Below are 111,659 nucleotides of genomic sequence, written 5' to 3'. Positions count from 1 at the left end.
GGGCGGTTTCTAGCTGTGGTTGCAATACCCACGTTTTGGCAGGTAGGAGTGAGTTGATGGCGGCCAGGTCATCGATGGTGGAGCGGGAACGGATCGGATTGGGGCGCGCGGCGGGTGAGTCGTTGCGGCAGATCGCTCGGTGTTTGGGGCGGGCGCCGTCGACGGTGTCGCGGGAGGTGGCCCGGTTCGAGAAGTACGGTCAGCGGTATCTGCCGTTGATGGCGGACTGGGCGTGCTGGCTGCGGCATCGCCGGCCGGGGCGCTCAGGCCGCGGGGGCGATCCGTTCGTCATGGCCCTGGCTGGGCTTGAACATCAGTGCCCGCCCGGCTGAGGCCGGGGATCGGGCGGTGCCCCGGGCATGGGGAAGGTGATCTGCTGGAAGGTACCCGTCGTGGTGGTCTGAACTCGGCGATCGCGACGCTGGTGGAACGCTCGACCCGTTTCGTCATCTTGGTGGGCCTGCCCGAGCAAGCTGTCCGAACACGTCGCGGCTCAGCTCGCCGCCGCGATGAGCTGGCTGCCGGCGCGGTTACGGGCGTCGCTGACCTGGGATCAGGGCCCGGAGATGGCGTCCTGGCGGCAGTTCCAGATCGCTACTGACTGCCCGGTCAACTTCTGCGAGGTCGCCGACGAACTCAACCGACGACCCCGACAGACCTTGGGTTGGGCCAACCCGGCTGAGAAGATACCGAGCTACTCGGTGTTGCAACCACCAGTTGAGCCCGCCTATAACGGCCACCGTTTACCAAGATCTCGCCGAGCCGAGCCGGGGGGTGCCCGCTGGGCGGGCGAGGGTGAGTGGTCCCGCACCTGGCAGGGAGCGCAGCGACCGCTCTCGGCGGAAGCGACGGTCAGTTATCCGCACGGACCTACGACCGCGATTCGATCCTGATCACTCGGTCAGGGTGACGACCTCGAGCACCCCGCTCAGCACCAGGATCTGCCGCACCCCGCGGCTCGGATGGGCCAGCTGGAACTCCACGCCCTGGTCCCGGGCTCGCTGGAAGCCGAAGATGATCGCGCCCAGGCCGGTCGAGTCGATGAAGGACAGCTCGGCCAGGTCGACCACGATCGTGCCGGGCCGGCTCTCCAGGGCCTCCACCAGGCAGACGCGGACCTGGTCGACGTTCAGGACGTCGATCTCGCCGTGCAGGCGCACGGTGACCACGTCGGCGTCGCGGTCGAGACTGGTTACGGGTTCCTCGGACACCGGGGCCTTTCCGTTCGGCGCAAGCTTCCGCTGTGGTGATGATTCCACGTACGGTAATCGGCACAACGACAGTAGATGGCCGAGTCACCAGTGGGGAGGGCGGCGTGCCGATCCGGGGTGGGCTGCCGCCGCGCAATCCGCGTTTTGTCGGCCGGGAGGGACTGCTCGCCGACGTTCGCGGGCTGCTCGGCAACGGCCCGGTGGTGCTGCTGCCCGCGGCCGAGCATCAGCTCGGTGGCACCGGGCGCACCCAGCTCGCCGTCGAGTACGCCTACCGGTATGCCGACACCTACGACCTGGTGTGGTGGATCCCGGCCGAGCAGACCGCCGGCATGCGCGCCGCGCTGGTCGGGCTGGCCAGTGAGCTCAAGCTGCCCGAGGCCCGCGACATCAACCGCACGCTGGGCGCGGTCCGGGACGCGCTGAGCCGCGGCGAGCCGTACCGCAACTGGCTGGTCGTCTTCGAGAACGCGAACCGGCCCGAGGACATCAAGCCGTACCTGCCCAGCGGCGCCGGGCACGTGCTGGTCACATCCCGGAATCCGCGGTGGACGTCCGAGGTCGCGCAGGCCGTGCCCGTGCCGGTGTTCGACCGTACGGACAGCGTCGACTTCCTGCGCCGGCGGACCGTGGAGCTGTCCGTCGACGACGCCGAGCGGCTGGCCGAACGGCTCGACGACGTGCCCATGGCGCTGGATCTGGCCGCCGCGGTCCGCACGGCGACGGGCTGGAGCGTCGCCGACTATCTGCGGCACTACGACGAGCGGGCCGCCGAGCTCGCCTTCCCGACGCCGATCCGGGCGGCTTGGGGGCTGGCCGCCGACTCGCTGCGGGACGCCTCGCCCGCCGCCTCGGAGCTGCTGGAGCTCTGCGCCTTCCTGGCCAGCTCGCCCGTGTCGTGGGAGCTGTTGTGGGCGGCCCGTGGCCTGGTGTCGCCGGAGCTGGCCCGCACGGTGCGCATCGAACGCCGGCTCAAGGCCGCGCTGCGCCTGATCGGCCGGTACGGGCTGGGCGAGCTCGACCCGCCCGGGGACAGCCTGCTGGTGCATCCACTGGTCCGGGGCATGATCGGCCAGCAGCTCAGCTCGGAGCGGCACGCCGCCCTGCTGCGTACGGTCCGGGCCATGCTCGCGGCCGCCGACCCGGGTGACCCGGACAACCCCGCCCACTGGCCCCGGTACGCGGCCATCGTCCCGCACCTGGTGCACTCCGACGTGCTCGGCGGCGACGCCGAGGAGATCCGCCAGCTGGTGATCAACTGCATCCGTTTCCTGTACGCCCGGGGCGACTGGGACTCCAGCCGGGACCTGGCGGGGCAGGCGGTGGCGCGCTGGCGGGACAGTCTCGGCGAGACCGACGAACAGACCCTGCTGGCCTCGTTCCACCTGGCCAACGCGTTGCGGGCGGTGGGCCGCACGGCGGATGCCCGGGCCCTGAACGCGCAGACCCTGCGCTCGCAGCGGGAGGCGCTGGGCGGCGACGACGAGACGACCCTGGCCACGGCCAACAGCGTCGGCGCCGATCTGCGGATGCAGGGCCACTTCAGCCAGGCCCGCCAGCTCGACGCGGACAACCTGGTCCGCTACCGCCGGTTGTTCGGCGAGAGCTTCCCGACCGCGTTGCGCTGCGCCAACAACCTGGCCGTCGACCTGCGGCTGCTCGGCGACTTCCGCGGGGCGCGGGCGCTGGACGAGCAGGTGCTGCGGCACCGGCAGATGATCTTCGTGGACGGTCATCCCGAGACCCTGTCGTCGCGGGCCGGGCTGGCGTTCGACCTGTTCGGCCTGGGCGACTACGCGGGCGCCTCCGCGCTGCTGTCCAACGGGCACGCCGAAGCGCTGGGCGCCGACCATCCGATGGCGTTGTGGGCCGGGCGGTTCGCGGCCATCGCGGCCCGCCGGCGCGGGCTGCCGCAGGCCCGCGCGCTGGCCGCGACCAACGTGGAGCTTTACCGGCAGAAGTTCGGCGACCTGAACGTGGAGACGCTCGGCGCGCTGGTGTCGCTGGCCAACTGCGCCCGCGAGGACGGCGACCTGGAGGAGGCGCACCGGCTGCTGGAACGCGCCGTGGTCCGCTATCACGCGGTGCTGGGCGACGAGCATCCGTTCACGCTGGCCGCGGCGGCGGACCTGGCCGGGGTCGTGCGGGCCGGCGGCCGGTTCGCCGAGGCCCGCACAATCGACACCGAGGCGCTGGGCGGGCTGCGGCGCAGTGTCGGCGCGGACCACCCGTTCACGCTGAGCTGCGCGAACGGCCTGGCCGCCGACCTGCTGGCCACCGGTGACGCGCAGCAGGCCCGCGAGATCGCCCTGGACACGGTCTCCCGGTCGCGGGCGCTGCGCGGGGCCTCGCATCCGGACACGCTGGCCTGCGCGTTCAACGTGGCGCTGGACGCCGGGGACGAGCCGTCGATGCACGCCGCCGTCGAGGAGCTGCAGAAGGCGTACGGCGAGGGCCACCCGGTCCCGGCCCGGGCGCTGGCCGGGATCCGGCTGGAGACCGAGATCGAGCCCCCGCCGCTGTAGGGCCCTAGGCGGACAGCGCGGACTGCCGGGTCAGCAGCGATGTGAGGTCGTCGGCCGGCATCGGGCGGGCGAAGTGGTACCCCTGGGCCTGCGCGCAGTCCAGCTCGCGCAGTCGGCTGGCCTGGGTGGCGTCCTCGACCCCCTCGGCGACCGGCGCCAGGTTGAAGGTGCGGGCGATCTGCAGCACCGCCTCGGCCACCGACGCGCCGTTGCCCTCCTGCATGGCCTGCACGAACGACTTGTCGATCTTCACCACGTCCACCGGCAGCGTGCCCAGGTGGCTCAGTGACGAGAAGCCGGTGCCGAAGTCGTCCAGCGCGATCCGTACGCCGAGGCTCTTGAGCGCGCCCAGCACCCGGGCCGACTCGATCAGGTCGACCAGCGCGACCGACTCGGTCAGCTCCAGCACGAGCAGTGCGGGCGGCAGGCCGGTGCGCTCCAGCACCGCGCGGACCTCGTCGACCAGCGCGGGATTGCCGAGCTGGCTGGCCGACAGGTTGACGTTGAGCTCGAAGCCGGGCTCCTGCGCCTGCCACACCGCGGCCTGCCGGCAGGCCTCCTCGAGCACCCAGCCGCCGAGCCGGGGGAGCAGGCCCAGCGTCTCGGCCAGGTCCAGGAAGGCGATCGGGGGCAGCAGCCCGCGCTCGGGGTGGTTCCAGCGGACCAGCGCCTCGACGCCGACCGTACGCTCGCCGTCCAGGTCGACGATCGGCTGGTAGTGCACCTCGAACTCGCCGTCGTCGAGCGCGCGGCGCAGGTCCGCCTCCTCCTGCCGGCGCTGCTCGGCCACCGCGAACTGGCCCGGGTCGAAGCGCCGGGCGACGCCCTTGCCCTCGGCCTTGGCCTGGTACAACGCCAGGTCGGCCTCGCGCATCACGTCGTCGACGGCCAGGCCGCTGCCGCGGGTCAGGGCGATGCCGGCGCTGGCCGGGATGGTCAGCACGGTGTCGCCGATGACCAGCGGCTGGCTGAGGTCGCGCAGGATCCGGTTGGCCACGGTGTCGGCGATCCGGTCGTCGACCAGGCGGGGGAGCAGCACCACGAACTCGTCGCCGCCGAGGCGGGACACGGTGTCGTTGGTCCGTACGTTCGCGGTGAGCCGTTCCGCCGCGGTGCGCAGCAGCTCGTCGCCGGTGGCGTGCCCGTACGTGTCGTTGACCTCCTTGAACCCGTCCAGGTCGAACAGGATCACGGCGGTCATCGTGTCGTCGGCGTCCGCGAGGGCGTCGGTGGCGTGGTCCATGAACAGCTTGCGGTTGCCGAGCTCGGTCAGCGGGTCGCGGAACGCCTGCCGGGCGAGCTGGGCGCGCTGACGGGTGAGGTCACGGACCAGACCCTCGTTGGTGCGGGCGCCGAGGAACTGCCGGACCAGGATGATCGCCGCGACGGCGATGACCAGCCCGCTCAGGCCGGGGCTGATGGTGCCGCTGCGGGCGAGTCCGGCGGCGGCTGTCAGCACGGCGGCGGCCGCGGGGGCGTACTGCACCAGCGGCCAGCGGCCGGCCAGCACCAGCACGCCCAGGCCGAGCAGCCCGACCGCGCCGAGGCCGATGAGCACTCCGGCGGCGCCGCGCGCTTGCCCGCCGGCCATCAGCGGCCACGCGAGCAGCAGCAACGACGTGTAGATCATGGTGCCGTCGACCACCCGGCGCACACGATCCATGGTCTTCCCGGTCCGACCCATGCCTCACCTCCGACAGGAGCCCTCATCGGTGGGCGGGGGGAATACCTGAGCGAACCTCAGGAAGAAAGCCAGGCGGCCAGGGCCAGCGGATCGACGCCCGGGTCACCCAGCGTGCGGTGGACGGCGGCGACCACCTCCGGGGCGTCGCGCAGGGCGCCTCCGGTCCCGCTGAGCGCTAGCCCGGTCCAGGCCGCGTCGTCCTCCGGGTCCGTGCCGACCCTTTCCCGGTACGCCCGCAGCGCCGCCGCCTCATCACCCCGCACGTAAGCGAGATCACCGTCGGGCGTACCCGCCGAGGCCGGCTCTCCGCGCAGCGTGGCGTGGATGAGGTCGAGGCGGCTGCTGGCCTCCAGGGCCCGGCGCGGCGCCGGGCGCAGCTCGGACTCGATCCGGGGCGCCGGCCGGCCCTGCGTCCAGGCGTCCGCGAGCAGCCGGGCGTCCCGTGGCTGCACGTGGCGGTTGCGCAGCCGCCAGCGCAGGTAGTGGTCGGAGTTGGCGGCGGTGGCGAGCCGGGCGACCGCCGCCGGGACCTCGTCGGTGAGCCACGACGACACCTCGGCGCGCAGCGCGGTCACGAAGCGGGTGCCGGCCGCGGTCAGCGTGCCGCCGGCGAGCAGCCCGTCCGCCGCGCTCAGCACGGCCGCGCGCCAGCGGGCGAACTCGAACGCCGCCAGCGGCTCCGCGCGCCGGGCCCGCCAGAACCGGGTGACCGTGAGGTAGGCGTAGGCGCCGTGCAGGATGCCGGCGGCGGGGCGGGGGTCGTCCCGCCAGGGGGAGTAGCCCAGGGCGTCCGGCTGGTGGTGCAGGTCGAAGAGGTACTGCACCGCGTTCAGCAGACTGTGCTGGGTCTCGTGCAGCAGGCCGACCGCGAGGGCGGTGGCGTCGGCCGGCTCGGACATGGCCACCGCGCCGAACGCGTCCGCGGAGGTGGCGCTGATCCCGCGGGCGGCCGGATCGGGCTCGACGGGCACGACGCAGTCCAGCACCGTGGCCAGCACTTCGGCGTCCGGGCGCAGCTGCTCGACGAGCCGGCGCCAGGCCTCGGTGAGGAGCCGCTGCCACCGGTCCAGCTCGGCGGGGGTCAGCGGGGGAGCCGGTGGGAGCCCCAGACCGGCACGTAACGGGTCGCTGTCCTCGATCCGTACGGTGATCGACAGGCCGTCGTGGGTGGCGGTGAGCTGCCGGGCGGCCGGTCCGGTGCCGGTCGCCGGCGTGGCCAGATAGTCGAGCGGGGCCTGGGGCGGCCGACCGGCGCGCAGCGCGCTCAGGGAGCGGATGGCCCACACGCCGACCAGCGGGCGGGCCAGCAGGGCGCGGACCCCGGCCGGATCTTCGCGTTCGGCGGCGACCAGTTCGGCGTACCCCGGGACCGGTACGGCCGCGACCAGCTCCCGCAGCAGGAGCAGATGCTTGCTGAGCTGGGACCGGCGCAGCTCGTCGAGGGTGGCGGCGTCCGGGCGGCCCGCGGCGAGCGCGGCGAACGCCGGGTCGCTGAGCCGGTGCACCGGCAGGGTGGCAGTCGGACCCACGGGCTCAGAGGGCCGAGTTGAAGCCGGCGATCGGTTCGCCCGGCCGGGCCAGGTCGTCGGCCAGCCGGCGCAGGCAGTGCGCCAGCACCGAGTCGTCGGTCTCCGCCGGCGGGCCCGCACCGGCGAGCTCCGCCAGGGACAGCCCGGAGACGTCCACCATGGCGGACCGCCACTCGGGTGTCGCACCGGTGGTGCTCGTACCCCCGTCCACGGGCACCTACCCTCACCTCAGGGCCGGCGCTGCTGGCCGACCGGCAACGATCAATGTATTGCCGCCACATTACGGCGGTCGCCGGGTCGGGTGATGTCCGGGCGTTACCGGACGCTGCGCTCGCCGGGGTTGACGCGGCGTGATCTCATAGGACGCCAACACAGCAAAAGTCGGCAACGGAGGACAAACTGTGCTGGGACGGAACGTGGAGGGTGCGACGAGCTCGGAGGACGAGGTGCACGATCAGATCGACGCCGCGGTCGAGGAGGCCGCAGACGCCGAGGGCAGCCCCGAGCAGCCGGACGCGCCGGTGATGCCGGCCCCGCCGTTCCCCACGTTCTCCAGCCGGCCCACCCTGCCGCACCAGGTGCCGGGTGTGGGTTTCGAGAGCGGACGGGACAGCCGTGCCCGCTGAGGACTCCCGGCCGCAGCTGCCGCGCCGTGGCCCCGCGCCGCCCGTCGACCGGATGGACAACGCCGAGCTGGCCCGGCTGGTCGAGGCGGAGCACCCGTACCGGGGCAAGGCGCTGTTCGAGCTCTCGGACCGGATCGCGGTCGACGACGACGCGGCGACCAAGGTGGCGATGCTGAGCCGGCTGACCTCGTTGCGGACCGCGCGGCTCTTCGATCGGGTCTCGCTGGCCTGGTCGGCGATCATCGCGCTGCTGGCGGCCGAGACGCCGCACTCGCGGTCGTCGGCCTACGAGGCGTTCTACGCGCTGGGCGAGGCCGAGCAGCGCGACATGCTGGACTATCTGGAGGTCACCGCGATCGAGGACGCCCATCCCCGGATCGGCTAGAGGGCGCGGACCCCTGGGGAGCCCGCGCCGTTGGGTGATCCTCAGGCCTCGACCTTGACGCCCTTCCAGAAGGCGACCCGGTCCCGTACGGCCTTGGCGTCGGGCTTGGGCTCCGGGTAGAACCAGACCGCGTCCTGCGTGACGTGCTCACCTGACTCGAGCGTGTAGTACGACGCCTTGCCCTTCCAGGGGCAGACGGTGTGCGTGTCTGAGGGGCGCAGCACGTCCTCGCGCACCGAGGAGCGCGGGAAGTAGTAGACGCCCTCGACTACCACGGTGTCGTCGCTCTCAGCGATGATCTCGTCGTTCCAGATGGCCTTCGGCATACCCCGAACGTAGCGCGCCACCGAGGGACTGTCCGATACGCGCGGCTTATTCACCTCCCGTGGGTGAAACGTGGTGAGTCGTCCGCACATTGCCCGGGCGCTGTACGAAGATCTAGAGTCGATCCGCCAGCCCCCCGACGGAAGCGGCCGCCATGACCCGCCTGAGCACGCTGCCGAGCACCCGCGAGCAGGCCCGACGGGCCCTGCTGCTGATCGGCGCCCCGGCCTCGTCCCGGCTCGTCGTCGACGTGCACGGCGCGCTCTTCGACGGCGACCTGACCGTGACGGCGCTGGTGGCGCTGCTGCGCGACGAGGAACGCGCGCGCCCGGCCGACCCGTCCGCGTACCGCATCTGCCCTGCTCTGCAGCCGGACCTGACCGCCGCCCGCGGCCTGCTCACGCTCTCCACCTGGCCGGTCGAGGGCCGGGTGGCGGCCCCGCGGGCCGACCTGTTCGCGGCGATCGTCCGGATCGCCGAATTCATCGCCATGCGTGAGGTCGCCGGAGCGGCCGCGGCCGCCCTGCTGCGCCGCCTCGCCGACGAGGTGCCCGGCGGCCCGGAGGCGTACGCGGTGCAGCACCCCGCCGCCCTGGCCGACGCGGCCCGCACCGCGCTGGCCGCCGTCCCGGTCGCGCCGCTGCCGGCCGGGACCGTGCAGCGCTGGGAAGGCCTCGACGAGCAGCAGCGGCTCTTCGGCCTGCCCCGGCTGCCGCAGCAGCGGGGCCGCGCGTGACCGCGGGACTCGACCGGCTGCGCGGAGCCACCCCGCCCAAGCGGCACAACGCCCGGACGATCGCCGCGCTGACCGGCAATCCGGGCTGCACCCGCCGGGCCGTGCTGGACGCGGCCGGGGTCGACAAGCCCCGGCTGGCCCAGCGGATCGGCTTCCCGGGCAGCTTCGGGCAGTCCCGGTTCGCGCTGGCCCGGGGCAACGGCTTCGAGGCGATGCTCAAGGCCGACGACTGCGCGCTGCTGCGGGAAGTGCTGGCCGGGTGCCTGGGGCTGGACGCCACCGGAGCGTACGACGACCTGGGCGAGGACGCCGACGACACGCTCACGGCCCGGCACGGGCGCACCCGGGAGCTGCTCGCCGAGTCGGCCGGTGCCGCCCTCATCGACCACCCGTTGCTCACCCTCGACGTCGCCGGTCAGCGGGTCTTCCTCGAGCCGGACCTGATCGCGTTCCAGGCCGGGGGGCGCCTGCACGTGGTCGAGATCAAGTCGTTCGCGATCGTGGACGGGCAGGCCGACAGCGCCAAGGTCTCCGCGGCGGCGGTCCAGGCGGCGGTCTACGTGCTGGCCCTGCGCCGGCTGCTGGAGGAGCTCGGTCACGACCCGGCCCTGGTCAGCCACGACGTCGTGCTGGTCTGCACCGAGAACTTCTCGCTCCAGCCGGTCGCGGTGGTTCTCGACGTGCGCAAACAGCTGTCCACCCTCAAACGTCAGCTGACCCGGCTGGCTTCGGTGTCGTCGCTGGCCGCCGAGCTGCCGGAGTCCGTCAGCTTCGACGTCGCGCTCGCGCCGGCCGACCTGATCACCGCGCTGGGTCACGTCGAGGCCCGTTACGCCCCCGAATGCCTCTCGACCTGCGAGCTGGCGGTCTACTGCCGGCACGAGGCGGCCGGCAGCACGGCGGCGCTGGGCCGCCCGGTCCGCGACGCGCTCGGCGGGGTCGACACGGTGGCCGAGGCGCTCGCGCTGGCCGCGGGCACCGCCACGCCCACCGAGGAGCAGGCCGAGGCCGCGGCGCTGCTCCAGGCCGCTGCCCGCCTGCGGGCCGAGATCCTATGAGTACGCTCACCGCCCTCGCCCGGGCGCAGGCCGTCGTCGCGGGCCGGGCCCAGCCCGTCGCCACCGTCCGCCACCTGCACGTGCACCCCCGGCCGTTGGTGCTGATCCCGCTGGCCATGGCCGGTGAGGCGAACGCCCCGCTGGCGGCCATGGTGGGCACCGACCGTTCGGCGCCCCGGCTGCTGGTCGTCGCGCAGCCCCGCAACCGCAGCGACCGTTTCGCCTTCGCCGCCGAGCTGGCCGAGGTCCTCGTGCCCTACGTGGACAGCTTCACCTCCGAGACCGAGGCGGTGGCCGTGGACCGGGGCCGCGACGTGCGGCACCGGTTCACCGACGCGCCGCAGCTGTGGGTGCCGAACACCGGCGGCGTCGACTTCCTGCGCCTGTTCGGCCGGTCCACACGGTTCCGCAGCACCGAGGGGGAGTACGCGGTGCCCCCGTCGGTGCCGCTGCTCGGGCGCTGGCTCACGTTCTTCGCCAACGCCGCCGAGGTGGCCGGGTCGTCGCTGCTGCTCAACGCCGTACAGGCGCTCGGTCTGCACTGGGCGAGCGGGCAGAGCAGCGCGGAGGACGCCCAGCTCGCCGCCCTGCTCGGCTGGATCTCCCCGCCGCCGGGGCGCACCGGCGCCGAGGCGGCGCTGGCGGCCGAGGACCCGCAGCTGTGCCCGCCCGCCGGACCGGCCACCGACCCGGTGTTCGACAACCACGTGCTGGCGCCGCTGCTGTCCACGGCCGACCCGGACGTCGCGGCCCTCACCGTGGTGCTGCGGGCCCAGTTGCGGCCGACCTGGGAGCTGATGTGGCGCACCCTCGACCTGCTGCGTGAGCTGCCGCCCGGCGCCCGGGTGGCCGGCCGCTGGGACAGCGACCGCGACACCTACTCCGGCTTCGTGCAGCACCTCGCCGAGGGCGGGCCGCCCCAGCCCCGCCGTGACGGCGCGGTGGCCGCCGCGGCCCGCCTGCACCGCCTGGAGAACGCGGCCACCCGGTACGCGGTCCAGCGCGCCTTCGACGACCCGCTGGTGATGGCCGAATACCGGCTCACCGGCGCAGCCTTCGTCGGCGACGTGACCCTGGCCAAGGCCGACCGGATCGACGACAGCGGCAAACGCCCGGTGCTGCGCCCGCGGATCATGGTGGTGACCACCGAGACGGTCCGGGTCGAGCCGGGCGCGACGCTGACCTCCCCGCAGCGGCCCGGCCAGAAGGCGCTGGTGATCTCGGTGACCGCGGTCGACGAGAAGACCGAGGTGCTGCTGGAGCTCTCCGGCGGCATGGGTCGCAAGCTGGTGGCCGAGCCCGGCAGCGTGCCCGAGGTGGGTGAGCGGTTGCTGCTGACCACCCTGAGCGAGGCGTACCGGCCGGGCGGCGCCTTCCCGGAGCCGGACCAGACGCCCTGGACCCACGGCGGGCCGCCCGTTGCTTACGAGCCGCCCGACGCCGGCTCAGAGCAGGCGGATCAGCAGTAGGGCGATGTCGTCGGCGCGGCGGCTCGCCGCCTCGATGAGCCGCGTGCACAGCTCGTCCCCGGGCAGGTCCGCGTGGTCCCGCAGCGCCTGCTCGACCAGGGCGATGCCGTCGTCGAGCAGCCGGCCCGGCGTCTCGACCAGCCCGTCGGTGTAGAGCACCAGCGTGGAGCCGGGCGGCACCCGGCGGGTGTGGGTGGCACGGTCATTGCGCGAGACCAGCCCCAGCAGCGGCTCCGGCGTGGTCCACCAGGTCTCCACCGTGCCGTTCGGGAGCAGCAGCAGCGGCGGCGGGTGACCCGCGTTGGAGTACGAGAGCGTGTACATGTCGGCGTCGCGGCGCAACCGGGCCAGCACAACGGTGGCGGCGGCGGGGACACGCAGCCCGCGTAGTGCCTTGTCGAGCTGGCTGAGCAGCAGGCCCGCCTCGTCGTCGCGGCCGAACGCGTCGCCGCGGACCAGATTGCGCAGCTGACCCATGGTCGCGGCGGCCTCGATGTCGTGGCCGGAGACGTCACCGACCGCCAGCATCACCGAGCCGTCGGGCTGGGCGAAGGCGTCGTACCAGTCGCCGCCGACCGCCGCGCCGTCCTGGGCCGGCAGATAGCGGGCGTGCAGCTCGATGCCGTCGATCGTGGGGAGCTCGGTGAGCATGCTCTGCTGGAGCACCTCGGCGACGTGCCGCTGCTGGCGGTAGAGCCGGCTGTTGTCGATGGCCAGCCCGGCCCGGCGGCCGATGTCCGTCCCGGTGCGCTCGTCGGCGTCGGTGAAGGCCGCCCGGGACGGCCCGTTGACCAGCGTGATCGTGCCGAGCACCCGGTGGCTCACCGGCGCGGTGATCGGCACCACCAGGAACGAGGCGTAGCCCAGCCGCTCCGCGATGGTCGCCAGCTCGGTGTCGGTGGTGCGTTCCAGGATGTTGGCCGCGCTCTCACCGTCGCGGCGGATCGGCCGGCCGCTGCCCTGGACGGCGAGCACGATGGACTTGCCGTTCAGCCCGGTGGTCATCAGGTCGGCGAAGCGGTCCACGTCCGCGGCCCGCTCCGGGTCACGGTGGGCGGCCGAGAGGTGCCGGGGCATCCCGTCCGGGCCGATCAGCGAGATCAGGCCCCAGTCGGCCAGCCGTGGGGTCAGCGCCCGGCCCAGCGAGCCCAGCGCCTCGTCGATGTCGGTGTTCGTGGCCAGCGTCTCGGTCAGCTCGGCCAGCATCGCGAGCTGATCGTGCGCGTTCTCGGCGTGCCGGCGGGCCTCCTCGGCGAGCTCCCGGGAGATGCGCAGCCGCAACTCCGAGGAGCAGGCCTCGGACAGGTCGCGCAGCGTCGCCAGCTCCGCCCTGGTCCAGGCCCGCGGCTTGGTGTCGATCGCGCAGAGCGAGCCCAGGGTGCGACCGTCCGCGTCGGTCAGCGGCATGCCCGCGTAGGCCACCACGCCCAGATCGGGGATGGCCAGATTGTCGCGGACCTGCGCGTAGATCCGCGCGTCCGGGAACACCTTGGCCTCGCCCTCGACGACCACGTGCTGGCAGAACGAGTGGGACAGCGGGGTCTCCCGCTTGGTGAGCCACGGCTCGGCCAGACCGACCTGGCCGGGAAAGAACTGGCGTTGGTCGTCGACCAGCGAGACCAGCGCCACCGGGACGTCGAGCAGGCGCTTGACCAGACTCGCGAAGCGGTCGAAGGCCTCGTCCGGCTCGGCGCCGACACAGACGCGCTGCAGCGAGCGCAGGCGCGCGGAATCGGCCAGACTGCCCGCGTGTGCCGCGGCGGCCTCGACGTCCTCGCTCATGCGCCCTCCAACCGTCGGCCCCCGGCGGTCCGACAAGCCAGATTACCCGGCACCGGCCGGGTTGCCAGGGCGGCGCTGTCACCGCTTGATCACGCGACGTTGCGCCGCCCCGGGTCGAGCGGCTGGCGGCGGCCGGCGGTCAGGCCCGAGCGGATCGTGCGGATCGTCTCGGTGCGGCCCAGCCCGGCCCAGCGGGCGGCCGCGGACAGCTCCTCGGTCACCAGCGCGGGCTCCAGCAGCCCCGCCCCGACCAGCCGGCCGAGCGCGAACGCGGCCCGGTTGAGAGTGTCGTTGCGGGTGCCCACCGGCGCGCGGGCCACCCGGTCGGCCTCGGCGGCCAGGGCCACGGACGCGTAACGATCCGGGTGGGCGATCCGCTCCCGGCCGGTGCCGCCGCGCCGGGCCGGTGGCTCCGGGCCGGCGATGAGCTCACGCAGGGCGGGCGGGGCCTCCGGTGGTTCCGCGCCCGGGCCGGTTATCCAGTAGTAGGTGGTGCGGTCGGCGTGCCGGGACGGGGGTGCCACCACGTACCCGCCCGCGCCGCGCCAGTCGACGCCCGGCAGCAGGTGGACGCGGTTGCCGTGCCCCAGCGGGCGGAACCAGAAGTGCCAGCCGCCGCCGCCCGTGCGGACCTGGGGCCCCACCGGCATCGCGTCGCCGAGCAGGTGGCGCAGCCCGTGCCAGCCGCCCGGGGAGTCGACGTCGGCGACGTCCATCACGACGCCGGTGCGCAGTCCGATGTTCGCCGCGGGCCAGCGCGCCCACCACATCTCTATCCGGCGCGGGTCGACGCTGGCGTCGGTCAGGCCGTGCCGCAACCGCGGATGCTTGCCGGGCCGCTCGCAACCGGGCCGCTCGCACGAGCACGAGCCGTCAGCCGCAGGCGAGTGCACCGGCAGGACGGGAATCCCGTGCCGGGCGTACGCGAGAGCGGCGTCGAGCAGCATTGGCACAAGTGTACGAAGAAAGCCGGGACTGCGGCAGTGATCGGCGGCCTCTATGCTGCGCTCGCACCACTCACCACCGTTCGAGGAGATCCACCGCCGTGACGAAGGAGCCGCACGCCGAGTCCGCGCCTGCGGAGATGTCGCCGGCCGAGCAGCCGCCCCCGCCGGCCGACGACACCGTGCCGGCGCAGCTGAAGCCGGTCGTGATCGGGCGCCCGCGCACCCGCGGGGTGCTGTCCCGCAGGCTCGTCACCGCCTACTTCACGGTCGGTCTGGTGCTGCTGCTGGCCGGCACGGCTGCCGTGGTCTACCTGGCGGCCGGCATCTACGACCGGGCGGCGACCGAGCTCAACGCGGCGTCGCCGGCCCCTCGCGCCTCCGGGCGGGTGACCGCGCCGGGGGTGATCGAGCCGTCGGGACCACTGCTGGAACGCATCGGGCCGCAGCGGCTGGCCAACGGCGAGAAGTTCGTCGTCGAGGGCGAGCGCGGGGTGCGCTTCGAGGTCACCGTACGCACCGGCAAGCTCCGCAAGACCGGCTGCGACTCGTACGCCCGCAAGCCGGAGAACGGCCGCTACCTGCCGACCGAGCTGCGGGTGAAGGTGCTGGCCGGCGAGCCGGACGTGACCGACTACGCGTTCCGCTTCCAGCAGCGCGACGGCACCTGGCTGAACTCGGCCTACGGCAGCAACTGCGACAAGAACTACGGCGCGTTCGTCCGCCGGCTCGTCGCGGGCCGCACCTACAAGACGACGATCGTCTTCGACGTGCCCGACACCAAGGGCGACATCGTCTTCGTGTGGCCGACCATCGACGTCATCGCCACCTGGCACCTGGGCTAGGCACCCTCCTGGGGCAGGGCCCGCAGGACGTGGGCGATGTGGTGGGACGTGCTCCAGGCGATCCAGTTGGCCGAGCTGCCGCCGCCGCGCGCGCTGCGGGCCTGCCGGGCGATCTGGGCGTCACCCCAGGAGAAGCGGGCGCCCATGGCCGGCCACTGGGCCGAGCCGACCAGGGTCCGGCACAGGTCGTGGCAGCGGTCGTCGCTGCGGGCGCCGCGCCGGGCCCACCGGTAGATCCACCAGTCGCGATCGGCGGTGTAGCGCAGGGTGGGCAGCTGGCGGTGGTTGATGCCCAGGCGCCGTACCGGTGAGGTCACGCCGTAGTCGGCATAGCCGACGCCGGGTTCCGACAGCCGCGCCCACACCTGGGCGTCCAGGCGCCCGACCGGGATCGCCTCGTCGGTGGGCAGGTCGTCCAGATTCGGCGGCATGGCGCCGGCGGCGACGGTGACCGAGCGCCACGGCGACGACCGCGCCCAGCGCAGCACGTGCCGGGCCCGCTCCTCGAACCTGTTGGCGTGCGCGGCGCAGGCGGTCTCGGCCAGGTCGATGACCAGGTCGACCCGCTCGGCCTCGAGGCCGGCCCCGGCGAGCAGCCGGTCGGTGGTCTCGGTCGCGGTGGCCGGATTGCGGGCGTCGCGGTGCGGCTGCAGCCGCAGCACGGCCCGCCCGAGGTGCATGCGAGCGGCCAGGCCGTGCTCCACCAGCCGGCGACGGCTGTCGTACGCCCGCAGCACCGGCAACATGGCCACCCCGACCTCGGCCAGATCCTCGGCGAGCTCCAGCGGCGGTGAATCGAGCGGGTCCTCGGGCTCGTCGACCGCGCTCAGGTCGACGGCGATGGCGCCGGTCCGGGGTGGCATCTGCCGGACGAGCTGGGGCAGGCGGTCGCCGGGGGAGAGCTCGATGATCGGCATGACCCGGCTGGCGGTGGCGGCGTCCAGGTGGTGCAGGGCGGCGAGTTCGCCGCGCCGGGGCCGCAGGATCGGACGGTATACCCCATCGGTCATTCACTCAAAGTAGCGTCAGATATCCGACGGGTGACAATGTGGAGGCCTTTTCCTCACCCCAGGTGAAGATCCCGGCAGCCGGCGTCACGGGATACGGTGCCTCGGTGACCATGTCCCTGGACTCCCCGGCCGCGGCGGCCGCCCACGTCGTCGACGCGGTGCTGCGGGACCTCGCGACCTCCGAGCAGCGCGGCGTGGTGGTCGACTCACCGCCCGGCGCGGGCAAGAGCACCCTGGTGGTACGCGCGGCCGGCGTCCTCGCCGCGACCGGTGCCTCCCTGATGATCGTGGCGCAGACCAACGAACAGGTGGACGACCTGATCGAGCGCCTCGGCGTGAAACACCCGGCGCTGGGGGTGGGCCGGCTCTCCGCGGTGGACTACACCGCCTCGGAACGGGTCCGCGACCACCCGTCGTGCCGCGTCGGCGCGAAGGTCCCCGACCTGGGCGGCCCGCCCGTCACGATCGGCACGGCGGCCAAATGGGCCACGGTCACCGAAGGCATCTGGCCCTGGGCGATTGTGGACGAGGCGTACCAGATGCGCTCGGACGCCCTGCTGCGCGTGGCCCCCCGCTTCGAACGCGCGCTGTTCGTCGGCGACCCCGGCCAGCTCGACCCGTTCTCGACGGTGGAGGTCGACCGCTGGACCGGCCTGAGCTGGGACCCGATGCAGAGCGCGGTGGCCGTGCTGCTGCGCCACAACCCGACGCTGCCGGTTCACCGCCTTCCGGTGTCCTGGCGCCTGCCGGCCTCGGCGGCGCCGGTGGTCGCGGCCGCGTTCTACCCGTTCACCGGCTTCCGGTCGGGCACCGGCCCCGGCGATCGCCGGCTGACGTTCACCGAACCGGCGTCGACCGACGTGGACCGGGTCCTCGACGTGGCCGCGGCCACCGGCTGGGGCCTGCACGAACTCCCGGCCCGCTTCACGGTCCGCACGGATGCCGAGGCGGCCGCGGCCTGCGCCCTGATCGCGGCCCGGGCGCTGGCCCGCGGCGCGCTGGCCGTGTCGGAGACCGGCGAGACCCCGCTGACGGCGGACCGCATCGCGATCGGCGCGGCCCACCGCGACCAGGTGGCGGCGATCCGGTCGTTCCTGCCGGCCCACGCCCGCGAGATCACGGTGGACACGGCCAACCGCCTGCAAGGCCGCGAGTACGACCTGACGGTGGTCCTGCACCCGCTGTCGGGCCGCCGCGATGCGACCGCGTTCCACTTGGAGTCGGGGCGGCTGTGCGTGCTGACCTCGCGGCACCGGCACGCGTGCGTGGTGGTGGCCCGGGCGGGGATCGCGGAGCTGCTGGACGCTCACCCGTCGACGGAACCGGTTCATCTGGGCGTACCGGTGAAGTTCCCGGACGGGTGGGAGGCGAACCAGTCGATGCTGGCCCACCTGGCCGGCTTGTCTTCCTAATCGGCGGCTTGGTCTTGCGGTTCGGCCTTGACTTGCGCTTCGGCCTCGGCTCGCGCTTTTGCCGCGGAGCCGCGGGCCTGGTCGACCGGGTAGCGGCGGGCCGAATCGGCGAGCTTGTCCAGGGCCGCGGCCACCAGGTCGATGCCCAGCACGTCGGCCAGCCGGACCAGGTAGATGGTGACGTCGCCGAGCTCGGCCCGTACCCGTGGGCCCAGCTCCGGATCCGCCATGACGGCGGCGGACTGCTCGGCCGTGAGCCACTGGAACTCGGCCACCAGCTCACCGACCTCCCCGGTCAAGGCCATGGCCAGGTTCTTGGGAGTGTGGAACTGCTGCCAGTCCCGCTCGTCCGCGAAGGCCCGGACGCGGGCGGTCAGCTCCTGGATCGACGACGTGGTCACCGGCCGAGACTAGAACGCTTTTCTGTCGCACCCCGGCACTACGGTGGATCCATGTTCGAGGGACCGGACCTGGACGCGGCCGAACGCCGCGTCGACGACTGGCAAGCCGGGTTCGAGCAGCGCGCCGCGCAGGCCCGCGAGCTCGCCGCCCGGCTCGCCCAGCTGACCGGCGCGGCCCGCAGCGACGACGGCCTGGTCACGGTGACCGTCGGGGCCGGCGGGTCGCTGACCGGCCTGGAGCTCGAGGAAGGGATAAGCCGGCAGCCGGCGGCGGAAACGGCCCGGCAGATCCTCGCGACCCTGGCCGCGGCTCGGGCTGATCTGACCGCGAAGGCGACGGTGGTCACCGACGAGACCGTCGGCGCCGACTCGGAGACGGGCAAGGCCGTGATCGCCTCGCTCACGCGATGACAGACCAATTCGAGGTACGCCCGCAGGAGCTGGTGACCCACGCCGGCCACGTGGAGGCGGTCGCGGCCCGGGTGACGACGGCGGCGGAGGCCGGGGCGGCGGTCCGGCCGGGCTCCGACGCGTACGGGAAGTTGTGCGTGATGGTCCCGCTGATGCTGGGTGCCCTGCAGGACGCGGTGGTCGACGGGATCGGCGCGGCGGCCGAGTCGCTGGAGGACACGGGCGCGCGCCTGCGGGCCACAGCGGAGTCATACGCGGCCATCGACGCGAGCCGCCGGCAGAGCCTGCTGGAGATCCAGGACGACATGTGACTGACAACCCCCTGATCGCGGCGCCGGTCGACGAAGCGAAGAGCCCGTGGGCGGGCGTCTGGATCGCCGAGGACATCGAGCTGATCACGCAGGGGGTGCAGAACGGCAGTTGGATCGACGGCACACTGGGCACGATCGGCGCCGGCCTGGACGGCCTGGCCCTGATCTCGGACCCGGCGGGGGCGCTGCTGCAGTACGGCATCGCCTGGCTGATCGAGCACGTGAAACCCCTGTCGGAAGCCCTCGACTGGCTGGCCGGCGATCCGGCACAGATAGCTGCCTACGCGACGACCTGGCGCAACGTCGCAGCATCTTTGACCGACAGCGCGGACGGCGTGTCCTACGCGTTCCGCGCAGATGTGGGCGAGTGGTCGGGGGCGGCCGCGACGGCGTACCGGGAGTGGGCCGGCCGCCGCGAGCAGACATTGCGCGCCTTGGCCCGCGCCTCGGAAACAACGGCACTGATCACCGAAGCAGCGGGCGCCCTGATCGGCACGGTCCGCCTACTGGTCCGCGACGCCGTAGCGACGGTGGTGTCCCGGCTGATCGTCTACGCGGGTGAGCTGATCGCCACGGCGGGCCTGGCGACGCCGCTGGTGGTGGAGCAGGTGACGACGCTGTGCGCGGCTTGGGGGGCGCGGATCGCTCGCTGGTTGAGAGCGCTGATCGCCAGCCTCCGCAAACTCGCCGAAGCCACGACCCGCCTCGGCCGCAACATCGAAGACCTCAAGGGCTCATCGCTCGGCAAAGGCGGGGAGCCGGAGGTACCGCACAAGCCGACGCCGGATCCCAAGATCGAAGAGCAGCGCGTGCACGACTTTCCGCCACAGTTCTTCGACCAGCAATGGCCGCAGTTCAGTTATCAGATGGAGCGCCACCTGGATAAGGCCGACTATGTGCCCGTGGACGTCTCACGGTTCACGCCGGACCAGATCGCCCGTGTCGAGAGCTTCATCGCCGAGCGGGGCCTGGGGCCTCGCGTCTTCATCTTGGGACGTTGACCATGGCATCTTTGATTCTGCTGAAGCCCGGGGTGGACTGGGTGGCGTCCGGCGGGTTGTTCGACTTCACGCTGGAATTCCTGATCTCGCGGCTCTCCGACGAGAAGGCTGTCGAGTCGTTGCAGGCTGTCGTGGACAACAACCTGGGCTCCGTCTGGCTGACCGACTTCCCGGCGACGACCCGACAGGAGATCTTCACGTTGTTGCGGACAGGTCTGGTCGCCGAGGGAGAGCGGGCTCTACCGGAGGGCCCGGCGAAGGCCACTGCACTCGATCTCCTGCGGGAATTGGTGGACCTCACGTATCGGGAGGATTGAGGTCCGCGGTGAACCGGATCGGGTCCGGGGGACGTGTTGCTGGCGGATGGGGGTTGTGAGCGCGGGCCTACGGCTGGCGTCGGTGCCCTCGGCAGGGTCCGCGCCCGGGACGAGACGGGGAGGCAGCGATGAGCGACAGCTCCATACACCTGGAAACGGGCGGCCTCGTCGAGTTCGCCGGTGACGTGCGGTTCTATGCCGAGAAAGTCGATCCGATCGATGTGGCGCGGTCCCGGCAGTCGTTCTCCGCGGGCATCACCTTCGGCACCGCCAACGCCAGCGAGGCCGTGTTGCGGGCCAAGGAGAGTTACGCCGAGGCGCTGGCCCATTCGCTGATCAATCTGACGCGCTTCATCGAGGCGGCGCGAATTCTCGCCGATGCCGCCGAGCAGGCGGCCAAGGACTTCCGCGCCGTTGACGATCAGTCGTCCCGCAGCCTGAGCAACATCACCTACATGCTGACGGTCGCCGCGGACCGGGAGCAGGCGGCCCGATATCCCGGTGGTCGGCCGGTGACCGAGGCTCGACATGACGGGGAGGCGCCGTGAGTGACGGCACCTTCCTTCCGAGCGGCGTGACGCCGTGGTCGGCCTATAACACGCCTCGGATCTGGGCGATGGTCGCGAACGAGGACGACCCGGAATCCTGGCGGCAGGTGGCCGCTCTGGGGTCGATGGCCGGTCTGGTCAAGGATCAGCGATCAAGACTTGAGCTGGCCAAGCAGAAGCTGATCGAGGCCTGGCCGCCGGAGAAGAACAAGGCTTCCGCCGCGTTCGTCGAGCTGATCGACAATCTGCTGTTCACCATGCAGAGGAACAAGGACGTCGCTGATGCGAATGCCGGCGCTCTGGGCCGGATCCTGGAAGCGTTGCGTCAGGCGAAGAAGGACGTCGAGCCGCTCTTTCAGCAGTATCTGGAGAAGAGCGATGACTGGTTGCCCGGCTGGTGGGACAACGCCGAGGACGAGCTGGATGAGCAGGCGCGGGCGCGCATGCGTGAGGCCGAGACCGTCATCGCTCATCCCGACAACGCCATCACGTCGCCCGGCCTCTACGAGTTCGCTCCCGGCGCGTTCGTCAGCCGGCCGATCGGCGGCGCCGAGGGCGGCCGCCCCGTGACGACGTCCGGCGAGAGCGGCATCAGCGCTGCAACCGGGTTCGAAGTCCCGCACGATCCGCCGCCGGCATCGCCCGATGCCGGCACATCGGCACCGGCCGGGGGCACATCTGCTGTACCGCTGCCCCCGGGCTCTGCATCCGGTGGCCCCGATCTGGCGGGAGTTGTTTCGCCTGTTCCCGCCAGTCCACCTCCGATCACCCCCGTTGCTCTGCCGGCCCCGGCCGGTTCGTCAGCCGGGCTGCCGGTGCCCGGACTGGTCATCGGTGGTGGTCCTCCAGCGGGTCTCCCGTCATCCGGAGTTCGCGGAGGGCGCGGCAGTGCCGGCCCGTTCGGGGCATTGCCACCGCGCGGCACGTCGGGTGGTCCAGGCGGCCGTGGAAGCCGGCCCGTCGGCAAGCCGGTTCCGCCGTCATGGCTCCCGCCGGCGTCAGGGCTACCACCCCGCGTCAGGTCCGGGGCTTCGGCTCAGCCTGGCCGACCATCGGCCGTCCCGCCGGCCGGTGGAAAACGTCGTTTCCACCAGGACCGCGAGGACGGCATGACTTTCGATCCGGACAGTCGCTGGGTTGCCGCCGAAGGGGTGGCGCCGGTCATCGAGCCTTCCCGGCGCCGAGATCGGCATGATCCCGGGCCGGGGGTCATCGGATGGCGCGGATGAGGATGCGAGCTGCCGCCGGCCGACTCGGCGCCGCCCTGTTGGCGGCGGTGATGTCGCCGTTGATCGCTGTGCCCGCGGCCGGCGCGGACCGGGCTCGTGACGGGCAGTGGTATCTCGGCAGCCTTCGGGTCGCCGAGGCGCAGCGCATCTCCAAGGGGAAAGGCGTCACGGTCGCCGTCATCGACAGCGGGGTATGGGCGGGGCATCCCGATCTCAAGGGTGCCGTCCTGCCCGGATTCAACGCGTTGGGCGACGGGGACGGGCGTAAGGACACTCGGGGGCACGGCACGCAGATGGCAGGCATCATCGCCGCTCGCGGCCGTTCCGGGGACCGGGGCGTGCTGGGCATCGCCCCGGCGGCGAAGATCCTGCCGGCTTCGCCCGCTCTCAGCTCGCCGGTCGTCTCGGATGCGATCGACTGGTCCGTCGAGCACGGCGCGAAGGTGATCAACATGTCGTTCCTGGTGCTGGAGGACGACGAACTTGCCGCGGCCGTGCAGCGCGCTGCCGCGGCCGATGTCGTGCTGGTTGCCGGCTCCGGCAATGACGGTCCGGACCGGCAATCAGACTACGAATACCCCGCTGCCTATCCCGAGGTCCTGGCTGTGGGCGCCACGGACAGAGCGGGCAAGGCCGCTCGGTTCTCCCATGCGGGGCCGCAGCTGGATCTGGTTGCTCCGGGTGCTGATGTCACCGTGACCAACGGCGATCCTGACGACGAATACCTGCGGGTGGAGGGCACCAGCGTCGCCACGGCGATCGTGTCCGGGGCGGCTGCTCTGATCAGGTCCAAGTATCCGAAGCTGTCGGCCGCCGAGGTCGTGTCCGTTCTCGAGTCGACGGCCACGGACAAGGGCGCCCCCGGGCGGGATGACACCTACGGACATGGCGAGCTCAATCTGGTCGCCGCGCTGAAGGCCGCTGCCCGGCCTGCTCGGCCCGCGCGGCCGTCGCCGGCGGCCTCGGCCGAGGTCATAGCCGGTACGGGTGACGACGATGACCGCCTGCCCGTCCTGGCGATCGGTGGGGCCGGCATCCTCGCTCTCGCCGGTGCCGTCATCGCGCTGGTGGTCAGGATGCGGCGGCGCCGGGTTTGAGCCACGACAAGATCTTCGGCCGGCACGTTTCCTGCGCCTGCTCCCACGGCACACCCAGCGCCCCCTCGGCCGCCTCGGCCGGCGGTTCGCCTCGGCGGGCCACCTCCGTGAAGAACGCCAGCAGTTTCGGTTCGCCGTACGTCTCGGCCAGGCAGCGCATCGCCAGGAAGCCCATCGCGTAGTAGCCGAACCTCTCCGTCGGTTCGGCCGACCACGTCAGGTCCAGCCGGCCGTTCCAGCCCGACTCCGCCACGTGCCGGCGCGCGTCCGCGATCAGTTCGTACGACTGCACCGGCGCACCCGCGTACGCGATGTGTTCGGCCATGCCCTCGATGGCCCATTCGTCCTGGTTGTCCAGGGTGCCGAGCAGGGTCGCTATGTGGCCCAGCTCGTGGCGGAGCAGGCGTTCGTCGGACGGGTCCGCGTCCAGGGCTGTCGCGTCGATGATGGCGAAGGCCGTCTGCTCACTGGTCCGGTCCACGAAGGCCGCCGCTTCGCGGTCCTCGCCCAGGGTCTCGCGCCAGTGCTTCTCGTCCGCCAGGAAGACCACATAGGTGCCCGGCCGGGTCAGGGCGTACCGGTCGGCCACTTGCGCCGCGCGTTCCGCTGCGGCCAGCCAGACCTCCGGCTTCGTACCGGGCAGGCGCTGCGCGGCCGCCACCACCACCCGCCGGCCCGGGGCGAAGCTCAGCGTCCCGTGTTTCCACGGCACCGAGCCGTCCGTCCCGGTCTGCTGGAAAGCCGTCAGGACGACCCGGTCACCGGCGATCAGCCATTCGGTACGGGCCGAGATGACATCACCCGCCGGCACGTACGTCTCGGGCGTCCGCGGGCACACCGGCGCCGAGAAGCACACCCGGATCTGGATGTCCGCCGTCCACCGCGGTCCCGTCCGCACGTTGCGGGTACGGGGCAGCCAGCCCGAGACGCGCAGCCCGCGCAGGTTCGCGTACAGGCGGGTCAGGTCGCCGGACAGTGCCGGGTCGACGCCGCTCAGCCATCCGCTCCGGTCCCCGCGCAGCAGCGCGGCGCCCTGCCGGTCGAGGGTCGCGCGGATCGCCCGCTCGGCCTGCTGCACCCGGCCGGCGGTGACCCGGCTGCGCGCCACGCTGAGGACGAAGACGCCGCCGCACACCAGGGCCAGCACGCCGACCAGGGCCAGCCAGCGGTCCGTCCGCCGGGGCGGCGGCGCTGGGGTGCCGGCCGGGTCGATCACAGCCGGGCACGTTACCGGTTCCGCGAGCCGTGGACGAGCCTTGATCACTGTCGGTTGATGTTCGCGTGACGGTCATCGGCTCGAAATATGGGAGGAGTTCACTGTCAAATAGAGGACTGATTCGCGAGCCGGCATGCAACTTGCACAGCGGTTCGCCATGCAAGTTGCATGTTTCGCGAGTCGCGGACCTGCTGCTCCAACGTCGCCGCAACGGTTTGACCGTCCTGCCGGTTTTCATTCATGGATGTTTTTGAGATCGGCGATGATTGGTCTTCCAGTCGATCTCCGTGAGTGGAACTGTTCTACCCAGACGTAGCGCCAGCGACACGGACGGTGGTGGTACCGCATGCGCCCAGACGTTCTCGTCGGTCCCAGTGAGTGGGTGGTCGAGCAGTTCGGCGACAAGGTTGCCGCGGAACTGTGGACCCGAGTTCCCGAAGCTTTGAGCACGGCGATCGACCGCGAGGTCCATGCTCATCCCGCTATGACGACGACCACGGAACGAGTGCTCACCAATCCTCGGTGGCCCCTGCCGTACGAGGAGCTGGTCCTCTTTCTCGGCACGCTGCCGGGAGCCGAGATCATCAGCGTCCCCCGGTCCGTCTACCAGCTCGTGGTCATCAACGGTCACGTCGTGGTGCCCTGGTGCTACGGCCAGTCGGCGCGGATGTCCATGGCGGACGCCGAGGTCGGCCGCTCCTTCGGCCGGCTGGCCCGCGAGTTGCTGCGCCGGTTCGGGCCGCCGTGGCGCCGCTCGCAGGCGGAGGCGCCACTGCCGCTCGACGCGGTCGACGAGCGCGAGGTGTCGAAGATCTGCGCGGCCATCGCGCAGCTCGATCCGACACCCGAGGTGGTCATCGCCGGCTATGCCGGCGCGCCGAACCTCGGCCTGCTGCGGGCCTGCCTGGGTGAGATCAAGTCGACGGACAACGGCTCGCTCAACTGGAGTCACCTGGCCGACCTGCCGCTCCCGCCCCCGGTGATCCCGCGGCCGCGCCGCATGCAGTTCCCCTAGAGCACGTCCCCCTCCGTCCGCCGTCCTGCACCGCAGGCGGCGGACGTTTGTGTATCCCCGGCGGGTACCGCCGGCCGGGTTCGGACGTTAGAGTCCATCGATCTTGCTCACGGGGGAGTCTCATGCGTCATTCCTGGGTTGTCGCCACCGTCGCCACCGGCGGCCTGCTGGTCGCCGGTACCGGCATCGGTGTGGCCGAGGGCGGCACGGTCGCCGCTCACCAGGTGACCGCGAAGGTCGCCGCCCCGCAGACGACAGCGAAGGCCGCCGCCCCGCAGACGACAGCAAAGGTCGCCGCCCCGCAGACGACCGCGAAGGGCGCCCTCCGGATCGGCGTGAGCGCCCCCCAGTACGACAGCCCGGGCGGCACCGTGCCCACCATCGTGACCGTCTATGAGGTGCCCAAGTCCTCGAAGGTGTCCATCTCCGCCACCGGCGCCGGTGGCAGCACGGTCACCTGCACCGGTTCCGTATGGCAGAACCCGGTCCGGCACACCGCCAGCCGGACCTGCTATCTGCAGCTGCCCAACGCCAAGGGCAGCTACGCCGTGCGGGGTAAGGCTGTGGTCACGACGGGCTCGGTGGTCCGCACCGCCTCGGGGAAGGGCGCCCGGCCTGTGGCCGCCGACGGGGTGGCTTCACCGAGGCCGATGACCGCGGCTGTCATCCAGCAGATCGAACGCTGCGGCAACCCGACCGACGACGTCTGGCTGACCTTCGACGACGGCGGCAGCAAGGCCCAGGTCACGTCGATCCTGGCCACGCTCAAGCGCAACAATGTCAAGGGGCACTTCTTCTTCCGCGGCGACTGGGCGCGCAGCAATCCCGCGCTGTTCAAGAAGATCAAGGCCGCCGGGCACGTCATCGGCAACCACACGTCGAGCCACCCGGCGCTGAGCCGCATGGGCAAGACGAAGGTGGTCAAGCAGATCACCGATGGCACGGCGGCGACCGGCACGCCGAAGCTGCTGCGGCCCCCGTTCGGCGCCGGCGCTTTCACCACCCGGCTGCAGAGCCACGCCCAGGACCAGGGTTACCAGCTCTGCCGGTGGACCACGGACACCTACGATTGGGACGGCCCGTCCACGGCGCTGATGACCGAGCGGATCCGGTACGGCGACCACCGCTCGGCGCCGATCAGCGCCGGCGGCGTGATCCTCATGCACGGCCACGGAAAGAACACCGCGTCCGGACTGCAGAAGATCATCAACACCGTACGGGCGAAGAAGCTGAAGCTGCAGCCGCTGAAGTAGCGGGAAACACGCCGATAACGCGGTACGCATAGGTTCGGAGGCCACATCCTCGGTACGAGGAGGGGGCCATGCCCAACCCGCGCGTCCGTTCCGTGCTGCTGTCCCGGCTGGCCGGCCATCCGCACGGCAGTTCGCAGAGCGAGATCCTCGACGAGTTGCGCCGCTGCATCCTCGACGGCGAGGTGCCGCCGGGCTCGCCGATCCCGGTGGACGGCGTGGCCGCCTCCTTCGGGGTGAGCCGCATCCCCGTCCGCGAGGCGCTGATGACCCTGATCGGCGAAGGGCTGGTCGACCACCGCGCCCGCACCGGGTACCGCGTGGCGCGCCTGACCGTGGCTGAGTTCGGCGAGATCTACCTGGTCCGGGAGGCGCTGGAGACCGCGGCGCTGCGGGCCGCCGTAACGCTGGCCGACGCCGACGACGACGAGCAGGCCCGCGCCGCGCACGCCGCGCTGGAGGCCGCGGTTGTCGCGGGAGACAGCCGGGCCCACCACCGGGAGAGCCGGCGTTTCCACCTTGCGCTGATCCGGCCGTGCCGGATGCGTCGGCTGCTGCACATGCTCGGCACGGCGTGGAACATGACCGAACCGTTGCAGCCGATGTCGCACCTCGACGCGGTCGAGCGTGCGTTGCTGCATCAGGACCATGCGGGGATGCTGGCAGCCTTCACCGCCCGGGACATCGAAGCGCTGATGTCCGTCTGTGCCGCCCACCACCAGCGGCTGCAGACCTGCATTGCCCGGTTGCCGCAGGACCTGGGCCTGTTCGCGGATTGACAGATATATCTCTCCGCTCATCACCGCGAAACAGCCCGTTCCTAGCGTGAGCGCAACGAAGCCGCTCGACCCCAGGAGTGGGCATGGCCGAGACCACTGTCGCCAAGAGTTCGGATCTCGTCGAAGCCGCCGGCATGCCGGTCGGCTCGGGAGAGATCAAGCCCGGGTACGACCCCCGGCTCACCAACGAGGACCTCGCCCCGCTGCGCAAGCAGAGCTGGGGCTCGTACAACATCTTCGCGTTCTGGATGTCCGATGTGCACAGCGTCGGCGGGTACGTCACCGCGGGCAGCCTCTTCGCGCTGGGTCTGTCCAGCTGGCAGGTGCTCGTCTCGTTGCTGGTCGGCATCTCGATCGTCTACTTCTTCTGCAACCTGGTGGCCAAGCCGTCGCAGCTGACCGGGGTGCCGTACCCGGTGATCTGCCGCACGGTCTTCGGGGTCCTGGGCGCGAACGTGCCGGCCATCATCCGCGGCGCGATCGCCGTCGCCTGGTACGGCATCCAGACCTACCTCGCCTCGGCGGCGCTGGACGTCGTGGTGCTCAAGCTGTTCCCCGATCTGATGCCGTACGCGGACGTCAACCAGTACGGCTTCCTCGGGCTGCCGCTGCTCGGCTGGTGCACGTACGCCGTGCTCTGGGTCCTGCAGGCGGCGGTGTTCTGGACCGGCATGGAGACGATCCGCAAGTTCATCGACTTCTGCGGGCCGGCCGTCTACGTCGTCATGATCGTGCTGACCGGCTACCTCATCCACCAGGCCGGCTGGGGCGCCATCAACCTGAACCTCGGCGAGGTCAAGTACAGCGGGGCCGCCGCCATCCCGGTCATGCTGGGGGCGATCGCCCTGGTGGTCTCCTACTTCTCCGGGCCGATGCTCAACTTCGGCGACTTCTCCCGGTACGGCCGCTCGTTCCGGGCGGTCAAGCGGGGCAACCTGCTCGGCCTGCCGGTGAACTTCCTGGCCTTCTCGATCCTGGTCGTGGTCACCTCGTCGCTGACCATCCCGGTCTTCGGCGAGCTCATCACCGACCCGGTGGCCACCGTGGCCCGCATCGACAGCACCTTCGCCATCGTGCTGGGCGCGCTGACCTTCACGATCGCCACCATCGGCATCAACATCGTCGCGAACTTCATCTCGCCGGCGTTCGATTTCTCCAACGTCAGCCCGCAGCGGATCAGCTGGCGCGCCGGCGGCATGATCGCCGCCGTCGGCTCGGTGCTGATCACGCCGTGGAACCTCTACAACAACCCCGAGGTCATCCACTACACGCTGGAGACGCTGGGCGCCTTCATCGGCCCGCTGTTCGGGGTGCTGATCGCCGACTTCTACCTGGTCCGCAAGCAGCACGTGGTGGTCGACGACATGTTCACCATGGCGCCCGAGGGCCGCTACTTCTACCACAAGGGCTACAACCCGCCGGCCGTCATCGCGACGGCGATCGGCGCGGTCGTGGCCATGGTGCCGGTGCTGTGGACCGGCGGGCCGGGCATGCACACCACCGCCCAGTACAGCTGGTTCATCGGGATGGCCCTGGGCTTCCTGGTCTACCTGGCCCTGGCCCGGCGGATGCGGGTGCGGGAACGCAGCCGGGTCCTCGACGAGGTCGCCTGACCATGCACATCCGGGTCATCAACCCCAACACCACCGTGGCGATGACCGAGAAGATCGAGCTGAGTGCCCGGGCCGTCACCGGCCCGGGCACCCGCCTCGACGCGGTCACCCCCACACTGGGCCCGGCGTCGATCGAGAGCCACTACGACGAGGCACTCAGCGTCCCCGGCATCCTGACCGAGATCGCCGCCGGGGAGCGGGCGGGCGTCGACGGGTACGTCATCGCCTGCTTCGGCGATCCCGGCCTGGATGCGGCGCGGGAGCTGGCGGCCGGGCCGGTGGTCGGCATCGCCGAGGCCGCGATGCACGCGGCGGCGCTGCTCGGCCGCGGTTTCAGCGTGGTGACCACGCTGGACCGGACCCGCGGCCGGGCCTGGGAGCTGGCCGCGCGCTACGGCGCGGGACGGGCCTGCCGAGGCGTGTACGGGTGTGCCATCCCGGTCCTGGAGCTCGACACGCACCCGGACACCGTCGAACGGGTGATCGCCGTGGGCCGGGCCGCCCTGGAACGCGACGACTCGGACGTCATCGTGCTGGGCTGCGCCGGCATGGCCGACCTCTGCGCACGGGTGTCCGCCGAACTGGGCGTCCCGGTGGTGGACGGCGTGGCCGCCGCGACGGTGTTCGTGCAGTCACTGGTGACGCTGGGCCTGCGGACGTCACCGCGGGGCGAATACGCGCCGCCGCCGCCGAAGCACTACACCGGCATTCTCTCCGGGTACACCCGGCCTGACCTGGCAGGATGGTCGGCAGGACCCGACTGAGGAGCTGCCATGCCGCTGGACGACTTCGACCGGTACCCGCTGCTGTTCGGGCCCTCGCCCGTGCACCGCCTGGACCGGCTCACCCGGCACCTCGGCGGCGCCGCCGTCTGGGCCAAGCGCGAGGACTGCAACTCCGGCATCGCGTACGGCGGCAACAAGACCCGCAAGCTCGAGTACCTCGTCGCCGACGCGCTGACCCAGGGCTGCGACACGCTCGTCTCGATCGGCGGCGTGCAGTCCAACCACACCCGGCAGGTCGCCGCCGTGGCCGCGTACGCGGGACTGAAGTGCGTGCTGATCCAGGAGAGCTGGGTCGACTGGCCGGACAGCGTCTACGACAAGGTCGGCAACATCCTGCTCAGCCGGCTCGCCGGGGCCGACGTGCGGCTGGTCAAGGCCGGCTTCGGCATCGGCTTCAAGGAGAGCTGGGACCAGGCCATCGCGGAGGTGGAGGCGCGCGGCGGGAAGCCGTACGCGATCCCGGCCGGCGCCTCGGACCACCGGCTCGGCGGTCTCGGCTTCGCCAACTGGGCCCGCGAGGTGGCCGACCAGGAGGCCCAGCTCGGGATCTTCTTCGACACGGTGGTGGTCTGCTCGGTGACCGGAAGCACCCAGGCCGGGATGATCGCGGGCTTCGCGGCGCTGGGCGACGACCGGCCGCGGCGGGTGCTGGGCATCGACGGCTCGGCCAAGCCGGCGGAGACCTGGGACCAGGTGGCCCGGATCGCCCGCAACACGGCCGAGCTGATCGGCCTGGGCCGCGAGCTGCGCGACGACGAGATCCTGCTGGACGACCGCTACCACGCCGGCATCTACGGCATCCCGGACGAGACGACCCTGGAAGCGATGCGGCTGGCGGCCCGGACCGAAGGCATGATCACCGACCCGGTGTACGAGGGCAAGTCGATGGCCGGCCTGATCGACCTGGTCACCCGGGGAGAGATCGGCCGGGACGCGACGGTCCTGTACGCCCACCTCGGCGGCCAGCCGGCGCTGAACGCGTACAGCGCCATCGTCTGAAATTCAGCGGACGGCCGGCCGCGCCGGGGCCCACACTGCCTGGCGATGACTTTCTACGAATCGGCCCGGACCATCGCCGGGCAGCTGCAACGCGGCCTCGGCCGAGGCGCCCTCGAGGCGACCGACGCCGGGACCGTGTACGCCTGCGTGCGCCGTGACTACCGCTGGTGGTGGGCGATCGACGAGCGCGCCGTGTACCTGGCCCGGCTGATCCGTGACCTCGGGCTCAGCGCCGAGCCTCTCACCGGCCGGTTGCACGCCGCCGATCTCGACGAGGAGAACAACGAGTTCACCAACACGCTGGAGGTTCTCGAAGTCCTGGGCCGGGCGGGTGTGGACGGCGTGGTGGACGAGGTGCGCCGCTACGTGACCGAAGGCCCCCGCGGGCAGGAGGTGCTGCAGGTCGTGTCGCGGGAGTGGCCCGTCGAACACTGGGAGGACCTGCGACCGCCGGTGGACGGCCCGGCCGCGCGGGAACCGGCGGTCCCGCCGGACGATGAGAAGCGGGAGCCGGCCGACCCGGACCGCTGGAACAGGCTGCTCTTCGCCACGGCCCACGGCGATGAGTCCGATGTGCCGCTGCTGCTCGACGGCATCGCTTGGCTCGATACCCGCGCCGGCGATCGTTGCGGCTACGACCGTCTCGTCGACGGACTGGCGCGCATCGGCGGACCGGGCACGGCCGGCGTCCCGAAGCTGCTGCGCCGGTTGTGGTTCACCCCGCACAGCTACGAACGCGCGAGCTATCTGCGTGCCTATCTCGCGCTGGATCCGGACGGCGCCGAGAGCGGCCTGCGGGAAGGGCTGTGGGACTGCGAGGCGGACGTCCGCGTGCTGGCCGTGCAGCGGGTACGGCTCTCCTCATGGATCCGGGAACGTGTGGTCTACCTGCGCGATGATCCGATCGAGACCCCCGAGGTCCGTGACGCGGCGGCGGCGCGGCTGGCGCCGTGATGGACTACGACTCGCCGGACACCGTCGCCGGGCAGGTGCAGCGGGGCCTCGGCCGGGGCGCCCGCGCGGTCCGGGATCCGGTCGTCGTCGAGGCCTGTCTGCGGTGGCAGTACGCCTGGGACCGGCAGGTCGATTCCCGGGATGTCTATCTGGCCCGGCTCGTCCGGGACCTCGGTATGCCGGTCCAGCCGATCGTGGCGCGGTTGGACGCCGCCGAGCCGGAGTTCACTGTGGTTCTCGGTGTGCTGACCTGTCTGGGCGCGGCCGGATTCGAGGAGGTCGTTGCCGGCGTCCGCGACTACATCGGGCGCGGGCGGCGCGGACCGGAGGTGCTCGAACACGTGGCGTCCTGCTGGCCAAGCCTGTTGGGGGAGTACCGGGAGCCACCGTCGCGGCCTTCTTCGCATCCGGCGCAGTCCACTGGTGAACTGCTCTCCGTGCTGCGCGACCCCACGCGCAAGCGGCTGCACCGGTCGGCGCTGCGTGAACTGGCCCGGCGCCCGGGTGAGCCGGAACTACTTGATGTGATCAGCACCATGGACACCGCCGGGCTGGGAGACGCTGTCGCCCGGTCCATCGCATCGCTGGGGAGGGCAGCGGTGCCGGCCGCCCGGCGCTGGGCCGCAGCCGATGGCCCGCGGCGCGCGCCCGGCTGGAAAGCTGAGGGCATGGCTTCCTACGTGGTGACCGGCGGTGGACGCGGCGTCGGCCGGGCCGTGGTCGAGCGGCTGGCCGGCGAGCACGACACCGTGGCCGTGCTCGAATTCGACCCGGCGGCGCTGGACTGGATCGGTGATCATCCGGCCGCCGGGCGGATCCTGCCGGTCATCGGTGACGCCGCCGACCCGGCGGTTGCCGAGCAGGCCGCCGCCGTCGCCGCAGCGGCCGGACCGCTCGTCGGCTGGGTCAACAACGCCGCCGTGTTCCGCGACGCCTGGCTGCACGAGGCGCCGCCGGCGGAACTGCTCGCGCTGATCGGCCGCAACCTCGGCCCGGTGGTGACCGGCAGCGCGGCGGCGGTTCGGCACTTCCTGCCGCAGGGCACCGGATCGATCGTCAACGTCTCGTCCCACCAGGCCCAACGCCCGGTCCGGGGCGCGCTGGCCTACGCCACCGCCAAGGCCGCGATCGAGGGACTGACCCGGGCATTGGCCGTCGACTACGGACCCCGGGGAATCCGGGCGAACGCGGTCGCGCTGGGCTCGATCGCCACCGAACGGTCCGACGCCTACGTGGCCGGGCTGGACGAGGCCGGGGCCGAGCACTTCGCGCGGGAGATCCGGCTGCTGCATCCGGTCGGGCGGCTCGGCCGGGTGACCGAGGTCGCCGACGCGGTGGCGTTCCTGCTGTCGCCCGCGGCCTCTTTCGTCAACGGGGTGGTGCTGCCGGTCGACGGGGGCCGCGCCGCTCAGGGGCGCGACCCGGAGGAGGCCTGATCAGGCGGCGCCGGGCAGCAGGCTCGCGGTGGTGAACGGTTCCTTGCGGGCGCGCATGTCGGCGTACGTGGTCACCAGCAGCGGGGCCAGGATCATGTAGCTCACCATGGAGTAGACCGCCTGCAGCAGCGTGTTGATCACTGTGGCCGTGTTGTCCGGGGTGGTGTAGCTGCCGCCGATCGTCACGTCGACCAGCGTGTTCATCAGGGTCAGGAGGACGCTCGCGCCCACGCTCAGGCCGAAGATCGTGGCGATGCGGGCTACCGAGACGCCGATGCTCGCGTGGAACAGCTGGAAGCAGCGGCCGATGCCGTTGCCGCGTTCCAGCAGGACCACCACCGACAGCACCGTCAGGGCGGCGCCCACGTAGAGCACCGGGAAGAAGCACAGCACCGTCGCGACGATCAGCACCGGAACTGCCAGCAGATACCAGCCGATCAGCGCCGGGAGGCGTTTGGCCGCGGCCAGGAACGCCGGGCCCACCAGGTTGCCGGTGCGGCCGGTGGCGGTGAACACCACCACCTGCTGGTTGGCCAGCTGGCCCAGCATGTAGAAGAGGCCGGCCACGAGGGCGGCCGGCAGCAGCACGGTCAGCCCGGCGAAGAACAGGGAGAAGTCCGGCCGGGTGCCGGCGTCGACCGACGCCTGCAGGCTCTCCTGCGCCACCCGCTGCTCGTCCTGGTAGGCCAGCATGGCCGGGAGCAGCAGCACCAGCGCCGGGACGGAGACGATCAGCTGGATCACCGCCATCGGCCGCCAGGCCGCCTTGAGCAGCCGGAAGCTGCGGTGCCACCAGCCGCCGACTTCGATGCTGATCAGCGGGTCGGCCGGATCGAAGCCCGCCTGCTGCGGGTACGGGTACGGATAGGGGTACGGGTACGGCTGGGGCTGCGCGTTCCACTCCTGCGACATGATCTCCCCCGAAGCGTCGAGCCGGCCGCGAAACCATAGCGGTGCCGGCGCCCTCCGCGCCGCCCCTTGTGGCTGCGCACATCGGATAACCTGCGAAGAATGTCCGCGCCGCATGCTGAGTCGCCCACCGTCATCCGGGACCGGGCCGTCTCCGTCGCGGATTACCTGCTCGCCGTCCGCGCGCACATGGAACGCCCCGCGCGGACGCTGCCCGCTGACGCGTACCGGATGGATGCCTTGCCGGAGCACCCGGCGTGCTCGATCGGTCCGGCCGCGGACGGCCCCGGCTGGCTGCGGGTCGGCCTGCCGGACCCGCCGGCTCCGGTCGCGGTGCCCGCCGAGCTGCGCCGCCGGCTCAACGAGATCAGCCCGACCGACGAGCCCAAGGCCGACGGCGAGGAGTTCGAGACCTGGCGGGACGAGGTGTGGCGGCCCTGGTCGATCGCCAGCGCCGAGGCCGAACGGGCCCGGGTGCTGCACCGGCAGCTGTTCGACCTCATGCACCAGGTCGACATGGCCGCCGCCGGCACCGAGCTGGTCTGGGGCCACGGCATCCTGGACACCGTCATCGACGGCCACCGGGTGCGGTATCCGCTGGTCGCGACGCCGGTGCTGATCGAGTACGACCCCGACCGCTCGCTGATCACCGTCTCGCCGCAGGGGCCGTCCCGGTTGCAGACCGACGCGCTGGCCGGGCTGGACGAGCGCTACCTCCGTCAGCTCCTGGGCCTGGCCGGGCCGGCCGGCACCCTGGAGGCCGACCTCTGGGACGACCTGGAGCGTCGTGAGCTGTTCGAGCGGGCCCTGGGCCGGCTCGGCTACGACCGGCGGGTCGTCGCGCCGGGCGAGGCCGCCACCGGCCCGCACATCGTCGACACCGGGGTGCTGTTCGCCCGGCCGCGGCAGCGGCTGTTGCGCGGCTTCCTGGAGAGCCTGCGCGACCGGCTGCTCGCCGGCGACACCGCCAGCATCGGCGCGCTGGCCGCGATCGTCGCGCACGAGCCCAGCAAGCTGCGGATGCCCGACGACCGGCCCGAGGAGTGGCACCGGGTGGGGGAGCGGCTGCTCATGCCGTTGCCGACCAACGAGGCCCAGGAGTCGATCGCCCGCCGGCTCGCGCTGCACCGCAACGTGGCCGTGCAGGGCCCGCCCGGCACCGGCAAGACCCACACGATCCGCAACCTGATCTGTCATCTGATGGCCAACGGCAAGCGGGTGCTGGTCGTCGCCCAGAAGGAGGACCCGCTGCGGGTGCTCCGCGACGGGTTGCCGGCCGAGGTGCAGGCGCTCTGCCTGGCCGTGCTGGGCCGCACCACGGACCAGCTCGTGCAGCTCCAGCTGGCCGCCCGGGAGCTGTCCGACCGGGGCGCCACCCTGGACCAGCAGGCCGAGGCGGGCCGGGTGCAACGGCTCACCCGGCGGCTCGAGGACGCCGAGCAGGATTTGGCGGCAGCGCTGGGCGGGCTGCGGGCGATCGCGGAGAACGAGGCTGCGACGTACCGGATCGACGACGTGCGGCTCTCGCCGGCCGAGGTCGGCGCCTGGCTGCGGGAGCGGGCCGCCGCCCACGGCGGCATCCCCGACCCGGTCTCGCCGGCCGATCGGCCGCCGCTGACCGCGGACGACTTCGCCGCCCTGCTGCAGCTCGCCGCGCGGATCTCGCCGGCCGACCGGGCGGCCGCGCTGCGCCCGTTGCCGGAGGTCGCGGCGCTGCCGGACGCGGCGACCGCGAGGCAGGCGCGGGCCCAGCGGGAGTCGGCCGCCGACCGCGTCGCCCGCCTGGAGGCGGCCGGGGTCGACACCGATGCGGTACGCGCCCAGGGCGCGAGTGCCATCGCGGAGCTGCTCGACGGCCTGCGTGACGCGGTGGCGTGGCTGCACCGCCGGGAGGGCACGTGGACGGACCGGCTCGGCCGGCTGCTGTCCGACCCGCACTGGGCGACCCTGTGGACCGACCACGTCACCGCGACCGAGGAGCTGCAGCGCACCCTGGCCGAGCTGGCCCGCGCCCTCGGCGGGCACCGGGTCACCGCCGTGGAGGCGCTGGCCGCGGAGCCGAAGAGGCTGCTGATCGGCCTCGGCGAGCTGCGTGAACGGTTCGCCGCGGGCCGGGGTGTCAACCGGATCCTGCAGGGCGGCCTGTGGCGGGTCGCCGACGAGGTCCGGGTCGACGGCGAGGCCCTGCGCACGGTCGAGGACGTCGACCTGGCCGCCGCGTGGGTGCGGCGGGGGCAGGCCCGGCGGCGGCTCGGCGAGCACTGGGCCGAGTGGATCCAGCGGCTGGCCGTCCCGGAACGCCCCGGCGACCCGGAGGTGTGGGCGGGCACGCTGCTGGCCGAGGCCGCCCAGTCGCTGGGCTGGGACGCCCGGCAGTGGCCCGAGCTGTCCGCGCGGCTGCGGGTGCTCGTACCCCAGGAGGAGCTGGACCTCGACGCGGCACGGCTGGCCGAGGTCGCGGCCCTGCTCGACGACCCGTCCGACCATCCCGCCGCCGCCCTCGACCGGACCGGAGGCGGCGTCCTGGCCGTTTTTGAGCTCGATGAGCTCGACGCCGCCGACCGCGCGGTCGCGGACGCCCTGGTGCCGTGGCCGCCGCTGGCCGCGGCCTGGTTCGCGCCCGGCCTGGAGGAATGGGACGCGCTGGTCGCCGAGGCGCGCCGGCTCACGGCACTGCGGCCCGACGTGCAGCGGTACGTGGACCTGCGCGACCAGCTGGCCGAGGTGGCCCCGGAGTGGGCCGCCCAGGTCGACGCCGGGCTGGTGCCGGCCGTGTCCGGGCAGCTCTGCCTGCGGGCCTGGCAGTGGCGGCAGGCGCAGACCTGGTTCGACCAGGTCGTCGGCAGCGTCGACCCGGCCGTGCTGAACCGCCGGGTCGAGCTGGCCCGCGACAAGATCCGGCGGCTCACCGGTGACCTCGTCGTCGCGTCCGCGTGGCTCGAGGTCTCCCGCGCCCTCGACGACCGGCGGCGGGCCGCGCTGGCCGACTGGACCACCGCTCTGCGCAAGATCGGCAAGGGTACGGGCCGCAGCGCGGCAGCCTGGCAGGCGCACGCCCAGCGGGCCATGGAGTCCGCCGTCGAGGCCGTGCCGGTCTGGGTCATGTCGGTGGACCGCGCGATCGAGCAGTTCGCCGGGGGCGCCCACTTCGACGTGGTGATCGTGGACGAGGCGTCACAGGCCGACCTGTTCGCGTTGCCGGTGCTGTCACTGGCCGAGCGGGCCGTGGTGGTCGGCGACGATCAGCAGATCGGCCCGCAGCTCGGCTTCGTCGGCTCGGTCGCCGGGCTCATCCACAGCCACCTGGACGACGTGCCGTCGGCCGAGCACTTCGACCCGGAGTCGTCGCTCTACGACCACGCGGTACGGCGCTCGCCGGAACGGATCCTGCTCACCGAGCACTTCCGCTGCGTGCCGCAGATCATCGAGTTCTCGTCCCGGCACTACTACGACGGCAAGATCCAGCCGCTGCGCGCGGACCGGGCGGTGCATGCACCGGTGCGGCCGGTGTTCGTCCCGGACGGGACCCGGCAGCCGCTGCCGCCCTACGGAGACGTCAACGTCGCCGAGGCCGACGCCCTGGTGGCGCAGGTGTCCGCTCTGGTGGCCGATCCGTCGTATGCCGGTAAGACGATCGGGGTCATCAGCCTGCTGAGCTCCAGCGGGCAGGCGACCTACCTGTTGGCGGGCCTGCGCGAGGCGATCGGCGAGGACGAGATGGAGGCCCGGCGGCTGCGGGTCGGCGACGCGTACACCTTCCAGGGCGACGAACGCGACGTCGTGCTGGTGTCCATGGTGGTCTCCGACAACGACGGCCGGCCCTCGGCGTTCACCAAGCGCGAGTACCACCGCCGGATCAACGTGGCCGCCTCCCGCGCCCGGGACCAGCTCTGGATCTTCTACTCGGTCCGGCCGTCGTCGCTGCTGGCCGACGACGCGCGGGCGCTGCTGCTGAACTACGCCCTGAACCTGCCGGTGCAGACCACCGCACCGGATCTGGAGCTGCTCTGCGAGAGCGACTTCGAACGCGAGGTGCTGCGCCGGCTGGTCAAGCGCGGCTACCGGCCCACCCCGCAGTTCCGGATCGGCGGCTACCGCATCGACTTCGTGCTCAACGCGCCGGACGGCCGCCGCCTGGCCATCGAATGCGACGGGGACGCGTACCACGGACCCGAGCAGTGGGAGAGCGACATGCGCCGGCAGGCGGTGCTGGAAAGGGTCGGCAACTGCGTCTTCGTCCGGATCCGCGGCAGCATCTTCGCCCGCGAGCCGGAAGCAGCCCTGCGCCCCCTCTGGCAGCGCATCGAGGAGCTCAACGTGGCACCGTTCCGAAGCGACGGCGGTACTCCGTCGGGGTCAGACCCGTCTCCCGGCGCAGCAGAGCCCGCAGGTTAGTCGCGGTGCCCAGGCCCGTGCGCCGGGCCACCACCTCGGGGCGGGACTCGCCGCGTTCGATCAGCCGGCAGGCCAGGGCGACGCGTTCGCCGGTCAGCCAGGCCAGCGGCGTCGTGCCCAGTTCGGTGCGGAACCGGCGGTGCAGGGTCGCCTGGCTGATCGCCGCGTGCCCGGCCAGATCGGCCACGGTCAGCGGCCGGTCCAGGTGCTCCTGCACCCAGGCCAGCAGGGGCGCGAGGGACTCGTCGCGTACCGCGGGCACCGGGCGTTCCACGAACTGGCGCTGGCCGCCGTCGCGGTGGGCGGCGAAGACCAGGCGGCGGCTGACCGCGTTGGCGACCTCCGCGCCGAAGTCGCGCCGGACGACGTGCAGGCCCAGGTCCAGCGCCGCCGCGCTGCCCGCGGCCGTGAGGATGTCACCGTCGTCGACGAACAGGACGTCCGGCTCGAGGGTCACCGCCGGGAAGCGGGCGCGGAAGTCGTCCGCCCACTGCCAGTGCGCGGTGGCCCGGCGGCCGTCCAGCACGCCCGCCTCGGCCAGCGTGAAGGCCCCGCTGCAGAAGCCGATCAGGCGGGCGCCGCGGGCGTGGGCGCGGCGGATCGCCGCCAGCACCGCCGGGCGCCGGGGGACTTCGACGTCGGGGCGGTTCGGGACGATCAAGGTGTCGGCCTGCTCGGTCGCCTCCAGCCCGGCCACGCCGGTCAGCGTGTAGAAGCCGTCGCGCATCGGCGTGCGCGGGGTGGGCGAGCAGAGGCGGAAGTCGTACAGGTCGCGGCCCAGCTCGGGGCGGCGCAGGCCGAAGATCTCGGTCGCGCAGCCCAGCTCGAACGGGTTGGAGTTGTCGTCGACGACGACCACGACCCGGTGCAAGGATTCTTGCGTCATCTGCGATTCCTAGCACTCCCCGGCCCGGCCCGCCAGCGACGAGGATGACCTGATGAGCGACGAACCGATCTCCCTGAGCACGGCCCTGGCCTCCTTCGACGCGCTGTGGAGCCCGCGCATCGTGACCCGCGTCAACGACTACGACGTACGCGTCGCCAAGGTCCAGGGCGAGCATCTCTGGCACACCCACGACAACACCGACGAGTTCTTCCTTGTGCTGGACGGCGAGCTGCAGATCGCCCTGCGGGACCGTACGGTCGTGCTGCGCCAGGGTGACGTCTTCACCGTGCCGCGGGGCACCGAGCACAAGCCGAGCTCACCCGGCGGCGCCCAGATCATGATGTTCGAACCGACCGGTACGCCGACCGTCGGCGACCGGCACGAGGAGATCCCCGACCACGTGGACGCCACCACCGGCCACCACCTGGGCGGTTAGACCGGCTCGATGCGGGCCTTCACCCCCGAGTGCTCGGCCAGCAGGTTGAGCAGGGCGGAGCCGTCCAGCAGCTCGACCGGGCGGCCCGCCACCGCCTCGTACGCCTCGACCTCGTACCCGTCGACGGCGACCAGGATGCCCTTGGTCGCGCCGGCCGCCGCGACCTCCTCGGCGAGGCCGGCGGCCGTGGCCGCGCTGACCGGCTTGCCGCGTACGGCATAGATCACGACCGCGCCCCCGAACAGCGGCCGGGGATCGGTGGCCAGCCAGCGCGGGCCCTCGGCCGCCTGGCCCATCTCCAGTCCCATGTTGCCGAACAGGTCGCTGAGCAGCTGCTCGTACTCGGCCGCGGGCAGGGTGGCGAGGTTGGGCCGTTCGTCGATGTCGGCCAGCACGTTGAACTCGCCGGTGAAGTCCTGCCCGGCCTCCCGATCGAAGTCGATCATCGGGGTCACGCCCTCGAGCTGGTCCGGCTGGGCCGAGAGGCCGGCCGGCAGGTGCTTGACGCAGGCGACCGGGTCGACCCGGCGCAGCTTGATCGCGGCGAAGGTGTCCCGCCCGGCCCGCACCGACACCAGGCAGGGCCGCACGAACTGGCCGGTACGCCGGTCGATCGTGTCGACGATGCCGTTGAACAGCACCTCACCCACCAGGGCCCCGCGGTCGGCCTCGATGATCTCGTGGATGGTCCGCAGCGCCACCATCGAGATGATCTCCGTGTACCGGCGGCGGATCTCACCGTCGTCGCGCGGCACCGCCACCAGGTCGTCCCGGACCCGGTCGTAGCGGTACTCCTTGACCACCGGGATCACCTCGACCGGCGGCAGGTGGTACTCGACCAGCAGCCGGCGCTGCTTGTCCTGGTATGCCAGCCGGAAATGCTGCGGGAAGTCGTCCGGATACACCGAGTTGCCCAGCACCATCGCGAAGTACTCGACCACGGACGCCGGATCGGCGCCCGCCACAGCGGCCGCGAAGCGGTCCACCTCGGCGTTGTAGGAGATCAGCTTCGCCTCGTAGCGGCTGCGGTTCTCCTCGTACTGAAGCTCCCGGGCGGCGAGCTGGCGCAGCCGGCGGGTCTCCGCGTCGATCCAGCGGGCCCGCGCGTCCTGGTACGCCCGTTTCGCCGCTTCCACTTGCTGCTGATGAATCCGCTCACCACCGAGGATCTTGCCCACCCCGCGCGGCTCCGGCGGGGCGAAACTCTCCCACGCCGGCTCCGGCAGCGGCCGGCCGAGCTTGCCCGGGTCGAACGGCGGCACCCGCAGCGGCTTCTTGAACCGGTCCAGGTCGATGTGGTCGTCGACATCCAGAGTGGACAGCAGCAGCGAGTCGAGCTCGGACAGCCGGGCCCGGATGTCCGCGTTCGCCGCTGCCGCCTCGGCCGTGCGGGCCTCCGCGTACAACCGGCGGTGCTCGCGTTGCTGCTCCGCGTCGGCGGCTGCCCGCTGGGCGGCCGCGGCCGCCAGGTCGGCGTTGCGCCTGATCAGCTGGCGCTGCTGCTCGGCGGCAGTCTGTGCCCGCTGCTCGGCGGCAGTCTGGGTCGCGTGCGCCCGCTGCATGTCCCGAATGATGCCCATGCGTCGTCGTCCTCGCTCACGTGTCCGAACAGCCACCATATCCACCGTCTCTCGATCTCGTTACGCGGCGCATGCCTGTGGCGTCGTTGCGTGCATGTTGATCGTGGAGAGCGGGTAGGGGTCGCACAAGGTTCCACAGTCAGCACAGCAAGTAACTGTCTGTCATGGATCTGATGGTGACCGGGCTCTCGCCGAGCGCGGCGGCCGGGTCGACCGATCGGCCAAATTACGGCCCTGAACGGTGGAGAACGTGCAGTTCGTTGTTTTGTTGGGCCAGCTGCGAAAACATTGTCGTGGGTGCCCACTGTTACATCGACCTGTGACGGGTCGTAATAGGTCAGGGCAACGGTTGACCTGGGAGGGAGGTAGCGACGGCGCATGACGGCACCCGAAGAACGCTTTCCGCGTCCCCGCGCGTTGCGCGACCGCCTCTCCCGCCGCCCCCGGCTCACCCCCAACCAGGGCCACCAGCTGCCGCTGCCCGAGCCTCGCACGGCCCCCGACGACGAGGCCTGGTTCACCTACCTGGCCGCCGGCGAGGAGATCGTCTGGTCCGACGCGCTCGCCGGCCTGCTCGGCCGGCCGCCGGGCGGCCACGAGCTGACCCAGCAGATCCTCGCCCGGCACGTGCACGTCGACGACCACGCCAAGGCCCTCGGTGCGATCACCCGCGCCTGGACGGCGCGCGAGCCGGTCCGCACGACGGTACGGCTGATGCGCGACGACGGTGGCTGGTTCGACGTGGACTGCCGGCTCGAACCGATCATCGGCCCGGACAACGCCGTGGTCGGTGTGCACGGGTCCCTGCGTGACGTCTCCGCCCGCGAACGCGCCCGCCGTGAAGTGGCCCGGCTGAGCCGCCGCGGCGAGACCGTGCAGGCGTCGGTCGTCGAGAAGGACCCGGCCACTGGCCTGCTGACCCGCGCGCGTTTCGCCGACGAGGTGGACCGGGCGCAGCGCCGTGGGGGCGGGGCGGTGCTGGTCGTCCGGGTCGAGCCGGATCGGGCCGAGGGGGTCAGCGCCGACCGGCACGCCGATCTGCTGCAGCGGGCTGGGCGCGTACTCGAAGGTCTGGCCCGTCCCGACGACCTGCTGGGCCGGGCCGGCCCGAACGAGATCGCCGTCCTGCTGCCCGGCGCCTCCTGGGTGATGGCCCGCCGCCAGGCCGACCTGTTCGTCGAAGCGCTGCGCTCGCAGCCGTTCGTGCTGCCGGACGCCTGGCTGCGCGCCCGGGTGTGGGGCGGCCTCGTGCGGTTCCGCGCCGAGAGCGAGGCGGACAGCCAGGACCTGCTGATCGACGCCGAGCAGGCGTGGCGGCAGGCCCGCGACGCGGAACGGCCGCTGACCCTGGTCTCCGATCCGGTGCCCGCCCGCGACCGGCAGGACACCTACCGCGACCGGGTCGCCGACGCGCTGGGCACCGACCGGTTCACGCTGTTCGCCCAGCCGATCCTGGAGCTGCAGACCAACCGGGTGCTGCGGCACGAGCTGCTGCTGCGCGTGCTCGATGAGGCCGACGACCCGCAGTCGCCGGAGCAGGTGCTGCAGACCGCCGAACGCCTCGACACGATCTACGACATCGACCTGTGGGTGGTCGAGCGGGCGATGCAGCTGGCGGCCGAACGCGCGGACCTCTGCCTGCAGATCAACCTCTCCGGCCGGTCGGTGGGCGACCCCCGGCTGACCGCCGAGGTCGAAGCCCTGATCGAGCGGTACGCGGTGAACCCCGAGCAGCTGACGTTCGAGATCACCGAGACGGCCCTGATCGGCAACCTCAGCGAGGCCCGCCACTTCGCCGACCGGATCCGCGACCTGGGCTGCCAACTGGCCCTGGACGACTTCGGCTCGGGCTACGCGTCGTTCCGCTACCTGCGGCTCTTCCCGATCGATCTGGTCAAGATCGACGGCGAGTACGTGGTCGACCTGGTCCGCAACCCGGAGGACCAGGTGCTGGTCCGGGCCCTGGTGCAGGTCTGCCAGGCGTACGGCATCCACACGGTGGCCGAGTATGTGCAGGACGAGGCGACACTGCGGATGCTGCGCGAGATGGGCGTCGACTTCGTGCAGGGCTACCTGATCGGCCGGCCGGCGCCGGTGGAGGAGTTGCGTCCGGCCACCCGGCTGCGGCGTTCAAACTTCCAGTGATCCGGGTACGTGGGTGGCATGGAGCACTACACGATCGCCACTGTTGCCGAAAAGAACCCGGACTTCCGCCGCGTGCTGTGGACGGGCAAACACACCCAGCTCGTGATCATGACGATCCCGCCGGGCGGCGAGATCGGTGAGGAGGTCCACGAGGTGGACCAGATCCTCACCTTCGTGAGCGGCGTGGGTGAAGCCAAGGTCAGCGGCCAGACCCGCAAGGTCAGCCAGGGTGACCTGGTGGTGGTGCCGGCCGGGCACAAGCACAACTTCACCAACGAGGGCCCGAACCCGCTGGTGCTGTACACGGTCTACGGGCCGGCCGAGCACGCCGAGCGTGCGGTCCACAAGACCAAGGAAGAGGCGGACGCGCTGGAAGAGGCCGGTAAGGACGAGCCGCCGGCCTCCTGAGCCCGCCGCCCTCCGGGGCGGGGTGCTCGTGCATCGGGTGCAGAGACGGCCGCGCTGGGCGTGACGCGCAGGCCGTCTCTTGCCATGCCTATGATCAGGTTTTCCGACGGCCTGACGGAACGGCTGGTCAGGAGCAGGGGCCCATGGGCAGATACCGGTGGCGGACCACGCTTCGCTCGATCCTGCCGGCTTGGTGCATGACCTTGCTGCCCAAGGGAAGCCGCGACTGCGGCGACCATGAGTGGTACAGGGCCGGCGGCCGGGGCGACACAGCGCCGGGGCCGGCCGAGGCCCCCAGCCAGCCGGTCCCGGCGCCGTGCCGGAAGGGTAAAGTCTCCGCGCACCTTACCCTTGAGGCTTCAAGGAAGTCGATCGACCTGCCCGAATGTTCTCGCCTTGTTTCCCGAAGGTTGGTGCGCGACGGGCCGCCGATCCAGGCCCCGGGCGAGCCCGCTGCGAACCCCGTTAACTAATCTGCTGCCATGGACGAGCCACGGTGGTTGACCGACGAGGAACAGCAGGCGTGGCGCCGGTTCATCGAGGTGCTGGTCAAGCTGCCGGCCGCGCTCGAGGGTCAGCTGCAGCGGGATGCGGGCCTGACCCATATGGGATATCTGGTGCTCGCCACACTGTCCGAGCGGGACGACCGCCGTCTGGCGATGAGCCGCCTGGCGCGCAAGGCCAGCGCCTCACTGTCCCGCCTGTCGCACGTGGTCGCCCGCCTGGAGGCGCAGGGGCTGGTGCGCCGCGAACGTGACCCCGAGGACGGCCGCGTCCAGATCGCGGTGCTGACCGAGGAAGGCTTCGCGAAGATCGTGGGGGCGGCGCCCGGTCACGTGGACGCTGTGCGGCATCTGGTCTTCGACCGGCTGTCCCCGGCCCAGATCCGTCAGCTCAGCAAACTTTGCGACGCCCTCCTGGAGACCCCGGCCCCCGCCGAGAAGCCCTGCTCCTGAGCCGAGATCCACCCGGCCGAAGTCGTCAGAAGCGTCCGCCGCCGCCTCGGCGACCACCGCCGCCACCTCCGCCGCCGGATCGCCGGCCCCGGCTGGCGCTGCCGCCGAAGCCGCCGCCACCCCAGCCGCCCCCGCCGAAGCCACCCCCACCGCCCCGCCCGAAGCCGCCGCCGAAGCCCCCACCGCCGCCGGACAGGATCCCGCCGAGCACCGCGCCCGCGAACGCCTCGTCGAAGCCGCCGCGACTGCCGTAACCGCCGCCCCAGCTCTGCACATCCGCCCGAGCCGCCTGCCCGGCACTCGCCGCCAACTGCTGCGCCTGCTGGGCCTCACCCAGCGCCGCCACCGGATCGGACCCGGCCAGGCTTTCGGCCAACGCCAGATGCCGCTGAGCCTCCGACAGTGACGCTCGCGCCCCCGCATCGACCGCCCCGCGCCGGGTTGTGATGAAGTCGCCCGCCGCGGCAACCTCGGCTCGCGCCACCGGCAACGCCTGGGCCAGCAGACCCCGCGCCCGTGCCGCGCGCTCGGCGGCGTCCTGCGCCTCCGCCAGCGCCCGATCCAGCGCTGCGTCGGCGGCCTGCAGCGTCGCGACCGCAGTCACGGGGTCGGTCTTCGAGCCGGAAAGCTGCCGGCGCACCTCGGCCACAGCCTGCTCCGCGCCCGTCACCGCAACTTCGAGCCCAGCCGGCACCGCACTGCCGCCGGCCAGCGCCGCCCGCCCGGCCGCGATCTCGGCGTCCAGCTCCACGATCAGGGCGTCCGCCGCCGTACGCGCGGTCGCCAGCTCGGCCCCGGCCCGCTGAACAGCCGCGACCAGTTGCTCAGCCTGCCCGACAGCCTGCTCACCGGCCCGCAGAGCCAGGGCGGCCTCAGCCCTGCCCCCGCCCACCGGCGAGGACCCGGCGGCCGGACTCCCCGCCAGGGCAGCGCGAGCCCGCTCCACCGCCTCGCCCGTGAACCGGACCCGCTCCCGGGCCTGATCCAGATTCGCCGAGATCCCGGTGACCGTCGGTCCCGCGTACCGGTGGGTCAGGTCCTGCAGTGACTCGGCCGCCGCCGGCAGGGCGGACTCGACCGCCGCCCGGCGCCGGCTCACCTCGTCGGCCACCTGCTCGGCCCGGCCCTCCAGGTCGCGCAGCCGGTCGAAGGCCTCGGACTCCGCGTCCAGCCGCTCGTCGGCGGCCCGGCACTTCGCGATGATCTCGCCGAGCGTGCGACGGCGGGTCTCCTCGTCCGGCGCCGGCTCCTCCTCGAGCGTCATCCGCAGCCGGAACGCCTCAGCGACGTCCTGCCGGGACGCGTCCAGCGCAGCCCGGAAGGGCGCCGTCGCCTCCGGGCCGTACTGCGCGGCAGCCAGCGCCAGCTCGCTCTCGCTGGCGCGCAGGTCGTCGTCGAGCTCGATGAGCAGGGCGTTGGCCGTGGCCGTCAGCTGCTCGGTCGGCGGGCCGGTGACCTGCGGCCGTGCCGGCCGGGCGCGACGGCGGCGGCGCAGCAGCACCCAGATCAGCGCGCCCGCGATGATCACCGCGAGCAGGATGAGCACCCAGATCAGTGACCCGCTCGAGCCCGCCGCCGCGTCCGAATAGCCCTCGGTGGCGGCGATCACCGCGCCTGACCAGTCGCCCCGGGACAACGCCGGCTCGATGTCGTTCTCGGCCACGTCGGCGAGCTCCGCGTCGGAGAACCGGGAGTCGCCGGGGAACGAATACGCGTACGAGCGGTCGCGGGTCGCCACCGCGAGCAGCGCGTCCCGCTCGCCCAGGTCGCTCAGCCGGGCTGTCTCGTCTGTCCAGGTCTGGGCCGGCGTGCCGTCGAACGACTCCACGAACACCACGAAGAGCTGCACGCCGGTGCCGGACTGCAGCCGGGCCAGGGCCGTGTCGACCGCGCCCGCGCGGCTGCCCAGCGCGCCCGCCTCGTCGGTCACCTGGGTGGGCACCCGCATCGGTGCGTCCGCCCAGGCCGGCGCGGGCACCAGGAGCAGGGCCAGGACGACGAGCAACATGCGGCGCAGGACGGTCACCACCTCAACTTAGATCCTGGGTCCGACAACCCGCGCGGCGAGCGGGAGGTGAGAAGGTGGGAACCATGAGTCAGCGAGTCAACGGAGTCATCGCCCGGGCCAAGGGCGCGCCGGTCGAGGTGGCCACGATCATCGTGCCGGATCCCGGTCCCGGCGAGGCCGTGGTCAAGATCCAGGCCTGCGGGGTCTGTCACACGGACCTGCACTACCGCGAGGGCGGCATCAACGACGACTTCCCGTTCCTGCTCGGCCACGAGGCCGCCGGGATCGTGGAGTCCGTCGGCGCCGGGGTCACCGACGTCGTCCCGGGTGACTTCGTCGTGCTCAACTGGCGGGCCGTCTGCGGCGACTGCCGGGCCTGCCGCAAGGGCAAGCCGTGGTACTGCTTCAACACCCACAACGCGACGCAGAAGATGACGCTGGAGGACGGCACCGAGCTGTCCCCGGCGCTGGGCATCGGTGCGTTCGTGGAGAAGACCCTCGTGCACGCCGGTCAGTGCACCAAGGTCGACCCGCGGGCCCGGCCCGCCGCTGTCGGCCTGCTCGGCTGCGGCGTGATGGCCGGCATCGGCGCGGCGATCAACACCGGCGGGGTCACCCGCGGCGACTCGGTGGCCGTGATCGGCTGTGGCGGGGTCGGCGACGGCGCGATCGTCGGTTCCGCGCTGGCCGGGGCGACGACGATCATCGCGGTCGACACCGACCCGCAGAAGCTGGAGTGGGCCCGCAAGTTCGGCGCGACGCACACCGTCAACGCGCGCGAGCAGGACGTGGTCACCGCCGTGCAGGAGCTGACCGGCGGCAACGGGGCCGACGTCGTGGTCGAGGCGGTGGGCCGCCCGGAGACCTACAAGCAGGCGTTCTACGCCCGTGACCTGGCCGGGACCGTGGTCCTGGTCGGCGTGCCGACCCCGGAGATGACCGTCGAGCTGCCGCTGCTGGACATCTTCGGCCGCGGTGGGGCGCTCAAGAGCAGCTGGTACGGCGACTGCCTGCCGACCCGCGACTTCCCCATGCTCACCGAGCTCTACCTGCAGGGCCGGCTCGACCTGGACGCGTTCGTGACCGAGGAGATCCGCCTCGACCAGGTCGAGGACGCGTTCACCAAGATGCACCAGGGCGGCGTGCTGCGTTCGGTGGTGCTCTTCTCATGAGGGTCGACCACGCGGTGACGCACGGCACGTTCTCCCTGGACGGGGAGACGTTCGACGTCGACAACAACGTCTGGGTGGTCGGCGACGACGAGGAGTGCGTGGTGATCGACGCTCCGCACGACGTCCGGACCATCCTCGACACGGCCGGAGGCCGGCGGATCGTCGCGATCGTGCTCACCCACGCGCACGACGACCACGTCCGGGTCGCTCCCGAGCTGGCCCGGCAGACCGGCGCCCCGCTGCTGCTGCATCCGGCGGAGGAGGTGCTCTGGAAGCTGGTGCACCCCAGCGAGCCGATGCCCGCGCCGTTGGCCGACGGCGACGAGATCGCCGTCGCCGGTGAGGTGCTGCGGGTGCTGCACACGCCGGGACACAGCCCCGGCGCCGTCTGCCTCTATGCGCCGGCGCTCGGCTGCGTCTTCACCGGGGACACCCTGTTCCAGGGCGGTCCGGGCGCGACCGGCCGCTCGCACAGCGACCGGCCGACGATCGAGCGTTCGATCCGCGAGCGGCTGCTCACCCTGCCGCCGGAGACGGTCGTGCACACGGGCCACGGCGGGGACACGACCGTACGGGCGGAGGAGTTCTGAGCGCTCAGGCGGCCCGGGCGTAGGCGGGCACGCTGCGGTCGGCGAGCAGGTCGAGGGCGAGGGCGGCGGTCCAGCTGAACATCGGGGCGCCGATCCCCGCCCCGGTCCGCGGGTGGTAGTACTCGAAGTGCCCGGAGGTGTGCACCAGCCGGATCATCGCCTGCCGCAGGTCCTCGGCCTCGTCGAGATGGCCGTGCACGAGCATGCCGCGCCGGAGCAGCCAGTTGATGTTGATCCAGACCGGTCCGCGCCAGTACCGCAGCGGGTCGAAATCGGGCGCGGTCCGGTCGTAGCTGGGCACCGGTAGCCCCGTCTGCGCGGGCAGGCCGAAGCGCGGCGACGCGGCCTCGGCCATGATGGCCTCGACCTGCCCGGTGGGCAGGTCGGGCAGCAGCAGCGGCACCAGGCCGTTGACACACCGGGCCGGGCTGAGGGTACGGGTACGCACGTCACGCGACCGGAACGTGCGGGTCTCCGGGTCGAACAGGTGCTCGGAGATCGCCCGGGTGATCCGCTTCGCGCGCCGGCGGTGCCGCACGGGATCCGCCCCGACCACCGCGGCGATGTGCGCCAGGGCCAGCTCGGCTGCCGCCAGGATCGTGTTGAACGACGGGCACTCGACCACGAACCCGTGCCGGTGGGCCAGCTCGACATCCGAGTAGCCGCCGTCGCGATAGTCGACCACCAGGCCCACGTACCGGGCGTAGTCGGCGTCGGTGGGCCGGTGCGCGGCGTCCGCGTTCTCGATGTCCCGCCGCCGGAAGCGCTGCAGCAGCGTCAGGTCGGCCGGCACGGCCGCCAGGGCGGCGTCCCAGGACGGGCTGTTGTCCAGGCCCGACTCCCACGGGTGCACGATGCTGGCCAGTCCGTCACCGCCGGCGTCGCGGTGCCGGGTCAGGTATTGCTGCTGCGCGACCAGCCGCGGATAGAGCCAGGCGAGCTGGTCGCCGGCCTCGCGGGCGCAGGCCACGCCGTGCGACGCGGCGCGCCGGTAGACCTCCCAGGCGGCGAGCGCGTGCAGCGGTGGCTGCACCAGGCCGGTGCTGCCGCGGGCCGGGCGGCCACCGTACGCGGGCACGTCCCAGAAGCCCGGCCCCGGGAAGTAGTCGTCCTCCGCGGTGCGCGGGTCGAAGACGATGTGCGGCACCCGGCCGTCGGGCCACTGCGCCTCGAACAGGCTCCGCAGGTCGCGCCAGGCGCGGGTCGGGTTGACGTAGGCCAGCCCCACAGCGATGAACGCGGCGTCCCAGCTCCACTGGTGGGGGTAGAGGCCACGCGAGGGGACCATGTGATCGGTGGACCAGTTGGTGTCGAGGACGCGAGCGGCGGAGTTCCAGAGATCAGCAGACATATCCGAATCCACAGCGGTGGGCGGCTCGAGCTTCGGGCAACGCATGCAGGTATAGCCCTTTCCGTCGCCGGGACCGGTAAACCTCTCATCGGGTGAGCCCGGCTCGGATCAAGGAAAAACTGGAGCGCTCAGCCGGCGTCGATGGCCAGCCACAACCGGCTGCGCCGGCCCGGCAGGTACGGCGAGTCGAGGCGCTTGCCGACGACGCCGGTCAGCCCCTGGGCCCGGGCGGTGTCGAGGGCGAACGTGCCGCCACCCGGAAAGTACGGCGGGGTCTGCCAGTTGTCGCCGCTCACGTTGAGCCCGTCGAGCAGTTCCCGCCGTTCCGCATAACGCACCAGCTCCACCGTGGAATGGCCCTCCAGCCACAGCAGGTCGTAGGCCAGGAACTGCACCGGCGTCCGTTCCGCGGCGCGGCGGGCGGCCGCTGAGTCGCGCGGTGCCTTGCGGCGTTCCAGCAGCTCGGGCGCGATCCGGGGCCCGTCGAAGGCCACGATCTCCCCGTCCAGGACGGCCTCCAGCGGGGCCAGCGCCTCGCCCAGCGGGCGCAACTCCGGATACCACGAGGTCACGTCCGTGCCGTCCGCCGTGGCGAGCCGGACCCGGCCACCGGAGACGTACATCAGGGTGCGGCGGCCGGACCAGCTCAGCTCGTACCCCCAGTCCTCGTCGTCGGGCGGCAGCCCGGCGGCCCGGGCAGCGAGCATGGGCTCGACGGCCTCGGGCATGCTCTGCCAGCCCGGTTCGGCCGGGTCCATCCGGCGGACCATCCAGTCGTTGCCGCCGGTCTGGAAGAAGACGTAGCGGCCGCTGGTTCGCTCGCCGTGAAAAGTGACGCCTATCTCGTCGTCGCGCCACTTGTCGGTCTCGTAGGTGCCGTGATCATGGACCGACATCCGGCCGCCGCCGTACTCGCCGGCCGGGATCTCACCGGCGAAGGTGAGGTATTCCAGCGGGTGGTCCTCGGTGTGTTTGGCCAGGTTGTTGCGGCCGCGGTCGCGGGGCAGCCCGCGCGGGACGGCGAAGGAGACCAGCACGCCGTCGCGTTCGAGCCGCACGTCCCAGTGCAGGCTGCGGGCGTGGTGCTGCTGGATCACAAACCTGTTTCCGCTGGTCGGCCGGGGCCGGCCGCGGGGCACGGGCTCGGGGGTACGGCGGGCATCGCGCTTGCGCCGGTATTCGTCCAGCTGGTCGGTCACCACCCAATTGTCCGCCGGAGTTACACGGTTGTCATTCGGAGAACTTGTCGCACCCCCGTGCCAAGGTCGAGCGCATGTACGTCGAATGGGCCGCGAAGCTTCCGCACGTGATCGCGTGGCGCAGCGCGGTCCCGCCGGGCCGCCCGCCGACGCGGATCCTGCCGGACGGCTGCATGGACCTGATCTGGCACGACGGTGCCGTCTTCATCGCCGGCCCGGACACCACCGCCCAGCTCGGCACAGCCGCTCCCGGCAGCCGCTTCTTCGCCCTGCGCTTCGCCGTCGGCACCGGCCCCGGCGTGCTGGGCGTCCCGGCCGACGAGCTCACCGATCAGCAGGTGCCGCTCGGCGCGGTGTGCCCCGCGACCGAGCAGCGCCGGCTGTCCGAGGCCGCCGACCCGATCGCCGCGCTCGAGGACTTCGCGCGGCGTCGCTGGCAGGAGCCGGATCCGGCGATGGTCGCGGTGGCGGCCGGCGCCCGGGCCGGGCGCCCCGTCGGCGCGATCGCCGACCGGTGCGGCCTGAGCCCGCGCCACCTGCAGCGACGATGCCGCAGCACCTTCGGGTACGGCCCCAAGACGCTCGCCCGGATCCTGCGGTTGCAGACGGCGGTGGCGCTGGCCCGGGCCGGCCGTCCGTTCGCCGATGTCTCCGTGTCCGCGGGCTACGCCGACCAGGCCCATCTCTCCCGGGACGTCAAGGCGCTGGCGGGTGTGTCCCTGCGCGAGCTGGTGGCCTGACGTGCCGGCCCGCCCGCTCCGCTGTCTCCCACAAAACGGACACAAGCATGATCGTGGCTTTCGCGCTCCAGTGGCGGCCTGTAGTGTCTTGGCTCCGACGCGTATCGACCACCCCTCGGAGGCGTTGTTGCGATGACCTTGCGCATCCTCGTCGTGGGCGCCGGCATCAGCGGCCTCGCGGCGGCCCGAGGGCTCAGAGTCGCCGGCTTCCGGCCCGACGTGGTCGAGGAGCTGCCGGCCAGCACCGTCCCGGGTGCCGGCATCTTCCTGCCCGGCAACGCGTCCCGCGCGATGCGGCAGCTCGGCCTCGACGCACCGCTGCGCCCGCTCGGCGACCTCATTTTCCGGCAGTTCTTCCACGACTCCAGCGGTGACCAGCTCTTCGAGGTCGACCTCGCCGCGCTGTGGGCGGGCGTCGGCGAGAGCCGCGCGCTGTCCCGCGCCGACCTGCAGCAGGTGCTGCTCACCAGCGTCGGCGGCGAGGTGCGCTACGAGACCGCCGTGCGCGACCTGGAGATCGTCGACGGCGGGGCCAAGGTCGAGTTCGGCAACGGCGCCATCGCCGAGTACGACCTGGTCGTCGCCGCCGATGGCCGGCGCTCCATGATCCGGGCCAAGGCCGGGCTCGGCGGCGCCGCGATCCCGACCGGCCAGATCGTCTACCGCAGCGTGGTCAGCGGCGGCCCGTCGCTCAGCGACTGGACCTGCCTGCTCGGCGAGCGCTCCCAGTTCGTCGTGATGCCGATGGGTGGCCGGCGGCTCTACGTCCACGCGGACGAGACGGTCGAGGAGGGCACACCCAACCCCGAAGACCCGCGGGCCCGCGTCCGTGAGCTGTTCGGCGACTTCGGCGGGCCGGTCCCGGCCGTCCTCGCCGCGCTGGAGAAGGTCCAGGTCGCGCGCACCGACGAGGTCGTGCTGGACGGCTGGACGAAGGGCCCGGTGCTGCTGGTCGGTGACGCGGCTCACGCGACCGCACCGACCCTGGCCCAGGGCGCCGCGATGGCGCTCGAGGACGCCGTGGTGCTCGGCGAAGTGCTCAAGGCCACCCCGCACGACGTGCCGGCCGCGCTGCGGGCCTTTGAGCAGCGCAGACACGATCGCTGCGCCCAGGTCCGCGAGCACACCCGCCAGCGTGACCAGACCCGTGACGTCGCCCCGGCGGAGCGCGACCCTATGCTGCGAAGGCGGGGTCAACGGATCTTCGCCGATCAGTACCGTGGACTCGTCGAGCCGTTCTGAGACCTGGGTGCTCTTTGGTCACCCCGCGCCCGCCGGGGGTCGGCGGGGGACTATTCTGCCTGCGAGGTACGCCTTTGAACTCGGGTGTACGCAGTGGGACGAACGAGACACCGGAGGCTATCCGTGACGACCGTTGCGCCTAAGCCGATCGTGACCCGGCCCTGGCCGGTGCGACAGCAGGTCAAGGGCTCGGCCTTCGCGCGGGTCCTGCGGACGACGGACGCGAAGCAGATCGGGATCATGTACATGATCACCGCCTTCGTGTTCTACATCCTCGGCGGCTTCATGGCCCTGCTCATGCGATCGGAGCTGGCCCGCCCGGGCATGCAGATCCTGTCGCCGGAGCAGTACAACCAGCTGTTCACGATGCACGGCACGATCATGCTGCTGTTCTTCGCGACGCCGATCGTGTTCGCCTTCGCGAACTTCGTGGTGCCGATCCAGATCGGCGCGCCCGACGTGTCGTTCCCGCGGCTCAACGCCTTCGCGTACTGGCTGTACCTGTTCGGCGGCACGATCGCGATCGGCGGGTTCCTGACCCCGGGTGGTGCGGCCGACTTCGGCTGGTTCGCGTACACCCCGCTCAGCAACTCGCTGCACTCGCCGGGCATCGGCGGCAACATGTGGGTCGTCGGCCTGGCGCTCTCCGGCCTCGGCACGATCCTCGGTGGCGTCAACATCATCACCACGATCATCACGCTGCGCGCCCCCGGCATGACGATGTTCCGGATGCCGATCTTCACGTGGAACATCCTGGTCACCAGCCTCCTGGTGATCATGGTCTTCCCGTTCCTGGCCGCGGCGCTGTTCGCGCTGGCCGCCGACCGCGTGCTCGGTGCGCACGTCTTCGACGTGGACACCGGCGGCCCGATGCTGTGGCAGCACCTGTTCTGGTTCTTCGGCCACCCCGAGGTCTACATCGTGGCGCTGCCGTTCTTCGGCATCATCACGGAGGTCATCCCGGTCTTCAGCCGCAAGCCGGTCTTCGGCTACAAGGGCCTGGTCGGCGCGACCCTGCTGATCGCGGCGCTGTCGATGAGCGTGTGGGCCCACCACATGTTCGTCACCGGCCAGGTGCTGCTGCCGTTCTTCAGCTTCCTGAGCTTCCTGATCGCGGTCCCGACGGGCATGAAGTTCTTCGTCTGGATCGGCACGATGTGGCGCGGGCAGATCAGCTTCGAGACGCCGATGATGTTCGCCATCGGCTTCCTCGTGACGTTCCTGTTCGGTGGCCTGTCCGGCGTGCTGCTGGCGGCCCCGCCGATCGACTTCCACGTCTCGGACTCGTACTTCGTCATCGCGCACTTCCACTACGTGCTGTTCGGCACGATCGTGTTCGCGGTGTTCTCGGGCATCTACTTCTGGTTCCCGAAGATGTTCGGCCGGATGCTCGACGACCGCCTCGGAAAGATCCACTTCTGGCTGACCTTCCTCGGCTTCCACGCCACATTCCTGGTCCAGCACTGGCTGGGTGCCGAGGGCATGCCCCGCCGGTACGCGGACTACCTGCCGAGCGACGGCTTCACCTTCCTGAACACGTTCTCGACGATCGGCTCGTTCGTCCTGGGCGCCTCGACCCTGCCGTTCATCTACAACGTGTGGAAGTCCTACAAGGTCGGCCAGCTGGTGACCGTCGACGACCCCTGGGGCGCCGGCAACTCCCTGGAATGGGCGACCTCGTCGCCGCCCCCGCTGCGCAACTTCGACAAGATGCCCCGGATCCGCTCCGAGCGCCCGGCCTTCGACGCGAAGTTCCCGGAACTCGCAGCCGGCGCCCAGTCCCTGGCTGGCCCGCCAGAAGGCGGCGCCCGCCCCCTGACCAGCGAATCCGACGGCGGCGCGACATACCAGGAAGACGCCAGCGACCGTAAGCACTGACCGGCATCCGCCGAGCGGCCCGTCCCCTCCTGGGGGCGGGCCGCTTGCTTTTGCGGGGCGGTCCGTCACGGGCTGTTTGCTTGGGGAGCTCGACCGGGTGGCTAAGCCGCTGATCTGAGCGCGCGCTTCCGGGAGGCATGCGTCGGGGTGGTGCGCCGGTCGTCGCCGGTCGTCGCTGAAGCCGCTGCTGGCGCACAGGCCTGCTGGCCACGGTCGGCTGGCCCGGTCGGCTGGCCATGATTTGGTGGCCACGGTCTCGTGGCCAGGTCTGCCGCAGGCGGTCGCGATCGCTTGGCGTGCGGCTGCGCCGCTTCCCTCAGTCGCCATCAGCAGACCGCCGATTGCGGCCTTGCCGTCGGCAACGGAGGCAGGCGCTTGCGCCGCTGGTCGGGCTTGCGCCGCTGGTCGGGCTTGCGCCGCTGGTCGCGCTTGCGCGCTGCCTGGGTCTGCTTCCGCCTTGCGCTTGCGCTGTCTTTGCTGCCGGCTCCCTACGCTGCCGCGCTGGCAGCGGTGTCTCCGCCTGCTTCTCCATGCGTGCTCGCGCCTGCGCGGTCTGCTTTCGCGCTTCCCACGCGCTATCTGCTGCCTACTTCTGGGGTGATCGCGCCCCGCGCCTGTGGCTGCGCTGCCCGTTTCTGTGCTGTCCGCGCCCGTGTTGGCCGCGCTGCTCGCGGTGCCTGCGCCGGTGCTGCCCGCGCTGCCCTGGCCGCCCGCGCTGCTTGACTGCTTGCGCCGCTCGCGGTGGCTGTGTCCTGGCTGCTCGCGCTGCTCGCGGTGCTGGACTGCTCGCGCCGCTCGCGGTGGCTGTGTCCTAGGTGCCAGCGCTGCTCGCGGTGCTGGACTGCTCGCGCGCTCGGGTGGCTGCGTTCTGGCTGTCAGCGCTGCTCGCGGTGCTGGACTGCTCGTGCCGCTCGCGGTGGCTGCCCACGCTGCTCGGGGTGGCTGCCCACGCTGCTCGCGGTGGCTGCCCACGCTGCTCGCGGTGCTTGAGCCTTGGCTACTCGCGCTGCTCGCCCTGCCCGCGCTGCCCGCGGTGCTTGACTGCTCGCGGTGCCCGCGCTGCTCGCGCTTCTCGCGGTGCTTGACTGCTCGCGCTGTCCGCGGTGCTTGACTGCTCGCGCTGTCCGCGGTGCTTGACTGCTCGCGCTGTCCGCGGTGCTTGACTGCTCGCGCTGCCCGCGGTGCTTGCTGCTCGCGGTGCTTACGCCCTGGCTGCTCGCGGTGCTTGCGGCCGTGGCTACCCCCGCTATCTGCGCCTCGGCCTGCCCGGCTGCCGCAATACCTGCACCCGGGCCGCCTGTACCCCCCAATCGGCGGCTCACCCTGCCCTGCATCAGCCCCCGCCCCAAACCAAGCGAGACGGCACGGCCAGCATCCGACCCGCCACCTCGGCGCGCTCAGATCAAACTAAGGCCCCAAGACCGGCCCCGGCCCGGATCACCGACCGCCCGGCTGCGTCCGAAGCCCAGCCCCACAGGGGAGTGAGCCCCGCGAGATCAACAGGGCCCGCGAAGGACCCCCGCCTCAGCGACGAGGCGCCGCAGCGTCAGACGCCGCAGCATCAGGCGCCGGGAACTCCGTCGCCGGCCCCGCCACACCCGACCCCAGCGAATCCCCAGACCCCTGCCCGACCTCGCTGTCCACCCCGCCATCAGCCTCCTGAGACACCTCCCGCCGGCGGCGCAGCTCGGCCGGCAGGGCCAGCACAGCCACCACCACCCCCACCCCGCCCACCGCGGCAAACCCCCAAGCCGGCGACCACGTGTCCATCACCACACCAGCCAGCGGCGCCCCCAGCGCCACCCCGACAGTCAGCGACGAATTGTGCAAGCCCATCGCCTCGCCTCGGGCTGACGCCGGTGTCATCCGGCTCACCGCGTCCGCCGTCGCCGTGATTGTCGGGGCGCACAGTGCTCCCGCCGGCAGGAGCAGCAGTGCGAGCAGCCACCAGTGGCCACCCGCCAGCCCGACCGGGATCGTCAGCAGAGCCATCGGCGCCAGCAACGCCAGCGGCGACAACCCCTGCTTCACCGTGCCGTACGCGAACCCGCCCAGCAGCGAGTAAGCCGCCCACAGGCCCAGCACCGCCCCGGTCCACTCGACCTCCCCGGAGCTCTGCAGCACCGCCACCACCGCCACGTCCGTGCCGCTCAGGACGATCGTTGCCGCGCTCGTGATGGCCAGGACGGCCACCAGGCGGGGCTTGAGCCAGGTGCTGCGGGGGACGCGTTCGCCCGCTGAGATCGGCTTTTCGTCCTTGCCGCGGATCGGCGGGTTCAGCAGATACAGCCCTGTGCCGGACAGCAGGATGCCCGTGCCGACCGCCAGCATCGCCACCCGGGGGCCCGCTGTCGTGCTGATCAGGACGCCCAGTGCCGGGCCGGCCATGAAGGACAGCTCCGTCGTGATCGAGTCCAGGGCGAAGGCCGGCAGGCGGTGCGACTCCGGCGCCAGCGCGGCGATCGACTGCCGGGCCACCGCGAACGCCGGCAGGGTCAGGAAGCCGCCCACCAGGGCCGCCACCAGCAGCGCCCAGTACGGCATGGCCTGCGCCGTCGTCCAGAACGTCACCTCGGCCACCGTCGTCAGCACCAGCACCGGGCGCAAGCCCTTGCGGTCGGTGACCCGCCCCAGCACCGGCGCGCCCAGGGAGCTGCCGACGGTGAAGGCCGCCCCGACCAGGCCCGCGGCGCCGTAGCCGAGGTGCAGGTCCTGGGTCACGTGCAGGGTCAGGGTGACCGTGCCGGCCGTGATCGGGATGCGGGCGAGCGTCGCCACGATGAGCAGCGAACGGATCCCGCGCAGCGCGAGGGTCTCCCGGTAAGGCGTGAGTGTCATGGCGGTCCTAACCTCCGCCGGACAGTCAACCGCAGGGGTACGACAACTCCCAGTCGATTAGACGGAGGTCACCACCGGCGTCCCGGTCGTCGCCACCGAAGCCTCCTCGAACTGCGCCAGCGCCGCGGTGGTCGTCGCCGCGGCCACCCCGGCCGTCAGGTCCAGCAGCACCGTCGTGGCGAAACCCGCCTGCTTCGCGTCGAGCGCTGTGGCCCGTACGCAATGGTCCGTGGCGATGCCCACCACCTCGACCTCCGTCACCGACCGGGCCCGCAGCCAGTCGGCCAGCCCTTCGCCCTCGCGGGTGTGTCCCTCGAAGCCCGAGTACGCCGCCTTGTGCTCGCCCTTGTGGAACACCGCCTCGACCCGTTCCGTCTCCAGCGCCGGGTGGAAGGACGCGCCGTCCGTGCCGACCACGCAGTGGGCCGGCCACGAGTCGACGAAGTCGGGGTGCTCGCTGAAGTGGGCGCCCGGGTCGATGTGGTAGTCCTTCGTCGCCACGACGTGGTCCCAGCTGCCCGACTTCAGGGCGGCCGAGATGCCCGCGGCCACGCCCGCGCCGCCCGGCACGGCCAGTGAGCCGCCCTCGCAGAAGTCGTTCTGGACGTCGACGATGATCAGTGCGCGCGACATGGTCACACCTTTCAGGCGGTGGGGACGACGGTGACCGGGATCGCCGGGTCGCCGGCGGAGAGCTTCAGGCCCTCCCACGGGATCGAGATCAGGCACTGGCGCAGGTGGTCGCGGGACTCGGCCAGGGTCGGCAGCGGTGCCACCTCGCCGCCCACGACGAACGAGCGCTGCAGCAGCCGGTCGTTGGTGTTGTGGTCCGGCACACCCTGAGACACGATGATCTCCTCGGTGGCCGTACCCGTGGGCTTGTGCCGCCGGACGGCGGTCTTGCGGCCACCGACCGTCGCTTTGTTCTCCGAGCGCTTCACCACGGCCCGGCCTTCGACCTCGACCAGCTTGTAGACCAGGCCCGCCGTCGGCGCGCCGGAGCCGGTGACCACCGCCGTGCCCGCGCCGTACATGTCGACCGGCTCCGCGGCCAGCGTCGCGATCGAATACTCGTCCATGTCACCGGAGACGATGATCTTCGTCTCCGTGGCGCCGAGGGAGTCGAGCAGCTCGCGGGAGTGCTGCGCCAGCACCGACAGGTCGCCCGAGTCGATCCGGATCGCGCGCAGGTCGGGCCCGGCCACGGCGATCGCGTTGCGGATGCCCTGGGCGATGTCGTAGGTGTCCACCAGCAGCGTCGTGTTCTTGCCGAGCGCCGCCACCTGCGAGGCGAACGCGGCCGGCTCGTCGTCGTGCAGCAGCGTGAACGCGTGCGCCGACGTTCCGGTGGTGGGGATGCCGTAGCGGCCGCCGGCCGCGAGATTCGAGGTCGAGGCGAAACCGGCGAGATAGGCCGCGCGGGCCGCGGCCACGGCGGCTTCCTCATGGGTACGGCGGGAGCCCATCTCGATGATCGGCCGGCCCCGGGCGGCGGTGACCATCCGGGCCGCTCCCGCCGCGATCGCGCAGTCGTGGTTGAGCACCGACAGGATCAGCGTCTCCAGCACCACGCATTCGGCGAAGCTGCCGGACACGGTCAGGATCGGTGAGCCGGGGAAGAACAGCTCGCCCTCGGCGTACCCGTCGATGTCGCCGGTGAAGCGGTAGTCCGCGAGCCACGCCGCGGTGGCCTCGTCGACGACCCCGGAGCGGCGCAGGAAGTCGACGTCGGCGTCGGTGAAGCAGAAGTCGCGGATGAGCTCCATGAGCCGGCCCTGACCGGCGGCGACGCCGTAGCGGCGCCCGGACGGCAAGCGCCGGGCGAACACCTCGAAGACGCTGCGGCGGTTCGCCGTACCGTCCTTGAGGGCGGCACTGACCATGGTCAGCTCGTACTGGTCGGTCAGCAGCGCAGGCGCGAAGTCGGTCACAGATCCACCTTAGGCGTCCCCTCCCGGCCCTCGCTGCGCTCGGTGCAGTCGGTCACGCCGCGCTTCCTTATTGCGGGAGCAGGCGCAGTGCCGGAGCAAGCTCGAGCCTGCCGTTGACTCCCAGCTTGGTGTAGACGCGCTGTAGATGGTTCTCCACCGTGCGTGGCGAGAGATAGAGCCGGTCGGCGATCTCCCGGCTGCGGACCCCCTCGGCGGCCAGCTCGGCCACCTGGCGTTCGCGGACCGTCAGCGCCGGCTGGACCGCCAGCAGCGCCGGTGTCCGCAGCGGACCGCAGCGGCTCAGCACATCGGCCATCAGCGTGCTGGCCGCCAGCGCCTGCGGGTCCCGGGCTGTGCGGAAGACCCGGACCGCGCCGGCCGCGGCCTCGGCGGCGAAGAGCTGATAGCCCAGCACGGCGAACTCGCGGGCCACCGCGAACAGCTCCTCGCCGGCCTCGGCCGCGGCGGCCGCGGCATGCCGGACCATCAGCGCCGTCGCCGGGCCGCCGACCAGCGGCGCCAGCTCCCCGAGCCGGGCCGCGGCCAGCTGCGGCTGCCCGAGCCGGACCAGGTCGTAGAGGGCGAGCAGCTCCTGACCGTGCAGGTGGTCGGCCCGCAGCCGGGTCAGCGCGCGTTGCACGACCCGTACGGCGGCAGCCGGGTCGCCCTGGCACATCAGCGTCCACGCCCGGGCCTGCTCCTGCCACGGGTAGTAGAGGCTGACGGCGGTGCCCGCGGCCGCCTCGGCGGTGGCCAGGGACTCGGTGGCGATCGTGCTCTCGCCGCGCAGCGCCGCCACGTTGGCCCGGGCGAAGTGGGCGCTGCCGTCGTACACCCGGGCCGGGGCCAGCGACGCGCAGGCCTGCTCGGTGGCGTGCAGGGCCTCGTCGGTCTGCCCGCGCAGCAGGCTGGCCTGGGCCTGCAACAGCGACACCCAGCCGGAGCCGAAGCCGAAGCCGCCCGCCTGGGCCAGGTGGGCGAACTCCGCGGCCAGGATCCGGTCGATGGCGGGCAGGTCGAGGGCCACGCTGACCCGGGTGCCCTCGGCCATCTGCAGGGCGTACTGCAGGGTCGGGGTGTCGCGCCGCCAAGCCGCCGTGTCGGCCTCGACCGCCGCGATCAGCTTGGCGCTGCCGTCCGGGTCGCCGCCGGCGGCCAGCAGGTAGGCGAGCACGCAGCGGGCCAGCGCCCGGGTGGCGATCCCGGCCGCCGGCTCGTCGAGCACGCCGTGGGCCAGGCTCCGGGCCGCCGGCAGCTCGTCGAGCTGGAGGCGGATGAAGGCCTCGAACGCCCGCACCCGGGCCCGCTCCGCCGGATCGGCCGGCTGCGCCGCCGCCAGTGTGTCGGCCGCCTCGGCCCGGCCCAGCCCGAAGAACTCCACGGCGGCCCGCGCGGTGAGCCGGCGGGCGCTGTCGTCCGGATCCGCGCCCAGGACCGTCAGCGCCTCCTCCGGGCAGTCGGCGAAGAGCAGCACGGTGGCCAGCAGCTCGGCGGCGGCCCAGCCGGCTCCGGCGTCGCGTGCCGCTGCGGCCAGGCGCCGGGCGAGGTCGATGTCGAAGCGGTTGAACGCCTGGCGGGCCGCGTCCAGCAGCAGCGTGCCGTCCTGCGCCGTACCGGAGTCGAGCCGCCAGACCGCGACCCGCAGCAGGTCGTCCCGGCGCCGGGCGCCGGCCCCCTCGACCAGGTCGGCGAGCGTGGCGAGCAGCCGCCGGGACCGGGTGACCGGGCAGCCGCGGCGGACCACCTCGCCGTAGAGGGGGTGGGCCAGGCGCACGTCGCGGCGGCGCTCGTCGCTGACGATCCGGATCAGACCGCGTTCCTCGGCGGCTTCCACGTCGGCGGCCGCGGCCGCCCGCATCAGCAGCGTCAGGCCGACCGGCTCGCCGAACGAGACCATCTCGAGCACATCGCGCACGCCCGGGGTGAGCCCGCCGATCCGGGCGCCGACCAGGTCGGCCAGGCTGGGGGCCAGGGTGAGCCGGCCGGTCCAGCGCCAGAAGCCGTACGTCTCGGTCAGCTCGCCGCCGCTCAGCGCCGCGAGCACCAGCTCGCGCAGCAGCAGCGGGTTGCCGCCGCCCAAGCGGATGAGCCGCTGCGCGGAGCCCGGCTCGACCGGGCCGCGTACCAGCGCGGTCAGCAGCTGGCGCGACTCGTCGTCGGTCAGCGGATCGAGCTCGGCGTGGCTGAGCAGCCCCTCCGTCCACAGCGCGCTGATCGGCGACGGCACCGGCTCGGCCGTGCGCAGCGTGCCGAGCAGGGTGGCGCCCTCGCGGACCAGCAGGTGGGTCAGCGCGGCGGACGGCGGATCCAGCAGGTGGGCGTCGTCGATGGCCAGCACCATCGGCCGGTCGCCGGACCCGGCGTGCAGCCCGTCGACCGCCCAGCGCAGCAGCCCGGCGGGGGACAGCCCGGCCGGCGGATCGGTGGGCAGGATCTGGGCCAGGCCCCCGAACGGCAGTCCGGAACTGGCTATGTTCGCCGAGGCGCAGTGGACGGCGTAGTGCTCGTCCGGCAGCGCCGCGACGGCCTCGTGCAGCAGGCGGCTCTTGCCGATCCCGGCGCTGCCGCTCAGGATGAGTCCCCGGTCGGAATCCCGGGTGGCGACGGTCGTGAGCCGGGTCAACTCGTCGGCGCGACCGACGAATCCCCAGTGCTCCACCGACTCAGCATATCGAGATCCGTCACCTTCACATCACCGCCCGTACCACGTTCGAGAATGAGTAAGAGTGCATGAAACGGTGAGTAATCAGGCATCTGTCCGCCCCCGCCGCCGTCCCATACGGTTCGGCGGTGCCGGCGTGACTGCCCGGGCCCAGCCTGGCGGGGCGGGTCCGGGCGCCCCGCCGGTTCCACCGGCTGTTCGCGCTGGTGAGCGGTGTTCACCGCGGGCGCGGCGCAGGCTCGGGGCTGCGCCATCCCACCCCTCCCGGCGCGCCTGGCGTGCTCGGTTCGACTCCTGCCCGAATCGGCGTGGCACGATGGGGGGCATGGCGTTGCCTCAGGTCGCTCCCGCAGAGACGCCGCAGATCGAGGAGGTACCGGCTGATGACCGGCCGTGGGTGACCATCGTCTGGGACGATCCGGTCAATCTCATGTCGTACGTGACCTGGGTCTTCCAGAAGATCTTCGGGTACAGCCACGACAAGGCCGAGCAGCTGATGATGGACGTGCACAACAAGGGCAAGGCGGTCGTGTCCAGCGGCGCGCGTGAACGGATGGAAATGGACGCTGCGCAACTCCACGGCTACGGCCTGTGGGCGACGGTGGACCGCGGTTGAGTGGGCGGGTGAGCTGAACGATGTTCCGACGCAACGGGAACCAGTGCGTGGCCACCTTCGCCATCGACGAGGTGCGCGTGCTGCGCAAGGTCGCCGGTGAGGTCGTGGGCCTGCTCATGGACGGCTTCGACCACACCGATCCGGTGGTCGGCCGGCTCTTCCCGGACATCTACCCGGACCGGCCCGACGACTCGGCCGAATTCCGCCTCTACACCGAGGGTGACCTCAAGACGGGCAAGATCGACCAGGCCGGGGCCATCCTGGCCGCGCTGCCCGACGACGGCCCCGGCGAGGTGCGCCTGGACGGCGAGGAGGCCGAGGCCTGGCTGCGGGCGATCAACGACGCCCGGCTGGCCATGGGGACCCGGCTCGACATCCAGGGCGACACCGACCTCGGTGACGAGCTCGACGAGGCCGTGGTGCGCGACCCCGCGTCGAGCCGGGTCTTCCAGCTCTCCGTCTACGCCTACCTCGGCTACCTCCAGGAGTCGCTGCTCAACGCCCTCCCGGAGATCGAGGAACGGCCCTAGGCGGCCTGGTCCAGCCGGGCCAGCTCCTCGTCGGTCAGGGTCAGCTCGGCCGCCCGGACCGAGTCGGTGATCGACTCGGGACGGCTCGCGCCGGGGATCGGGATCACGTGCTCGCTCTTGGCCAGCTCCCAGGCCAGGGTGACCTGCTGCGGGCTGACCCCGTGGGCCTCGCCCACCTGGGCGAACTCGGCGAAGTGACTGCCCAGCTCGCCGGCCTTGGCGATGCCGCCCAGCGGCGACCACGGCAGGAAGGCGATACCGAGCTCGTCGCAGAGTCGCAGCTCGTCCTCCGAGGAGCGGAACGCGGGCGAGAACTGGTTCTGCACCGACACCAGCCGGCCGCCGAGGATCTCCTGGGCCTGGCGGATCTGCTCGACGTTCGCGTTGGAGATGCCGGCCAGCCGGATCTTGCCCTCGTCGAGCAGCTCGCGCAGGGTGCCGACGGAGTCCGCGTACGGGACCTTGGGGTCGGGCCGGTGGAACTGGTAGAGGCCGATGGCGTCGACGCCGAGGCGCTTGAGCGAGCCCTCGACAGCATCGCGCAGGTGCGCGGGGGAGCCGTCGACGGTCCACGAGCCGTCGCCGGGACGCAGGTGGCCGCCCTTGGTGGCGACCAGCACGCCGGAGGTGTCACCGCTCCAGCTCGCCAGCGCCTGGGCGATCAGGGTCTCGTTGTGCCCCACCTCGTCGGCGTGCAGGTGGTATGCGTCGGCCGTGTCGATCAGGGTCACGCCGGCGTCGAGCGCGGCATGGATGGTGCGGACCGAGCGGTCGGTGTCGGGCCGCCCTTCGATGGACATCGGCATGCCGCCGAGCCCGATGGCGCTGACCTGGACATTTCCGATTGATCGCTGCTTCATGTCTTCACCCCTACCCCAGGTGGTGATCCGTACGCGCGTGAGCACTGCCACGCCCGGTCCGGCGCCGAGCCACGGTAATGTGAACAACGTGCTGACCATCGACAGCGCGATCGTCGAAGCGATCGTCGCCCACGCCCGCCGGGACCACCCCGACGAGGCCTGCGGTGTCGTCGCCGGGCCCATCGGCAGCGACCTGCCGACGCGGCACATCGCGATGGACAACGCGGCCCGGTCCATGACGTTCTACGAGTTCGACTCGATGGAGCAGTTGCGGGTCTGGCGCGAGATGGACGACAACGACGAGGAACCCGTCGTCATCTACCACTCGCACACCGCGACCGAGGCCTATCCGTCCCGCACCGACATCTCGTTCGCGGGGGAGCCGGGCGCGCATTACATGCTGGTCTCGACCCGCGAGCCGGATTCCGAGGAGATTCGCTCGTTCCGTATCGTGGACGGTGTGGTGACCGAAGAAGAGGTCAACATCGTGGATGCGACGGTGGACGCGTGAGTGGGAGTGCGGACGGCTACGCCGTCCAGTCGTACATGTTCGGGCAGAGCCCCGCGTCGGTCTATTACGAGTGTCGCTGACGCGCGACCTCAGCAGACCCTGCCCTCGAACTCTCTCGACTTCTCTTTTCCTAGGAGCATCACAGTCATGGCTATCGAAGTTCGCGTTCCCACCATCCTGCGCAGCTACACCGGCGGCTCCAAGGTCGTCGAGGGCTCCGGTGCGACGCTCTCCGGCCTGATCGACGACCTGGACACCAAGCACTCGGGTCTCAAGGGCCGGCTGCTCACGCCCGAGGGTGGCCTGCACCGCTTCGTCAACGTCTACGTCAACGACGAGGACGTCCGCTTCCTCGGCGCGCTCGACGCCCCGCTGAACGACGGCGACTCCGTCACCATCCTGCCGGCCGTGGCCGGCGGCGCGCTCGGCTTCGCCGCCGCAGCGGCCCTGCTGGGGCGCTAACTCCATGGCTCGCTACGAGAGCCTGCTGGATGCTTGCGGGGGCACGCCGCTGGTCGGCCTGCCCCGGCTGTCGCCGACGGTGCCCGAGGGGGCGCCGCCGGTGCGGCTCTGGGCCAAGCTGGAGGACCGCAACCCGACCGGCAGCATCAAGGACCGCCCGGCGCTGTACATGGTGCGGGAGGCGGAGGAGTCCGGGCGCCTGCGCCCCGGCGACACCATTCTCGAGCCGACCAGCGGCAACACCGGCATCTCGCTCGCCATGGTGGCCAAGCTGCGCGGCTACCGCCTGGTCTGCGTGATGCCGGAGAACGTCTCCTCCGAGCGGGTGCAGCTGCTCCGGATGTACGGCGCGGAGATCATCTTCTCGCCGGCCGCCGGTGGCTCCAACCAGGCGGTCGCGACGGCCAAGCAGATCGCGGCCGAGCACCCCGACTGGGTCATGCTGTTCCAGTACGGCAACGCGGGCAACGCCCGGGCCCACTACGAGACGACCGGGCCGGAGCTGCTGCACGACCTGCCGACGATCACCCACTTCGTGGCGGGCCTGGGCACCACCGGCACGCTGATGGGCACGGGCCGCTACCTGCGGGAAAAGGTCGAGGGCATCCAGATCGTCGCCGCCGAGCCGCGCTACGGCGAGCTGGTCTACGGCCTGCGCAACATCGACGAGGGCTACGTCCCGGAGCTCTACGACGCGACCGTGCTGAGCCGGCGCTTCTCGGTCGGCACCCGCGACGCGGTGCTGCGCACCCGGCAGCTCGTCGAGGTCGAAGGCATCTTCGCCGGCTTCTCCAGCGGCGCGATCCTGCACGCGGCGCTGGCCGTGGCGCACGAGGCGGTCAAGGCCGGTCAGCGCGCCGACGTGGCCTTCGTGGTGTGCGACGGCGGCTGGAAATACCTCTCCACCGGTGCCTACGGCGGCACCCTGGCCGAGGCCGAGGACGCCCTCGAGGGTCAGCTCTGGGCTTGAGCAAGCGGCGGGGCGGCAGTGCCGCCCCGCCTGCTCTCGGCTGTAGTCGGCTCAGTAGGCCACGGCGAGCATGATGTCCACGATCAGCGGCAGGGCCGCGGCCAGCAGTAGCAACCACGGCAGCACCCGCCGGTGGATGGAGAGAAACGCGCCGACCGACAGGGCCACGCTGACCATGCCGAAGAAGGCCAGCACGGGCACGTACCAGCCGGGCACCCCGCCGCTGATCTGCGAGACCAGGCCGCGGATGCCGATGCCGACGCCGGCCAGGCCGAGCAGCGACGCGTACAGGGACATGGCCAGCAGCCGTCGGGGGCCCGGCGCCGGGTCGTCCGGGGTGGGGAAGCGGAAGTAGACCTCGCCGTCGATGTCGTCCATCTGGTCGGCCGGACCGGGTTCCCACCCGAACGGGACCAGGTCCGGCGCCGGAGAGTCCTGCACCGGGACACGAGTCCGTCTCGGCTCCTGCACGCCCGTCGTCGCCACTGCGTTCCTCCGTCTGGCCCCTGGTGGTCCTTCACGGTGTGCAACGAATGCGACTCACGTGGCGTAACGGATGGGATAATGATGCAGGTCACGACCGGTGTGACCTGCGTTGTCGATTTCGCGACAAATGCATCAGACATTTAGCCGACGTGCTGGTCCCGGCGTAGGCTGCGCAGCGTGATTGACTGGTCTGCCGTTTCGACCAAGGACCGATCCCTGGGGGCAAAGGACTTTCAAGGAGCTTGGGCCTTGGCCGAGTGGACGACCGAGCGTGAACCAGAGGAACCCGCATGCGACTGACCGTTCTCGGCTGCGCCGGCAGTTTTCCCGGCCCCGAGTCGGCTTGTTCGGCCTACCTCGTGGAGGCGGAGGGGTTCCGGCTGCTGATCGACTTCGGGTCCGGCTCCCTGTCGGCCCTGCAGCGGTACGCGGGCATCGGGGCCGTCGACGCGATCATGCTGACCCACCTGCACTGCGATCACATGCTGGACGCCTGCACCTACGTGGTGGTGCGTCGCTACGCCCCGGGCGGCCCGCTCCCGCCGCTGCCCGTGTACGCCCCGATGGGCGCCGCCGAGCGCATCTCAGCTGCCTACAGTGCCGAGAACGAGCCGGTCGACGACGTGTACACGTTCTACGGTCTGCAGCCCGGCACGTTCCCGATCGGCCCGTTCACCGTGACCGCCGACCGCGTCAACCACCCGATCGAGACGTACGGCGTCCGCGTCGAGCACAACGGGCGGGTGCTGGCGTACTCGTCGGACACCGCGCCGTGCGACGCCCTGCTGCGCCTGGCCCAGGGCGCGGACCTGTTCCTGTGTGAGGCGAGTTACCTCGACGGCGTGGTCAACCCGCCCGACCTGCACCTCACCGGCGGCGAGGCGGGAGAGGCGGCGACCAAGGCGGACGTCGGCAAACTGCTGCTGACCCATCTGGTTCCCGCCTGGGGCAGCGAGGCCTCTACTGTGGAGGCCGCGTCGGCCGCGTTCGCGGGTCCGGTGGAGGTCGTGCGACCCGGTTCCCGCTACGATCTCTGAGCTTGCCGAGGGGACGGCACGAGCGGACCACCGACCTCGAAGTGACCTTGGAGTGCCCTGCATGACCGGTCGATCAGTGGGTGAACGCAAGCTGCGTATCGTCCGACTGGCGAACTTCGTCTCACCTCGTTCGGGCGGGTTGCGCACCGCGCTGCGCAATCTCGGCGAGGGCTATCTGCGGGCCGGCCACGAGCCGATCCTGATCGTGCCGGGGCGGGAGCGCTCCGACGAGATGACCCCGCAGGGCCGGGTCATCACGCTGCCGGGCCACCGGGTGCCGCGCACCGGCGGCTACCGCGTGCTGGCCGGGCGGCGCGAGCTGACCGGGCTGCTGGACGGCCTGCAGCCGGACCGCATCGAGGTCTCCGACCGGGCCACGCTGCGCTGGACCGGCCGCTGGGCCCGGGAGCGCGGGGTGGGCTCGATGATGGTCTCCCACGAGTCCCTGGCCGGCCTGCTGGGCGTCTGGGGCATGCCGCAGCGCGACCGGCTGGCCGACCGGCTCAACCGCCGTACCGCCGAGGTCTTCGACCAGATCGTCTGCACGACCGCCTTCGCGGCGGCGGAGTTCCGCCGCCTCGGCGTGCCGAACCTCGTCGAGGTGCCGCTCGGCGTCAACCTGCGTCAGTTCCACCCGAGCCGGGCCGACGCCGCCGTCCGCGCCCGTTATGCCCGCCCGGAAGAGCTGCTGGTCGTCTACTGCAGCCGGCTGTCCGCCGACAAGCGCCCCGAGCTGGCCGTCGACACCATCGCCGCGTTGCGCGCGGCCCGGGTGCCCGCCGTGCTGGCGCTGGCCGGCGACGGCTCCCGCCGGGCCGCGCTGGCCTATCGGGCGGCCCGCCTGCCGGTGCGGTTCGCCGGGCACATCTCCGACCGCGACGATGTCGCCGCCCTGCTGGCCAGCGCGGACGTGGCCGTGGCGCCCGGCCCGGTGGAGACCTTCGGGCTCGCCGCGCTGGAGGCGCTGGCCTGCGGCACGCCCGTGGTGGTCAACGCGGCCAGCGCGCTGCCCGAGGTCGTCGGGGACGCCGGTGTGGCCGTGCGCGGCACCCCGGAGGCGTTCGCCGAGGGCGTGCGCGGCCTGATGGAGCGTCCCGAGGACGAGCGCCGGGCGGCCGCCCGGGCCCGCGCCGAGCTGTTCGGCTGGCCGCAGGCTGTCGACGGTTTCCTGCGGGCCCACGGCGCAATGCCGCAGGCGCGCAGCTCAGCGGTCGTGGCCCGGCAGCCGATGCCGGAGCGGTCGCTGCGACCGGCCGTGCCGGCGGTCGCCGCGGTCGCCTCCAGTGCCTGGGCGACGGCACCCGGCGACGCGCTGTAGCGGCGATCAGCCTAGGCTCTTGGCATGGCGCGACCCGACGGCCGAGAGCCCGGCCAACTCCGACCCGTGACCCTCACCCGCCGGTGGAGCATTCATCCGGAGGGATCGGTGCTCGTCGAATTCGGCGACACCCGGGTGCTCTGCACCGCCAGCGTGACCGAGGGTGTGCCGCGCTGGCGCAAGGGCTCCGGCCTGGGCTGGGTGACCGCCGAATACGCGATGCTGCCCCGCGCGACGAACACCCGCGGCGACCGGGAGAGCGTCAAGGGCAAGGTCGGTGGCCGCACCCAGGAGATCTCCCGGCTGATCGGGCGCAGCCTGCGGGCCTGCATCGACCTCAAGGCCCTGGGTGAGAATTCCATCGTGCTCGACTGTGACGTGCTGCAGGCCGACGGCGGCACCCGTACGGCGGCCATCACCGGCGCCTACGTCGCGCTGCACGACGCGGTCAACTGGCTGGCCGACCGCAAGTCGCTGGCCGGCAAGGTCGAGAAGGTGATGCACCGCTCGATCCAGGCGGTCAGCGTCGGCGTCATCGACGGCGAGCCGCGCCTCGACCTGATGTATCTCGAGGACGTCGCCGCGGAGGTGGACATGAACGTGGTCTGCACCGGCGACGGCGACTTCGTGGAGGTGCAGGGCACCGGCGAGGCCAACGTGTTCCGCCGGGACCAGCTCGACCAGCTGCTCGACCTGGGCGTGCTGGGTTGCGCGGAGCTGGCGGCGGCCCAGCAGAAAGCACTGGCGTCATGAGCGCCCGCCTGCTGCTCGCCACGGCGAACCCGAAGAAGCTGGTGGAGCTCCAGCGCATCCTCGACAACGCGCTCGGCTCCGGCGGCGTCGAGCTGGTCGGGCTGGGTGACTTCCCGGACTATCCGGATGTGCCCGAGACCGGCCTCACCTTCGGCGAGAACGCGCTGATCAAGGCCCGCGAGGGTGCTTCGCGCACCGGCCTGCCGACGGTGGCGGACGACTCCGGGCTGGCCGTGGACGCGCTCAACGGCATGCCCGGCGTCTTCAGCGCCCGCTGGGCCGGTGGCCACGGCGACGACCAGGCCAACCTCGATCTGGTGCTCGCGCAGATCGGCGACGTCCCGGACGAGCACCGCGGCGGCGCCTTCGTCTGCGCGGCCGTGCTGGTGCTGCCCAACGGCCGTGAGCACCTGGTCGAGGGTAAGCAGCGCGGCCAGATCCTGCGCTCGCGGCGCGGCACCGGCGGTTTCGGCTACGACCCGATCTTCCTCGGGGAGGGCCAGAGCCGCACCAACGCGGAGCTGAGCGCCGACGAGAAGGACGCGATCAGCCATCGCGGCAAGGCGTTCCGTGAGCTGGCCAAGGTCATCGCCAAGGAGCTTCCCCGCTAGGGCCGTGGCCACGAAACGTTCAGGGTGTGGAGCGGGCGCAACCCTTGCGCCCGCTCTCGAACCACTGCGTACCGTGGACCGGCACCGGCACCATTTCCCGGACCTGCTCGTCCCCTGTCTCCACGCTGATGGCAGCAATGAGTTCCGCGGGCGGATCCACGGCGCAGTTCCACTCGACCACCACGTCGACGGGCAACGTCATACCCGGCGCGACCGGACGTTCTTTCTCGGGACTGCGTACGGTGACGCCCGGCTGGTCGACGCGGACGGCACGGACGGCACGGACGTCGATCGTCTCCGGACCGGCATTGACCACCGTGACCTGGGCTTCGATGCGTACCCGCCGCTGCTCGTCCACCGTCGTCAGGCCGTCCTCAGCGAAGAGCAGCACTGAGACCGTGGACCAGGCGGCCTGATCCGTCCGTTCCACCGAAGCCGCCAACGGCCGATACCACCCGATGTAGGTCGCGACACCGCCCAGTACCAGGCCGGCCAGAAACGACCCCACCACGACCGCGACCAGCGTCCGCACGGTGGCGAGCCGGCGCCAGCGACCTGCCGGAGCGCCGTTCTGAGCCGGCTGGTCCAAATCGATCACTGCATGCCCCTTCCTGGTGCAGCCCTCTACTATGCCGCCGTGACCAAATGGGGGATGGGTGTCGCGGCCGCACTGCTACTGGCCGCTGCCGGGTGCACGCCGGGCGGCACGTCGGCACAGACAGTGGAGCTGGTGGCCGGCGGCGGCGAGGCCGACGGTGGCCCGGCCGCGGACGCGTTCATCGACGGCCGGCTGGTGGACATGACGGTCGACCGGGCCGGGACGCTGCGGGTGCTGACCGAGTACAACGCGGTCGCCACCATGTGGACGGTGCAGGACGGCAAGCTGTCCCATGTGCCGGTGCCCGGCTTCAGAGCCGAGTACGTGAGCCAGATGACGGCCGGTCCGGACGGGGCCGTCTACGTCGCGCTGTGGAACGGCGAGGGCGGCGTCTGGCAGATCACGCCGGAGGGCAAGGCCACCCGGCGGCTCGGCATCGACCGGAACACCTACCGGGGCGACCGCAAGCCGCCGGCCGACGGTGCCGCGGCGGACGGTGCCTACCTGCGGTATCTGCACGGTGTCGCGGTCGGGCCGGACAACCGGATGTACTTCGCCGAGGAACGCAACGACCCGACGACCCACCAGCTGATCCGTACGGTCGACGGCGGCACGGTCAGAACAGTGCTGGGGCGGGACCTGGCCGGGCTCACCGCGCGGCAGTGGCGCTCCGCGCGTACCCGGGAGGGCGGTTTCCCGGACGGCACCCCGGCCACGCAGATCGCCCTGGAGGGCGGCCTGAACGACCCGATCGCGATCGGCGCCGACGGCACCCTGTACGCCGGCCCGGGCCGGCGCAGCGTCGTCGCGGTCCGCGCGGACGGTTCCGCGCACGAGGTGATCGGCAACGTCGCCGCCGGCGGCCTCGACGGGGCCGTCGACGATCCGGAGAAGCCGTTCGCCGACCGCGGCCGAGCGGCGCAGGCGTCGGTCTGGCTCCGGGGCAGCCGCACCGGCCAGCGCGGCGAGAGCAACGCCAGCCTGGTGACCGACGACCGCGGCAACGTGTACGTGACCAGCTACCGCACCGGCGCGGACGACCTGCCGAGAAGGTTCGACTGGACCGGCGACGCCACCGGCCGGCAGCGTGACCTGCTCGTCCAGTCAAGGAAGCGGCGGGACGCCGCCACCGGCACGACCGAGGTGCTGCAGATCCGGCCGGACGGGTCGCTGGCCACCGCGGCCGGTCACGCCGACGCGGCCGCGGTGCACGGCGACTGGCTTTACCTGGCGCGGGCGTTCACCGACGACGAGCGCACCGACCGGGTGCTGGTGGTCCGCACGGCCATCCCGCGCTAGGCGCCGCGCCGGCCGCCGTGCCTCAGGGCCTGAATGACCACGCCCGGGCGCAGCAACTCGCTCGGCGGCATGAGCAGTTGTTGCACGCCGAGGTAGATCCGGCTGAGCTCGGCCGACGACTGCGAGGCGACGGCGAGCCGCTTGGAATACCAGTTGGTGAGGCGGACCCCGGGCGGTCGCGGCCCGGCGGTCTGCGGATACGCGAAGTCGTTGCCGACCGCGAACCGCCACGGGACCGCGATCAACTCCGCGGCGGTCCGGTAGTACTCGCGGGCGGCAGCGGTCGTCGCGGCGCCGTGCCGGTCCAGGGTCTCGCCGAGCGCGCCGGCCGCCATCGCGGCGACCGTCATGCCCTGCCCGTAGATCGGGTTGAAGCTGCACACGGCGTCGCCCACGGTCAGGTATCCGGCCGGGACCCGGTCCAGCTCCTCGAAGAGCCGGCGGCGGCTGGACCGGAACCGGAACGGGAGCGGCTCACCGAGCGGCTCGGCCTGCGCGATCAGGTCGGCGATGATCGGGTCGGGCAGGCTCCGGGCGTACGCCTCGAAGCTCGCCACGTCGCTGGGCACCGGGTCGACGTGCCAGCCGCCGACCGCGACCAGCCACCGGTCGTCCTCGATGGGCAGCACCAGCCCGGCCTTCTTCTCGTGCGGCGGCTCGGGCAGCACCAGCGCCGCCTCCCAGCCCTCCAGCTGGCCGGGCCCGCGCCGATAGACCCGGGTGGTGTACGCGACGCCGATCTCCACCTCGAGCTGTCGTGGTGCCGGCAGGCCGAGCTCGCCGAGCCACCGGTCCGAGCGGCTGTTGCGTCCGGAGCAGTCGACGACGAGGTCGGCGGCCATGCTCTCGCCGGTGTCCAGCACCACCCCGGTGACCGCGTCGGCGGCCCCGAGCAGGGCGGTCACCGTCACGCCCTCGCGGATGGTCACGGCCGGCTCGGTGGCGACCCGCTCGCGGATGACCGCCTCCAGCAGGGGCCGGCTCACCGAGGTCAGGTCCTGGCCGGCCGGTGCGGGGGTGCGGCGGCGGCCGAACCGGTAGTTGCACAGGCCGGTCCCGAGGTCGAAGCGCCGGGCGCCGCGGGAGATCAGCTCCTCTCCCAGGCCGGGGAACAGCTCGGTCAGCACCCGCAACCCGGAGATCAGCAGGATGTGCCCGTGCGCGCTCTGCGGCACCCCGCGCCGCGGCACCCCGCCGGCCGGTAGCGTGTCCCGGTCGAGGACCGTGACCTGCGCGTACCGCCGGCTCAGCACCCGCGCGACGGCGAGCCCGCCGATGCCGGCCCCGATGACCACTGCTCTACCGTCCATGATGGAGAGCCTAGAGCAGCGGCCCGATCGCCTCCTCGATCGCGGCGCGCAGGGCCCGGTCCGCGACGACTGCCCGGGTCTGCTCGATGACCGGGGCCAGGAAGACGTCCGGCCCCGGTTCGCCGGCGAAGCCTTCCAGGGCGGCGACCGCCGCGCGGCCGGCCGGTGACGGGCTCAGCGGCGCGCGCAGCTGCAGGCCCCGCGTCGCGGCCAGGAGCTCGACGGCGAGCAGGCTGGTCAGGTTGTCCAGGACCGTGCGCAGCTTCTTCGTCGCGGCCCAGCCCATCGACACGTGGTCCTCCTGCATGCCGCTGGTCGGCAGGGAGTCGACCGAGGCGGGCGCCGCGAGCCGCCGGTTCTCCGCGACGATCCCGGCCGCCGTGTACTGGGCGATCATCAGGCCCGAGTTCACTCCGGCGTCCGGGGTCAGGAACGGCGGCAGCGTGCGGTTGCGGGTCACGTCGAGCAGCCGGTCGACCCGGCGTTCGGCGATGGCCCCGACCTCGGCGGCGGCGATGGCGAGGAAGTCGGCGGCGAAGCCGAGCGGTGCGCCGTGGAAGTTGCCGGTGGACTCGACCCGGCCGTCCGGCAGCACGACCGGGTTGTCGACCACGGACCGCAGCTCGCGGCCGGCGGTGGTCCACGCGAACTCCAGCGTGTCGCGGGCGGCCCCGGCGACCTGCGGCGCGCAGCGCATCGAGTACGCGTCCTGCACGGCGTGGGCCAGGTCGTCGCGGTGCGAGTCCATGATCGCCGAGTCCTGCAGCAGCCGGTGGATGTTGGCCGCCGAGTCGGACTGGCCGGGGTGCGGCCGGATCGCGTGCAGCTCCGGCAGGAACGGCCGCTCGGAGCCGAGCATCGCCTCGATCGCCAGCGCGGCCGTCACGTCCGCCATGGTGAACAGGTGCCGGGCGTCCTCGATGGCCAGCAGCAGCATCCCCAGCATGCCGTCGGTGCCGTTGATCAGCGCCAGGCCTTCCTTGGCGGCCAGCGTCAACGGCTGCAGACCGGTGCCGTGCAGGGCGTCGGCGGCAGCCATCCGCGAGCCGTCCTTGCCCAGCACCCAGCCCTCGCCGAGCAGCACCAGCGCGCAGTGGGCCAGCGGCGCCAGGTCACCGGAGGCGCCCAGCGAGCCGTGCTCGGGGACCCAGGGGGTGATGTCGTTGTTGAGCAGGTCGACGAGTCCCTGCGCGAGCACCGGCCGTACCCCGGACAGGCCCAGGGCCAGCGAGCGCACCCGCAGCAGCATCATCGCCCGCACCACCTCGCGGGGCATGGGCGCGCCGACGCCGGCGGCGTGCGAGCGGATCAACGCGTGCTGCAGCTCGGCCCGGCGTTCCGGGGCGATGGAGGTGTTGGCCAGCGCGCCGAAGCCGGTCGAGACGCCGTACACGGGCCGGCCGGAGGCCTCGATGCTGTCGACGATGGCCCGGCTGCGGGCCATGGCCGCGTAGGTGGCCTCGGAGATCTCGACGCGGGCGTCGTGCCGGGCGACGGCGAGGACATCGGCGGGGGTGATGCCGGTGGGTTCGACTGAGACGGTCATTGGGGCACTCCGTTGTGCAGCACTGTGCTGATGAGCGGAACACCCGGCCGGTAGGCCAGGTGCAGATACGAGGGCGCGTCGAGGACGGCCAGGTCGGCGCGGGCGCCGGGCCGCAGCACGCCGACGTCGTCGCGGCGCAGGGCCCGGGCGCCGCCCGCGGTCGCGGCCCAGAGGGCCTCGGCGGGCGTCATGCGCATTTCCCGTACGGCGAGAGCCAGGCAGAAAGGCATCGACGACGTGAACGACGACCCGGGGTTGCAGTCCGTCGCCAGCGCCACGGTCACCCCGGCGTCGAGCAGCCGGCGGGCATCCGGGTACGGCGACCGGGTCGAGAACTCGGCCCCGGGCAGCAGCGTCGCCACTGTGCCGGAGCCGGCCAGGGCGTCCACGTCCGCGTCGCTGAGATGGGTGCAGTGGTCGGCGCTGGCGGCCCCGAGCTCGACCGCCAGCCGTACGCCCGGTCCGGCGGTGAGCTGGTTGGCGTGCACGCGCAGCCCCAGCCCGGCCTTCGCCCCGGCGGTCAGGACCTCCCGGGTCTGGTCCCCGTCGAAGGCCCCCCGGTCGCAGAACACGTCGATCCATCGGGCATGCGGTGCGGCAGCCGTCAGCATCGCCCCGGCGACCAGCGCCACGTAACCGTCGGGGTCGTCGCGGTACTCGGCCGGGACGACGTGGGCACCCAGGAACGTGGTCTCCTCGGTGAGCTGCCGGGCGATCCGCAGGCTCCGGGCCTCCTCGGCGACGCTGAGGCCGTAACCGCTCTTGATCTCGATGGTCGTCGTGCCCTGGCGCCGCGCCTCACCGACCAGCCGGCTCGCCGCGGCCAGCAACTCCTCGTCGCTCGCCGCCCGGGTCGCGGCCACGGTCGTGCGGATCCCCCCGCCGGTGTAGGGCTCGCCGTTCATCCGGGCCGCGAACTCCGCGGCCCGGTCACCCGCGAAGACCAGGTGGGCGTGGCTGTCCACGAAGCCCGGGATGACCGCGGCGCCACCGGTGTCGAGGCGTGCGTCGGCCGCGGGCGCGTCGCGGGCCGGGCCGACCCAGGCGATCCGGTCGCCCTCGACGACCACGGCCGCGTCGGTCAGGACACCCAGCTCGGGATCGTTGGTGACGAGCTCACCGATGCCGCCGATCAACAGGCTCATGTCAGGGCCTCCCGCAGCGCCGCCGGGACGTCGAACGCGGTGTGCCGTCCGCCGTCGACGATGAGGCGGCCGTCCGCGACGACGTGGGTCACGTCGGCCGCGGTGGCCGCGAAGACCAGGCCGGCCAGGTCGACGCCCGCGGTACGCACGCTGTCCAGCGACACCGCCACCAGGTCGGCGCGCCGGCCGGCGGCGATCGTGCCGGCGTCGTCCCAGCCCAGCGCCGCGTGACCGGTGGCCGTCGCCGCGGTCAGCAGCTCGGCGGCGGTGAAGTGACCGCGCCGCTCGGTCGCGAGCCGCTCGTCCAGCTCGACGCCGCGGGCCTCCTCGAAGAGGTCGATGACCGCCTGGCTGTCGCTGCCCAAGCTGAGCCGGGCGCCCGCGTCGGCCAGCGCCCGGGCCGGCCCGATGCCGTCGGCCAGATCGCGTTCGGTGCTCGGGCACAGGCAGACGTGCTGGTCGCCGAGGATCTCCAGGTCGGCGGGGGACAGGTGGGTGGCGTGCACCGCGGTCGTCATGGGCTGCCAGACGCCCATGCTGTCGAGCAGCTCGGCCGGCGAGCAGCCGTGCACGGCCTGACACTGCTCGTTCTCGGCGCGCTGCTCCGAGAGGTGGACGTGCACCGGCAGCCCGTCGGTGCGGTGCGCGAACGTCGCCATCCCGTCGACGGGCACCGCGCGCACCGAGTGGAGAGCCGCGCCGATCTTCACGCCCGCGGACGCGCGCAGCCCGTCGAAACGTGCGGCCCAGCCGTCGTAGTCGCCGTCGCCGAAGCGGCGCTGCACACCTTCGAGCGGCTCACCGTCCACACCGGACGTCAAATAGACAGCGTCGAGCAGCGTGATGCGGATGCCGGCTTCCCGGGCCGCCTCGATCAACGCGTGACCCATCGCGTTCGGGTCGGCGTAGGGCGTGCCGTCCGGGCCGTGGTGCAGGTAGTGGAACTCGCCCACGCAGGTGATCCCGGCCAGGGCCATCTCGCCGTAGACCGCCCGGGCCAGGGTGAAGTAGCTGTCCGGGTCGAGCCGCCCGGCCACCTCGTACATCCGCTCGCGCCAGGTCCAGAAACTGCCGCGGTCACCGTGGGTGCGACCGCGCAGAGCCCGGTGGAACGCGTGCGAGTGCGCGTTGGCCAGCCCGGGCAGCACGAGACCGGGCAGCAGAGTGCCGGTGGGCGCCGCGCCGGGCGTGACGGCGGTGAAGCGCCCGTCCTCGATCTCGATGCGGACATCGCGCGCGACCGTCCCGCCGACCCAGGCGTACTGCGCGAAGTACGTCATGCCGCGAGCTCCCCGAGCACGGTGGCCAGCGCCTCGACGCCGGCCGTGCAGTCGGCGTCGGTGGCGTGCTCGGCCGGCGAGTGCGAGACGCCGGTCGGGTTGCGGACGAAGAGCATCGCGGTCGGCACGTGCGCCGACAGCACCCCGGCGTCGTGACCGGCGCCGGTCGGCAGGATCGGTGCGTCACCCAGCAACGTGGACAGCCGGGACGCCAGCGTGGTGTCGAACGCGACCTCGGGGGAGGCTGATTCCGGTTCGACGCTGACCTGCGTACCGTCGCCGGCCGCGCGCTCGACCGCCCGCTTGACGATGGTCTCGACCAGCCGGTCCATGGTGCCTGTGTCCGCCGCCCGGGCGTCGAGCCAGGCCCGTACGAGCGACGGGATCGCGTTGGTGGCGTTGGGCTGCACCGAGACGCGGGCGATGGTGGCCAGCGCCCCGGCCAGCCGGGCCTCCTCGTTGGCCGCGAGCACGGTGGCCGCGAAGGTCAGCATCGGGTCGTGCCGGTCGGCCATCCGGGTGGTGCCGGCGTGGTCGCCGTGGCCGGTGAAGTCCAGCCGCCAGCGGCCGTGCGGCCAGATCGCGCTCGCGACACCGACCGGCACCTCCAGCGCCCGGCCCTGCTCGATGTGCAGCTCCACGACGGCGCCGACCCGGCTCGCCAGCGCGGGCAGCGCCCCGGCCGGGCGGCCCCCCAGCGCCTCGCCGAAGGTCACCCCGTCGGCGTCGCACAGCGCGGCGGCCGCGTCCGGGTCGATCGCGCCGGTCAGCAGCCGCGAACCGAGGCAGGGCAGGCCGAAGCGGCCACCCTCCTCCTCGACGAACGCGGCCACGCCGATCGGTCGCGCCGGGGTGACGCCCGCGGCCCGGAGCCGGTCGACGGCCAGGAACGCGCTGACGATGCCGAGCGGGCCGTCGTAGCCGCCGCCGTGCGGGACCGAGTCGAAGTGCGAGCCGGTCAGCACGGTGCCGGGGCCCCACTGCCGTCCCCACCAGGCGAACAGGTTGCCGTTGCCGTCGTCGGTGACCGTCATGTCGCGGCGGTCGGCCTGGTTGCGGAACCAGTCGCGCAGGATCAGCTCGGGGTCGCTCAGGGCGTACCGCAGATAACCGCCGCTGCGGTCCAGGCCGATGGGCGCGATCTCGGCCCAGAGCCGCGGGAAGGCCGCGGTCATTGCTTGTCCTTGTTCTGCATGGGGATGTGCACGGAGGCCGCGGCGGCGGACTCGTAGCCCGCGTCGACGTGCCGGATCACGCCCATGCCCGGGTCGTTGGTGAGGACCCGCTCGATCTTCTGCCCGGCCAGGGCGGTGCCGTCGGCCACGCAGACCTGCCCGGCGTGGATCGACCGGCCGATGCCGACGCCACCGCCGTGATGGATGGACACCCAGCTCGCCCCGCTCGCCGTGTTGATCATCGCGTTCAACAGCGGCCAGTCGGCGATCGCGTCCGAGCCGTCCAGCATCGCCTCGGTCTCCCGGTACGGCGAGGCCACCGACCCCGCGTCGAGGTGGTCGCGCCCGATGACCAGCGGTGCGGAGACCTCGCCGCGCGCCACCATGTCGTTGAACCGCACCCCGGCCTTGTCGCGCTCGCCGTAGCCGAGCCAGCAGATCCGGGCCGGCAGCCCCTGGAACGCGACCCGCTCGCCGGCCAGCCGGATCCACCGGGCCAGCGGCTCGTTGTCCGGGAACAGCTCCAGCACGGCCCGGTCGGTGGCGGCGATGTCGGCCGGGTCGCCGGACAGCGCGGCCCAGCGGAACGGCCCCTTGCCCTCGGCGAACAACGGCCGGATGTACGCGGGCACGAACCCGGGGAACGCGAACGCCCGGTCGTACCCGCCGAGCTGCGCCTCGCCGCGAATGGAGTTGCCGTAGTCGAACACCTCGGCGCCGGCGTCGAGGAAGCCGACCATCGCCTCGACGTGCCGCGCCATGCTCTCCCGGGCCCGATCGGTGAACTCCTCCGGCTTGGCCGCCGCATAGTCGGCGGCGTCGCCGGGGTCGATGCCGATCGGCACGTAGCTCAGCGGGTCGTGCGCGCTGGTCTGGTCGGTGACGATGTCGATCGCCACGCCCCGGAGCAGCAGCTCGGGGAACACCTCGGCGGCGTTGCCGACGACCCCGATGCTGACCGCCTGCCGGTCCCGCCTGGCCGCCTCGGCCTGCCGGACCGCGTCGTCCAGGTCGGTCGCCACCGTGTCCAGGTAGCGGTCCTTGACCCGGCGCCGCAGCCGCGACTCGTCGACGTCCACGATCAGGCAGACGCCGCCGTTCATGGTGACCGCGAGCGGCTGGGCGCCACCCATGCCGCCGCAGCCGGCGGTCAGCGTCACCGTGCCGGCCAGGTCGCCGCCGAACCGCTTGGCCGCCACGGCCGCGAACGTCTCGTAGGTGCCCTGCAGGATGCCCTGGGTGCCGATGTAGATCCAGGAGCCGGCGGTCATCTGGCCGTACATGGTCAGGCCGAGCTGCTCCAGCCGGCGGAACTCCGGCCAGGTCGCCCAGTCCCCGACGAGGTTGGAGTTGGCCAGCAGCACCCGCGGCGCCCACTCGTGGGTGCGGAACACCCCGACCGGCTTGCCCGACTGCACCAGCAGCGTCTCGTCGTCGGCCAGCACGTCCAGTTCCCGGACGATCGCGTGCAACGACGGCCAGTTCCGGGCGGCGCGCCCGGTACCGCCGTAGACGACCAGGTCGTCGGGACGCTCGGCCACGTCGGGGTCGAGGTTGTTGAGCAACATCCGCTTGGCGGCCTCCTGCGGCCACCCCTTGGCGGTACGGGTGGTGCCCCGCGGCGCTCGCACTGACATACCGAACTCCTTCACGCTTCGAAGATGTGGCGGCGGGAGGCGGTCGCCTCGAACTCCTCCAGGCGGCGCTGGGCCTGCTCGGGCGCGGCGTCGCACATCGCCTGGAGCAGCACCATCGCCATGGCCATCGGCCCGGTGTGCAGGTCGAACACCAGCTGGGTGCCGACCGGGGCGGGCAGCACCACGTCGGCGTGCGCGGCGGCCGGGCTCACCGCCGAGTCGGTGAGCGCGACGACGGCCAGGCCGGTGGCCCGGGCCTCGCGGATCGCCTCCAGGGTTTCCCGCGGATAGCGTGGCAGCACAATCGCCAGCATCGCGGTCGCGCCGGCCGCGCGGGCCTGATCGAGCCGATCCAGCAGCATCGTGCCGCCGTCGTCGAGCACCCGGACGTCCGGCTGCACCTTGGCGGCGAAGTAGCCGAAGTACGCCGCGAGCGGCCCCGCGGCGCGCAGCCCCAGCACCGGCAGCGGGCGGCTGGCCGCGAGCAGCCGGGCGGCCTGCTGGACCGCGTCGAGGCTGCTCAACTGGTCGGCCATGCGTTCCAGGTGCTGGGTCTCGGCCCGCAGGGCCCGCTGCACGGGGTTGTCCCCGCTGTCGGCCGGGGCGGTGCCCACCCCGACCAGGGCGCGCAGCTCGCGCCGCAGCGCGGGATAGCCGGCATAACCCAGGGCCATGGCGAACCGGGTGACCGACGGCTGGCTCACCCCGGCCAGCTCGGCGACCTCGGCGGCGGAGAGATAGGCCGCGGACGGCGCATGCTGCACGAGGCTGTGCGCGATCCGCCGCTGCGTCGGGGTGAGCCGGGCGCCCTGGAAGAGATCCACCACGCGCTCGGCTGTCCTGGCCGCTCCGTCATTCACCCCAGCAGAGTATGCATAAAAACTTTCAGAGCGCTAGCCCCGGGCACTGATTGGCCCGTTGTACCGCGTCGCCGGACACCTGACAGTGGTGGCTACCCTGTGCAGGCCTTCGATACGGGGAAGGGATTCCATGTCGTACGACATCGACGCCGCTGAGGACTGGCTGGACAGCTGGACGGCAAGCGTCAGCGCGCAGGCGGAACGGGCCGCGGAGCTGTCGCGACGGGTCGCGGCGCTCACCGCAAGCGCGGAGAGCCGCGACGGATCGATCAAGGTGACGGTCGGATCCTCCGGGCAGGTGGAGTCGCTCGAGCTGACCGATCGGGTGGATCGGGTGCCAGGGCCTGAACTGTCCCGCCACATCATGGCCGTGATGCGGGACGCCCAGGCGCAGTTGGCTGTCCGGGTCTCCGCCCACGTCGAGCAGACGGTCGGGTCCGACTCCGAGACCGGCCGGGCCGTGATCCATTCGTTCGAGTCGCGGTTCCCGGCACCGGAGCGCGACGACGATCAGGAGCCCGGTCATGGCCGCGGATGAGGTCCAGTTCCCGGCCTACGAGGTTCAACGACATGCCGGCACCGTCGACAGCGTGTCCGACGCCATGGAGACCGCCCGCGGCGCGGTGCACGAGGTCGCCATGGACACCGGCGCGTACGGGCAGCTGTGTCAGTTCCTGCCCGGCATCCTGAGCCCCGTCTTCGGCCTGGGCCTCGACGCTCTCCACAAGACCGTCGACGTCCTGAACGAGACGGCGGCGAACCTGCGCACCACCGCGGCGGACATGTCGGCGACCGACACCGCCAGCAGTCAGCGGATCACCAAGGCGGGTGACGGCAAACACCCGGCGATCGAGTTGCCGCTGTGACGAACCCCCTGGTCGCAGCGGAACAGAGCTCCACCACCTGGTACACCGGACTGGGCCTGGTCGAGAGCGCCGCGCAGGTGTCCAGCGGCATTCACGACAACAGCTGGGTCGACGGAACGCTCGGTGGAGTCGGCGGCAGCCTCGACATTCTCGGCCTGGTCATCGACCCGCTCGGATCGCTGGTGTCCTGGGGCGTGTCGTGGCTGATGGAACACGTCCGGCCGCTCAAAGAGGCGCTGGACTGGCTGGCCGGCAACCCCGACGCGATCGCCGCGCACGCGACGACCTGGCGGAACGTCTCCAAGTTCACCGCCGATGCGCAGACCCGGTACGTGGATGCGCTCAGCCAGGAGATCGCTCACTGGAAGGGCGGCTCCGGAGACGCGTACCGGCAGCACGCCGGCGCGGCCGCCCAGGTGATGCAGGGCATCTCGTCGGCCGCCGGCGGCATCTCCTACGCCGTCGAGGGGGCCGGCCTGCTCGTCGGGCTGGTCAGGGGCATCGTCCGGGATCTCATCGCGCAGTTCGTCGCCACCCTGGCCGCCCGTCTGCCGCAGTGGCTGGCCGAGGCCGGGCTGACTCTCGGCATCGCCACCCCGGTCGTCATCGGCCAGGTCGCCGCGCTGGTCGCGAAATGGGTCGACAAGATCCAGACGTTCATCCGGGGCCTGCTCAACAGCCTCCGCCGGCTGCTGCCGAAGGTCAACTCGCTGGGCGAGATCCTCGCCGGCCTCAAGGACGAACTGGCCCGGCTGCTCAGCAAGGTCACCGGGGGAGGCGGCAAGGGCGGCGACGGACCGGACGTGGGGCCGGGCCGCGGCTGGCGCGAGGGTGACCCACCGCCACCTCCCCGGGCCACCGGCGACCTGCCCGCCGACGCGCACCTCGGGTCGCGATACGTCGGCGAGAACGATCCGAACAACCCGAACCGCGCCTTCGCGCCGAAAACCGTGCACTACATGGACGAGGCCGAACGGGAAGCGCACCGGGTGTTCGTCGACGGCGAAGGAAACCTGCGCAGCGCCGCCGACGGCAGCCTGTTCGACACCGCCCGCGGCATCACGCACTGGTCCGGTGACGGCCGCGCGATCTTCGTCATGGACGACAGCGGTAATCTCTACGCGACCCTCGATCAGGATCCCGGCCGTATCCACCACTCGTCGCTGCTCGGCGGCCAGCCGGTGGTCGGCGCGGGCGAGATCGAGGTGCGCAACGGCAAGCTGGTGGCGATGACCGACCAGAGCGGGCACTACATGCCGAAGGCCGAGCAGAACGACATCGCACTTCAGAGCCTGCGGGATCAGGGAATGATCACCGATCCCGACTTCGCACAGTACGGATGGGGCGGCAACAGACGATGACCATGGACCTCGACGACACGCGCGGCATCATGAACCAGCTGCTGTACCCGATCGACGGCGCTCCCGACCTGAGTGACGCGACCGCCGCCCGCATGGTCTCCAACATGATCGACGGCCGACCGTACTCGACCCCGGTGGCCGACTTCGCTGAGGCCATCGACCTGACGTTGCGGGCGGGCGCGCTGCATCCGCAGACGGCCGAGATGAGCCAACGGTTCACCGAGCCCGAACTGCTCGACTTCCTGCGCCGCGTGCAGCACCTGCTCGAGGAAAGCCGCCCCTGGCCGCGCCCGAAGTTCCACAAACTCGACGTGACCGAGTGGCCGTCCTTCGGTGACGCCACCGCGATCGCCACGATCAAACTCCCCGCCCACCAGCTCAACGGTGCTGTCGGCCGCCCGTTCGACCATGTGCCGGCCGGCGAGGCCAAACTGCCTGTGCTGATCCTGCAGCTGCGCACCGGCGAGGTCGTCGCCCTGATGGGCTCGGTCGACCCCAGGTCGACGACCTTCGCGCTGCTGTACCGCGGTGACACTGCCCCGGCCGACGTCATCGATCACTTCCGCGAGCTGGCCCGCCTCCGCGAAGGTGAGATCGTCGCGATCTAGGGGGTCGGGCTTCCGCCGGAACTGACGAGCCCGCTAGACCAGGCGGCGGATCTCGCCGTACGCCCGGTAGAAGCCCCCGCGGCTCGCCTCGCGGATCCCGGTCACGACGTAGCGGCTGCCGCGCTCGCGGATGCCCTTCGGGAACTGGACCTGCCAGTCGCGGTGGTAGCCGGTCGACACGACGCGGATCCGCAGCCGGCCGCCCTCGTCGACGCACTCGACCACCACTCCGCCCGCCACGTCGTGGACGATCTCCACAGTGGTCGACGGGACGACCGCGGGCATGCGCGGCGGCGCCTTCACGTCGACGACCTGGGGGACGCTGCCGCCGACCGCGGACCGGATCGCCTCCTCGCTGGCGTCGATGCACGCCAGGGAACCGTCGGTGGTCACGATGTAGAGCCGCTCGTCGCGGTACTGCATCGAATACGCCGAGCCGCAGCCCGTGCCCAGCTTCCACAGCCTCGTCCCGGCGGCGTCGAAGCAGTAGATGGACGAGGCACTGTCACCGGCGAAGACGTAACGGCCGTCGGCGGCCGTGGCACACGAATACACCGCCGCGTCACAGCGGTACGTCTGCCGGGCCGACCCGTCCTTGCCCAGCTCGACCACCTGCCGGGTGGCGGTGCCCGCATAGAGGGTGTCGCGCTCCTGCCACCCGAACAGCACCGCGCCGGTGCGGGTGTGCCAGAGCTCGCGCCCGGTGCGCCAGTCGTAGCTGGTCACCCCGCCCGAGTGACCGTGGTGCACGGCGCGGGGATCGCACCGCACCATCCAGGCCGACGAGCCACGCCCGGGCCGCTGCCACAGGAACTCGTTCTCGTGGTCGATCGCCGAGATGCCACCGTTGGCGTCGGACACCCCCAGGACGCCGTCGTGGATGTCCAGCCAGTAGATGTCGATCTCGGGGGCGATCCGGTACGCCAGCCGGGGCACCTTGCCGGACAGGTCGTAGACGTTGCCGTCGTCGCACCCCGCATAGATCCAGCCGTCGTCGGCGACGATGCACTTCACGCCCTCGGGCAGCCGGAACTGGCTCAGCACCTCGGCGTCGTGGCTCAGCGTCGTGATCAGCCCGCTCTCGTTGCCGACCATGCACACGTCGTCGTCGACGAAGATGCCGAACGCCGGACTGTGCGAGGAGTAGCGCCACAGCACCGGCGCCCGGGTGGCGGTCGACCGGCTGCTGACGATCTGACGCCGGGAGACGGCCCGTTTCGTCCGCCCGCCGGGGACAGCCGGGGCGTACCCCTTGCGGACCTTCTCACCGATCTTCTTGGCCGCCTCAGCCGTCGCCCTGTCCCGGCTGGTGAAGGACGACTGCCGCAGCTGACCCCGCTCACCGATCCGCCCGAAACGGATGGTCAGCTCAGTGCCGTCGACGGTCACCTCATAGAACTTGTGGGCGCTGCCGCTGTCTTCGGAGAGCTCGAGGTACGTCGTGTCGGCCGGCATGAGGGCCACCTTTCGGCGTGCGGATGCAGAGGTGCGGACCGTACCGACCGGGTCCGACAATTTCCGTCCACTGTCGACTCCGGCCCCGCGGTCCGGCGTGCCGTCGCGTCCGGCGATTACAGACTTCGCGCCGATCAGGCGAGCTGACCGGCCAGCGCCCGGCCGAGGATGCGGGTCCCCTCGGCGAAAGCAGCGGGGTTGGGGCCCGCAAAGTTCAGCCGCACGTACGGTCCGGTCGGTTCGGCCGGGAACCATTCGCTCCCAGGCGCGATGATCAGCCCAGCGGTCTCGCAGTCGGCCGCCAGCCGGGCGAGGTCGGTGCCGTCAGGCAGGCGTAACCACAGGTTGAGCCCGCCGGCCGGCACGTGTTCGAGATCCGCCTGCGGCACGTGTTCGCGTACGGCCGTGACCAGCAGGTCGCGGCGGGCGCCCAGCTGGTGCCGCAGCCCGCGCAGGTGGGTCTGCCAGGCCGGCTGCGTCACGATGTCGAGCGCCGCGGCCTGCAGGAGGCTGCTGACGTACATCGACTCGGCGCCGCGGTCGGCCAGGATGCGGTCGCGGGCCGGGCCGCGGGCGATGACCGCGGCGACCCGGACGGCCGGCGACACACTCTTGGTCAGGGACCGCAGATAGACGACGTGGCCGCCGTCGTCGCGGGCGGCGACCGGGGTCGCGATGCCGGTGATGGCGAGGTCGTGCGCCCAGTCGTCCTCAACCAGGAACGCGCGGTGCTTCCGGACCACCTCCAGCACCCGGTCGTGCAGCGCCGCCGGCCACTGCCCGCCGGTCGGGTTGGCGTAGTTCGGCTGCGCGTAGAACAGCCGGGCCGAGGTCTCCGCGAAGGCCCGCGCGAGATCGTCCGGGTCCGGCCCGGCCGGACCGCTGGGCACGGGGACGACCCGTACGCCGGCCTGCTGCGCGGCGATGATCGCGCCCCAGTACGTCGGCGACTCCAGCAGCACCGGCTGCCCGGGCCCGACCAGCGCGCGGAACACCGAGCTGAGGCCGCTCTGGCTGCCCGGGAGCACGATGACGTCGCTCGGCACCGGCGGCGTCACCCCGGCCGGGGTCGCCGCGCCGAGCTCCCGGGCGAACCAGGACTGCAGCTCCGGAAGACCCGCGACCGGCGGCCGGGAGACGGCGGCGTCGGACCGTGCCGCCCGGGTCAGCGCCGACCGCACCAGGCGTTCCGGCAGCAGCTCACGATCGGGGTAGCCGGCGTGCAGGGCGATGACGTCGTGCGGGGTGCTCCGCAGCGCGCTGGAGATCGCCGGGATCCGGGCCCGGGGCGAACCAAGGGCGGCGGTCTGCCAGCCGTAGTCGGCCGGGCGGGGCGTCCGTACCGCGCGGACGAACGTGCCGGCGCCGGGCCGGCTCTCGATGAGCCCCTGGTCGAGCAGGGTGCGCAGCGCGCGCTGCACCGTCACCGGGCCGGCCTGGTGCCGGGCCACCAGCGCCCGGGTGGACGGCAGCCGGGCGCCCGGCGCCGCCGTGGCGATCCAGTTCCGCAAATCTTCAATGATGCGCGAACTGCTACTGTCGTTCATGAAGGATCAGAGTAGCGCTATCGTCATTGTCCGCTCACCGCTATCGGGACTGTGGTGGGGACTGCTCGGCGTTGCGGCCTTCTCCTTCACCGTCCCGTTCACCCGGGTGGCGGTCGGCGGGCTCTCACCCCTGTTCATCGGCTCGGGGCGGGCGGTGGTCGCGGCCGGCCTGGCGGCGGTCGCACTGATCGTCACCCGCCAGCGCCTGCCCCGCGGCGCGCAATGGTGGCGGCTGGCGGTGGTCGGCGGCGGCGTCGTGGTGGGCTTCCCCCTGCTGACCTCGTACGCCCTCACCACCGCCCCGGCCGGCCACAGCGCTGTGGTCATCGCCGTCCTGCCTGCCGCGACCGCGGCCCTGGCCGTGATCCGCGGCCACGAACGCCCACCGTCCGCCTTCTGGGCCGCCGCCGGCCTCGGCGCGGCCGCCGCGCTCGGCTTCGCCTCCGTACAGGGCGGAAACCTGGGCCGGCTGCACTGGAGCGACCTGCTCCTGTTCGGCGCGGTGCTGTCCGCCGCCATCGGGTACGCCGAAGGTGGCCTCCTCGCCCGCGAACTGGGCGCCTGGCAGACGGTCTCGTGGGCGCTCGTGGTCTGCGCACCGCTGATGCTCACGCTGGCCGCGCTCTCCGCCGTACGGCAAACCCCGCAGGCGACACCGGCACAGTGGGCCGCCTTCGCGTACCTGGCAGTGGTCAGCATGTTCCTCGGCTTCTTCGCCTGGTACCACGGGCTGGCCGTCGGACCGATGGCCCAGGTCAGCCAGGTCCAGCTCATCCAGCCCGTACTGACCATCGCCTGGGCGGGCCTGCTGCTGCGCGAACACCTCTCCGCGGCCACGCTCGTCGGCGGCCTCGTGGTGGTGCTCTGCGCGGCGAGCGCGGTCCGCGTACGCCTCAGCGGGCGCTGACGGGCGGCGCTCTCACGCAACCACGCCTACGCTGGGCGGATGCGGATCAGCTCGCTGCACACGTACCCCGTCAAAGGTTGTCACCGCCTCGACCACGACGCGGCGCGAGTCGAACCGTGGGGTCTCGCCGGCGACCGCCGCTGGATGATCATCGACCCCGACGGGGTCGGCATCACCCAGCGCCAGGCCCCCGCGCTCACCGGCCTGCACGCCGTGCCCCGCCCCGGCGGCCTGCTGCTCAACGGTTTCGACGTCGCCGAACCCGAGGACGGCCCCAAGGAGACCCTGCGCGTCTTCAGCTCCAAACCGCCACTGACCGCCCGGCTCGCCCCGGCCGCCACCGACTTCATCTCCGGCTTCCTCGGCCGCCCGGCCCGGCTCGCCTGGCTCGCCGACACCAGCGTGCGGCCGATCCAGACCCACGCCCAGCCCGGCGACCGGGTCAGCTTCGCCGACGGCTACCCGCTGCTGCTCACCAGCACCGCCTCCCTCGACGCCGTCAACGACTGGCTGCTCGAAGCCGGCGACGAACCCGTGCCGATGACCCGCTTCCGGCCCAACGTCGTCATCACCGGCGCCCGCCCCTGGGCCGAGGACGACTGGCTCGGCCACCGCCTCCAGCTCGGCGGCACCACCTTCCGCGCCGCCAAGTCGTGCAGCCGCTGCGTAGTCACCACCGTCGATCAGGAGACCGGCGAAGTGGGCCGGCAACCGCTGCGCGCCCTCGGCCGGCACCGCCGCTACGCCGACGGCCTGCTCTTCGGCATCAACCTCATCCCCGACATCACCCCAGGTGAGACCGAAGTCATCCGGGTGGGGGAGTCTTCCTTAGCTCTGTCTTAGGAGAGTTGCCCGCAGGTGCCGCAGCCGCGAAGGATGCGTCAACGTGACTGCTCACCGCCTCCTCGCCCCCCGCTGGCTCGCCACCGGCGGCGCCGTGCTGCTCGCCGGCGTCCTCGGCGTCGCCCTGCTGCTGCAGCACAGCGACCCCGCGTGCGCGGCGCCACCGAGCAGCGCCAAGCACACCGGCAAAGCGACGTTCTACGACCTCGCCGGCACCCAGGGCAACTGCTCGACCAAAACCCCGGCCGACGACCTGTACGTGGCCCTGGGCAAAGGCGAATACTCAGGCGCGGCGGCGTGCGGCAGCTACATCGACGTCACCGGCCCCAAGGGCAAAGTCCGGGTCAAGGTCTTCGACTCGTGCCCCGAATGCCCGGTCGGTCACCTCGACCTGAGCCGCACGGCGTTCAAGAAGATCGGCAAGGAGATCGACGGCATCATCCCGATCACCTACAAGACCGTGCCGAACGCCCCCGCCCCCGGCCCGCTGAGCATCACCTTCGTCGAAGGCACATCGCAGTACTACTGGGCGATCAGCATCGACAACCACTCCAACGCCATCAAGTCGGTGTCGGCCAAGGGCCCGGGCGGCAGCTTCAAAGCCGCGAAGCAGGAGGACTACAACGTCTGGATCATCGACGGCCGGATGGGCAGCGGCCCGTTTCAGATCAAGATGACCGACATCTACGGCAAGACCATCACGGCGAAGAACATCAAACTGCTTCCGCAGAAGAAGCAGACCACATCGGTACGCTTCGCCAACGGCACCAGCACCACCGTCGCATCAGCGCCGAAGCCGGCCAAGAAGAAAGCAACGCCGTCCCCCAAGCCGAAGAAGGCCTCGCCGTCCCCGAGCGTCACAACCTCGTCGGCCGCGCCGGCCCCGGTGCTCGAAGCAACCGAAGCCGCCCCCGATCAGGCCGGCGACGTGGCACTGGCCGCGGCGGAACCGGCCGTGAAAGCGGCATCCTGCGGCTGACCCAGCGCCAGCCACATGAGCAGCTCATCCCGGTCGTCCCCTGGGGCGATGCGCAGCGCACCCGGGATGCGGCCGACCTCGCGATAACCGAGCCGGCGGTAGAAACCGTCCAGCCCGTGCCCGTCCCGTACGGTGACCTGAAGACCGGCGAGGCCGAGCTCCGACGCGACGGCGGCGGCCTCCCGCATGAGGGCGGCGCCGTAGCCACGGCGCTGACTGCCGGGCCGGACCATGACGCGCTTGAGGACCCGCCAGTGCGCCTTGAGCGCGAACCGGTTGTCGGCGATGAAGAGCAGGGCGACCAGGCGGCCGCCGTCGACGCCGATGAGCAGCCGGTCGACGCCCCCGGCTACGCCGGCCAGGGCGGTCTCGGCGACCGGCCGTACGTCATCCTGGCGGACCGGAGCGACAAAACCGACAGCGCCGCCGGCATTGGTGACCTCGGTCCAGAGCGCGAGGATTTCCGCCCGCAGCGCATCGGTCAACGGCGGATCGAGCACGAAGGACAGGGACATGAGGTCATCCTTGTGCCCGCCGATCTGAGGAAACCGACGGGCGACAGGATGGTGCGCGGCACCACACGGTGCGGAAGGCGGGATTCGAACCCGCACACCCTTTCAGATATCAGGACCTAAACCTGACGCGTCTACCTTTCCGCCACTTCCGCCCGATTTGCCCAATGGGCAATTCGTGAGGAGAGTCTAGACGGTGGTTCGCCGTCAGGCCTCCCTGGCTGCCGCAACCCGCTTCTCCCTGGTGCTCAGGCCCGCCCTGGTCAGCACATTGCTGACGGTGCTCGGGGAAACCCTGACCGACGCCGGCGGACGGCGAAGGGCTGCCGCGATCTTTCTGGGCCCGAGGTCGGGATGAGCGAGGCTGAATGCCAGAACGGTGCCGCGGCTGGCCTGGGAGAGGGCGGGTTGCCGCGCCGCCGTGGCGATCGAGCCCCGCTCTGCCAGGCGTTTCTGCAGCCTGTAGACCTGTTCCCGGCTGCAGCCGATCAGCCTTGCCGCCTCGCTCGGCCCGATCGTTTTCTGGCTGACTCGCGCCAACAGGCGGAGCACATCCGCTTCGCTCAACGGTGGGGGCGGCGGGGCGTCGGCGACCGGGATGCCGTTGTCGTCCACCTGGACCAGTGCGGCCGAGAGCTGTTTGCTTTTGCGGCCGGCGTAGGTCGCAGTCTGGCTGTGACAGTTCGGACACAGGAAACGGAGATTCTCCGGGCGGCAATCCCACAATCGGCCGTCGATGTGGTCGACGTGCAGGACGAGCTGGCGCCCGCGCCAGCTGTCCGCGAGGTTGCACTCGGCGCAGCGCTTCGGCAGGCCGACTTCTTCGAGTGCGCGTCGCAAGGCGTGTGGTTTCTCCCTGCCGGCGGTGCTGGGGCGAAGTACCAGGATCTGGTCGGAGCGACGCCGGTTGAAGCTGTGGGTCCCACGATTATGCGCAGACCCAAGGAAATGTGACGTGTCGATATTCAACTTGGCGATCCGGCGACGCAGGTGCGCATGCGCGCCGCCCGTCTGCCGGAGGCCGAGGTGGCGCAGAACCCCGGCCATGGACGTCGAGGCGGCGACCGCCTCGCTCAGCATCTCTCGGGTGTACTTGACGTAGGCCATGTTGATTTGTCCCTACCTGAGACGACAAAGGTAGGTGGTCGACGTGGTGCACTGACCGGTGTGGAGGGCGCGGCATGGTCCTTCGGGGTGAACGCCCGACCACTAGTCACAGGTAAAGCCTAGCCGGATACCCGCCTGGATGTAAACCGCACGGCACGGCGGCCGCCTCGCGGATCGAGCCGCATGACGGCCGCCGTGGGATGGCGGTCCCCGCAGGGATCAGTAGCGGAACATCGCCAGGCTCTGCTGGAGGTCGTGGGCCACCCGGGCGAGTTCGTCCGCCGCCGCGGCCGTGTTCGCCGCCGCGCTCGTCGTCTCGGCCGCTGCTTCGGCGACCTCGGCCACGTTCGAGGAGATCTCGGTGGAGCCGGCGGCCACCTCGCCCACGTTGCGGCCCATCTCGTTGGTGGTCGCGGTCTGCTCTTCGACCGCCGCCGCGATTGCCGTCTGGGTGGCGTTGATCTGGTCGATGACCGCGCCGATCTCGGCGATGGCGGCGACGGCCGCGGTCGAGTCGGTCTGGATCGCGTCGACCCGGGTGCGGATGTCCTCGGTGGCCCGGGCGGTTTCCTGGGCCAGTTCCTTGACCTCGCCGGCCACGACGGCGAAGCCCTTGCCCATCTCGCCGGCGCGGGCCGCTTCGATGGTCGCGTTCAGGGCCAGCAGGTTGGTCTGGGCCGCGATCCCGGTGATGATTTTGATGACCGAGACGATCTCGGCCGAGGATTCGCCGAGTTTGCGGAGGATCGCGTCGGCCTCGCCGGAGATCCGGACCGCCTGGCCGGCCACGTCGGCCGCGTCGGAGGTGCTGCGGGCGATCTCGGTGATCGAGCTGCCGATCTCGTCGGCGCCGGCGGAGACCGTCGCGATGTTGGCGCTGATCTCCTCGGAGGCCGTGGACACCGCGTGGGCGCGGCCGGCCGAGCGGGCCGCGGAGGCGTTCATCCGGCCGGCCACGCCGGTGAGGTCCTCCGAGGAGGAGGCGAGCGTGGTGACGTTGGTGCCGATGTCGCGCAGGGCCGCGGTGAGCCGGTCGAGGGCGGTGTTGAGCGCCTCGCCCATCCGGCCGACCTCGTCGCGGCCCTTGACCTCGAGGCGCTGGTCCAGGCGGCCCTCGGCGAGTGCTTCGAGGACCTTGACCGTCTGGCCGAGCGGGCGGGCGATGGCCCGGCTGACCACGACGGCGATGACGGCGGCGAAGGCCATCGCGCCGGTGATCAGCGCCAGGATCAGGATGCGGGCCATGGTGGCGTTGCTGCGGGCGTCCGCCATCTGCTGCTGGGCGGCTTTGTCCTCGATGCTCGCGAGGTTGTTCAGCGCCACGGTGATCTTGCTGGTGAGCGGGTCGATGTAGTTGTTCTGCACGCCCAGGTAGGTGCCGAGGCTGTTGGCGGTGGCGGCCGGGACGAGCTGCTGGTCGCGGATCTTGCGGTATTCGGCCAGGCCGGCGGCGAAGGCGCCGCGGTCGGTCTCGGTGCCGTCGGCCGGGTTGGCCGTGTACGCCGCCCAGGTGGTGTCGATGTCGCTGTCGAGCCGTTGGATCGCCATCTGCACGTTGCTGACGTCGGCCAGCGGGGAACGCAGGATCAGCTTGGCGGACAGTGAGGTGGCCTGCTGGACGTCGGCGCGGACCTCGCCGAGCCGGGCGATGGCCTGCACGTTCTCCTGGTACATGGTTTCGAGCCGGTTGCCGGAGCCGCGCAGCTGGGCCAGGCCGGTCAGCCCGACCGCGATGACGAGCAGGCTGAGCACGCCGAAGGAGGCGAAGAGCTTCTGCGACACCCGCAGGTTCCGCAGTGGGCCGCCGCCCTGGCCCTTCTCGCCGGAGGAGGGCCGGGTGCGGGGGCGGCGGGGCTTGGCGAGCGGCATCGACGGTCTCCGGAGGGATGGACGACAGGTGCCGCTCTAATCGGCACCGGCCCTCAGCATCCGCGAAGTTTGCCGCGAAAGTCAGTCGATACCGAGATCCCGGCGCAGCTTGGCGACGTGCCCGGTGGCCTTGACGTTGTAGAAGGCGTGCTCGATGGCGCCGTCCTCGTCGATGACGAACGTGGAGCGGATGACGCCGGTCACCGTCTTGCCGTACATGGTCTTCTCGCCGAAGGCGCCGTACGCGGTCAGCACGCTCTTGTCCTGGTCGCTGACCAGCGGGAAGGTGATCGCGTCGCGTTCGCGGAACTTGGCCAGTTTGGCCGGGGCGTCGGGGGAGATGCCGACGACCTCGTAGCCGGCCGCCTGCAGCGAGCCCAGTGAGTCGCGGAAGTCGCAGGCCTGCGTGGTGCAGCCGGGGGTCATCGCCGCCGGGTACACGTACAGGATGACCTTGCGGCCGCGGAGGTCCTTCAGCGTCAGGGTGTCGCCGTTGTCGGTGGGCAGGGTGAACTCGGGGGCCGGGACTCCCGGGATGAGGCGCTCAGTCATGGTCCGAAGATAGCGGGGTTGCCCGCAGCCGCAGCACGCCCGTCGCCGCCATTGCCACGCCGGTGCCGATCGCGACCAGCACGGCGGCCCGGGCGGTCCAGGACGGGCCCGGGAACGCGACGACTGCCTGGCGGAAGACTCCCGCGTCGGCGAGGCCGCCGAAGACGGTCAGCAGCGCCCCGGCCAGGGCCAGCAGGAACGGCGTACGGCCGCGCAGGGTCAGCACGCCCGCGGCCACGGTCAGCAGCGCCGCCACGATCGCCGGGGTCTGGCCGCCCGCGCCGAGGCTCATCCGCGTCACCGCGTACCCCAGGGTGATCGTGCCCGCGACCAGCGCGACCGGTCCCAGCAGCCGGGTGTGGCGCCGGCCCAGGGCCGTCAGGCCGGCCGCCAGGGCGAGCGCGCCGGCCCACCACAGCCCGGCCGGGGGTGGCGGCTCCCAGGTCAGGGTGCCGCGGACCTCGACCGTGCGCACGCCGTCGCGCAGCGGCACGACCCAGTCGTTGATCTTGTGGCTGCGGGACGGGTCGGCCTGCGCCTGCGGCGGCAGTTCGTCGTCGAGCCAGCGGGTGCGCTGGTCGTGCCAGCGCACGGTGGTGCTGGTGGAGACGCGGCGCCACTGCGGGGCGGCGGTGGGGGAGGCGCCGGCGGGCACCGGGGTGTCGCCGTCGAGGGTCCGGTTCGTGTACGCGGCCGGCGAGTTCACGTTCTCGTACGTGCCGTCGGGCCGTACCTCCAGGTAGGGCTCCTCCTGGTAACCGAGCACCTCGACCGTACGGCCGGTGCCGTTGACCAGCTCCAGCCGCGCGCCGGCCTCGACGATCCGGACGCTCAGCCCGGGCTCGGCCGGGCTGAGCCCGGTCACCTCGGTGCGGTACGCGGTCGCGTCCGGGCCCTCACCGCCGTGGGCGGAGGCCGGGCCGGCCGGCCCGAGCAACGCACCGGCCAGCACGACGACGAACAGGGTGGTACGCCTCACGCGCCGGCCGCCCCCACCGCGGCGATCAGGGCCTGCGCCGTGGGCGACTCGAGGGCCTTGCCGCCGACCATGACGGTCGGGGTGCTGTTGACCCCGCGGGCGGCCGCGGTGTCGGTCACCTTGGTGGCCCACGCCTTGTACGTGCCGTTGTCGATCGCGTCGGCGAACGCGGCGTCGGTGAGGCCGACGGACTTGCCCAGCTCGATCAGCTTGGCGTCGGTGAGACCGGCGCTGCCCTCCGCGGGCTGGTTGGCGAACAGCACCTTGTGGTACTCGGCGAACTTGCCGCCCTGCGCCGCGGCGGCCGAGGCGGCGGCGGAGCGGGTCGAATACTCGGTGCTGGAGGCCCGGTCCAGGATCGCGATCGGGTGGTAGTGCACGGTCGCCTTCTTCGCGGCGACGAGCTGGTCGATCGTGCTCGCCGCGCCGGCCTCGAACCGGCCGCAGGCGGGACAGATGAAGTCCTCGTAGATGTCGATCTTCACGGGGCCGGTGCCGACCGCGAAGGCCGTACCGTCGTCGACCGCCACGCTCGGCGTGGTCAGGCCGGCCGTCTTGTCGCTCTCCTGGTTCGCCGCCACGCCCCAGCCGACCAGGCCGACGACGACCAGCAGGACCACGACGCCGAGGCTGGTCCAGAGGGTGACCCGGCGGCGCCGTTCCTTGGCCAGCTGCTCCTGGACGACGCGCTTGGCTTTCGCCCTGTCTCGGTTGCCGCTCACTGTTCTCCCATCAGGACACCATCGATCGAGTAGCGGGTCCGCGGCCGCCACAGCAGAAGCCCGGCGAGCAGCAGGAAACCGGCGTCCCGGACGAGATCCCACGTGTACTGCGGCGTCTGCCCCGCGCCCAGCTCCCCGCCCGTGCTGAAGCAGCCGCAGTCGATCTGCAGACCGCGCGCCCACGCGGAGACGATGCCGGCGATGAAGATCACCAGCAGGCCGGCGGAGATGCCGGCGCTGAGCCGCACCGCGAGCCCGGCCAGCAGCAGCAGGCCGAGGGCGATCTCCAGGAACGGCTGGGCCGCCCCGATGACCTTCGCCACCTCGTACGGGAAGAGCTGGTAGGCGTTCACCGCCCGGCCCGACGCGGCCAGGTCACCGACCTTGAGCCCGCCGGCGACCAGCCATACCGCGGCCAGACCCAGCCGGGCCGCCGTGGAGATCCACAGCCGGCCGTTCGTCGTGCGGGCGGACTGCCCGATCTCCATGCTCACGCCCCCTTAGTCGGCGCTCGGCGCCGCCTGGTTCCGTCCTACCGCCTGGGGGTTTGCTGTGTGATGGGCCGAAAGTCCCTGAATGATCAGCTGGCCTGGGCGGCGGCGACCGCGGCGACCAGTTCCTCGCGGGCCCGGGCGACCCGGGAGCGGATGGTGCCCACCGGAACCTCTTCGACCTCCGCGGCCTCGGCGTAGGACATGCCGAGCACCTGGGTGAGCACGAACGCGGTGCGACGTTCCTCGCCGAGCCGGCTCAGCAGGTCGGTGGCCCCGAGCCGGTGCGCGGGATCCGGCTGGCGCGGCACATCGGCCCAGGCCTGCGCGGCCAGCCGGGCGTCGAGCCGGCGCCGGCGCACCACGGCCCGCAGGTGGTCGGCGCAGGTGCGCCGGGCGATGCCGAGCAGCCAGGTGCGGACAGTCGCCCGGCCCTCGAAGCCGGGCAGCGCCTTGAAGGCGCGCAGATAGGTCTCCTGGGTGAGATCGTCGGCGGCGCCGGGATCCACCAGCGCGGCGGTGAACCGCCACACCTCGGCCTGGGTGCCGCGCACGAGCGCGGCCTGCGCGTCCGCGTCGCCGCCCCGGGCGGCCAGGGCGAGCGCGGTGAGGGGGTCGGCCGCTGTCACAACCGGAGATGGTACGCCGGAGGAAAATGTCAGAGGTTCCGGGAACTATCGACCCCGTGCCGACGACAACCTCCTGTCCTCACGTTTCCGCCCGCCGCGGGCCTGTGCCGCGACCTTGGTGCGGGGGCCGCCGAGCCATCGGGGAGCATTGCCCGCATGACCGTTGATCGACCCGGCGCAATTGACCGACTCCGGCGAGCCCGCGCGGTTGCCGGCGGGCCCCCCGGCCGGACCGCCTCTGCCGGCTCGTCCGCCCGGTCGGGGCCGGCGGTGCGGGCCGGGCGGGGACGGCGGCTGGTCGCCGCGGCGGCCGGGCTGCTGGTCGGATTGTTCTGCGTGCTGCTCGGGCCGACCACGCCGGCCAGCGCGCACGCCGCCCTGGTGGGCAGCGACCCGGCGAACGGCACGATCGTGCCCGACGCCCCCAACAAGGTCACGCTCACCTTCAGTGAGTCCGTCCAGCTGGTCTCCGGCAAGATCCAGGTGCTGTCCCCGGACGGCAGCCGCGCCGACCAGGGCGAACCGCAGGCCGCGGGCGGCACGGTCACCGTCCCGCTGCGCGCAGGCGGCGGCCGGGGCACCTACCTGGTGAGCTACCGGGTCGTCTCGGCGGACAGCCACCCCGTCGCGGGCAGCCTGACCTTCTCGGTCGGCGCCGCCTCCACCCCGCCGACGGAGTCCGCGGCCGCCGATTCGGTCGACCCGGTGGTGCGGGCCCTGATCCCGGTCGGCAAATACCTGGGGTACGCCGGCCTGGTGCTGCTCGTCGGCCCGGTGCTGGTGCTGGCCCTGCTGTGGCCGCACCGGCTGTCCCGGCAGGGCGCGTCCCGGCTGGTCTGGACCGGTGTCGGCCTGGTGCTCGGCAGCACGGTGCTGGCCCTGTGGCTGCAAGCGCCGTACACGACGGGCAGCGGGCTGTTCGGGGTCTCCGGCGACGACCTGCAGGACGTGCTGGGCAGCACGTTCGGCGCGGTGATGCTGGTCCGGCTCGGGGTGATCGTGGCGGCCGGCTTCCTGCTGCGCCCGCTGCTGCGCGGCGAGGGCGGGGAGTCGAAGGCCGACCTGGCCCTGCTCGGCGTCCTGGGCGTGGCGGCGCTGGCCACCTGGCCGCTGACCGGGCACCCGACGGCGTCCCCGGTGGCCGGGGTGTCCGTGGTCGTCGACGCGATCCACCTGGCCGCGATGTCGGTCTGGCTCGGCGGGCTGGTCATGCTGGTCGGCTTCCTGCTGCGCCGGGCCAACGAGCGTGAGCTGGGCGCGATCCTGCCGATCTGGTCGCGCTGGGCCGCGACCGCGGTGGCCGCGCTGATCATCGCGGGCTCGGTGCAGGCGCTGATCGAGGTCGCCTCCTTCAAGGGGCTCTACGACAGCACGTACGGGCGGTTGATCCTGGTCAAGATCGGGCTGGCCGCGGTGGTGATCGGCATGGCGGCGGTCTCGCGGCGGCTGGTCCGCAGCCGGACCGCCGAGACCGGGCCCGGGCTGCTGCGCAAGATCGTGGTGGCCGAGCTCGCGGTCACCGCGGTGGTGCTGGGGGTCACGGCGGCGCTGGTCCAGATCCCGCCGCCGCGGACGGCCAGCGCGGCGGAGAGTGCCACCACGTCGACGACCATCTCGCAAACGATCACCGACAAATCGGTGTCGTTGCAGGTGGACGTGTTCCCGGCGACCGTGGGCAACAATTCGCTGCACCTGTACGCGTACACGCCGGACAACAAACCGCTGCCGGTCGTCGAGTGGACGGCCACGGCCGCGCTGCCGGCCAAGGGGATCGAGCCGATCGAGGTGCCGCTGCTGCGGATCACCGACTTCCACGCGATCGGGGACATCGCGCTGCCGGCCGCGGGGGACTGGACGTTGAAGTTCACCGTACGCACGAGCGACATCGACCAGTCCACCCTGACGATGACCGCCAAGATCTCCTGACGCCCGCTCTCCCGATGGCCCGGTCCGCACCCGCGGACCGGGCCATTGTCATACGTCTCGGGGCCTAAGTAACTGTTTATCCAATTTGGTGTTATTTCGGTCTGTATGGTCTGCGCAGTACCACCGAGAAGGGGGAGATCGAGATGCGGGTGTTCCGCACGATCCTCGGCATGCTGTTGCTGACAGCCGGACTACCGACGCTGCTGGTGGGGTCCGCATTCTGGGCCGCCATGCAGCACCGGGACCCGGGCGGCGCCTTCACCGGCGACCTGCAGCGCGTGGCCACATCCGGGTACGCCCTGGTCGTCGACGACGTCGACGGGCTGCTCCGCAAGGACGCCCCGTTCGTCCGGCTCGGCGACACCCGCCTGCGCCTGACGGCCGAGTCCAGCGGCGCCCCGGCGTTCCTGGGCATCGCCCCGGCCGCGGCGGTCGACCGCTACCTGGCCGACGTCCCGCACATCGCGGTCTCCTCGATCGACCTGGGCACCGGCGCGCTGCCGGTGACCGGCCAGCTGCGCCCGGGCACCATCGCCCCGGAACAGCTGCCGGGCCGGCAGGCCTTCTGGCTGAAGGCGGGCACGGGCACCCTCGACTGGAACCCGAGCGAGCTGCGCGACACCCGCTACAGCCTGGTGGTGATGAACCCGGCAGCCCAGCCCGGCGTACGCCTGGAGAGCTCGGCGAGCATCCTGCCCGGCTGGCTCAACCAGGCCACCTGGGCCCTGCTGATCCTGGGCAGCCTCCTGGTGATGATCGGCATGATCGTCCTGGGCTGGCCGTCCCGGCGCCGCGAGGTCGTCTACGTGGTCGAACCGAGCCAGGTCCCCGACCTGATGCAGGCGATCGGCGCGCCCCTGCCCCTGAGCCGTACGGGCGGCGGCCGGCACGCGGGCACCCACCGCCCCCGCACCCTGGCGGACTCCCAGCCGCGCTCCCGCCCCCCGCTGACCTGGCCGCCGTCCTCGTCCTCACGGCCGTCGTCCGGCCGCGGCGCGGCGATCCCGATGCCGGCCGCCGCGACGATGACCTCACCGGCCCCCACCCAGGTGGGCGCGTCGGCGTCCGGAGGTTCCCCGGCCCCGGCCCCGGCCGCCCGTCCGGCCGCCGAAACGGTCGACGCCGGTCTGTCCGTCGAGTCGGCGCCCGCTCCCGGCGAACCCCTCGACCTCATCGCGAACCGTCCGGCGCCGGGCTCGGTGGCGGACCCGTCGCCGATGAACGACCCGCTGTTCGGCCGCGGAACCGATCGCCAGGGCCGGCGCCGCCCGACGACGACCCCGCAGCCGACCAACCTCCCGATCTTCGAGGCGTCGGCGGTGGGTGCCTGGGTGGCGGAGACTGCGGCGGCCCGGGCCCGCGAGACCGAGGTGCGGGCGGCCGCGGCGATCAACGCGGCCCGTAAGCCGACGGCCACGTCGGAGAGCTTGAACACCCCGCTGGGCGCTCCGAAGGTGGGGGAGACGTCGCCTTCGGTCGAGCAGGCGGCTTCGGCTTCGGCTTCGCAAGAATCGGCTGATGGCGGGCAGGGCAGCGCAGCTGATACTGCGGTGTCGCAGGCGGCTGCGGCCAGCAGTGCTGCGCTGCGGGCGACGGCTGCGGGTGCGGCGGCTGTCCGGGCTGCTGCTGGGGCTCCGGACGAATCCCCGGCGAAGGCAGCGATCGGGGCGTTCGGCGCTGTCGCAGCTCCGGCGGCTGGCCGGTCTTCCTCGGCTGCCGCTTCTCAGGCCGCTGGCGCCACTTCCGCGCCCAAGGCGGCCGGCACCTCTTCGGAGGCTGCCGCGCCTGAGCCGGCTGGCATCGTCTCGGAGGCTGCCGCGTTCAAGGCGGCCGGCGTCTCGCCTGCGGGTGTGGCGTCTCCGGCAGCTGCTGCTTCGCCCGCAGTCGCTGCGTCCCAGGCGGCGGCTGGTATGGCCACGGCTGCCTCACCTGGCTCTTCCGCTGAGGCTCCGGCGCTCAAGGCGGATGCGGGTTCGTCCGGGGCTCCGGCGTCCAAGGCGGATGCGGGTTCGACCGGGGCTGCGGTGCTCAAGGCGGATGCGGGTTCGACCGGGGCTGCGGTGCTCAAGGCGGACGCGGGTTCGCCTGGCGCTGCGCGGCCCGAAGCTGCGGCGGTCGTGTCCAAGGCTGTTGCGGGCCCGCGTGCTGCTTCCGGGGAGGACGGCGCATCTCGTCAGCCCGATGTGGCGGGGACGGGCGTCGACTCCGAGGCGGTCGCGCCGGCCAGGGCCGCGCGGCCGGCGGATGCCACGCCGCGGAATGCCCTGTTCGGCGGATCTTCGTCGCCGGGCTGGGCGGCCACCGGTCTGACCCGCGCGGACTCCGGGCGGGTCGGCCTGACCAGGAACCAGCCGAAGACCGTCGACCAGGCCGCGGCCGCCTCGCGCCGCTCCGAGGACAAGCCCGCCGCCGGCCGGCCGGCCGGCTCGGGTGACGGCTCAGCCGCGGCAACTACTCCGGGCGCCACGAACCCGGTCGCCAAGGGATCAGCTCCGGACAAGAACAGCCCGGAAGTGAACGCCCGGACCGCGCCGACGACACCGCGTCCCGCTGTCCCGGCACCGACGGCGAAGCCGGCCAAGCCCGGTCGGCCGGGGGACACCGCGACACCGGCGAAGGCCGAGCAAGTCCAGCCCCGGGGTGCGGCAAAGGCTGTCCAGCCCGAGCCGGCAACGACGGCGGTCAAGTCGATCCGGCCGGAGGCCCCAGCAGCACGCCCGGCCACCGCGCCCGGCACTCAGGCTCCGGCCCAGCCCGCGGCATCGAACCCGGTCGCGCCGAGCAGCACGACGGCTCCGGCCCAGCCTGCGGCGTCGGGTGTGAGTCCGGTTGCGCCGGGCGGGACGACGGCTCCGGCCCAGCCTGCGGCGTCGGGTGTGAGTCCGGTCGCGGCGGGTGGGACGACGACCCCGGCCCAGTCGACCGGGTCGGCCCGGACGTCGCCGACCACCACGCCGCAGCCGCACCACGTTGGTCCGGTTGCTTCCGGCGGAGTTTCGGAGCCTGTGGGCCCGGGATCTCAGCCGGTCGCGGCGCAAGCGCAGCCGGGGCCGAGGGGCACCGCGCCGACCCCGACCAGGCCGGCACCGACGGGCCCGGCTCCGGTCCCGCCGAGCAGCCCCACGACCCCACGCCCGTCCGTGCCCGGCCCGTCCCGCCCGGCCGACCCGGACCGCGAGCCGGTGCCGTCCAGCTCGGGGAGCACCACTACGACGGTTCGGCCTTCGACCTCCTCCGTGACCACGGACCAGCAGGCGACCGCCGGCCGCACCCCGCCGGCATGGCCCGCGGCGAGGCAGAACACGCCGAGCAGCCCGGCCTCGCAAACGGAGGTGGGTTCGGCTCGGACGACACAGGCCGAACCGACGCCGGCAGTGGCGGCGCGGCCGGAGCCGGCGCAGGGGACCAGGGCGGAGGCGACCCAGGTGAAGACGGCCGGGGCGGAGACGGTCATTGCGGAGAAGTCCGACCCGCACATCACCGAGCAGCGCACCCGCCCGACCAGCATGCAGGCGCAGCCGAACGCCGTCACCCGATCGGCTGACGCCCGCCCCGCCGCTGGTGTGGGGGCGGCCGCAGAAGCCAAGCCGGCCGTGGTCGACGCCGCCAAGGCCGTGGCGAACCAGGTCGACGCCGACAAGGTCGAGCGGGAGACGGCCGAGGTTGACAAGGCTGAGGTCGGCACGGCCGAGGCGGACAAGGGCGACAAGGGCAAGCGCAAGCCGGACGGTTCGCTTTCGCGGCTGGCGGCGTACAAGGCGGAGGTTGCGGAGTTGCTCGGGGGTGACTCGGCCGCTCGGCGGCGGCGGAAGAATGTCACTGCTTCCGGGCTTCCCGCGCCTGATCCGGCTACTCAGGAGCCACCGATCAAGCTCACCCGGCCGCCGCGTAAGGGTGGCTCGCGTTCGAAGGACTGATCAGGCACCAGCCGGCGCGGCCGCGACCTCCTGAAGGGGGTTGCGGCCGTTCGGTGCGTCTGGGGTCACAACTTCATCCATCCGAAAAGGGCCCTCCGCGCTGCCGACGCGGAGGGCCCTTTTACCGGGGGAACGGAGTAACCGAAGGGGGGCTTCGTCCGTTAAGCACACTTTAACTCCTGGACGGCGGAAGTGGGTAGTCCTGGGGCTAATACGGACAATCCAGGGTGAACGTGCCCGGTGCGGGTGTGGTGTCCCCGGCGGGTGGGTACGGCGGACGCGGCGACACGGTTTCCGCCCGGCGCGTAGGCTGAGCGGGTGGCGGATCTTCTGGTGTGGATCGACTGTGAGATGACGGGTCTCGACCTGGGCAAAGATGCCCTGATCGAGGTGGCCGCGTTGGTGACCGGTCCCGATCTCGACGTTCTCGGCGACGGCATCGACCTCGTCATCCATGCCGACGACGCGGCCCTGGACGCGATGCCGGAGGTCGTGCGCGACATGCACGCCAAGTCCGGCCTCACCGACGAGGTACGCCGTTCCACCGTCACCATGGCGGAGGCCGAAGAGGCCGTCCTCGCGTACATCAAGCAGTTTGTGCCCAATCCCCGCTCGGCGCCGCTGTGTGGCAATTCCATCGCCACCGACCGGGGTTTCCTGTCCCGCGACATGCCGGCGCTGGACGACTTCCTGCACTACCGCATGATCGACGTCTCCTCGATCAAGGAGCTGGCCCGCCGCTGGTATCCGCGGGTGTACTTCGGTCAGCCGCAGAAGGGCCTGGCCCACCGGGCCCTCGCCGACATCCGCGAGAGCATCCGCGAGCTCGAGTACTACCGCCGCACGGTGTTCGTGCCGCTGCCCGGTCCGGACGTCGACCAGGCCCGGGCGATCGCCGCGGAGCTGTGAGCCACGCCGAGCGGTAACCCGGTCGACGACTCGGTGGGGGCTGCGGCTATGCTTGTCCGGCACGCGCCGCGGGGTTCCGCGGCAAGGCGGCATGGTGGTCGTAGCTCAGCTGGTAGAGCACCGGGTTGTGGTCCCGGGGGTCGCGGGTTCAAGTCCCGTCGGTCACCCCAGAGCAGTCAGGTCGGAAGGGTCAGTCGCATTCGCGGCTGGCCCTTCCGCCGTTTGTGCCTGGGCGGCCGGCGTTGACCGCCTGCGCGGGGAGCTTCCCGAAAGGTAGTTGTGCAGGCGACTGCTGAACGCGCCGCCGACGGAAAACGCCGCAGCGCCGGATCGACCACCCGACGACTGCGGCGGGGCGCCGATCGACAAAAGATCGACGCCCGCGGGAAAGCGCTGCCTATTGGCCCGCGCGGTCCCGGAAGGTCCAAGCAGCTCCACCCGTCGGCATCCGCCGCCCGTTGGGTCCCTGCTGCGGCGCCGGCTCGTACAGGTCGTCGTCGTTCTCGCGTTCCAGCCGCTCGGCCAGGTATGCCGCGGCCGCGCGGTCCTCCTCGGTCGGGGCCGCCATCAGCGCGTACACCAGGCCGAGGACGCCGAAGATCACGGTCAGGCCGATCGGGATGAGCAGCGTGCTCGCGTTGGCTCCCGTCACCGACGCGCCGGTCGCCCCGGGGTCCGGCCGGACCGACATCGCCGACATGCCCGTGAAGTGCATGCCGTTGACCGCGACGCCCATGACCAGCGCGGACGCCAGGATCGCCAGGGGTCGCTGGACCGTCATGGCCAGCCACAGCGCCACGGTCGCCGCCACCACGGCGATCGCCACCGCCGCTACGACGCGGCTGGTCATGTAGTCGATGGTGCCGTCGAGGTGCATCGCGTACATGCCGGTGAAGTGCATCGCGGCCACGCCCAGGCCGGCGAAGAGGCCGCCGATGATCAGGCGGGCGCCCTGGACCCTGGTGCCGCGGGCGGCGATCGACAGGCCGATGGCGACGGCGCTGATGGCGATCAGGGCGCTGAGGGCAGTCACCGGGACGTCGTACCGGATGGGCATGCCCACCACGCTGAAGCCCAGCATCGCCACGAAGTGCATGGTCCAGATGCCGGTGCCACCGATCGCGACCGCGGCCAGGGTCAGCCACCAGGCGCGCCAGCCCGCGCTCGGCGCCGTGCGCAGCCGGACCGCGCACACCAGCCCGAGCAGGGAGCCCAGCACGGACAGCGTGTAGCTGAACGTCGGCGTCAGCCAGCCGTGCTCGAAGTGGTGGATCTGCGCCATGCCTGGTCACTCCCTTGATCGACCTACCGATGCATCCTTCCTGGCTTATTCGCGTTCGGCATCGGCATGAAGGGCGCCCGGGGCGGAAATCGACGTTGGTAGGGGGCATTCCTGACTGTTCGGAGGCCCGGCGTGACCGTCGACCGGAACGATCGGTCAGGACGGACGAGGGGACTGTTGCCCCAGGTAATCATTGACTGGACCCAGGGTGATCAGGCCGCTGCCAGCTCCGGCCAGCTCTCCGGCGGCCGGGCGGAGTTCGGCGCGGACCCGGGCCAGCGTGGACTGATCGTCGAGGGCCTCGGCGGCGCGGGCCACCAGGCACAGCCGCGCTTCCCACAGCAGGTCGTGCGGCGACTCAGGGACCGCGCGCAGAGCAGCAGCCGCCCGCTCCCGGCCATCGCCCGCGTGCCCATCGACCGCGCGGCCGGCGACCGCGCCGCCGGCCAGCAGGACCAAGGGCCGGGCCCAAGGCTCGTACGGGCCGAAGTCCCCGTCGGGCGCACCGTCCAGATCCAGGCTGAGCAGCGCCAGCGCCAGCAGCCCGTCCGCCATCCCCGGCATGCCGCTGCCGTTCAACCTGGCCTGGGCCGCCCGGTACGCGCCCGCCGCCTCGCCGGTCCGCCCGTCCATGGCCAGCCGCAGCGCGCGGTACCACTGGGTCAGCACCCCGACCAGCGGCAGGTCGTAACGTTCGGCAAGCTCGTCCGCTGCCTGGGCGTGGGCATCGGCGACAGCCGGCTCACCGAGAGCACCATGGGCCTGGACCAGGATGAGATGACCGAGGACCTCGAAGGTGACCAGCTCGTGCCGGGCGGCCACCGCGACCAGTTCAGCGCCGATCCCGGCCCGCTCCCGGGCCAGCCCCGTCCGGCTGAACGTGTGCATGAACCGCGCGTTGAGCGCGAACGCCAGCAGCCCCGGGTCCCCGGTCCGCCGGGCGATGGCCTCGGCCTCCCGCGCAGCCCGGTCGCCGCGGTCGGTGGTGGTGCCGCGCAGCTCCAGGGCGATCGTGCTGAGCAGCCGGCTGCGCTGTTCCGGCCGGTCCGGGCCGAGCGCGGCCAGGGTGCGTTCGGCCAGCTCGACGATCTGCGCGGAGAGCCGGTCGTCGTCGTTGCGGGTCCAGACGGCCGGCACGTCGAAGGCGGCGAGGACGCTCGCGGCCAGGTCCGGGTCGTCGATCTGCCGGACGGCGGCGACAGCCTCGGCCCGGTGCCGGCGCGCCTCATCCAGATGCCCGGTCACGGCCAGGGCCCGCCCCAACCCCATGACAGCGGCCAACCGCCCCCGGCCGTCAGCCAGCCGACCTGGGTCGCCGTCAGTCAGCCGACCTGGGTCGCCGTCAGTCAGCCGACCTGGGCCGCCGTCAGCCAGCCGGGTGGGGCCGCCGTCAGCGAACCGGGCGAGGCCGCCGTTGGTCGATCGGCCCAGGCCGCCGTCAGCCAGCAAGCCGGAGCCGTCCGCCTGCGCACCGCGGTCATGGGCATCCAGAGCCTGCCGCCACAACCGAACCGCCTCATGCGGCCGGGAACTACGTTCCGCCAGATCAGCCGCCACCCCGCTGTAGTGCGCAGCCCGCGCCGCGGTCCCCGGCGTCCCCGCGCGGGCGAAGTGGTGGGCCAGCGCGGTGACGTCCTCAGGATGCAGTCGTTCCCACACCGCACCCGCGGCGGCATGCCAATGAGCGCGACGCAGCGCGGACAGGTCGCCGTAGATCGTGTCCCGGACCAGCACGTGGGTGAACCTGAGCTGCCGACCAGGCCCGTCCTCCGAGAGCAGACCGGCCCGCAGGCCGGCGTCGAGGGCGTCCAAGGCGTCGTCGGCCGTTCCAGGGAGCGCGGCCAGCACGTCCGCGTCGACGTCACGTCCCAGCACCGAGGCTTGCCGCAGCACGGTCTGCGCGGCTTCGGGCAGCCGGGCCAGGTGGTGCCGGATGAGGTCGCGAACCCCGGCCGGCACCTGCTCCAGGGCCGCCCGGCCCTCGGCGACGACCAGCCGCGCCAGCTCACGCACGAAGAACGGATTGCCGCCGCTGCGGCGATGGATCAGCCGCGCGGCCGGTACGTCCAGTTCGGCCCCGGCGACGGTACGGGCCAGCGCCGCCGTCGCCTCCTCGTCGAGTCCGCTCAGATACACCCGCACGGGTTCGGTCCGGGCGAACCGGGCCAGCGCCGCCGTCAGCTCCGGCGTGATCTCGGCGGCCCGGAACGTTCCCACCACCAGCACCGGCACCGGCTCCGTGGCCAGCGCGGCGACCAGGTCCAGTGTCGCCTCATCGGCCAGGTGCAGGTCGTCGGCGACCAGCAGAACCGGTCCCCGAGCCGCTGGTGCGGTCAGCTGGGCCACCGCGGCCTGCCGCCGCCGGACCCGGGCCACAGCGGGATCCCCGGCCGGCTGCGCCGCGTCCTGGGTTCCCGGCCAGGTCACCGGCGCGCCCTCGTGGTCGGGGCTGCGTCCCCAGGTGGCCGTCCAGCCCAGCTGGGCCAGGCGGTGGGTCAGCGCCTCGGCCAGGGCGGTCTTGCCGGCTCCGGCCTCACCGGAGATCAGTGCGAGCCCGGACCGGCCGTCGGCGGCGACGTCCTCGGCTGCCCGTACCAGCTGGGCCAGCTCGTCCTGCCGGCCGGCGAGTTCCGGCGCCGGCGGCGTGACGGGCTCGGGCGGGCTCAGGTGCGGCGCCTGGGCCAGGATGTCGGTCTCCAATTTGCGCAGGCGCGGGCCGGGATCGACGCCGAGCTCGGTCGCCAGCGTCGCGCGGATCCGGCGGAGGGCGGTCAGCGCCTCGCCCTGGCGCCCGGCGCGGTAGAGGGCGGTGGCCAGCAGCTGCCAGGCGTCCTCGCGTAACGGCTGGGCGGTGGCGTGGGCCTGCAGGTCGGAGGCGGCGTCGGCGGGCCGGCCCAGGGCGAGCAGCGCCTCGGCGCGGCGTTCGGTCGCCAGCATGTGCAGCTCGTCGAGGCGGTCGATCTCGGCGCGGGCCCAGTGCTGGTCGGCGTACTCCGCGTACGCGGGTCCTCGCCAGAGGGCGAGCGCCGCGTCCAGCTCGGCCAGCGCCCGAGCCGCATCCCCGGCGGCGAGCAGATCGCCCGACGCGAGCACGGCCGACTCGAACCGCCAGGCGTCCACCGCGTCCGGGGCTGCCGTCAGCGCGTACCCCGGAGGTGCGGTGACCAGTAGCCGGGCCGGCTGCCGCGGCGGGCGGCCGGGCTCCAGGGCCCGGCGCAGATCCGACACGAAGGTGCGCAGGGCCGGGACGGCCCCCGGCGGGGGCTGCTCCCACAGGTCGTCGACCAGCAGGTCGACCGGCACGACCCGGCCGCGCGCGATCAGCAGGCGGGCCAGCACGGCCCGGTGCCGGGGACCCTTCAGCGGTACGGGGCCCAGCGCGGTGCTCGCCCGCACGGGTCCGAGCACGCCGAAGGCCACCATGACCCCATCTAAGCAGCGCGTTGATCCGTTGCTGATCCACTGCTGATCCCGCCCGGGCAACCTGGCCGGCATGAACCCTTCGATCACCGGATTCGACTACCAGCGGGTCACCGTCGCCGAGAACGTGGCGCTCAACGTCGCGGTCGGCGGCTCGGGCAGCCCGATCGTGCTGCTGCACGGCTTCCCGCAGACCCACCTGATGTGGCGGCACGTCGCCGCCGACCTCGCCGCCGACCACACCGTGATCTGCCCCGACCTGCGGGGCTACGGCGCGAGCGACAAGCCCGCAGGCGACGCGTACGCCAAGCGGACCATGGCCGCCGACATCGTGGCGCTGGCCCGCGCGCTGGGCCACGACCGTTTCGCCCTGGCCGGGCACGACCGTGGAGCCCTGGTCGCCATCCGGGCCGGGCTGGACCACCCGGAAGTGGTCACCCACCTCGCCTCGCTGGACGTGCTCCCGACGCTGGACATGTGGGACGTCATGCACGGCGTCAGCGCCGCGGTGGGCTTCCACCTGTATCTGATGGCCCAGCCGCCCGGCCTGCCCGAGGAGCTGATCGGGGCCGCCCCGGACGCCTTCTTCGGTCACTTCCTCGACATCTGGACCCAGGACCCGCAGGCCATCCCGGCCGACGTGCGCGCCGCCTATCTGCGGGCCTGCCGCGAGGCCGTCCCGTCGATCGTCGCGGACTACCGCGCCTCGGCCGGCGTCGACGTGGAGCACGACCGCGCCGACCGGGCGGCGGGCAAGCAGCTCCGGATGCCGGTCACGGTGCTGCAGCAGGACTGGGGTGCGGCGCTGGGCTTCGACGCGGCGGCCATCTGGCGGGCCTGGGCGCCGGACCTGGAGCACCGTACGGTCTCGTGCGGCCACTACATGGCGGAGGAGGCCCCGGCCGAGGTGGTCAAGGCGTTGCGCGGGCTGCTGAGCCGGTAGCGATCACCCGGGCCGGCCTCAGGAGTCGAAGCCGAGGCCGACCTTGTCCAGGGTGCGCAGCCAGACGTTGCGGCGGCCCTCGTGGGCGTCGGCCCGGGCGATCGACCAGCGGGTCAGCTCGATCACCCCGGACCGCACCGGTTCCGGCGGGAACGGCACCGGTTTGCGGCGCACCATCTTCAGCCGGGTCAGCTCGGTACGGTCGCCGGCGAGCAGGTCCAGCATCACGTTGGCGCCGAAGCGGGTCGCTCCCACGCCCAGCCCGGTGTAGCCCACCGCGTACGCGAGCCGGCCGCTGTGCGCCGTACCGAAGAACCCGCTGAACCGGCTGCACGTGTCGATCACGCCGCCCCACTTGTGCGTGAAACGCACGCCGTCGAGCTGGGGGAAGGTCTGCGCGAAGTGCTCGGCCAGCACCGCGAAGGTGGCCTCGCGCTGGTCGCGTTCCGGGCTGATCCGCCCGCCCCGGTAGTAGATCGCGTCGTAGCCGCCCCACAGGATCCGGTTGTCCGCGGTGAGCCGGTAGTAGTGGAACTGGTTGCCCGCGTCGCCCACCCCCTGCCGGTGCGCCCAGCCCAGCGAGGCGAGCTGCGCGGCGGTCAGCGGCTCGGTCATCAGGACGTAGTCGTAGATCGGGACGACGTAGTGGTGCAGCCGGCGCAGCAGGTTGCCGTGCGCCCCGGTGGCCAGCGCGACCTTCGCCGCGTCCAGCCGCCCGCGCCAGGTGTGCAGGCTGAGCCCGGTGCGGGTGGTGCTGATCCGCTCGACCGGGGAGTACTCGTGGATCCGGACGCCCAGCTGCAGGCAGGCCCGGCGCAGCCCCCAGACCAGGCGGGCCGGGTCCACCATCGCGCAGCCGGTACGGTCCCAGACCCCGCCGAGATAGGTGGGGGAGTCGACCTCGGCGCGGACCTGGTCGCGGTCCAGCAGCGTGACGTCCAGCCCGCGGGCGGTGGCCTCGGCGTGGTACGCGGCCAGCTCCCGCACCTGCCAGTCCGCGGTCGCCACGTTGAGTTCCCCGGTGCGGGCGAAGTCGCACTCGATCCCGTACCGCTGGACGGTCTGCTCGATGCCGTCCAGGTTGGCCCGGCCGAGCCGCTCGAGGGCGTCCATCTCGTCGGGGAAACGGCTCAGTCCGTTGTCGAAGCCGTGGGTGAGGCTGGCCGCGCAGAACCCGCCGTTGCGCCCGGAGGCCGCCCACCCCGCCGTACCGGCCTCGATCACCACGACGTCGCGGCCGGGGTCGCGTTCCTTGGCCAGCAGCGCCGTCCACAGCCCGCTGTAGCCGGCGCCGACCACGGCCAGGTCCGCCGTGCCGATCCCGTCCAGCGGGTCGGCGGCCGGCGGCGCGCCCGCCTGCCCGAGCCAGTAGGGCTCGGGCACCGCGTCGGCGAGCGCGCGCGCCACCATGCTCAGGAATTCTTCCGGGGCCGCGACCGCACGCTGCTGATCACCGCGATCAGCACCCCGCCCACGAAGATCAGCGTGCCCATCACGTTGACCTGCGGCGGCAGGCCGACCCGGGTCGCGCCCCAGATCCACAGCGGGAACGTCGTGGTGGTGCCCGCGGTGAAGTTGGTGACCACGAAGTCGTCGATGCTCAGGGCGAAGGCCAGCAGCATGCCGGACATCACCGCGGGCATGATGATCGGGAAGGTGATCCGCCAGAACGTGGTCCACGGGTTGGCGCCCAGGTCCGCCGCCGCCTCCTCGACCGAGCGGTCCAGGGTCAGCACCCGGGCCCGCACCACCACCGCGACGAACGAGATCGAGAACATGATGTGCGCGATGGTGATCGTCGTGGCGCCCAGCCCGACGCCCAGGGAGACGAAGAGCGTCAGCAGCGAGGCGCCCATCACCAGCTCGGGAGAGGACATGGTGGCGAACATGATCAGGTTGACGGTGCCCGAACCGCGGAACCGGTAGCGGCCCAGCGCGTAGCCGATGCCGGTGCCCAGCGCGCCCGCGACGACCGCGGTGAGCACCGCGACGACCAGCGAGATCACCAGGGCCTTGGTCAGCTCGTCGAGGGCGAAGACCCGGCCGTACCACTTGAGGGTGAAGCCCTCCCAGGTCTGGTTGTAGCGGCCCGGGGTGTCGTTGAAACCGAACAGGATCATGATGAGCACCGGCAGCGTCAGCCACGCGATGATCACCCAGGTGTAGATGTACAGGGCCCGCCCGCCGGTCAGCCGGGACCGGCGCGGGGTGACCGCGGGGGCTTCCTCGACCGTGGTCATCGCGCGGCCACCTTCATCACGTCCTCCGTGCCCAGCGCCCGGGCATAGGCGAAGACCCCGATCAGCAGCACCGCCATCAGCGTGAAGGACAGGGCCGAGGCGGTCGGATAGTTGGAGCTGGTCAGGTACTGCGACTGGATGACCTGCCCGATCATCGTGGTCGACGAGCTGCCCAGCACCGCCGAGTTGACGTAGTCGGAGCTGGCCGGCACGAAGGTCATCAGTACGCCGGCGAAGACGCCGGGCAGGGCCAGCGGCAGGATCACCTTGCGGAAGGCGGTGGCCGGGTCCGCGTACAGGTCGCGGGCGGCCTCGACCACCCGGGGGTCGATGCGTTCCAGGGCCACGTAGACCGGCAGGATC

General features: G+C 72.2%; 99 protein-coding genes, 2 tRNA genes and 2 pseudogenes (1 of these 103 cut by a window edge). 57 read left to right on the top strand and 46 right to left on the bottom strand.

Going from position 1 to position 111,659, the window contains the following annotated elements; translation table 11 throughout:
- The first annotated feature begins 56 nt into the window (after positions 1-56).
- Complete coding sequence (locus ACWEOZ_RS13020) at positions 57-332, top strand: helix-turn-helix domain-containing protein (RefSeq protein ID WP_451910910.1); 276 nt, start codon at positions 57-59, stop codon at positions 330-332.
- Positions 313-689: pseudogene (locus ACWEOZ_RS13015) on the top strand (IS30 family transposase); the annotation flags it as partial. The gene ACWEOZ_RS13020 and the pseudogene ACWEOZ_RS13015, both read left to right, overlap by 20 nt.
- 204 nt (positions 690-893) lie before the next feature.
- On the opposite strand, the gene ACWEOZ_RS13010 reads toward ACWEOZ_RS13015, so the two are convergent.
- Entirely contained in the window at positions 894-1,211 is a 318-nt protein-coding gene (locus ACWEOZ_RS13010; protein WP_451910909.1) for an STAS domain-containing protein, read from the bottom strand.
- Between the two features lie 104 nt (positions 1,212-1,315).
- On the opposite strand from ACWEOZ_RS13010, the gene fxsT reads away from it, so the two are divergent.
- Positions 1,316-3,736, top strand: coding sequence for an FxSxx-COOH system tetratricopeptide repeat protein (fxsT, locus tag ACWEOZ_RS13005; protein WP_451910908.1), 2,421 nt, complete (start codon positions 1,316-1,318; stop codon positions 3,734-3,736).
- 4 nt (positions 3,737-3,740) lie between these two features.
- Here the strand turns inward: fxsT and ACWEOZ_RS13000 are convergent, their stop codons facing one another.
- The 3 genes from ACWEOZ_RS13000 to fxsA all read right to left on the bottom strand — a co-directional run bounded on the left by ACWEOZ_RS13000 (position 3,741) and on the right by fxsA (position 7,166).
- Positions 3,741-5,399, bottom strand: a complete 1,659-nt coding sequence (locus tag ACWEOZ_RS13000; protein ID WP_451910907.1) for a putative bifunctional diguanylate cyclase/phosphodiesterase — start codon at positions 5,397-5,399, stop codon at positions 3,741-3,743.
- A gap of 77 nt (positions 5,400-5,476) precedes the next feature.
- The gene (locus ACWEOZ_RS12995) at positions 5,477-6,949 is read right to left on the bottom strand and encodes an aKG-HExxH-type peptide beta-hydroxylase (RefSeq protein WP_451910906.1); all 1,473 of its coding nucleotides are present in this window, start codon (positions 6,947-6,949) and stop codon (positions 5,477-5,479) included.
- Between the two features lie 4 nt (positions 6,950-6,953).
- Positions 6,954-7,166, bottom strand: coding sequence for an FxSxx-COOH cyclophane-containing RiPP peptide (gene fxsA / locus ACWEOZ_RS12990; protein WP_360831405.1), 213 nt, complete (start codon positions 7,164-7,166; stop codon positions 6,954-6,956).
- 184 nt (positions 7,167-7,350) lie between these two features.
- Between fxsA and ACWEOZ_RS12985 the strand changes: the two genes are divergently transcribed.
- Both ACWEOZ_RS12985 and ACWEOZ_RS12980 read left to right on the top strand, forming a co-directional pair.
- Positions 7,351-7,575: a hypothetical protein gene (locus ACWEOZ_RS12985; protein ID WP_360831408.1), complete on the top strand. Its 225-nt coding sequence runs from the start codon at positions 7,351-7,353 to the stop codon at positions 7,573-7,575.
- Positions 7,565-7,960 (top strand): hypothetical protein, encoded by a 396-nt coding sequence (locus tag ACWEOZ_RS12980; RefSeq protein ID WP_360831411.1) that lies wholly within the window; start codon positions 7,565-7,567, stop codon positions 7,958-7,960. Before ACWEOZ_RS12985 ends, ACWEOZ_RS12980 begins: the two co-directional genes overlap by 11 nt.
- Positions 7,961-8,001: 41 nt before the next feature.
- Here ACWEOZ_RS12980 and ACWEOZ_RS12975 read toward each other — a convergent pair whose 3' ends face one another.
- Entirely contained in the window at positions 8,002-8,286 is a 285-nt protein-coding gene (locus ACWEOZ_RS12975) for a DUF427 domain-containing protein (RefSeq protein WP_360555289.1), read from the bottom strand.
- 152 nt (positions 8,287-8,438) lie between these two features.
- Here ACWEOZ_RS12975 and ACWEOZ_RS12970 point away from each other — a divergent pair, with 152 nt between their 5' ends.
- The 3 genes from ACWEOZ_RS12970 to ACWEOZ_RS12960 are packed head-to-tail and all read left to right on the top strand — an operon-like array spanning position 8,439 to position 11,547.
- On the top strand, positions 8,439-9,020 hold the full coding sequence (locus tag ACWEOZ_RS12970) for a hypothetical protein (protein WP_451910905.1): 582 nt from the start codon (positions 8,439-8,441) through the stop codon (positions 9,018-9,020).
- Entirely contained in the window at positions 9,017-10,078 is a 1,062-nt protein-coding gene (locus ACWEOZ_RS12965) for a hypothetical protein (protein WP_451910904.1), read from the top strand. Before ACWEOZ_RS12970 ends, ACWEOZ_RS12965 begins: the two co-directional genes overlap by 4 nt.
- The gene (locus ACWEOZ_RS12960) at positions 10,075-11,547 is read left to right on the top strand and encodes a hypothetical protein (protein ID WP_451910903.1); all 1,473 of its coding nucleotides are present in this window, start codon (positions 10,075-10,077) and stop codon (positions 11,545-11,547) included. The genes ACWEOZ_RS12965 and ACWEOZ_RS12960 overlap by 4 nt, the downstream gene beginning before the upstream one ends.
- On the opposite strand, the gene ACWEOZ_RS12955 is transcribed toward ACWEOZ_RS12960, so the two are convergent.
- Together ACWEOZ_RS12955 and ACWEOZ_RS12950 are read right to left on the bottom strand one after the other, a co-directional pair.
- Complete coding sequence (locus ACWEOZ_RS12955; RefSeq protein ID WP_451910902.1) at positions 11,524-13,329, bottom strand: SpoIIE family protein phosphatase; 1,806 nt, start codon at positions 13,327-13,329, stop codon at positions 11,524-11,526. The genes ACWEOZ_RS12960 and ACWEOZ_RS12955 overlap by 24 nt on opposite strands.
- Before the next feature lie 89 nt (positions 13,330-13,418).
- Positions 13,419-14,276, bottom strand: a complete 858-nt coding sequence (locus tag ACWEOZ_RS12950; RefSeq protein ID WP_451910901.1) for a bifunctional DNA primase/polymerase — start codon at positions 14,274-14,276, stop codon at positions 13,419-13,421.
- 98 nt (positions 14,277-14,374) lie between these two features.
- On the opposite strand from ACWEOZ_RS12950, the gene ACWEOZ_RS12945 reads away from it, so the two are divergent.
- Positions 14,375-15,118, top strand: a complete 744-nt coding sequence (locus tag ACWEOZ_RS12945; protein ID WP_451910900.1) for a hypothetical protein — start codon at positions 14,375-14,377, stop codon at positions 15,116-15,118.
- Here ACWEOZ_RS12945 and ACWEOZ_RS12940 read toward each other — a convergent pair.
- Positions 15,115-16,128, bottom strand: coding sequence for a beta family protein (locus ACWEOZ_RS12940; RefSeq protein WP_451910899.1), 1,014 nt, complete (start codon positions 16,126-16,128; stop codon positions 15,115-15,117). The two genes, ACWEOZ_RS12945 and ACWEOZ_RS12940, sit on opposite strands and share 4 nt — an antisense overlap.
- 110 nt (positions 16,129-16,238) lie before the next feature.
- Between ACWEOZ_RS12940 and ACWEOZ_RS12935 the strand changes: the two genes are divergently transcribed.
- Entirely contained in the window at positions 16,239-17,540 is a 1,302-nt protein-coding gene (locus ACWEOZ_RS12935; RefSeq protein ID WP_451910952.1) for an AAA family ATPase, read from the top strand.
- Here the strand turns inward: ACWEOZ_RS12935 and ACWEOZ_RS12930 are convergent.
- Positions 17,537-17,926, bottom strand: a complete 390-nt coding sequence (locus ACWEOZ_RS12930; RefSeq protein WP_451910951.1) for a nucleotide pyrophosphohydrolase — start codon at positions 17,924-17,926, stop codon at positions 17,537-17,539. The genes ACWEOZ_RS12935 and ACWEOZ_RS12930 overlap by 4 nt on opposite strands.
- 66 nt (positions 17,927-17,992) lie before the next feature.
- Between ACWEOZ_RS12930 and ACWEOZ_RS12925 the strand changes: the two genes are divergently transcribed.
- The 7 genes from ACWEOZ_RS12925 (at position 17,993) to ACWEOZ_RS12895 (ending at position 22,855) form a co-directional block, all read left to right on the top strand.
- Positions 17,993-18,352 (top strand): YbaB/EbfC family nucleoid-associated protein, encoded by a 360-nt coding sequence (locus ACWEOZ_RS12925; RefSeq protein ID WP_451910898.1) that lies wholly within the window; start codon positions 17,993-17,995, stop codon positions 18,350-18,352.
- Positions 18,349-18,663 (top strand): type VII secretion target, encoded by a 315-nt coding sequence (locus ACWEOZ_RS12920; RefSeq protein ID WP_451910897.1) that lies wholly within the window; start codon positions 18,349-18,351, stop codon positions 18,661-18,663. The genes ACWEOZ_RS12925 and ACWEOZ_RS12920 overlap by 4 nt, the downstream gene beginning before the upstream one ends.
- Complete coding sequence (locus ACWEOZ_RS12915) at positions 18,660-19,664, top strand: WXG100 family type VII secretion target (RefSeq protein WP_451910896.1); 1,005 nt, start codon at positions 18,660-18,662, stop codon at positions 19,662-19,664. The genes ACWEOZ_RS12920 and ACWEOZ_RS12915 overlap by 4 nt, the downstream gene beginning before the upstream one ends.
- Positions 19,665-19,666: 2 nt before the next feature.
- Positions 19,667-19,981, top strand: coding sequence for a hypothetical protein (locus ACWEOZ_RS12910; protein ID WP_451910895.1), 315 nt, complete (start codon positions 19,667-19,669; stop codon positions 19,979-19,981).
- Positions 19,982-20,109: 128 nt separating this feature from the next.
- Complete coding sequence (locus ACWEOZ_RS12905; RefSeq protein WP_451910894.1) at positions 20,110-20,529, top strand: hypothetical protein; 420 nt, start codon at positions 20,110-20,112, stop codon at positions 20,527-20,529.
- Positions 20,526-21,758 carry a hypothetical protein gene (locus ACWEOZ_RS12900; RefSeq protein ID WP_451910893.1) on the top strand — a complete coding sequence of 411 codons (1,233 nt, stop codon included), beginning with the start codon at positions 20,526-20,528 and terminating at the stop codon, positions 21,756-21,758. Before ACWEOZ_RS12905 ends, ACWEOZ_RS12900 begins: the two co-directional genes overlap by 4 nt.
- Positions 21,759-21,805: 47 nt before the next feature.
- Positions 21,806-22,855 (top strand): S8 family serine peptidase, encoded by a 1,050-nt coding sequence (locus ACWEOZ_RS12895; RefSeq protein ID WP_451910950.1) that lies wholly within the window; start codon positions 21,806-21,808, stop codon positions 22,853-22,855.
- On the opposite strand, the gene ACWEOZ_RS12890 is transcribed toward ACWEOZ_RS12895, so the two are convergent.
- Positions 22,830-24,071 carry a hypothetical protein gene (locus tag ACWEOZ_RS12890; RefSeq protein ID WP_451910892.1) on the bottom strand — a complete coding sequence of 414 codons (1,242 nt, stop codon included), beginning with the start codon at positions 24,069-24,071 and terminating at the stop codon, positions 22,830-22,832. The genes ACWEOZ_RS12895 and ACWEOZ_RS12890 overlap by 26 nt on opposite strands.
- A 346-nt stretch (positions 24,072-24,417) precedes the next feature.
- On the opposite strand from ACWEOZ_RS12890, the gene ACWEOZ_RS12885 reads away from it, so the two are divergent.
- The 8 genes from ACWEOZ_RS12885 to ACWEOZ_RS12850 all read left to right on the top strand — a co-directional run bounded on the left by ACWEOZ_RS12885 (position 24,418) and on the right by ACWEOZ_RS12850 (position 32,902).
- Positions 24,418-25,086: a hypothetical protein gene (locus ACWEOZ_RS12885; protein WP_360819712.1), complete on the top strand. Its 669-nt coding sequence runs from the start codon at positions 24,418-24,420 to the stop codon at positions 25,084-25,086.
- Positions 25,087-25,208: 122 nt separating this feature from the next.
- Positions 25,209-26,339 carry a polysaccharide deacetylase family protein gene (locus ACWEOZ_RS12880; protein WP_451910891.1) on the top strand — a complete coding sequence of 377 codons (1,131 nt, stop codon included), beginning with the start codon at positions 25,209-25,211 and terminating at the stop codon, positions 26,337-26,339.
- A gap of 68 nt (positions 26,340-26,407) precedes the next feature.
- Positions 26,408-27,115, top strand: a complete 708-nt coding sequence (locus ACWEOZ_RS12875) for a GntR family transcriptional regulator (RefSeq protein ID WP_451910890.1) — start codon at positions 26,408-26,410, stop codon at positions 27,113-27,115.
- A gap of 83 nt (positions 27,116-27,198) precedes the next feature.
- Entirely contained in the window at positions 27,199-28,728 is a 1,530-nt protein-coding gene (locus tag ACWEOZ_RS12870; RefSeq protein WP_451910889.1) for an NCS1 family nucleobase:cation symporter-1, read from the top strand.
- Between the two features lie 2 nt (positions 28,729-28,730).
- Positions 28,731-29,492, top strand: coding sequence for an aspartate/glutamate racemase family protein (locus tag ACWEOZ_RS12865; protein ID WP_451910888.1), 762 nt, complete (start codon positions 28,731-28,733; stop codon positions 29,490-29,492).
- Positions 29,493-29,501: 9 nt separating this feature from the next.
- Positions 29,502-30,512: a 1-aminocyclopropane-1-carboxylate deaminase gene (locus tag ACWEOZ_RS12860; RefSeq protein ID WP_451910887.1), complete on the top strand. Its 1,011-nt coding sequence runs from the start codon at positions 29,502-29,504 to the stop codon at positions 30,510-30,512.
- A gap of 45 nt (positions 30,513-30,557) precedes the next feature.
- Entirely contained in the window at positions 30,558-31,466 is a 909-nt protein-coding gene (locus ACWEOZ_RS12855; protein ID WP_451910886.1) for a hypothetical protein, read from the top strand.
- Positions 31,466-32,902 carry an SDR family NAD(P)-dependent oxidoreductase gene (locus ACWEOZ_RS12850; protein WP_451910885.1) on the top strand — a complete coding sequence of 479 codons (1,437 nt, stop codon included), beginning with the start codon at positions 31,466-31,468 and terminating at the stop codon, positions 32,900-32,902. Before ACWEOZ_RS12855 ends, ACWEOZ_RS12850 begins: the two co-directional genes overlap by 1 nt.
- Here ACWEOZ_RS12850 and ACWEOZ_RS12845 read toward each other — a convergent pair whose 3' ends face one another.
- Positions 32,903-33,814, bottom strand: a complete 912-nt coding sequence (locus tag ACWEOZ_RS12845) for a hypothetical protein (RefSeq protein WP_451910884.1) — start codon at positions 33,812-33,814, stop codon at positions 32,903-32,905. It lies immediately after the preceding gene.
- 99 nt (positions 33,815-33,913) lie between these two features.
- Between ACWEOZ_RS12845 and ACWEOZ_RS12840 the strand changes: the two genes are divergently transcribed.
- On the top strand, positions 33,914-38,206 hold the full coding sequence (locus ACWEOZ_RS12840; protein WP_451910883.1) for an AAA domain-containing protein: 4,293 nt from the start codon (positions 33,914-33,916) through the stop codon (positions 38,204-38,206).
- Here the strand turns inward: ACWEOZ_RS12840 and ACWEOZ_RS12835 are convergent.
- The gene (locus ACWEOZ_RS12835; protein ID WP_451910882.1) at positions 38,124-39,092 is read right to left on the bottom strand and encodes a GlxA family transcriptional regulator; all 969 of its coding nucleotides are present in this window, start codon (positions 39,090-39,092) and stop codon (positions 38,124-38,126) included. The genes ACWEOZ_RS12840 and ACWEOZ_RS12835 overlap by 83 nt on opposite strands.
- A 52-nt stretch (positions 39,093-39,144) precedes the next feature.
- Here ACWEOZ_RS12835 and ACWEOZ_RS12830 point away from each other — a divergent pair, with 52 nt between their 5' ends.
- Positions 39,145-39,528 (top strand): cupin domain-containing protein, encoded by a 384-nt coding sequence (locus ACWEOZ_RS12830; protein ID WP_451910881.1) that lies wholly within the window; start codon positions 39,145-39,147, stop codon positions 39,526-39,528.
- On the opposite strand, the gene ACWEOZ_RS12825 is transcribed toward ACWEOZ_RS12830, so the two are convergent.
- Positions 39,525-41,108 (bottom strand): restriction endonuclease, encoded by a 1,584-nt coding sequence (locus tag ACWEOZ_RS12825; protein WP_451910880.1) that lies wholly within the window; start codon positions 41,106-41,108, stop codon positions 39,525-39,527. The two genes, ACWEOZ_RS12830 and ACWEOZ_RS12825, sit on opposite strands and share 4 nt — an antisense overlap.
- Positions 41,109-41,486: 378 nt before the next feature.
- On the opposite strand from ACWEOZ_RS12825, the gene ACWEOZ_RS12820 reads away from it, so the two are divergent.
- The 3 genes from ACWEOZ_RS12820 (at position 41,487) to ACWEOZ_RS12810 (ending at position 44,617) form a co-directional block, all read left to right on the top strand.
- Entirely contained in the window at positions 41,487-43,253 is a 1,767-nt protein-coding gene (locus ACWEOZ_RS12820; protein WP_451910879.1) for an EAL domain-containing protein, read from the top strand.
- Positions 43,254-43,271: 18 nt separating this feature from the next.
- Positions 43,272-43,661 carry a cupin domain-containing protein gene (locus ACWEOZ_RS12815; protein WP_451910878.1) on the top strand — a complete coding sequence of 130 codons (390 nt, stop codon included), beginning with the start codon at positions 43,272-43,274 and terminating at the stop codon, positions 43,659-43,661.
- A 482-nt stretch (positions 43,662-44,143) separates the two neighbouring features.
- Complete coding sequence (locus ACWEOZ_RS12810; RefSeq protein ID WP_451910877.1) at positions 44,144-44,617, top strand: MarR family winged helix-turn-helix transcriptional regulator; 474 nt, start codon at positions 44,144-44,146, stop codon at positions 44,615-44,617.
- Between the two features lie 25 nt (positions 44,618-44,642).
- On the opposite strand, the gene ACWEOZ_RS12805 is transcribed toward ACWEOZ_RS12810, so the two are convergent.
- The gene (locus ACWEOZ_RS12805; RefSeq protein ID WP_451910876.1) at positions 44,643-46,643 is read right to left on the bottom strand and encodes a TPM domain-containing protein; all 2,001 of its coding nucleotides are present in this window, start codon (positions 46,641-46,643) and stop codon (positions 44,643-44,645) included.
- 65 nt (positions 46,644-46,708) lie between these two features.
- Between ACWEOZ_RS12805 and ACWEOZ_RS12800 the strand changes: the two genes are divergently transcribed.
- On the top strand, positions 46,709-47,797 hold the full coding sequence (locus tag ACWEOZ_RS12800; protein WP_451910875.1) for an S-(hydroxymethyl)mycothiol dehydrogenase: 1,089 nt from the start codon (positions 46,709-46,711) through the stop codon (positions 47,795-47,797).
- Positions 47,794-48,387 (top strand): MBL fold metallo-hydrolase, encoded by a 594-nt coding sequence (locus ACWEOZ_RS12795; RefSeq protein ID WP_451910874.1) that lies wholly within the window; start codon positions 47,794-47,796, stop codon positions 48,385-48,387. The genes ACWEOZ_RS12800 and ACWEOZ_RS12795 overlap by 4 nt, the downstream gene beginning before the upstream one ends.
- Positions 48,388-48,391: 4 nt before the next feature.
- On the opposite strand, the gene ACWEOZ_RS12790 is transcribed toward ACWEOZ_RS12795, so the two are convergent.
- Positions 48,392-49,738 (bottom strand): MGH1-like glycoside hydrolase domain-containing protein, encoded by a 1,347-nt coding sequence (locus tag ACWEOZ_RS12790; RefSeq protein WP_451910873.1) that lies wholly within the window; start codon positions 49,736-49,738, stop codon positions 48,392-48,394.
- A 128-nt stretch (positions 49,739-49,866) separates the two neighbouring features.
- Positions 49,867-50,937, bottom strand: coding sequence for a DNA polymerase ligase N-terminal domain-containing protein (locus tag ACWEOZ_RS12785; RefSeq protein WP_451910872.1), 1,071 nt, complete (start codon positions 50,935-50,937; stop codon positions 49,867-49,869).
- A 74-nt stretch (positions 50,938-51,011) separates the two neighbouring features.
- Here ACWEOZ_RS12785 and ACWEOZ_RS12780 point away from each other — a divergent pair, with 74 nt between their 5' ends.
- From ACWEOZ_RS12780 to ctaD, 3 genes are all read left to right on the top strand, one after another.
- Positions 51,012-51,677: a helix-turn-helix domain-containing protein gene (locus ACWEOZ_RS12780; RefSeq protein ID WP_451910871.1), complete on the top strand. Its 666-nt coding sequence runs from the start codon at positions 51,012-51,014 to the stop codon at positions 51,675-51,677.
- A gap of 132 nt (positions 51,678-51,809) precedes the next feature.
- Positions 51,810-52,919 carry an FAD-dependent monooxygenase gene (locus tag ACWEOZ_RS12775; RefSeq protein ID WP_451910870.1) on the top strand — a complete coding sequence of 370 codons (1,110 nt, stop codon included), beginning with the start codon at positions 51,810-51,812 and terminating at the stop codon, positions 52,917-52,919.
- A gap of 123 nt (positions 52,920-53,042) precedes the next feature.
- The gene (ctaD, locus tag ACWEOZ_RS12770; RefSeq protein WP_451910869.1) at positions 53,043-54,797 is read left to right on the top strand and encodes an aa3-type cytochrome oxidase subunit I; all 1,755 of its coding nucleotides are present in this window, start codon (positions 53,043-53,045) and stop codon (positions 54,795-54,797) included.
- Positions 54,798-56,321: 1,524 nt separating this feature from the next.
- On the opposite strand, the gene ACWEOZ_RS12765 is transcribed toward ctaD, so the two are convergent.
- The 4 genes from ACWEOZ_RS12765 to ACWEOZ_RS12750 all read right to left on the bottom strand — a co-directional run bounded on the left by ACWEOZ_RS12765 (position 56,322) and on the right by ACWEOZ_RS12750 (position 62,225).
- Positions 56,322-57,635, bottom strand: a complete 1,314-nt coding sequence (locus ACWEOZ_RS12765; RefSeq protein ID WP_451910868.1) for an MFS transporter — start codon at positions 57,633-57,635, stop codon at positions 56,322-56,324.
- A gap of 57 nt (positions 57,636-57,692) precedes the next feature.
- Positions 57,693-58,268 carry an isochorismatase family protein gene (locus tag ACWEOZ_RS12760; RefSeq protein WP_451910867.1) on the bottom strand — a complete coding sequence of 192 codons (576 nt, stop codon included), beginning with the start codon at positions 58,266-58,268 and terminating at the stop codon, positions 57,693-57,695.
- 11 nt (positions 58,269-58,279) lie between these two features.
- Positions 58,280-59,566 (bottom strand): nicotinate phosphoribosyltransferase, encoded by a 1,287-nt coding sequence (locus ACWEOZ_RS12755; protein WP_451910866.1) that lies wholly within the window; start codon positions 59,564-59,566, stop codon positions 58,280-58,282.
- A gap of 67 nt (positions 59,567-59,633) precedes the next feature.
- Positions 59,634-62,225, bottom strand: a complete 2,592-nt coding sequence (locus ACWEOZ_RS12750) for a LuxR C-terminal-related transcriptional regulator (protein WP_451910865.1) — start codon at positions 62,223-62,225, stop codon at positions 59,634-59,636.
- A 328-nt stretch (positions 62,226-62,553) separates the two neighbouring features.
- On the opposite strand from ACWEOZ_RS12750, the gene clpS reads away from it, so the two are divergent.
- Both clpS and ACWEOZ_RS12740 read left to right on the top strand, forming a co-directional pair.
- Positions 62,554-62,844, top strand: a complete 291-nt coding sequence (clpS, locus tag ACWEOZ_RS12745; protein ID WP_212992473.1) for an ATP-dependent Clp protease adapter ClpS — start codon at positions 62,554-62,556, stop codon at positions 62,842-62,844.
- 20 nt (positions 62,845-62,864) lie between these two features.
- A complete protein-coding gene (locus tag ACWEOZ_RS12740; RefSeq protein WP_451910864.1) occupies positions 62,865-63,374 on the top strand; it encodes a DUF2017 domain-containing protein in 510 nt (169 codons plus the stop codon).
- Here the strand turns inward: ACWEOZ_RS12740 and ACWEOZ_RS12735 are convergent.
- Positions 63,371-64,234, bottom strand: coding sequence for an aldo/keto reductase (locus tag ACWEOZ_RS12735; RefSeq protein WP_451910863.1), 864 nt, complete (start codon positions 64,232-64,234; stop codon positions 63,371-63,373). The genes ACWEOZ_RS12740 and ACWEOZ_RS12735 overlap by 4 nt on opposite strands.
- Before the next feature lie 88 nt (positions 64,235-64,322).
- Between ACWEOZ_RS12735 and ACWEOZ_RS12730 the strand changes: the two are divergent.
- From ACWEOZ_RS12730 to ACWEOZ_RS12720, 3 genes and pseudogenes are all read left to right on the top strand, one after another.
- Positions 64,323-64,825, top strand: a pseudogene (locus tag ACWEOZ_RS12730) (Mov34/MPN/PAD-1 family protein).
- Between the two features lie 67 nt (positions 64,826-64,892).
- Positions 64,893-65,207 (top strand): MoaD/ThiS family protein, encoded by a 315-nt coding sequence (locus ACWEOZ_RS12725; protein WP_360828883.1) that lies wholly within the window; start codon positions 64,893-64,895, stop codon positions 65,205-65,207.
- 4 nt (positions 65,208-65,211) lie between these two features.
- Positions 65,212-66,177 (top strand): PLP-dependent cysteine synthase family protein, encoded by a 966-nt coding sequence (locus ACWEOZ_RS12720; RefSeq protein ID WP_360555206.1) that lies wholly within the window; start codon positions 65,212-65,214, stop codon positions 66,175-66,177.
- Between the two features lie 51 nt (positions 66,178-66,228).
- Here the strand turns inward: ACWEOZ_RS12720 and ACWEOZ_RS12715 are convergent, their stop codons facing one another.
- A complete protein-coding gene (locus tag ACWEOZ_RS12715) occupies positions 66,229-66,618 on the bottom strand; it encodes a hypothetical protein (RefSeq protein WP_451910862.1) in 390 nt (129 codons plus the stop codon).
- Between the two features lie 335 nt (positions 66,619-66,953).
- Between ACWEOZ_RS12715 and ACWEOZ_RS12710 the strand changes: the two genes are divergently transcribed.
- From ACWEOZ_RS12710 to rdgB, 4 genes are all read left to right on the top strand, one after another.
- Positions 66,954-67,700 (top strand): MBL fold metallo-hydrolase, encoded by a 747-nt coding sequence (locus ACWEOZ_RS12710; protein WP_451910861.1) that lies wholly within the window; start codon positions 66,954-66,956, stop codon positions 67,698-67,700.
- Between the two features lie 61 nt (positions 67,701-67,761).
- The gene (locus ACWEOZ_RS12705) at positions 67,762-69,018 is read left to right on the top strand and encodes a glycosyltransferase (protein ID WP_451910860.1); all 1,257 of its coding nucleotides are present in this window, start codon (positions 67,762-67,764) and stop codon (positions 69,016-69,018) included.
- A gap of 24 nt (positions 69,019-69,042) precedes the next feature.
- Positions 69,043-69,771 carry a ribonuclease PH gene (gene rph / locus ACWEOZ_RS12700; protein WP_451910859.1) on the top strand — a complete coding sequence of 243 codons (729 nt, stop codon included), beginning with the start codon at positions 69,043-69,045 and terminating at the stop codon, positions 69,769-69,771.
- Entirely contained in the window at positions 69,768-70,382 is a 615-nt protein-coding gene (gene rdgB, locus ACWEOZ_RS12695) for an RdgB/HAM1 family non-canonical purine NTP pyrophosphatase (RefSeq protein WP_451910858.1), read from the top strand. The genes rph and rdgB overlap by 4 nt, the downstream gene beginning before the upstream one ends.
- A gap of 19 nt (positions 70,383-70,401) precedes the next feature.
- Here the strand turns inward: rdgB and ACWEOZ_RS12690 are convergent, their stop codons facing one another.
- Positions 70,402-70,914, bottom strand: a complete 513-nt coding sequence (locus tag ACWEOZ_RS12690; RefSeq protein WP_451910857.1) for a hypothetical protein — start codon at positions 70,912-70,914, stop codon at positions 70,402-70,404.
- A gap of 105 nt (positions 70,915-71,019) precedes the next feature.
- On the opposite strand from ACWEOZ_RS12690, the gene ACWEOZ_RS12685 reads away from it, so the two are divergent.
- Positions 71,020-72,279, top strand: a complete 1,260-nt coding sequence (locus tag ACWEOZ_RS12685; RefSeq protein WP_451910856.1) for a hypothetical protein — start codon at positions 71,020-71,022, stop codon at positions 72,277-72,279.
- Here ACWEOZ_RS12685 and ACWEOZ_RS12680 read toward each other — a convergent pair.
- The 7 genes from ACWEOZ_RS12680 to ACWEOZ_RS12650 are packed head-to-tail and all read right to left on the bottom strand — an operon-like array spanning position 72,276 to position 81,232.
- Complete coding sequence (locus ACWEOZ_RS12680) at positions 72,276-73,589, bottom strand: FAD-dependent oxidoreductase (RefSeq protein ID WP_451910855.1); 1,314 nt, start codon at positions 73,587-73,589, stop codon at positions 72,276-72,278. The two genes, ACWEOZ_RS12685 and ACWEOZ_RS12680, sit on opposite strands and share 4 nt — an antisense overlap.
- Before the next feature lie 10 nt (positions 73,590-73,599).
- Entirely contained in the window at positions 73,600-75,135 is a 1,536-nt protein-coding gene (gene hutH / locus ACWEOZ_RS12675) for a histidine ammonia-lyase (RefSeq protein ID WP_451910854.1), read from the bottom strand.
- Entirely contained in the window at positions 75,132-76,280 is a 1,149-nt protein-coding gene (hutI, locus tag ACWEOZ_RS12670) for an imidazolonepropionase (RefSeq protein ID WP_451910853.1), read from the bottom strand. Before hutI ends, hutH begins: the two co-directional genes overlap by 4 nt.
- Positions 76,277-77,560: a formimidoylglutamate deiminase gene (locus tag ACWEOZ_RS12665; RefSeq protein WP_451910852.1), complete on the bottom strand. Its 1,284-nt coding sequence runs from the start codon at positions 77,558-77,560 to the stop codon at positions 76,277-76,279. The genes hutI and ACWEOZ_RS12665 overlap by 4 nt, the downstream gene beginning before the upstream one ends.
- Positions 77,557-78,735, bottom strand: a complete 1,179-nt coding sequence (locus ACWEOZ_RS12660) for an allantoate amidohydrolase (RefSeq protein ID WP_451910851.1) — start codon at positions 78,733-78,735, stop codon at positions 77,557-77,559. Before ACWEOZ_RS12660 ends, ACWEOZ_RS12665 begins: the two co-directional genes overlap by 4 nt.
- Complete coding sequence (hutU, locus tag ACWEOZ_RS12655) at positions 78,732-80,372, bottom strand: urocanate hydratase (RefSeq protein ID WP_451910850.1); 1,641 nt, start codon at positions 80,370-80,372, stop codon at positions 78,732-78,734. The genes ACWEOZ_RS12660 and hutU overlap by 4 nt, the downstream gene beginning before the upstream one ends.
- An 11-nt stretch (positions 80,373-80,383) precedes the next feature.
- Positions 80,384-81,232 (bottom strand): MurR/RpiR family transcriptional regulator, encoded by an 849-nt coding sequence (locus ACWEOZ_RS12650; protein ID WP_451910849.1) that lies wholly within the window; start codon positions 81,230-81,232, stop codon positions 80,384-80,386.
- A 130-nt stretch (positions 81,233-81,362) separates the two neighbouring features.
- Between ACWEOZ_RS12650 and ACWEOZ_RS12645 the strand changes: the two genes are divergently transcribed.
- The 4 genes from ACWEOZ_RS12645 to ACWEOZ_RS12630 are packed head-to-tail and all read left to right on the top strand — an operon-like array spanning position 81,363 to position 84,067.
- The gene (locus ACWEOZ_RS12645) at positions 81,363-81,770 is read left to right on the top strand and encodes a YbaB/EbfC family nucleoid-associated protein (RefSeq protein WP_451910848.1); all 408 of its coding nucleotides are present in this window, start codon (positions 81,363-81,365) and stop codon (positions 81,768-81,770) included.
- The gene (locus ACWEOZ_RS12640; RefSeq protein WP_451910847.1) at positions 81,757-82,098 is read left to right on the top strand and encodes a type VII secretion target; all 342 of its coding nucleotides are present in this window, start codon (positions 81,757-81,759) and stop codon (positions 82,096-82,098) included. The genes ACWEOZ_RS12645 and ACWEOZ_RS12640 overlap by 14 nt, the downstream gene beginning before the upstream one ends.
- Complete coding sequence (locus ACWEOZ_RS12635; protein WP_451910846.1) at positions 82,095-83,459, top strand: hypothetical protein; 1,365 nt, start codon at positions 82,095-82,097, stop codon at positions 83,457-83,459. Before ACWEOZ_RS12640 ends, ACWEOZ_RS12635 begins: the two co-directional genes overlap by 4 nt.
- Complete coding sequence (locus ACWEOZ_RS12630; RefSeq protein WP_451910845.1) at positions 83,438-84,067, top strand: hypothetical protein; 630 nt, start codon at positions 83,438-83,440, stop codon at positions 84,065-84,067. Before ACWEOZ_RS12635 ends, ACWEOZ_RS12630 begins: the two co-directional genes overlap by 22 nt.
- A 33-nt stretch (positions 84,068-84,100) precedes the next feature.
- Here ACWEOZ_RS12630 and ACWEOZ_RS12625 read toward each other — a convergent pair whose 3' ends face one another.
- Together ACWEOZ_RS12625 and ACWEOZ_RS12620 are read right to left on the bottom strand one after the other, a co-directional pair.
- Entirely contained in the window at positions 84,101-85,522 is a 1,422-nt protein-coding gene (locus tag ACWEOZ_RS12625; protein ID WP_451910844.1) for a WGR domain-containing protein, read from the bottom strand.
- 134 nt (positions 85,523-85,656) lie between these two features.
- On the bottom strand, positions 85,657-87,069 hold the full coding sequence (locus tag ACWEOZ_RS12620) for an aminotransferase-like domain-containing protein (protein ID WP_451910843.1): 1,413 nt from the start codon (positions 87,067-87,069) through the stop codon (positions 85,657-85,659).
- On the opposite strand from ACWEOZ_RS12620, the gene ACWEOZ_RS12615 reads away from it, so the two are divergent.
- Genes ACWEOZ_RS12615 through ACWEOZ_RS12605 form a run of 3 tightly spaced genes read left to right on the top strand, consistent with a single transcriptional unit; the run spans position 87,068 to position 89,798 of the window.
- Positions 87,068-87,976 carry a DMT family transporter gene (locus ACWEOZ_RS12615; RefSeq protein WP_451910842.1) on the top strand — a complete coding sequence of 303 codons (909 nt, stop codon included), beginning with the start codon at positions 87,068-87,070 and terminating at the stop codon, positions 87,974-87,976. The two genes, ACWEOZ_RS12620 and ACWEOZ_RS12615, sit on opposite strands and share 2 nt — an antisense overlap.
- Before the next feature lie 39 nt (positions 87,977-88,015).
- The gene (locus tag ACWEOZ_RS12610) at positions 88,016-88,819 is read left to right on the top strand and encodes an MOSC domain-containing protein (RefSeq protein ID WP_451910841.1); all 804 of its coding nucleotides are present in this window, start codon (positions 88,016-88,018) and stop codon (positions 88,817-88,819) included.
- Positions 88,820-88,862: 43 nt separating this feature from the next.
- The gene (locus ACWEOZ_RS12605) at positions 88,863-89,798 is read left to right on the top strand and encodes an expansin EXLX1 family cellulose-binding protein (RefSeq protein ID WP_451910840.1); all 936 of its coding nucleotides are present in this window, start codon (positions 88,863-88,865) and stop codon (positions 89,796-89,798) included.
- Here ACWEOZ_RS12605 and ACWEOZ_RS12600 read toward each other — a convergent pair.
- The 9 genes from ACWEOZ_RS12600 to ACWEOZ_RS12560 form a co-directional block, all read right to left on the bottom strand.
- Positions 89,735-90,313 carry an N-acetyltransferase family protein gene (locus tag ACWEOZ_RS12600; RefSeq protein ID WP_451910839.1) on the bottom strand — a complete coding sequence of 193 codons (579 nt, stop codon included), beginning with the start codon at positions 90,311-90,313 and terminating at the stop codon, positions 89,735-89,737. The two genes, ACWEOZ_RS12605 and ACWEOZ_RS12600, sit on opposite strands and share 64 nt — an antisense overlap.
- A gap of 69 nt (positions 90,314-90,382) precedes the next feature.
- A tRNA-Leu gene (locus ACWEOZ_RS12595) sits at positions 90,383-90,465 on the bottom strand.
- A gap of 52 nt (positions 90,466-90,517) precedes the next feature.
- Positions 90,518-91,417 (bottom strand): hypothetical protein, encoded by a 900-nt coding sequence (locus ACWEOZ_RS12590; protein WP_451910838.1) that lies wholly within the window; start codon positions 91,415-91,417, stop codon positions 90,518-90,520.
- Between the two features lie 219 nt (positions 91,418-91,636).
- Positions 91,637-93,286, bottom strand: a complete 1,650-nt coding sequence (locus ACWEOZ_RS12585; RefSeq protein WP_451910837.1) for a methyl-accepting chemotaxis protein — start codon at positions 93,284-93,286, stop codon at positions 91,637-91,639.
- A gap of 81 nt (positions 93,287-93,367) precedes the next feature.
- Positions 93,368-93,838, bottom strand: coding sequence for a thioredoxin-dependent thiol peroxidase (gene bcp / locus ACWEOZ_RS12580; protein ID WP_451910836.1), 471 nt, complete (start codon positions 93,836-93,838; stop codon positions 93,368-93,370).
- The gene (locus ACWEOZ_RS12575) at positions 93,831-94,817 is read right to left on the bottom strand and encodes a hypothetical protein (RefSeq protein WP_451910835.1); all 987 of its coding nucleotides are present in this window, start codon (positions 94,815-94,817) and stop codon (positions 93,831-93,833) included. Before ACWEOZ_RS12575 ends, bcp begins: the two co-directional genes overlap by 8 nt.
- Positions 94,814-95,539 (bottom strand): DsbA family protein, encoded by a 726-nt coding sequence (locus ACWEOZ_RS12570; protein ID WP_451910834.1) that lies wholly within the window; start codon positions 95,537-95,539, stop codon positions 94,814-94,816. The genes ACWEOZ_RS12575 and ACWEOZ_RS12570 overlap by 4 nt, the downstream gene beginning before the upstream one ends.
- Positions 95,536-96,027 (bottom strand): MauE/DoxX family redox-associated membrane protein, encoded by a 492-nt coding sequence (locus ACWEOZ_RS12565; protein WP_451910833.1) that lies wholly within the window; start codon positions 96,025-96,027, stop codon positions 95,536-95,538. Before ACWEOZ_RS12565 ends, ACWEOZ_RS12570 begins: the two co-directional genes overlap by 4 nt.
- Positions 96,028-96,119: 92 nt before the next feature.
- Positions 96,120-96,659, bottom strand: a complete 540-nt coding sequence (locus ACWEOZ_RS12560) for a sigma-70 family RNA polymerase sigma factor (RefSeq protein ID WP_451910832.1) — start codon at positions 96,657-96,659, stop codon at positions 96,120-96,122.
- A gap of 270 nt (positions 96,660-96,929) precedes the next feature.
- On the opposite strand from ACWEOZ_RS12560, the gene ACWEOZ_RS12555 reads away from it, so the two are divergent.
- The 4 genes from ACWEOZ_RS12555 (at position 96,930) to ACWEOZ_RS12540 (ending at position 103,581) form a co-directional block, all read left to right on the top strand.
- Positions 96,930-98,585, top strand: coding sequence for a copper resistance CopC/CopD family protein (locus tag ACWEOZ_RS12555; RefSeq protein WP_451910831.1), 1,656 nt, complete (start codon positions 96,930-96,932; stop codon positions 98,583-98,585).
- Positions 98,586-98,728: 143 nt separating this feature from the next.
- Positions 98,729-102,502 carry a hypothetical protein gene (locus ACWEOZ_RS12550; protein ID WP_451910830.1) on the top strand — a complete coding sequence of 1,258 codons (3,774 nt, stop codon included), beginning with the start codon at positions 98,729-98,731 and terminating at the stop codon, positions 102,500-102,502.
- Positions 102,503-102,820: 318 nt separating this feature from the next.
- On the top strand, positions 102,821-103,411 hold the full coding sequence (orn, locus tag ACWEOZ_RS12545) for an oligoribonuclease (RefSeq protein WP_451910829.1): 591 nt from the start codon (positions 102,821-102,823) through the stop codon (positions 103,409-103,411).
- A gap of 94 nt (positions 103,412-103,505) precedes the next feature.
- Positions 103,506-103,581 (top strand) — tRNA-His (locus ACWEOZ_RS12540).
- A gap of 227 nt (positions 103,582-103,808) precedes the next feature.
- Here the strand turns inward: ACWEOZ_RS12540 and ACWEOZ_RS12535 are convergent.
- Positions 103,809-104,693 (bottom strand): MHYT domain-containing protein, encoded by an 885-nt coding sequence (locus ACWEOZ_RS12535; RefSeq protein WP_451910828.1) that lies wholly within the window; start codon positions 104,691-104,693, stop codon positions 103,809-103,811.
- A 156-nt stretch (positions 104,694-104,849) separates the two neighbouring features.
- A complete protein-coding gene (locus ACWEOZ_RS12530; RefSeq protein WP_451910827.1) occupies positions 104,850-108,116 on the bottom strand; it encodes a BTAD domain-containing putative transcriptional regulator in 3,267 nt (1,088 codons plus the stop codon).
- A gap of 70 nt (positions 108,117-108,186) precedes the next feature.
- Here ACWEOZ_RS12530 and ACWEOZ_RS12525 point away from each other — a divergent pair, with 70 nt between their 5' ends.
- Complete coding sequence (locus tag ACWEOZ_RS12525; protein WP_451910826.1) at positions 108,187-109,056, top strand: alpha/beta fold hydrolase; 870 nt, start codon at positions 108,187-108,189, stop codon at positions 109,054-109,056.
- An 18-nt stretch (positions 109,057-109,074) separates the two neighbouring features.
- Here the strand turns inward: ACWEOZ_RS12525 and ACWEOZ_RS12520 are convergent, their stop codons facing one another.
- The 3 genes in view from ACWEOZ_RS12520 to ACWEOZ_RS12510 are tightly spaced (at most 2 nt apart) and all read right to left on the bottom strand, a layout consistent with a single transcriptional unit that may run on beyond the window.
- Positions 109,075-110,466 (bottom strand): NAD(P)/FAD-dependent oxidoreductase, encoded by a 1,392-nt coding sequence (locus ACWEOZ_RS12520; protein WP_451910825.1) that lies wholly within the window; start codon positions 110,464-110,466, stop codon positions 109,075-109,077.
- A gap of 2 nt (positions 110,467-110,468) precedes the next feature.
- The gene (locus ACWEOZ_RS12515) at positions 110,469-111,296 is read right to left on the bottom strand and encodes an ABC transporter permease (RefSeq protein ID WP_451910824.1); all 828 of its coding nucleotides are present in this window, start codon (positions 111,294-111,296) and stop codon (positions 110,469-110,471) included.
- A protein-coding gene (locus tag ACWEOZ_RS12510) for an ABC transporter permease (protein ID WP_451910823.1) crosses the window boundary here: on the bottom strand, positions 111,293-111,659 show its end. It continues 497 nt past the right edge of the window; the window shows 367 of its 864 coding nt (coding positions 498-864); its start codon lies off the right edge, out of view — the gene reads right to left on this strand; it ends in the stop codon at positions 111,293-111,295. Before ACWEOZ_RS12510 ends, ACWEOZ_RS12515 begins: the two co-directional genes overlap by 4 nt.

The organism is Actinoplanes sp. NPDC004185 (genome assembly GCF_053603475.1).
The sequence above is the reverse complement of the archived record's forward strand: the minus strand, read 5'-3'. Positions and strand labels throughout refer to the sequence as shown.

Bases quoted from the DNA above. Each gene is read 5' to 3' on its own strand.
- ACWEOZ_RS13020 (WP_451910910.1), top strand. From the start codon at position 57: ATGGCGGCCAGGTCATCGATGGTGGAGCGGGAACGGATCGGATTGGGG.
- ACWEOZ_RS13000 (WP_451910907.1), bottom strand. From the start codon at position 5,399: ATGGATCGTGTGCGCCGGGTGGTCGACGGCACCATGATCTACACGTCG.
- ACWEOZ_RS12975 (WP_360555289.1), bottom strand. From the start codon at position 8,286: ATGCCGAAGGCCATCTGGAACGACGAGATCATCGCTGAGAGCGACGAC.
- ACWEOZ_RS12970 (WP_451910905.1), top strand. From the start codon at position 8,439: ATGACCCGCCTGAGCACGCTGCCGAGCACCCGCGAGCAGGCCCGACGG.
- ACWEOZ_RS12960 (WP_451910903.1), top strand. From the start codon at position 10,075: ATGAGTACGCTCACCGCCCTCGCCCGGGCGCAGGCCGTCGTCGCGGGC.
- ACWEOZ_RS12955 (WP_451910902.1), bottom strand. From the start codon at position 13,329: ATGAGCGAGGACGTCGAGGCCGCCGCGGCACACGCGGGCAGTCTGGCC.
- ACWEOZ_RS12950 (WP_451910901.1), bottom strand. From the start codon at position 14,276: ATGCTGCTCGACGCCGCTCTCGCGTACGCCCGGCACGGGATTCCCGTC.
- ACWEOZ_RS12940 (WP_451910899.1), bottom strand. From the start codon at position 16,128: ATGACCGATGGGGTATACCGTCCGATCCTGCGGCCCCGGCGCGGCGAA.
- ACWEOZ_RS12935 (WP_451910952.1), top strand. From the start codon at position 16,239: ATGTCCCTGGACTCCCCGGCCGCGGCGGCCGCCCACGTCGTCGACGCG.
- ACWEOZ_RS12925 (WP_451910898.1), top strand. From the start codon at position 17,993: ATGTTCGAGGGACCGGACCTGGACGCGGCCGAACGCCGCGTCGACGAC.
- ACWEOZ_RS12920 (WP_451910897.1), top strand. From the start codon at position 18,349: ATGACAGACCAATTCGAGGTACGCCCGCAGGAGCTGGTGACCCACGCC.
- ACWEOZ_RS12910 (WP_451910895.1), top strand. From the start codon at position 19,667: ATGGCATCTTTGATTCTGCTGAAGCCCGGGGTGGACTGGGTGGCGTCC.
- ACWEOZ_RS12905 (WP_451910894.1), top strand. From the start codon at position 20,110: ATGAGCGACAGCTCCATACACCTGGAAACGGGCGGCCTCGTCGAGTTC.
- ACWEOZ_RS12885 (WP_360819712.1), top strand. From the start codon at position 24,418: ATGCGCCCAGACGTTCTCGTCGGTCCCAGTGAGTGGGTGGTCGAGCAG.
- ACWEOZ_RS12880 (WP_451910891.1), top strand. From the start codon at position 25,209: ATGCGTCATTCCTGGGTTGTCGCCACCGTCGCCACCGGCGGCCTGCTG.
- ACWEOZ_RS12875 (WP_451910890.1), top strand. From the start codon at position 26,408: ATGCCCAACCCGCGCGTCCGTTCCGTGCTGCTGTCCCGGCTGGCCGGC.
- ACWEOZ_RS12870 (WP_451910889.1), top strand. From the start codon at position 27,199: ATGGCCGAGACCACTGTCGCCAAGAGTTCGGATCTCGTCGAAGCCGCC.
- ACWEOZ_RS12865 (WP_451910888.1), top strand. From the start codon at position 28,731: ATGCACATCCGGGTCATCAACCCCAACACCACCGTGGCGATGACCGAG.
- ACWEOZ_RS12860 (WP_451910887.1), top strand. From the start codon at position 29,502: ATGCCGCTGGACGACTTCGACCGGTACCCGCTGCTGTTCGGGCCCTCG.
- ACWEOZ_RS12855 (WP_451910886.1), top strand. From the start codon at position 30,558: ATGACTTTCTACGAATCGGCCCGGACCATCGCCGGGCAGCTGCAACGC.
- ACWEOZ_RS12850 (WP_451910885.1), top strand. From the start codon at position 31,466: ATGGACTACGACTCGCCGGACACCGTCGCCGGGCAGGTGCAGCGGGGC.
- ACWEOZ_RS12845 (WP_451910884.1), bottom strand. From the start codon at position 33,814: ATGTCGCAGGAGTGGAACGCGCAGCCCCAGCCGTACCCGTACCCCTAT.
- ACWEOZ_RS12840 (WP_451910883.1), top strand. From the start codon at position 33,914: ATGTCCGCGCCGCATGCTGAGTCGCCCACCGTCATCCGGGACCGGGCC.
- ACWEOZ_RS12835 (WP_451910882.1), bottom strand. From the start codon at position 39,092: ATGACGCAAGAATCCTTGCACCGGGTCGTGGTCGTCGTCGACGACAAC.
- ACWEOZ_RS12830 (WP_451910881.1), top strand. From the start codon at position 39,145: ATGAGCGACGAACCGATCTCCCTGAGCACGGCCCTGGCCTCCTTCGAC.
- ACWEOZ_RS12825 (WP_451910880.1), bottom strand. From the start codon at position 41,108: ATGGGCATCATTCGGGACATGCAGCGGGCGCACGCGACCCAGACTGCC.
- ACWEOZ_RS12820 (WP_451910879.1), top strand. From the start codon at position 41,487: ATGACGGCACCCGAAGAACGCTTTCCGCGTCCCCGCGCGTTGCGCGAC.
- ACWEOZ_RS12815 (WP_451910878.1), top strand. From the start codon at position 43,272: ATGGAGCACTACACGATCGCCACTGTTGCCGAAAAGAACCCGGACTTC.
- ACWEOZ_RS12810 (WP_451910877.1), top strand. From the start codon at position 44,144: ATGGACGAGCCACGGTGGTTGACCGACGAGGAACAGCAGGCGTGGCGC.
- ACWEOZ_RS12800 (WP_451910875.1), top strand. From the start codon at position 46,709: ATGAGTCAGCGAGTCAACGGAGTCATCGCCCGGGCCAAGGGCGCGCCG.
- ACWEOZ_RS12795 (WP_451910874.1), top strand. From the start codon at position 47,794: ATGAGGGTCGACCACGCGGTGACGCACGGCACGTTCTCCCTGGACGGG.
- ACWEOZ_RS12790 (WP_451910873.1), bottom strand. From the start codon at position 49,738: ATGTCTGCTGATCTCTGGAACTCCGCCGCTCGCGTCCTCGACACCAAC.
- ACWEOZ_RS12780 (WP_451910871.1), top strand. From the start codon at position 51,012: ATGTACGTCGAATGGGCCGCGAAGCTTCCGCACGTGATCGCGTGGCGC.
- ACWEOZ_RS12775 (WP_451910870.1), top strand. From the start codon at position 51,810: ATGACCTTGCGCATCCTCGTCGTGGGCGCCGGCATCAGCGGCCTCGCG.
- ACWEOZ_RS12765 (WP_451910868.1), bottom strand. From the start codon at position 57,635: ATGACACTCACGCCTTACCGGGAGACCCTCGCGCTGCGCGGGATCCGT.
- ACWEOZ_RS12760 (WP_451910867.1), bottom strand. From the start codon at position 58,268: ATGTCGCGCGCACTGATCATCGTCGACGTCCAGAACGACTTCTGCGAG.
- clpS (WP_212992473.1), top strand. From the start codon at position 62,554: ATGGCGTTGCCTCAGGTCGCTCCCGCAGAGACGCCGCAGATCGAGGAG.
- ACWEOZ_RS12740 (WP_451910864.1), top strand. From the start codon at position 62,865: ATGTTCCGACGCAACGGGAACCAGTGCGTGGCCACCTTCGCCATCGAC.
- ACWEOZ_RS12735 (WP_451910863.1), bottom strand. From the start codon at position 64,234: ATGAAGCAGCGATCAATCGGAAATGTCCAGGTCAGCGCCATCGGGCTC.
- ACWEOZ_RS12725 (WP_360828883.1), top strand. From the start codon at position 64,893: ATGGCTATCGAAGTTCGCGTTCCCACCATCCTGCGCAGCTACACCGGC.
- ACWEOZ_RS12720 (WP_360555206.1), top strand. From the start codon at position 65,212: ATGGCTCGCTACGAGAGCCTGCTGGATGCTTGCGGGGGCACGCCGCTG.
- ACWEOZ_RS12710 (WP_451910861.1), top strand. From the start codon at position 66,954: ATGCGACTGACCGTTCTCGGCTGCGCCGGCAGTTTTCCCGGCCCCGAG.
- ACWEOZ_RS12705 (WP_451910860.1), top strand. From the start codon at position 67,762: ATGACCGGTCGATCAGTGGGTGAACGCAAGCTGCGTATCGTCCGACTG.
- rph (WP_451910859.1), top strand. From the start codon at position 69,043: ATGGCGCGACCCGACGGCCGAGAGCCCGGCCAACTCCGACCCGTGACC.
- rdgB (WP_451910858.1), top strand. From the start codon at position 69,768: ATGAGCGCCCGCCTGCTGCTCGCCACGGCGAACCCGAAGAAGCTGGTG.
- ACWEOZ_RS12680 (WP_451910855.1), bottom strand. From the start codon at position 73,589: ATGGACGGTAGAGCAGTGGTCATCGGGGCCGGCATCGGCGGGCTCGCC.
- hutH (WP_451910854.1), bottom strand. From the start codon at position 75,135: ATGACCGTCTCAGTCGAACCCACCGGCATCACCCCCGCCGATGTCCTC.
- hutI (WP_451910853.1), bottom strand. From the start codon at position 76,280: ATGAGCCTGTTGATCGGCGGCATCGGTGAGCTCGTCACCAACGATCCC.
- ACWEOZ_RS12665 (WP_451910852.1), bottom strand. From the start codon at position 77,560: ATGACGTACTTCGCGCAGTACGCCTGGGTCGGCGGGACGGTCGCGCGC.
- ACWEOZ_RS12660 (WP_451910851.1), bottom strand. From the start codon at position 78,735: ATGACCGCGGCCTTCCCGCGGCTCTGGGCCGAGATCGCGCCCATCGGC.
- hutU (WP_451910850.1), bottom strand. From the start codon at position 80,372: ATGTCAGTGCGAGCGCCGCGGGGCACCACCCGTACCGCCAAGGGGTGG.
- ACWEOZ_RS12645 (WP_451910848.1), top strand. From the start codon at position 81,363: ATGTCGTACGACATCGACGCCGCTGAGGACTGGCTGGACAGCTGGACG.
- ACWEOZ_RS12640 (WP_451910847.1), top strand. From the start codon at position 81,757: ATGGCCGCGGATGAGGTCCAGTTCCCGGCCTACGAGGTTCAACGACAT.
- ACWEOZ_RS12630 (WP_451910845.1), top strand. From the start codon at position 83,438: ATGGGGCGGCAACAGACGATGACCATGGACCTCGACGACACGCGCGGC.
- ACWEOZ_RS12625 (WP_451910844.1), bottom strand. From the start codon at position 85,522: ATGCCGGCCGACACGACGTACCTCGAGCTCTCCGAAGACAGCGGCAGC.
- ACWEOZ_RS12615 (WP_451910842.1), top strand. From the start codon at position 87,068: ATGAAGGATCAGAGTAGCGCTATCGTCATTGTCCGCTCACCGCTATCG.
- ACWEOZ_RS12620 (WP_451910843.1), bottom strand. From the start codon at position 87,069: ATGAACGACAGTAGCAGTTCGCGCATCATTGAAGATTTGCGGAACTGG.
- ACWEOZ_RS12610 (WP_451910841.1), top strand. From the start codon at position 88,016: ATGCGGATCAGCTCGCTGCACACGTACCCCGTCAAAGGTTGTCACCGC.
- ACWEOZ_RS12600 (WP_451910839.1), bottom strand. From the start codon at position 90,313: ATGTCCCTGTCCTTCGTGCTCGATCCGCCGTTGACCGATGCGCTGCGG.
- ACWEOZ_RS12590 (WP_451910838.1), bottom strand. From the start codon at position 91,417: ATGGCCTACGTCAAGTACACCCGAGAGATGCTGAGCGAGGCGGTCGCC.
- ACWEOZ_RS12585 (WP_451910837.1), bottom strand. From the start codon at position 93,286: ATGCCGCTCGCCAAGCCCCGCCGCCCCCGCACCCGGCCCTCCTCCGGC.
- bcp (WP_451910836.1), bottom strand. From the start codon at position 93,838: ATGACTGAGCGCCTCATCCCGGGAGTCCCGGCCCCCGAGTTCACCCTG.
- ACWEOZ_RS12565 (WP_451910833.1), bottom strand. From the start codon at position 96,027: ATGGAGATCGGGCAGTCCGCCCGCACGACGAACGGCCGGCTGTGGATC.
- ACWEOZ_RS12550 (WP_451910830.1), top strand. From the start codon at position 98,729: ATGCGGGTGTTCCGCACGATCCTCGGCATGCTGTTGCTGACAGCCGGA.
- ACWEOZ_RS12535 (WP_451910828.1), bottom strand. From the start codon at position 104,693: ATGGCGCAGATCCACCACTTCGAGCACGGCTGGCTGACGCCGACGTTC.
- ACWEOZ_RS12530 (WP_451910827.1), bottom strand. From the start codon at position 108,116: ATGGTGGCCTTCGGCGTGCTCGGACCCGTGCGGGCGAGCACCGCGCTG.
- ACWEOZ_RS12525 (WP_451910826.1), top strand. From the start codon at position 108,187: ATGAACCCTTCGATCACCGGATTCGACTACCAGCGGGTCACCGTCGCC.
- ACWEOZ_RS12520 (WP_451910825.1), bottom strand. From the start codon at position 110,466: ATGGTGGCGCGCGCGCTCGCCGACGCGGTGCCCGAGCCCTACTGGCTC.
- ACWEOZ_RS12515 (WP_451910824.1), bottom strand. From the start codon at position 111,296: ATGACCACGGTCGAGGAAGCCCCCGCGGTCACCCCGCGCCGGTCCCGG.